This window comes from Pseudomonas sp. c313 (genome assembly GCF_055407145.1).
On the sequence record NZ_JBUZRD010000001.1, the window covers coordinates 900268 to 996397 of the forward strand.

Sequence of the window (96130 nt, forward strand, 5' to 3'; positions counted from 1 at the left end):
CAATCTGTCAGGCATAACCATTGGTGATGAAGACTTTTTGGGCTTTTTACGTGAGAAGTTCAAGGCTTACAGCATTCCCCCAGAAATGATTTGTTTTGAAATTACTGAGACCAGTGCTATTTCAAATCTCGGAAGTGCAATTCGCTTTATTAATGAACTCAAAGAGTTAGGTTGTCACTTTTCCCTGGATGACTTCTGCGCCGGAATGTCCTCATTCGCTTATCTTAAACATTTACCTGTAGACTTCCTGAAGATCGATGGAAGTTTCGTAAAGGATATGCTGGACGACCCGATTAACCGCGCTATGGTCGAAGTGATCAATCACATCGGTCATGTCATGGGTAAACGCACAATTGCCGAATTTGTCGAGACATCGCAAATCGAACAAGCCTTGCTTGAGATTGGTGTGGACTACGCTCAGGGCTACCTGATTGAGCGTCCGCAAGTGTTTACCTTTGACAGTTTGCAGTGTCGACCTGTGCGACCGCAGCCTCTGTTATTCAAGGCGCCCGGCACGTTCCGCTGAAACATTCGCTGGTCTGTATACATCACACATCAAAAGGAGCCCGACAGTGATCGACACATTCAACAGAACTGGCCCGCTTATGGAAGCCTCAAGTTACCCAGCCTGGGCTCAGCAATTGATCCAGGACTGTAGCGAGAGCAAGCGCCGGGTTGTCGAACACGAACTGTACCAGCGCATGCGCGATAACAAGCTCAGCGCCAAGACCATGCGTCACTACCTGATTGGTGGGTGGCCGGTGGTTGAACAGTTTGCGTTGTACATGGCACAAAACCTCACCAAGACCAAATTTGCCCGTCATCCTGGCGAGGATATGGCGCGACGCTGGCTGATGCGCAATATTCGTGTGGAACTGAATCACGCCGATTATTGGGTGCACTGGGCGCGTGCCCATGGTGTCAGCCTGGAAGAGTTGCAAGCGCAGAACGTGCCGCCTGAACTGCACGCACTGAGTCATTGGTGCTGGCACACCAGTTCGGCCGATCCGCTTATTGTTGCCATTGCTGCCACCAACTATGCCATCGAGGGTGCCACTGGGGAGTGGTCTGCGCTGGTGTGCTCGACAGGTGTCTACGCGGCGGCCTTCTCCGAGGAGGATCGTAAGCGTGCAATGAAATGGCTGAAGATGCATGCCCAGTACGATGACGCCCACCCTTGGGAGGCGCTGGAAATCATCTGCACCCTGGCCGGGATGAACCCGAGCAAGGCCTTGCAGGTTGAGTTGCGCCAGGCCGTGTGCAAGAGCTACGACTATATGTACCTGTTCCTGGAGCGTTGCATGCAGCTGGAGAAAGCACCGATTGCCCGCGAGCGTCAGGTGCTGGCCACCAGCGAAGCCTGACACGCAATGGCGGGGTAGCGGTTACCCTGCCATTGCCAGGCGGTTGCGGCCTTCGCGCTTGGCCACATACAAGGCATTGTCCGCCCGGCGCAACAGGCTCTCGGCGGACTCTCCCGCCAACAAGGTTGAGCAACCCAGGCTTACTGTCAATTCGATACGCGTTGTTTGCGCCCAGTAATCCTGGGCCTGCGCCGCCTTGCGCAGTCGCTCGCCGACCAGGGCCGCAGCATCCCGGCCGGTGTTGGACAGCAGGATCAGAAACTCTTCCCCGCCAAAACGAAACACCATGTCGACATTGCGCAACTGACTCTTGATCGAGGCCGCAACAGCCTTGAGTACCTTGTCGCCAGCAGCGTGGCCGTGACTGTCATTGATAAGCTTGAAGTGATCGATGTCCAGCATCAGCAATGACAGCGGATGCAAGTGCCTGCGGGCCATATCGATTTCCCGCTGCAGGGTCTGGTCCATGGCGATACGGTTACCGGTTTCGGTCAGCGGATCACGCAGGGCGCTGCGGGTTGCAGCGCGATACAGCAGGGCGTTACGCATGGGGAAGAGCAAGGTTGCCAGCAGTGATTCCAGATTGCCCAGCTCCTCTTCCGTGAAGCGCTGGTTGCGTCGAAATACCAGTTCCCCGAGATGCTCGCCCTGATGGCTCAGGGTGTAGCTCACCGAGTGATGGCCGCGCTGGCCGTACTCCAGGCGCAGGTCGCTGGTCTCGTGACGATATTGCAGGGCATCCAGTGGCACCAGCCTCTGAATCTCCCGAAAGAACAGGCCAAGAATGCGCTCTGCTTCCAGGCTGGTCTGCAATTGCAGGCTCAGTTGCTGGCGAAGCTGAGCAATGGTGGCGGGGCGTTGGGCTAGGAGGGACGGCTGACCAAAGCCCAGGCGTTGCAATTTTGCACTGTCGAAGTCAATTGCGTTGGTCTGGGTCGGTGTTTTCATAAGCTGATGGCCTCTAAGCACATAACGCTGTCTTACAGGCTGGATGAGAGCAGCGAGTGCCCAGCGACTTACTGTTCCCTCAGTTGCGTAAAACATGAGTAACAGTCTAGTCCGCTTTGCCGGGGGTTATCACCCCTGCTCCCATGCCGCACATCTTGTCGGCGCATAACCTGTTTGAAACAGATTGGAGCGAAATTCGTGCCATTCCGTTCAGGTTATAAAAAATCGTTTTGATTCAATGGGTTGGTAACAGGAGCAGACAACAAGCAAAAGACGGTTTGTTGACGAAGGGGTGCAGGCGCCAGCGAACCGTCTCCTGCACCCGTGGGGATGAGGCTTATTGCGCGTCGAACGCCTGCCCATTGATGCCAGTACTGTCCGGGCCCATCAGGTACAGGTACACCGGCATGATTTCTTCAGGCGTCGGGTTGTTGCTCGGGTTTTCCCCTGGGTAGGCCTGGGCGCGCATGCTGGTGCGAGTGGCGCCGGGGTTGATGCTGTTGGCGCGCACGGGGGTCACAGTGTCGACCTCGTCGGCCAGGGTTTGCATCAGGCCCTCGGTGGCGAATTTCGACACCCCATAAGCGCCCCAATAGGCACGGCCCTTGCGGCCAACGCTGCTGGAGGTGAACACCACCGACGCGTCCAGGGACAGCTTGAGCAATGGCAGCAGGGTGGCGGTGAGCATGAACATCGCGTTGACGTTGACGTGCATCACTCGCATGAAGTTTTCGCCCGACAGCTGTTCGATTGGCGTGCGCGGGCCGATGATCGAGGCGTTGTGCAGCAGGCCGTCGAGGTGGCCGAATTCGTTTTCGATCATCGCTGCCAACTCATCGTATTGATGGGGCAGGGCGGTTTCCAGGTTGAACGGAATCACCACTGGCTGTGGGTGGCCGGCGGCTTCGATTTCATCGTAGACCTGGGTCAGGTTGGCTTCGGTCTTGCCCAGCAACAGCACGGTAGCGCCGTGGGCAGCGTAGGTTTTCGCCGCCGCCGCGCCAATCCCGCGACCGGCACCGGTTATCAGAATGATGCGGCCTTTGAGCAGTTCTGGGCGTGCGCAGTAATCAAACATAAACAACCTCAACAGAATTCTTGTAGGAGCGTAATCAGCAGCTGCAAAGCGCGTTATCCAGCACCTTGCGCAGCTCCAGCGGATGATCCACCACCACATCGGCGCCCCAGTGGCGCGGATTGTCATCGGGATGAATATAGCCGTAGGTCACGGCCGCGGTTCGGGTGCCGGCGTCGCGCCCCGACTCGATATCCCGCAAGTCATCACCGACGAACAGCACGCTGGCCGGGTCCAGGTCGAGCATCTTGCAGGCCAGGATCAGCGGCTCAGGGTCCGGTTTGCTGTTGGTCACGTGGTCCGGGCAGATCAGTAACGCTGAGCGCTGAGCCAGCCCCAACTGCTCCATGATAGGCTCGGCGAAACGCAGCGGCTTGTTGGTGACCACGCCCCAGATCAGCTTGGATTTTTCAATGTCCGCCAGCAGTTCAGCCATGCCGTCGAACAGTTTGCTGTGGATCGCGCAACCTTTGAGGTAACGCTCCAGGAACTCCAGGCGCAGTTCTTCAAAACCTGGGGATTGCGGGTCCATGGAAAAGGTCACGGCGACCATGGCCCGAGCGCCGCCGGAAATTTCATCACGAATATGCTGGTCGGCAATCGGCGCCAGCCCGCGGTCGGCGCGCATGGCCTGGCAGATGGCGATAAAGTCCGGCGCGGTGTCCAGCAGGGTACCGTCCATGTCGAAAAGAACCGCTCGCAACTTCATCGGCTTATTCCTCTCGCAGGGTCTGGATCATGTAGTTGACGTCAACGTCGCTGGCCAGCTTGTAGTGCTTGGTCAGTGGGTTGTAGGTCAGGCCGATGATGTCCTTGACGGTCAGCCCGGCCTGACGGCTCCAGGCTCCCAGCTCGGAAGGGCGGATGAATTTCTTGAAGTCGTGGGTGCCGCGAGGCAGCAGCTTCATGATGTATTCGGCGCCGATGATCGCGAACAGGTAGGCCTTGGGATTGCGGTTGATGGTGGAGAAAAATACCTGGCCGCCCGGCTTGACCATGCGGAAGCAGGCGCGGATTACCGATGAAGGATCAGGAACGTGCTCCAGCATTTCCAGGCAGGTGACCACGTCGAACTGCTCAGGCATTTCCTCGGCCAGGCCTTCGGCGGTGATCTGCCGGTACTCTACGCTGACGCCGGACTCCAGTTGGTGCAGTTGGGCCACGGCCAGCGGTGCTTCGCCCATGTCTATGCCCATTACGGTGGCACCGCGCAGTGCCATGGCTTCGCTGAGAATGCCGCCCCCGCAACCGACATCCAGGATTTTCTTGCCAGCCAGGTTGACGCGTTCGTCGATCCAGTTGACCCGCAGCGGGTTGATATCGTGCAGGGGCTTGAACTCGCTTTCGCGGTCCCACCAGCGATGGGCCAGGGCCTCGAATTTGGCGATTTCAGCGTGGTCGACGTTACTCATGGGGCATCCTCTAAAATCTGACAAAACAGTTGCCGGCCCTGAACAGGCTCAGGGCCGACGTTATTCGGTGTGTCCGCTGATGCGTTGGCCCCAGGCAACGGCTGTGGCACACAGCTGTTGTTCATCCATGCGGGTCAGTTGCCGGTCGTCTAGCAATTGCTTGCCGGCGACCCAAAGGTGTTTCACGCAATCGCGTCCGGTGGCATATATAAGCTGCGATACGGGGTCGTAGATTGGTTGTTGTGCCAGACCCGAGAGGTCGAACGCCACGATGTCTGCGGCCTTACCGACCTCCAGTGAGCCGACTTCGCTTTCCAGGCCCATCGCCCGGGCGCCGTTGAGAGTAGCCATGCGCAAGGCGCGATGGGCATCCAGGGCGGTGGCCGAGCCGGCAACAGCTTTGGCCAGCAGGGCGGCGGTACGGGTTTCGCCCAGCAGGTCCAGGTCATTGTTGCTGGCGGCGCCGTCGGTGCCGATTGCTACATTGACACCAGCCTGCCACAAACGCTCCACCGGGCAGAAGCCACTGGCCAGTTTCAGGTTCGATTCCGGGCAGTGGATGACGCTGCTGTTACTTTCTACCAGCAAGGCCAGGTCGTCATCGCTGATTTGGGTCATGTGAACAGCCTGGAAGCGCGGCCCAAGCAACCCCAGGCGAGCAAGGCGGGCCAGCGGGCGCTCACCACGGTGCTCCATCGACTGCTGCACTTCGAAGGCGGTTTCATGCACATGCATATGGATTGCGGCGTCCAGCTCCTCGGCGATTATCCGGATTTTTTCCAGGTTTTCATCGCTGACGGTGTACGGCGCATGAGGCCCGAAGGTGATCTTGATCCGCGGGTGATGCTTAAGGTCGCCGAACAGTTCGACACCCTGGCGAATGGCCTCGTCGGCATCGCTGGCGCCGGGAATCGCGAAGTCGAGGATCGGGACGGCAATCTGCGCGCGGATGCCGCTGTTGTGGACCCGCTCGCTGGCGACTTTCGGGAAAAAGTACATATCCGAGAAGCAACTGATGCCACCCTTGATTTGCTCGGCGATAGCCAGATCGGTACCGTCACGCACGAAGGCCTCGTCGACCCATTTGGCTTCGGCGGGCCAGATGTGCTTTTCCAGCCAGGTCATCAGCGGCAAGTCGTCTGCCAGGCCGCGAAACAGGGTCATCGCCGCGTGGCCGTGAGCGTTGACCAGGCCTGGACTGAGTAGCATGCCCGGCAGTTCACGGACTTCAGTGGCGGCCAGTTTCAGTGCCATTGACCGTGGGCCGACAAACGCGATACGTCCGTCGCGGATGCCCAGGCCGTGCTCCTTGAGTACCACGCCTGCGGGTTCGACAGGTACCAGCCAGGTTGGCAGCAGCAACAAGTCGAGCGGGGCAGCAGTTGGCGTCATAGATGGCGTCTTCTCGAGTTGTGATAGGCAAGGCTGTTATAAAGAGGGGCGAAGTATACCCGAGCGTCTTGGCTGGCGGATCGCTATAATCGGCGGCTTTTGTTCATGAGTGCGGGGTGAGGGATGCGCGATCGACTGTTGGCTGCGGAGAAGGTGAAGGCCATCGACTGGCGTGATGGCGCACTGTATCTGCTCGATCAACGCATTTTACCGTTCGAGGAAACCTGGATTGCCTACACCAGCGCGGCCGGTGTGGCCGAGGCGATTCGCTCTATGGTGGTGCGTGGCGCGCCGGCCATCGGTATCAGTGCGGCCTATGGCATGGTGCTGGCAGCCCGGGCCCGCATCGCCGAGGGCGGTGACTGGCAGGCCGCGTGGGAAGAGGATTTCGCTCTGCTGGCCGATTCCCGACCCACGGCAGTGAATCTGTTCTGGGCCTTGAGTCGCATGCGCGACCGCCTGGATCGCCTCAAGGAGCATGCCGACCCGCTATTGGCGCTGGAGGCCGAAGCCATCGCCATTCATGAGAGCGATCGCGAAGCCAACCTGACCATGGCGCAATTGGGGGTCGACCTGATCCGTAAGCACCAGGGCAATGCCCAGGCGTTTCTCACTCACTGCAACGCCGGGGCATTGGCGACTGGCGGTTTTGGCACCGCCCTTGGGGTGATTCGTGGGGCATTTCTGGAAGGCATGGTCGAACGGGTCTACGCCGACGAAACCCGGCCATGGCTGCAGGGTTCGCGGCTGACCGCGTGGGAATTGGCCATTGAGGGTATTGCGGTCACGCTGAATGCCGATTCTGCCGCCGCGCACATCCTCAAGACCAAGGGCGTGACCTGGGTGATTGTCGGTGCTGATCGCATTACCGCCAATGGCGATGTGGCGAGCAAGATCGGCACTTATCAGTTGGCCTTGTGTGCCATGCACCATGGTGTGCGTTTTATGGTGGTGGCGCCCAGCTCCACCATTGACATGAGCCTGGCCAGTGGTGAAGACATCCCGATTGAAGAGCGAGATGGCCGTGAATTGCTGGAAGTGGGCGGCCAGCGGCTCGGCGCTGATGTGGATGTATTCAATCCGGTATTTGATGTGACGCCGGCTGACCTGATCGATGTCATCGTCACGGAAAAGGGCATCGTCGAGCGGCCGGATACGGCGAAGATGGCTAAGTTGATGTGTCGCAAGCGGCTGCATTGAGTATATCTGCCTTCGAAAACCGCCTGAATCTACCTCTGAGCCCCTCTCGTCGCCCTCAAGCCTGTCATCCATCAACTTACTATGCTCCATGCGCATCAGGGGGATAGGTGCGTGGCGGCGATTGTGATAACATTCGGCGGTTTCCAGGGTCACCCCGAGGGGTGGTCTTTACTGCGCAGATCCGTGTCATAACTCGTTGATTTGTCGTAAGTCGTTGTCAGGCACCATGCCGGCGGCGGCGAGCTTCGTTCGTCCCATATGGATGTGACGAGGTTTCACCCGAAAAAGGAATCAGGCTTCTCATGGGCGAACTGGCCAAAGAAATCCTCCCGGTCAATATCGAAGACGAGCTGAAACAGTCCTACCTCGACTACGCGATGAGCGTAATTGTCGGTCGGGCACTGCCTGATGCGCGCGATGGCTTGAAGCCCGTGCATCGGCGTGTGCTGTTCGCGATGAGCGAGCTGGGTAACGACTGGAACAAGCCGTACAAGAAATCTGCCCGTGTTGTCGGTGACGTGATCGGTAAGTATCACCCTCACGGCGACACTGCGGTGTACGACACCATCGTTCGTATGGCCCAGCCATTTTCCCTGCGCTACCTGCTGGTAGACGGCCAGGGTAACTTCGGCTCGGTCGACGGCGACAACGCCGCAGCCATGCGATACACCGAAGTGCGCATGACCAAGCTGGCGCACGAGCTGCTGGCTGACCTGCACAAAGAAACCGTGGACTGGGTGCCGAACTACGACGGCACCGAAATGATCCCTGCGGTCATGCCGACCCGTATTCCCAACCTGTTGGTCAACGGCTCCAGCGGTATCGCCGTGGGCATGGCCACCAACATTCCGCCACACAACCTCGGTGAAGTCATCGACGGTTGCCTGGCCCTCATCGACAACCCTGAGTTGACCATCGATGAGTTGATGCAATACATCCCGGGCCCAGACTTCCCGACTGCTGCGATCATCAACGGTCGCGCCGGCATCGTCGAAGCCTACCGCACCGGTCGCGGTCGCATTTACATGCGGGCCCGCTCGATGATCGAAGACATCGACAAGGTCGGTGGCCGTCAGCAGATCGTCATCACCGAACTCCCTTACCAGTTGAACAAGGCGCGTCTGATCGAGAAGATCGCCGAGCTGGTTAAAGAGAAGAAGCTTGAAGGTATCACCGAGCTGCGCGACGAGTCCGACAAGGACGGTATGCGCGTCGTGATCGAGCTGCGTCGTGGCGAAGTGCCAGAGGTGATCCTCAACAACCTCTATGCCCAGACCCAGCTGCAAAGCGTGTTTGGTATCAACGTCGTTGCGCTGATCGATGGCCGCCCACGGATCCTTAATCTCAAGGATCTGCTGGAAGCCTTCGTGCGTCACCGTCGTGAAGTCGTAACCCGTCGTACCGTATTCGAACTGCGCAAGGCCCGTGAACGTGGGCACATCCTTGAAGGCCAGGCGGTTGCCCTGTCGAACATCGATCCGGTCATCGCCCTGATCAAGGCTTCGCCGACCCCGTCGGAAGCCAAGGAAGCGCTGATCAAGATGCCGTGGGAATCCAGCGCCGTTGTGGCGATGGTTGAACGTGCTGGTGCCGACTCCTGCCGTCCGCAGACCCTGGACCCGCAATACGGCCTTCGCGAAGGCAAGTACTACCTGTCCCCGGAACAGGCCCAGGCCATTCTGGAACTGCGCCTGCACCGCCTGACCGGTCTGGAGCACGAAAAGCTGCTGGCCGAGTACCAGGAGATTCTCAACCAGATCGGCGAGCTGATCCGCATCCTCAACAGCGCCGAGCGCCTGATGGAAGTGATCCGCGAAGAGCTGGAAGTGATCCGCGCCGAATACGGCGATGTGCGTCGCACCGAAATCCTCGATGCCCGTCTCGACCTGACCCTGGGTGACATGATCCCGGAAGAAGAGCGCGTCGTGACCATTTCCCACGGTGGCTACGCCAAGACCCAGCCGCTGGCTGCGTACCAGGCCCAGCGTCGTGGTGGTAAAGGCAAGTCGGCTACCGGCGTCAAGGATGAGGACTACATCGCTCACCTGCTGGTTGCCAACAGCCACACCACGCTGTTGCTGTTCTCCAGCAAGGGCAAGGTGTACTGGCTGAAAACCTACGAAATCCCGGAAGCGTCCCGCGCTGCCCGTGGACGTCCGCTGGTCAACCTGTTGCCGCTGGGTGACGGTGAATACATCACCACCATGCTGCCGGTCGACGAGTACACCGAAGGTCACTACATCTTCATGGCTACCGCTGGCGGTACCGTGAAGAAGACCCCGCTGGAATCCTTCAGTCGTCAACGCAGCGTGGGCCTGATCGCCCTGGAACTGGACGAAGGCGACGTGCTGATTTCCGCGGCCATCACCGACGGCGAGCGTGAAGTCATGCTGTTCTCCGACGGCGGCAAGGTTACCCGCTTCAAGGAATCCGACGTTCGCGCCATGGGCCGTACCGCCCGCGGTGTGCGCGGCATGCGCCTGCCAGAAGGGCAGAAGCTGATTTCCATGCTGATCCCGGAAGAAGGCAGCCAGATTCTTACCGCATCGGCCCGTGGTTACGGCAAGCGTACCGCCATCAGCGAGTTCCCTGAGTACAAGCGTGGCGGTCAGGGCGTTATCGCCATGGTCAGCAACGATCGCAACGGCCGTCTGGTCGGTGCAGTCCAGGTGCTCGACGGCGAGGAAATCATGCTGATTTCTGACCAGGGCACCTTGGTGCGTACCCGTGTTGGTGAAGTGTCGAGCCTGGGACGTAACACCCAGGGCGTGACCTTGATCAAGCTGGCCAGCGACGAAACTCTGGTTGGCCTGGAGCGTGTCCAGGAGCCATCTGAAGTTGAAGGCGAAGAGCTGGAAGGCGAAGACGGGGTTGAGTTGCCGGACGAGGTGATCGCAGGCGCTGATGACGGCGTCGACGAGCAACCACTCGACGCTGGCGCAGACGAAGAAGAACCGCAGCAATAAGCGGACAAGCAGGGGGCGGATGAAGATTCGCCCCCTTGTTGTTTGTCCTTTATGAAACAGAACGCCTCCCCCCTGTAGGAGCGAGCTTGCTCGCGAAGATCGTCAACGATAACGCGGGATGCCTGGCGCCCCTTGCGCTCTCGGGTTTTTCGCGAGCAAGCTCGCTCCTACAGTATTTGATTTCAGTCCCACCAGATCAGAGCGAGATTGGATGTGAGCAAGAGAGCCTATAACTTCTGTGCCGGTCCCGCGGCGCTTCCTGAAGCAGTCCTGCAGCGCGCGCAGGGTGAACTCCTCGACTGGCATGGTAAAGGCCTCTCTGTGATGGAAATGAGCCATCGCAGCGATGAGTTCGTGTCCATTGCTACCAAGGCCGAGCAGGATCTGCGCGACCTGCTGGACATCCCTTCAAACTACAAAGTGCTGTTTCTCCAGGGCGGCGCCAGTCAGCAATTTGCCCAATTGCCACTGAACCTGCTGCCGGAAGACGGCACCGCGGACTATATCGACACCGGTATCTGGTCGCAGAAAGCCATTGAAGAAGCGTCGCGCTACGGCAACATCAACGTGGCGGGTACCGCCAAGCCTTACGATTACTTCGCCATTCCTGGTCAGAACGAGTGGAAGCTCACCAAGGACGCGGCCTATGTGCACTACGTGCAGAACGAGACCATTGGCGGCCTGGAATTCGATTGGGTTCCAGAGGTCGGTGATGTTCCGCTGGTGTGCGACATGTCGTCGGACATTCTCTCGCGCCCTATGGATATCTCCCGCTTCGGCATGATCTACGCCGGTGCGCAGAAGAACATCGGCCCGAGCGGTATCCTGGTCAACATCGTTCGTGAAGACCTGCTGGGTCATGCTCGTTCGCTGTGCCCGACCATGCTCAACTACAAGGTCGCGGCCGACAACGGCTCGATGTACAACACCCCGCCGACTCTGGCCTGGTACCTCTCCGGCCTGGTATTTGAATGGCTGAAAGAGCAGGGCGGTGTCGCCGCCATGGGCAAGCTCAACGAAGAGAAGAAGCGCACGCTGTACGACTTTATTGACGCCAGCGGCCTGTACAGCAACCCGATCAACATCCCTGATCGCTCGTGGATGAACGTGCCGTTCCGCCTGGCTGATGATCGCCTGGACAAGCCGTTCCTGGTCGGTGCCGAGGCGCGTGGCCTGCTGAATCTCAAGGGCCATCGCTCGGTGGGTGGCATGCGCGCCTCCATCTATAACGCTGTCGACATCAACGCCGTCAATGCGCTGGTGGCCTACATGGCAGAGTTCGAAAAGGAACACGGCTAATGTCTGAGCAAGAACTCAAGGCCCTGCGCATACGCATTGACAGCCTGGACGAGAAAGTCCTGGAGCTGATCAGTGAGCGCGCGCGGTGCGCCCAGGAAGTTGCGCGGGTGAAAATGGCCTCCCTGGCTGAAGGCGAAGTGCCGGTGTTTTACCGTCCTGAGCGTGAAGCCCAGGTGCTCAAGCGCGTGATGGAGCGTAACCAGGGGCCGTTGGGCAACGAAGAGATGGCGCGGCTGTTCCGTGAAATCATGTCCTCGTGCCTGGCCCTTGAGCAGCCGCTGAAGGTGGCTTACCTCGGCCCCGAAGGCACCTTCACCCAGGCAGCAGCCATGAAGCACTTCGGTCACGCAGTGATCAGCAAGCCGATGGCGGCGATCGACGAAGTGTTCCGTGAAGTGGCAGCCGGGGCGGTGAACTTTGGCGTAGTGCCGGTGGAAAACTCCACCGAAGGCGCGGTCAATCACACCCTCGACAGCTTCCTTGAGCACGACATGGTGATCTGCGGCGAAGTCGAGTTGCGCATCCACCATCACCTGCTGGTGGGTGAAAATACCAAGACCGACAGCATCAGTCGCATCTACTCCCACGCCCAGTCCCTGGCCCAGTGCCGCAAGTGGCTGGACGCCCATTACCCGAATGTCGAGCGCGTGGCGGTGTCCAGCAACGCCGAAGCGGCGAAGCGGGTCAAGGGTGAGTGGAATTCGGCGGCGATTGCCGGCGATATGGCGGCGGGCCTCTACGGGTTGACGCGCCTGGCCGAGAAAATCGAGGATCGCCCGGATAACTCCACGCGCTTTTTGATGATCGGCAGCCAGGAAGTGCCGCCTACCGGCGACGACAAGACTTCAATCATCGTCTCCATGAGCAACAAGCCCGGCGCGCTCCATGAGCTGCTGGTGCCGTTCCACGACAACGGGATTGACCTGACGCGAATCGAGACTCGTCCTTCGCGCAGCGGTAAATGGACGTATGTGTTCTTTATCGACTTCGTCGGCCATCACCGCGACCCACTGGTCAAGAGTGTGCTGGAGAAAATCAGTCAGGAGGCCGTAGCACTCAAGGTGCTGGGCTCTTACCCGAAAGCGATTTTGTGAGGCTTTAACATGAGTGGCAACTTCCTCGCCCTGGCGCAGCCGGGCGTGCAACAACTGTCGCCTTATGTTCCGGGCAAGCCTGTGGACGAGTTGGCGCGTGAGTTGAATCTGGATCCGGCGAACATCGTCAAGCTGGCCAGTAACGAAAACCCGCTGGGCCCAAGTCCCAAGGTATTGGCGGCGATTCGTGAAGCTCTGGCTGAGCTGACCCGTTACCCTGACGGTAATGGTTTTGCCCTCAAGTCCCTGCTGGCTGAAAGCTGCCGGGTGGAGCTCAATCAAGTCACTCTAGGCAATGGTTCCAACGATATTCTGGAGCTGGTAGCGCGCGCCTATCTGGCGCCTGGCTTGAATGCTGTGTTCAGTGAACACGCTTTCGCCGTGTATCCGATCGTTACCCAGGCCGTAGGTGCCGAGGCGCGGGTGATTCCGGCCAAGGACTGGGGGCATGACTTGTCGGCCATGTTGGCGGCTATCGACGGTCAGACCCGCGTGGTGTTTATCGCCAACCCGAATAACCCCACCGGCACCTGGTTCGGCGCCGAGGCGCTGGACGATTTCCTGCAAGACGTGCCGGAGCACGTGCTGGTCGTCCTGGACGAAGCCTATATCGAGTACGCCGAAGGCAGTGACCTGCCGGACGGCCTGGACTTCCTCGCGGCTTATCCGAACCTGCTGGTCTCGCGGACCTTCTCCAAGGCTTACGGCTTGGCGTCGTTGCGGGTCGGTTACGGGTTATCCACCGCCGTTGTCGCCGATGTACTGAACCGTGTGCGCCAGCCATTCAACGTCAACAGCCTCGCCTTGGCGGCGGCATGTGCGGCGCTGCAGGACGCTGATTACCTGGCGGAAGGTCGCCTCATCAACGAAAGCGGCATGTGTCAGTTGCAGGAAGGCTTTCGCGAGTTGGGCCTGGGTTGGATTCCCTCCAAGGGCAACTTCATTTGCGTCGATCTCGGCCAAGTGGCTGCGCCGGTGTTCCAGGGCTTGTTGCGCGAGGGCGTGATCGTGCGGCCGGTGGCCAACTACGGCATGCCGAACCACCTGCGCATCACCATTGGTTTGCCGGCTGAAAACGGCCGCTTCCTTGAGGCGCTGGCCAAGGTTCTGGCTCGTGGTTGATGTCACTGCATTGCAACCTGCTGTGCCTATGGTCGGTCGCCTGGTGGTGGTCGGCCTGGGATTGATCGGCGGCTCCTTCGCCAAGGGGTTGCGTGAAAGCGGCCTGTGCGGCGAAGTGGTCGGTGTGGACCTGGACCCGCAATCGTGCAAGTTGGCGGTTGAGTTGGGTGTGGTGGATCGCTGCGAGGCGGATCTGGCGGTGGCCTGTCAGGGCGCTGATGTCATTCAGTTGGCAGTGCCGATTCTGGCCATGGAGAAGATGTTGGCGCTGTTGGCTGGCATGGACCTGGGGCAGGCGATTCTGACCGACGTCGGCAGTGCCAAGGGCAATGTGGTGCGTGCGGCGCGGCTGGCCTTTGGTGGCATGCCGGCGCGGTTCGTTCCCGGGCATCCGATTGCCGGCTCCGAGCAGAGCGGGGTAGAGGCGTCCAATGCGCAGCTGTTTCGTCGACATAAAGTGATTCTGACGCCGCTGGATGAAACCGATCCGACGGCATTGGCGGTGGTCGACCGGCTTTGGCGTGAGCTGGGGGCGGATGTCGAGCATATGCAGGTCGAACGGCACGATGAAGTGTTGGCGGCGACCAGCCATTTACCGCACTTGCTGGCGTTTGGCCTGGTGGACTCGCTGGCCAAACGCAACGAAAACCTTGAGATTTTCCGTTACGCCGCCGGTGGCTTCCGCGACTTTACCCGGATCGCCGGCAGTGACCCCGTGATGTGGCACGACATCTTCCTCGCCAATCGCGATGCAGTTTTACGCACCCTGGATACCTTCCGTAGCGATCTCGATGCCTTGCGCGACGCGGTCGATGCTGGAGATGGGCATCAGTTGTTGGGCGTGTTCACCCGTGCGCGGGTGGCGCGGGAGCATTTCAGCAAGATTCTGGCTCGTCGGGCTTATATGGATGCCGCTGTAAATGCGGATGACATGGTTTTCATCGCCAGCCCTGGTGGTCGGCTGAACGGGCGGGTCCGTGTGCCGGGTGATAAATCGATCTCCCATCGCTCTATCATCTTGGGCTCGCTGGCGGAGGGTATTACCGAGGTCGAGGGTTTTCTGGAGGGCGAAGATGCCCTGGCGACCTTGCAGGCTTTTCGCGACATGGGGGTAGTGATCGAAGGTCCGCACCATGGGCGCGTGACTATTCATGGTGTTGGTTTGCACGGCCTGAAACCGGCGCCAGGCCCTATCTATCTGGGTAACTCGGGCACTTCCATGCGTTTGTTGTCCGGTTTGCTGGCGGCGCAGAGTTTTGACAGCGTCTTGACCGGCGATGCGTCGCTGTCCAAGCGGCCGATGAGCCGTGTGGCCAAGCCTTTGCGAGAAATGGGCGCAGTCATCGAGACGTCTGCTGATGGACGGCCGCCGTTGACCATTCGCGGTGGTCAGGCACTCAAGGGGCTTACCTATACGCTGCCGATGGCCAGTGCCCAGGTTAAATCCTGCCTGTTGCTGGCCGGATTGTATGCCGAAGGTAAAACTTCGATCACTGAACCTGCTCCGACCCGTGACCACACCGAGCGGATGTTGCGTGGCTTCGGCTATCCGGTGAGTGTCGAGGGGGCTACGGCTTCGGTTGAATCAGGGCATGTACTGACTGCTGCTCATATCGAAGTGCCGGGCGATATCTCGTCTTCAGCGTTTTTCCTGGTGGCAGCTTCGATTGCGACAGGCTCCGAGTTGGTGCTTGAGCATGTGGGCGTCAATCCGACCCGTACCGGAGTAATCGACATCCTGCGTCTGATGGGCGCCGATATCACCCTGGAAAACCAGCGGGAAGTGGGTGGCGAGCCGGTAGCTGATTTGCATGTTCGAGCGGCTTCGCTGAGAGGGATCGAGATTCCCGAGGCGCTGGTTCCGCTGGCTATCGACGAATTTCCTGTGCTGTTTGTTGCCGCTGCGTGTGCCGAAGGTCGAACAGTCCTGCGCGGTGCGGCAGAGTTGCGGGTCAAGGAGTCAGATCGCATTCAGGTCATGGCCGACGGTCTGCTGGCGCTGGGCGTGAAGTGTGAACCGACACCTGATGGGATTATCATTGATGGCGGCCAGATAGGTGGCGGTGAAGTGCACGCTCATGGCGATCATCGGATCGCCATGGCATTCAGCGTGGCCTCCCTTCGCTCGGCGGCGCCGATCCGTATCCATGACTGCGCCAATGTAGCTACATCTTTTCCGAATTTTCTTACACTGTGTGCCCAAGTCGGCATTCGTGTTGCCCAAGAGGCTCAATTGTGAATATCAAAGCACCGGTGATTACCATCGACGGGCCAAGTGGCTCGGGCAAAGGCACTATCGCCGGCATCCTGGCTAAGCGCCTGGGCTGGTGCCTGCTGGATTCCGGGGCGTTGTATCGCCTGCTGGCATTTGCCGCGCGCAACCATGGCGTCGACCTGACCAACGAAGAATCCCTCAAGCTGCTGGCGGCTCACCTAGACGTGCAGTTCCTCGGGGCGACGGAAGGTCATCCGCAACGCATTATCCTGGAAGGGGATGATGTGACCGATGATCTGCGTAACGAACAGGTCGGCGCCTGGGCTTCCCAAGTAGCCGCGTTGCCAGCGGTACGCGACGCGTTGCTGCAGCGCCAGCGGGCATTTCAGGAGCAGCCGGGCCTGGTGGCCGATGGTCGCGACATGGGCACGGTGGTGTTTCCCGAGGCGCCGCTGAAGATTTTCCTGACCGCCAGCGCCGAGGAACGAGCTCGTCGTCGTTACTTGCAGTTGAAGGGCAAAGTCGATGGTGTTAGTCTGTCGAGTCTGCTAGATGAGATTCGTGCACGCGATGAGCGTGATACCCAGCGTGCGGTAGCCCCGCTCAAGCCGGCGGCTGACGCTATACAGCTGGATTCCACGGAGTTGTCCATCGAGCAGGTACTGGAACGCATCTTGAGTGAAATCGCTATTCGCGATATCACCGGGTGACTTAGAAGGAGCGCAGGGGACCAGTCTTAGTCCTGCCTTTCTTCTCTTATATGAACGTAACCCACACCGTCTGGGGTGTGGCAGATGGGCGTCTTCTTCGCCCTTATCAACAGGAATTAAAATGAGCGAAAGCTTTGCGGAACTCTTTGAAGAAAGCCTAAAAACCCTGAACCTTCAGGCTGGCTCCATCATCACCGGTGTTATCGTTGATATCGATTACCAAGCTCGCTGGGTAACCGTTCACGCTGGTCTGAAGTCTGAAGCACTCATCCCGCTTGAGCAGTTCTACAACGACGCTGGCGATCTGACTATCAATGTCGGTGACGAAGTTCACGTTGCGCTGGACTCGGTTGAAGACGGCTTCGGTGAAACCAAGCTGTCCCGTGAAAAAGCCAAGCGCGCTGAATGCTGGATTGTTCTGGAAGCAGCCTTCGCAGCTGAAGAAGTGGTCAAGGGCGTTATCAACGGTAAGGTTAAAGGCGGCTTCACTGTCGACGTTAACGGCATCCGTGCGTTCCTGCCAGGTTCTTTGGTTGACGTTCGTCCTGTGCGCGACACCACGCACCTGGAAGGCAAAGAGCTCGAGTTCAAGGTCATCAAGCTCGACCAGAAACGCAACAACGTTGTCGTTTCCCGTCGCAGCGTCCTCGAAGCAGAGAACTCGGCCGAGCGTGAAGCTCTGCTCGAATCCCTGCAGGAAGGCCAGCAAGTCAAAGGTATCGTCAAAAACCTCACCGATTACGGCGCATTCGTCGATCTGGGTGGCGTCGATGGCCTGCTGCACATTACCGACATGGCTTGGAAGCGTATCAAGCATCCTTCCGAAATCGTCAACGTTGGCGACGAGATCGATGTAAAGGTTCTGAAGTACGATCGTGAGCGCAACCGTGTCTCCCTGGGCTTGAAGCAGCTGGGCGAAGATCCATGGGTCGCTATCAAGGCTCGTTACCCAGAAAGCACTCGCGTTACCGCGCGTGTTACCAACCTGACCGACTACGGCTGCTTTGCTGAGCTGGAAGAAGGCGTGGAAGGCCTGGTACACGTTTCCGAAATGGACTGGACCAACAAGAACATCCACCCTTCGAAAGTCGTACAAGTCGGCGACGAAGTGGAAGTTATGGTTCTGGACATCGACGAAGAGCGTCGTCGTATCTCCCTGGGCATCAAACAGTGCAAATCTAACCCATGGGAAGATTTCTCTGGCCAGTTCAACAAGGGCGATAAAATCTCCGGCACCATCAAGTCGATCACCGATTTCGGTATCTTCATTGGTCTGGACGGCGGCATCGACGGCCTGGTTCACTTGTCCGACATCTCCTGGAACGAAGTGGGCGAAGAAGCTGTTCGTCGCTTCAAGAAGGGCGACGAGCTGGACACCGTTATCCTGTCGGTTGACCCAGAGCGTGAGCGCATCTCCCTGGGTATCAAGCAACTGGAAAGCGATCCGTTCTCCGAGTACGTTCAAGAGAACGACAAAGGCGCAATCGTTAAAGGCATCGTGAAAGAAGTTGACGCTAAAGGCGCCATCATCACTCTGGCCGACGATATCGAAGCGACTCTGAAAGCCTCCGAAATCAGCCGTGACCGCATCGAAGATGCACGTAACGTTCTGAAAGTTGGCGAAGAAGTAGAAGCCAAGATCATCAGCGTTGACCGCAAGAGCCGCGTAATCCAGCTCTCCATCAAGTCGAAAGACGATGCTGAAGAGAAAGAAGCAATTCAGAGCCTGCGCGATAAGCCAGCTACCTCTGAGCCTGCTGCTGGTCCTACCACTCTGGGCGACCTGTTGCGTGCACAAATGGAAAAACAGAACTAAGTTCTGTCCGACCATAGAAAAAGGGCGACTTCGGTCGCCCTTTTTTGCGCCTGAAATTTGAGCTGCCTGGCGCTCATGCAGCCGTAAGGCATGCTCGGCTCGCTGAGAGTCGCTACAGGCTACGATCCCCTGTTCTGTTGTGGTCTTGGTACAAAAGACGCCGGCGGCTTTCGGTGAATGCTAAAGCCTGCGGTGTGTCCGTTCCTGGTTCCTGCACTTCCCGACATAGTCTGTGCAAGATAAGTCAAGACGCAGGCTGTTCAAATTCCTCCGGTCATGCTAAAACCTTCGGAGCGCTTTTCCTAGCTGCTTGAAAAAGAAGGGAAAAATATGACGAAGTCGGAGTTGATCGAACGAATTGTCACCCATCAAGGGCTGCTCTCATCCAAGGATGTCGAGCTGGCCATCAAGACCATGCTTGAGCAAATGTCTCAGTGCCTCGCCACTGGCGATCGAATAGAGATCCGCGGCTTTGGCAGCTTCTCGTTGCACTACCGCGCTCCTCGCGTGGGTCGCAACCCAAAAACCGGCCAGTCCGTCAGCCTCGACGGCAAATTCGTGCCCCACTTCAAACCGGGCAAGGAATTGCGCGATCGAGTGAACGAAGACGAAGAAGACGACGTCTGAGTTTTTTTGGATAGGAGAAGTTTATGCGCGGTGTTAAGCGCGTTGCCATGGTACTGACTGTCTTGATCGTGGCCTTGGTGATCCTGGCGTTTGTGCTGGAAAATCAGCAGGATGTTGCTTTGGCGTTTTTGGGGTGGAGTACGCCGCAGATGCCGGTTTCGGTGTTTGTTACGTTGGCGTTGATCGTCGGTATGCTTTTAGGGCCTGTCCTAGGTTTGCTGGTTAAGCGTAGCGGTCGTCGCAAGCAGACAGCGCAGGAGCGTTGATGGTGGCGTCAGTGATGAATGACCGTTTGTCGCCTGGGGAGGGTGTATAACGTTCTCTGATGGCTCTCCCCAAAAAACTGGCTGAGGCAGCAAGGGGCTATTCTGCTTTACCGGATTCTTCTCGAACCACAGCTTCATCGCACCCTCACTTAGGGATAACTCCTATTTAAATAGGAATTGCCTTCCAGGCCTGTCAAGTCTTGCAATGTGACGGAGAGATGGCAAAATGCAACCTGTTCTCGATAACAGTCATTTTGTGTGCCCAAAGCCCAGCAGCGACGCTTGGTTTTGCTGGCTGATCGTCTAAATACAAGAAACCCACAAAATCGTCTGCATAACGAGCCCGCAGTTTCTCTTTGAAGGCAGGTTTTTGTTGTGAGTAGTAGCTTCCGCGTGCCCCCAGTACGATCCCCCGACGAAATTGATCTCGTCACGCTTTTCAAGGCGGCTTGGCGACAAAAAAAGCTGCTGATGCTAATTACATTAGGTGCAGGATTGATCGCGGCGTCTTATGCTTTTTTGGCGACGCCGGAATATAAGATCAGTGCCGTGTTGCGCCCTGCGGCTATTAATGATCTAGATGCGCTGAATCGCTCCGAAGTCTATCATCTTCCTCCCTCTGAGGCGCTTCTCAAAGTCGGCGCTGCACTCGAGTCTTACGATACTCGCCTGGCGTTTTTCAGGGCTAATCAGAAGCTATTCGAAGCATTTGTCCGCCCGGGTCAGGCCTTGGAGCAGAGCTTTGAAGCGTTCAATCGCAACTCGATCAATTTATCTCTTCCAGGTGCTGAAAAGAAAAACTCGCTGAGTGCCTACATCAAGCTCGATATGACCTATCCGAAAGGTATCGACGGTGTCGCCATTCTTAATGGCTTTGTCGACTATGCCATTGCCAGTGAGCGTGAAAAAGTTGCGGCTGACTTGAATGTTATCGTCAAGAACCGGTTCAGTGAGCTTAAAGGCAAGCTCGATTCGGCTCGTTCGAACTACGATGTCGAGAAGGAGGCCAAGATAGCTTCGTTGGGGGAAGTGGACTCATTGAAACGCGCGCAGTTGCAGGATGAGTTAAAGGCACTTCGTTCTCAATTGAAGACGTTGCGTAGTGATCGCATAGCCCAATTGAACGAAGCCATCAGTATCGCCAAATCCTTGGGCATCCAAAAACCGGCGACACCATCTTCATTGGGCGAGTCGTTCAATACGGGCACCGGTAGTGTGATGCGCACTGAAATAAACAACCAGCAAATCCCACTTTACTTTATGGGGGTGGAAGCGCTTAAGGCAGAGCTGACAGCGTTGCGGCAGCGGAGGTCGGACGACTTCACTGACTCTCGCATCGCCCAGATCGCCAAGGAGCTTCAATTGCTAGCGTCCAATCGCGAGGTTGAAGTGCTTAACGCCCGAAAAAATGAGGGTATTTTTCTCGCTGGTGTTCAGCCTTTACGAGCTGAGATGGCCCGTTTGAGCAGTTTGAATATTGATATGGCGGGTCTGAGGTTAGTGGCTATTGATCAACAGGCCCTTGAACCTTTAGCGCCTGCCAATCCAAGTCGGCTATTAGTCGTGATGCTGGGCTTGCTTTCTGGGGCTGTTGTTGCGATGGCGATCTCGATTGCTAGATGCGCTGTCTTTGCAACGGCGTCCATGCAAAGACTTCAATAGCAGCCCCGACAGTGTCGATCCAGCAGCCTTCTGTTCTGGGTGATTCTCCAGTAGATCGACAGCAGCGCTACGGTACGATGCTGCAGAAGTAGCTCGATGATTGTGAGGTGTTTAGCCTCATGATTTTTAGTAGATGTCTCAGTACCTAGCCAGAAGTGGTCGGGCCAAAATTTGTGGCGTTGGTGGCTTATCGCTGCATTGCCGGGTACCCAGGGTTGGGCGCAATCCCTAGACATGGCAGTCGGTAGGTCTGGATGATAAATTTGCCCCGTATTTCAAGCTAGGAAAAGAGCTGAGGGATCAGGTGAGTGAGGAGGGTGGGGTGATTTTCGCTCGCTGGGCAATTTTCTGGTCTGCGCTCTTTAACTAAGGTTCACGCGATTATTGCTGTTCTCCGTTTATGGAATCGAGGCTGATTTCACTTCTCTGTGGTAGCCAAGGCATGTTGTTGCGTATCGTTCATCTGCGTTCGCTTTTGACTTTAAGAATGCAGGGCTTAATATAGTCACCAGTTTCAACCCCTTCGTTTTTAACCGCGCCACACAGGGCTGAATTTTTCAGGCTGTATGCTAGCAAATTTCGACGTTTTCCTTGAGCCTCTTCACCGCTGAGTATTCCCTGAGGGGCTAGTTGGCTTTGTTGATCTGCAGGTTTTGAGGTGAGTGGCCGGCTAGAGGCTTGTCGTGCTGTGCGCTTTGCTTTAGGACTTACTATGTTCAGCGGAAAAACGCTTCTTATAACCGGCGGCACCGGCTCATTTGGTAACGCGGTGCTCAAACGTTTCCTCGACAGCAGTATCGCTGAAATTCGTATCTTCAGCCGCGACGAGAAGAAGCAGGATGATATGCGCAAGCGCTATGCCAGCACTAAGCTGAAATTCTACATCGGCGATGTGCGCGATTATCAGAGCGTGCTCAATGCTACCCGTGGTGTGGATTACATTTTTCACGCAGCAGCGCTCAAGCAGGTTCCTTCCTGCGAGTTTCACCCGATGGAAGCGGTCAAGACCAACGTTATTGGTACCGAAAACCTCCTTGAGGCCGCAATCCAGAACGCTGTCAAACGCGTGGTTTGTCTGAGCACCGACAAGGCCGTCTATCCCATCAATGCCATGGGTATCTCCAAGGCGATGATGGAAAAAGTCATGGTGGCCAAGTCCCGCAATGTGGATGACGAAAAAACCGTTATCTGCGGCACTCGTTATGGCAATGTCATGGCTTCACGCGGCTCCGTGATTCCGCTGTTCATCGAGCAGATTCGCGCAGGGCAGGCACTGACCCTGACTGATCCGAACATGACTCGTTTCATGATGACCCTCGCTGACGCTGTCGATCTGGTGTTGTACGCCTTCGAGCACGGGCGCAACGGTGATCTTTTCGTACAGAAGGCGCCTGCGGCAACAGTTGAAACCCTGGCCAAGGCATTGACCGCTATGGTCGGCAAGCCTGAACACCCAATTCAAGTCATTGGTACTCGCCATGGCGAGAAGCTTTTCGAAGCGCTGCTGAGCCGTGAAGAGATGGCTTGCGCCGAAGACAAGGGCGACTACTACCGTATTCCTCCAGATCTGCGCGACCTTAACTATTCCAAGTTCGTGGAGTTGGGTGAAGAGAAAATCTCCCGTACGGAAGACTACAACTCCCACAACACCGAAAGGTTAGACATATCGGGCATGCAACGACTCTTGCTCAAGCTCGAATTTATGCAGGCGATCCAGCGTGGCGAGCATGCTACGCCGGAGGAGTGAGTGATGAAGGTATTGATCACCGGCTCCAATGGCTTTGTCGGTAAAAACCTGATCGCGCACTTGAGCGAGCGCAAGGATGTCGAGGTCGTCTCTTTCAGCCGGGATAACAGCATCGCCCAGTTGCCTTCACTGGTGGCCGAGGTCGATTTTGTTTTTCACCTGGCCGGGGTTAATCGGCCGCAATCGCCGGAAGATTTCAAGGTTGGTAATACCGCCCTGACGCTGGAGCTTTGCGAGGCGATCAAGGCGAGCGGCAAGCCCATACCGGTGCTTTACACCTCATCGACCCAGGCTGGCCACGATAATCCCTATGGCGTCAGCAAGCTGGCTGCCGAGCAGGTGTTGCAGGATTTACAGGCAAACCATGGCTCCAGGGTTCAGGTCTTGCGCTTGCCCAATGTGTTTGGCAAATGGGCGCGCCCCAATTACAACTCGGCCGTAGCGACTTTTTGCCACAACATAACCCGTGGCCTGCCGATTCAGATCAATGATCGGCAAGCCATGGTTAGTCTGGTCTACATCGACGATGTGATCGATTGTTTCATCCAGGCCATGGACTCGGGTTTAGCCACAGATTCAGTTGCTCAGGTGCAGCCGGTATACAGCATCACTGTGGGTGAGCTGGCCGACCAGTTGCATGCGTTCCGCGAAAGTCGCGACACGTTGATCAGCGAAGCCGTTGGCGCGGGGCTGGTGCGTGCACTCTATTCGACCTATGTCAGCTATCTTCCTGTCGAGCAATTCACTTATGAGGTCCCGAAGTACGGCGACCCACGCGGCGTTTTTGTGGAGATGCTGAAGACCAAAGACAGTGGGCAGTTTTCCTACTTCACCGCACATCCTGGTGTAACGCGTGGCGGCCATTACCACCACAGCAAAACTGAAAAATTCCTGGTAATCAAAGGCAAGGCCTGTTTCCGTTTTCGCCATATCGTTTCCGACTCGTTCTACGAGTTGGTCACTCAAGGTGATCAGCCTCGGATAGTGGAAACGGTACCAGGTTGGACTCACGACATTACCAACGTTGGTGAAGAAGAGATGATTGTCATGCTCTGGGCGAACGAGATCTTTGACCGTGAGCGGCCGGATACCTTTGCGATGTCTCTAGGTAGTACTCAAGCCTGAGCCCCAAGCACATCAGGCAATGCGTTGGGTGGGTGATCCCGATGTTAATGATTCTGGAAAGAGTGTTGAGATGAAAAAGCTGAAAGTTGTCACGGTTGTGGGTACGCGCCCGGAAATCATCCGCTTGTCGCGGGTTATTGCCAAGCTGGACGAGCACTGTGAACACATCCTGGTGCATACCGGGCAGAACTACGATTATGAGTTGAACGAGATTTTTTTCCAGGATCTCGGTATTCGTAAACCGGACCACTTTCTTAACGCTGCAGGCGCCAGCGGCGCTCAGACCATCGGCAACGTGATAATTGCAGTAGACCACGTGCTGGAGGAAGAGAAGCCAGAGGCGCTACTGGTCCTGGGTGACACCAACAGTTGTATGGCGGTGATTCCAGCCAAGCGACGCAAGATTCCGACCTTCCACATGGAAGCCGGAAATCGCTGCTTTGACATGCGCGTGCCTGAAGAGATCAATCGCCGCATTGTCGACCACACCGCAGATATCAACCTGACCTACAGCAGCATTGCGCGCGACTACCTGCTACGCGAAGGTTTGCCGCCAGATATGGTGATCAAAACTGGCAGCCCGATGTTTGAAGTACTCAATTACTACCGGGGCGGTATAGAAGCTTCGGATGTGCTGGAGCGGCTAGGGCTGGAGGCTGGCAAATTTTTTGTCGTGAGCGCCCATCGGGAAGAGAACATTGATTCCGACAAGAACTTCCTCAAGTTGGTCGAGGTACTGAATACCGTTGCTGCCCATTATGACTTTCCGGTAATTGTGACCACTCACCCGCGCACGCAAAAGCGCGTAGATGCCATGGGCGTGATCTTTCACAAGAATGTGCAACTGCTCAAGCCATTGGGTTTCAAGGATTACAACAAGCTTCAGTTGAGCTCCAAGGCGGTGCTGTCGGACAGCGGCACCATCAACGAAGAATCATCGATCCTCAACTTTCCGGCGTTGAACATCCGTGAAGCTCACGAGCGTCCAGAAGGGATGGAAGAGGCTGCCGTTATGATGGTCGGCCTTGAAGTCGAGCGTGCCATGCAAGGTTTGCAGCTTCTGGAGAGCCAGGCCAGTGGTCAAGAGCGAACGCTGCGCCTAGTAGTGGATTACAGCATGCCTAACGTTGCCGAGAAGGTCGTGAGGATCATTCATAGCTATCGCGACTACGTAATGCGCACTGTATGGAAGCGATATTGATTGGATAGGCTCGTTAAGGAAAAGCCACTAAAGATCTTGGTGGTGACCCAGTACTTCTGGCCAGAAAACATGCGAATCAATAACATGGTCGAAGGTTTTGTCGCCAAAGGCCATGAAGTGACGGTGCTTACTGGATTGCCCAACTATCCGGAAGGGCAGGTCTATGCTGATTACCGGCGTGCTCCGGCACAGTTCTCCAGCTATCAGGGGGCCCGCATTATCCGGGTGCCGATGTTGGCACGGGGCAAGCGCAGCATTACGCTGGCCCTGAATTACCTCTCGTTTTTCACCAGCGCCTCAACCATCGGCAGCTACAAGCTGCACGGCCAGTCGTTCGATTCGATCTTCGTGTATGCCGTGTCGCCCATCATGGCGGCAATTCCGGCACTGGTGCTTGGGCGTTTAAAAAAGGCCCCGGTGTTTGTCTGGGTGCTGGATTTGTGGCCGGAAACCCTGAGCGCGGTTGGAATTATCAAGAACCCAAAATTGCTTAGGCTGGTCGGCAAGATGGTGTCCTGGATCTACAATCGTACGGATTACCTGTTGTTGCAGTCGCGATCCTTTGACGAGAACGTAAGGAAGTACTGCACCCGCTCGATTTCATCGGATCGGCTTGTGTACTTCCCCAGCTGGGCCGAGGATGATTTTTCCGATGAAGTGCAGGTACCCTCTGATCTTCTCCAGCGTGATGATTCAGTCTTCACCATCCTGTTTGCCGGTAACCTCGGCGAGGCTCAGGATTTTCCGACAATTCTGGACGCGGCCAAGGCGGTCAAGGGCGATCTGTCCGTGCGTTGGGTGATTGTGGGGGATGGTCGGGCCAGTGAATGGTTGACCAGGCACGTGTGGGAACACCAGATGGATAATGTCCTGCTGCTGGGAAGGCATCCGCTGGAAAAAATGCCCGCACTTTTCGCCGTCGCAGACGCGTTACTAGTGTCGCTGAAGACGAATGAAGTCTTTGAGAAAACTATTCCAGGCAAAGTTCAAGCATATCTTGCCTCGGGTAAACCCGTTATCGCCATGATTGATGGTGAGGCCGCCAGAGTCGTTGTCGAGTCGGGCGCCGGCATGGCCTGTGGTTCGGGGGATGCCCAGGGGCTGGCCGGTATCGTGCGCACTATGGGCGCTTTACCCAAGTCTGAGCTCGAGGGTATGGGCCTGTCTGGCAGGCATTACTACCTCGAGCACTTTTCCAAAACGATCTTGTTTGAGCGCCTCGAAGCGCTTTTCAGAAAAGCCACCTTGAGGCGGGACGAAAAACGATGAAAAAGCTGTTGCTAACCGGTGCGTCCGGTTTTGTCGGGCGAGCCGTGTTAGATCGGCTATTCAAGGACGAGCACTTTGAGCCGGTCATTGCAGTACGCAGTACCTTGCCTGGTCTGCCCGTGACAACAAAGGTGGTGCGGGTTGCTGCGATCGACTCAGCGTCCGATTGGAGTGAAGCCGTGGTCGATTGCTCCGTGGTGGTTCACTGCGCTGCGCGCGTGCACGTGATGAATGACACCAGCGCCGATCCGTTGGCCGAGTTCCGCAAGGTGAATGTTGAAGGCACGCTGCAGCTCGCCAGGCAGGCTGCGAAGGCGGGGGTCAAGCGCTTTGTCTTTGTCAGCTCGATCAAGGTCAATGGAGAGGGCACCCAGCTGGGAACGCCCTATACGGCCGATGCAGAACCGGCTCCGGCGGATCCTTATGGTATCTCCAAGATGGAGGCCGAGCAGGCCTTGCGCCTGCTGGCTACACAAACGCGGATGGAAGTTGCCATCATCCGGCCGACGCTGGTCTACGGGCCGGGTGTGAAGGCAAACTTTCTCAATATGATGAACTGGTTATGCAAAGGTGTTCCATTGCCTTTTGGCGCCATTCATAACCAGCGTAGCCTAGTCGCCTTGGATAACTTAGTGGACCTGATCCTTACCTGTGCCGAGCATCCCTTGGCGGCCAATGAGACGTTCCTGGTCAGTGATGGCGAGGATCTTTCTACCACGCAATTGTTACGTAGAATGGCCGCGGCATTGGGGGTCTCGGCTCGATTGCTGCCGATGCCTGCGTGGATGCTGGAGTCTGGCGCGTCCTTGCTGGGGCGCAAAGCACTGTCCCAGCGCTTGTGTGGTTCGCTTCAGGTGGATATCGACAAAACCCAAAAGCTTTTGGGCTGGACAGCTCCTGTGAGCGTCGATCAAGCCCTGTCCAAGGCTGCTCAGCACTTTCTGCAAGTTAAAAGGTGAAGTAGTCGGACAGCCTTCGAATAATATTATCGGCTTGAACTGGCACAGCAATGAGTGCTGAGCCTTTCATGCCTGCATTCTATTTCAGGAACTGAATCTTACATGGCCATCTGGTTGGTGTTCTCGGCGGTGTTTATGGCTTCGCTTCTGTTAACTTGGGTACTACGCCGTTATGCCTTGTCGCGTAGCCTGATAGACATACCCAATGGTCGTAGTTCGCACTCGGTGCCGACGCCGCGAGGCGGTGGCGTCGCCATTGTGCTGACGTATCTGGCAGCATTGGGCTTGATGGCGTTTGCCGGATGGATTAGTTGGGCTGCAGCATGGCCTTTGCTGGGAGGTGGAGCGCTGATTGCGGTGGTCGGCTTTCTCGATGATCATGGCCACATCGCTGCGCGTTGGCGTTTGCTAGCGCATTTTGTTGCGGCAAGCTGGGCACTGTTCTGGATGGGCGGTTTGCCCACAATCAGGCTGATGGGGCTTGATCTGGATCTCGGCTGGCTTGGGCATTTGTTGGCTGCCATGTATCTGGTCTGGATGCTCAATCTGTATAACTTCATGGATGGTATCGACGGGATTGCCAGCATCGAGGCAGTATGTGCCTGTTTAGGAGTGTGCCTGGTGTACTGGCTGACCGGGCATAAAGATCTCATTATGTCGCCGATGCTGTTGGCGGTTGCCGTGCTGGGCTTCCTGTATTGGAATTTCCCGCCCGCGCGTATTTTCATGGGGGACGCAGGCAGTGGCTTTCTCGGCATTGTTATTGGCGTGCTTTCATTGCAGGCCGCCTGGGTGGCCCCTGAGATGCTCTGGGTCTGGCTGATTTTGTTGGGCGTATTTATTGTTGATGCGACCTTCACCCTGGGGCGACGTTTGTTGCGCGGAGACAAGGTCTACGAGGCGCATCGCAGTCATGCCTACCAGTACGCATCACGTCAGGTGGGGCGTCACTTGCCGGTCACCCTGGTAGTGACAGCTATCAATCTGTTCTGGCTGCTGCCGATTGCACTCGGTGTCGGCCTGGGCCTCGACGGTATCTTTGGCCTGCTGTTGGCTTATGTCCCATTGGTGTTGCTGGCCATTAAGTTTCACGCTGGTGAGCTGGAAAAAACAGGATGACCTGTTGACGCTAGTACTTAAAAATCTTGCGATGCACACGCAAGCAGCTGCCATTTTTTGCTGGTGGTACTAGTGTCCTGTCTCCGAAATAAGTTTCTAACCTGAGCTCTGCTTCTGTGGTCAGTCAGTGCTTGGAGTGATCACATGAACTCTCAGGGCATTATGCTTAGTGAGGATGAACAAATAGAACTGAGTCGGCGCATAAGATCATCCACGATCAGTCAGCGCGAGGGTGGTCGGGCGCGGGTGATTTTGCTGGCCGCTCGAGGTTGTTCGCGTAACGAGATTGCCCAGTTGACTGGTCTCTCTGTTGTTTCAGTCACCCACTGGTGCAAGCGTTTTCAAGAGCTGCGTCTGCAAGGTCTGGTTGATCTGCCTGGACGAGGTCGCAAGCCATCCTTGCCGGCCGAAGCGTTGAAGCGAACCTGCGGATTACACGGCCATCCGGCCGGCCATAAAGGGTAAGTGCGCCATGAATCTCACACTCAACGCCAGTAGTTGATCCCCGAAGCTGCACTTCCGAACTCTCTCAGGAGTCAGCACGTCATGATGCGACCCGACGCCAAAGTCGAAAAAGTGTACCTCTATCCCAAGCCCGTGGATTCTCGAAAATCCATCGACGGCCTTGCCGCCCTAGTTGAGCTGGATATCAAGGTGGCGGTATTCGACCCGGTATTTTTTGTTTTTCTGAATCGCCCCCGTAACCGGGTGAAAATCCTCTACTGGGAGTGCAACGGTTTTTGCCTTTGCCTTTGCCTTTGCCTTTGCCTTTGCCTTTGGCTTAAGCGCCTGGAGTCCTAGTGCTCAACTTTACAGTTTGGTCGAGACGGTTAAGGCCAAGAGCCCAATGTGTGGCTGCGCCACGCACTCGAGTGGTTGCCGCAAGCCTAGAGCGTAGAGGACTTCGAAGCTTTGCTGCCGTAGAACTGCACTCCCCCGACTTCATCGCTAAGTGCACTGCCCATCTTTGACTAGGTGGGGTTTATGGAACGCTTACATTTATAGAATGGATTTGTAAGGGACCATCGCCTCTGCTGCTGCGTACAAAGAAACTATAAAAGACAGCGCGGCGATAGCCAAGTGTGAAAGGAGTAGGCACTTGTAACCTCTTAAGTGTGAATAGTAAAAGGTTGAAAGTGAACATGCAAACAGGACGGAAGCTACATTGAATGTGCGGGTCCAGAGTGCGAAATTATTAGGAAATAATAATATGAGGGCGGCAGTCAGCATCAAGGATGTTGTTGCGAAATTCAAAACAAAATGCTCTTTGCTGGTTATGGCTGGGCTGGTGTTCTGTTTTTTTGCTCTTTGCTCCAGCCAGCCTAAGCTAAGTGCGCAACAGATAAGATAGAATCCAAAAAAATAAGTTTTAATGCTTAGTGCGTAATCCCATGCCGAATATTCTAATAGCTTTGCGGCGAATGAGGAAGGGAGCACTAGAGCGAGAAGTTCGTAGGGATTTGAACCAAGGTGGATTGCTGCGAAAATAAGTAACGTACCCAGTGCCCATAAGGTTATATATCTAAAAGTATTGCGAGCAAGAAAGGATGCGAAGAATATAAAAGTATACAGTAGGGCGGAAATTTGAAAGCAGGCGCTAAGTGCAAAAAACAAGAATAAAAGTTTTTTATTCGATAGCTTTAAGTACGTCCATAATCCTATAAAAAATAAACCCACAGCTATAGATTGGCGTACGGTTGAAAAGTGCATGTATATGAGGTTGTAGGATATGTAAACTGCAAATATAAAAACTCTATTTCCTGAAAAAAAGCTTGAGAGCAGGTACGTGCTGAGTGCGCAGAATATTGATGCAATAAGGAAGACGGCTTCGACGCCGCAGCCCAGGTATTTAGCTGTGTAGTTAAGTAAGAAGTAGCCAAATTCGAAAGCAAGTTTGTAATTGTTCTGTTGGTAAGAAGTGAAAAGGTCTTGCTCGACTGAAATCGACTCAAAATACTCAGCGTATTGTGGCCAGTCCATGCCTGTCTCGAATCTGAGGCCGCCGAATACACCAATGAAGATATACAGGCATAGCGTCAAAGGCAGGTCATGGCGGAGCGCAAAAAATCGCAGTACAGCGATATAAAAAATCACCAGATAGCCGAGCAAGTAAAATGCCACTTTATATTTTCCAAAGCTTTTTGTTGAGCCTGAAGCTGGATAGGTATACGAACAATCGTGATATGTTCATGAACCTATTGGGACCCACGACAAAAAGAATGACTTTCAATAATGAGTTAATCGCTTGGAGCTTCCCGGAGTGAGATTGGGCGTCCTCAAACCCGGCTGGCTTGTATCGTCCTCCTGTTTCAAATAAGTAATTACTCTTCGCGAACTTGTAAACTGGACCGTTCGCGTCGAAAGGGTCGTGGTCGGCTGGCAATTCATCAAGAACACTTGCATACGCTCGTCTCAAGGTAGGTGATATGTATTTTCCATCACTCATGTAGTCGAAAGCATAGGTTGTGGTCGCAGGGATGAATGAGAAATTAGAAAGACGTTCTTTGTAATAGAGGCTGACCTCAAGCAAGTCTTGTCTTTTTTTGTCTCTATCTGCAAATGAACGCTTGCTCAGAAGTTCGGGGTTTTTTTCATCAAACGAGCTAAAGTGAAAAAAGACTAATGGGAATTCTCCGTTGACGGTGTATCCACCCTGGCCGTCAGGTGAGAGCGTTCGCTCATGGCTATTCCAAAAGGCGACGTTGTAGCCGAGATTAAAAGATACATGCAGCGTTGGGAAAAAGCAGGGGGCAATACTTACCCATTTCTGATCGGTGGAAAGACCAAATTGAGTTTCAAAATAGCAGTGATCAAGGCAGCGCTCGTTCCACCATTTTATAAAGCGCGTTGCCTCTGAGGTATTGGAGACCGCGTAAAATCCCAAGTTGAAGGATCCAAAGCGTAGCATTCCAAGGTCACCCTCTGCATGAGGTGTCACGTAGTGAGGTGTTAGTATAATGTCATGGGTGTTGAGTTCGTTCCATAGATCATCGAGACTGCTGAATACGCAAGTGTCAGGGTCCAAAAAAACAACCTTATCATACTGCTCAAGTAAACTTAAGGTTATCCAAGGCTTGAGGCTGGTGCTGAACTCAACAATGTCATACTTGAAGGCATACCGGTGAATGTCTGCCAAGCCAATATCTTCAATCCAGAAGAAGTCCGCCAGGTCCGTGGGAAGGTCTACCTCTACCTTACGGTCAAAGATATAGATCTTAAGTTTTTGTTGGCCGAATTTGATCAACGACTCTGCCAGCACCAAAGCTTTAGATAGGTAGGCTAAATTACACACGGTAAAGATGGCTGATCGCTCACCGGAGATAGCTTGTTTATCAGTCACGTTTAAATATTCCTAATATATTGATAATTCTGACGAGGCTCTGAGAGCCACAATAGATTGCGAATAATTTTGTAATTCTAGCTGCAAAACTGAATTGGAAAGTAATCAGGGCTGAAAAAATGAGCTTTAAGCTGGATGAGGTAGTATCTTTTATTCTAGACCACGAATAGGCACGCATTGAATAACTGCGTCCTGCAATGTGATAGCGACTGTCTGCTTGTTCGGTCACGTGATCAAAGCCAGGAGTGGCTGCGCAGACGCCGATACGGTAGCCGTTGTTTAGTGAGTCCAGACAAAGCTTGTAATCTACGCCGTCGACAAAGTACGTACAATCAAGCCAGTTTAGGGTTTTGAGTTTTTCCAAGAAATAAAGACTGCCACTATTGATCAACAAGGGCACGTCCTCCACCGGCTCTCTTCCGCCCGACTTGAAGGCGATAGCGCTGAAATCTTTGTAGATGACGAGGTTGCTTACGTAGTTACTCTCTACATAAGACAGTGTTTCGTTGTTGAATCCAGTGTCCTGGTCAAAGAATAATAGCGCTTTATGCCCGTCATGGTAAGCATTGGCACATACAGTCGATATACCAACACCCAATCCTAGATTTTTTCCGCTGGTAAAATAATGAATGCGCTGATGATGTTTGGCCAATTCTCGTACGTTTTTGATGTCGGGTGAGTTATCAAATACATATACTTCAAACCCGGATGCTGAAGTCAATTCAAGCCTGTGCAGCAATTCAGCACCTGCGCGGTAGACAACAATACCTACTGCAATTTTACGAGTCATGCCATACCTTTGATTTGTGAGTCCGCCAGTGTATTGCCGGTCTCATATATTGATCCATTTGCTGTCTTTGTCACTCCAGATTTTCACGGCCTTGGCGGGGCACCCCATGGCAATGACATTGCTGGGAATATCTTTGGTGACAACGCTGTTGGCACCGATGATAGCCCCGCTGCCTATGACCGTATTGGGTAACACCACGACATTGTCCCCGATCCATACGTTGTCGCCAATGGTTACGGAGCCGCTGCTGGCAAGCTTTCGTTCGAAAGGTGTTTCGTAGGGGCTGGATTGGCTTTCGCCCGAGTACGATCCGTGGGCATGATCGGTGATATGAATTTTGCTTCCCAGCAAGACATTGCTGCCAATGGTAATTTTGTTGCAGCAAGCAATATGCAACTGGTCGCTGGCGGAAAAATTTTCGCCAATCTCGATGTGTGGGCTATAGCTGAAGGCATTGTATTGAGAAATGGCGTGTAACCAGAGTCCGTCGCCAACCCTGAAATTATTACCCAGTTTGATGTTCTCCATGCCGAAGACCTTGGGCGTGCGGCCAACGTAAGCGCGACGCTGAGGCCCTGGAAGGGTTCTCAGGTAAATGAGCGCTCGCCACACCAACAGGAATCGACTCATCACTATTGGTAAAATGAATAGGTGGTGCTGCTTGAGTTTCGTTAGAAAGTATGACACCGCGTTTACTCGTGCTTGGGGGGCGTTAACGGATCGTTCTTGAGTTTAAACTAAACTAGTGCCTTGGCTCAGATGGTGTGTTACGGGTCAGCTTGAGGTAAAGATTGGTCGCAGCTTTGAGCAGAGGACGTGGCGTGAGTGAGATTGCTGCGACGATCAGGAGGGGATAGTCAATGGACAAGCGAAGAGCATGTTTGAATCGCCCGTACACAGCGTAGCTCAGTAAGCCTCGGACTCGTAGTGATACCATACCTTTTATTGAAAATGCACCGGACACTTTGCCAAAACTAGGGCAGGTCGAAAGCTTGCTCTTCAATGCATATTGGGGCGGTAATGAGAAAATGAAGTTGACCCATTTTTCAACACCGATCTCGAAAATCTTGGGCGTGTGTGCCCAGCTTTGCTTTTGCAGTTTTGGGTTCTCGAGAGAGGCTATGGAAATTTCTTGCTCCCAGTGGATCAGGAAGTCCTTGCGTGCAGCATATTCAAGTATGATACCAGTTTGGATGAAATAGGAGTCGAGGTATCGATTGAAATCAGCACTTGCTATTAATTTTTTGCTGTATATGAGGCAGCTCATGCAGCTCATTATTCCGCCTAATTCTGTCAGCAAGATATCTGGGCAGTGGTAGTTTGTACTAGGTGTTTTGATTTTCTTAACTAGATTTACTACGATGGCGCTGTAAACGTTTGAAGTTCCAACTAGCTCCAATATAAAGTCTATGCCGTTTTGGGGGATTTGCGAAGTATCACCCAATAACCACACATACTCGGTATCCGCTGCTCTCAATGCTCTCTCGAAATTAGCATCCGGACCTATGTTGGTCTTGTTTTTTAAGTGATGGATAAAGCTGTATTCTTTTTGCCATTTCTCCACGACTTCTTTGGTGTTATCTGTAGATGCATTATCCGATATAAAAATCTGTACACCATGCCGTTTGGCCATGGGGACGTGTACAGCAAGAGATTGGTCTAGGAAATCAGCTCGATTGTAGGAAGGTATGACTATAGATAGTATTGGGTTGCAGGGTGACGTCATGTGTGCGATCTCTTGAAGTTTTTAAATATCCAGAATACCCAAGGCGTCACTAAGAAAAACGCGCTGAAAAAACCTACAAACAAGTAGTCAAAGGGAAGGTAGATAGCAATGGTCAAGGTTGTTGCTGCCACATATAGGCCTTGCACAACGGACGCTGAGACTAGTGGCTCCTGCTTATGGGCTCGCATGTAGACGGCCATTGAGTTGACCCACAACTGGATCAGCCAGCCGAGTCCTACCAATGCAAGTGATGCTGGAGATAGCAGTCGCGTGGCAATGGGTAGGTAGTCCTTGAGCAGTTCGATACCAGCAAATAGGGTTATCAGGCCCAGAATGTATGTCAATGTAGCGAGCAGGACCGCGCGTTTGAAAGTGCTGTCCAATGTTAGGTAATCCTGCTGCGCAACATACATATTTATTTTGGGCGTGTTAATCGAGACCCAGATATTTGCGATGCTGAATAGTGCCATGCATACGGCCATGGAGAGTCCCACTTGTCCGGCTTCCACCGTGCCGTAGAAATGGAATGCTAACGGGGTAAAAATGGATAGAATAAAGTAACCGCTTATCCAGCTTACAGCAAATCGCCACATCAATGGCATGATTTCTGGTGCCCATGAGTGGCTGTTGTTTTTTCCTATTCTATACAGTTGCTGAAGCATTTTCTTGTAGCGGTAGCTGATCAGGAGTAACCCCGCCAATGCCCCGGACAGTAATGCTATCGCCAGGGCGTAGAGACCCTCTCCACTGAGCAGCAATAGTGCGCTGACTGCGACTGTTGTGACGCTGATATAAAAGCGAATTTTTTGTACATCGCCAACACTGTCACACCCTTCTATAAATGACAGCAGCATGCTATTTAGGAAAACCAGTACCGAGGCGGCGCCATAAATGAGCCAAGGTAGTTGCCAGTTGATATTTGAGCCTTTATTGTCCAGAAAAAAATAGCCTGCCACCAGTACCACCGGGAAAATTACCATGGCCATGGCGCTGGACCACTTCATCGCGAATTTACCGAGGGTGGCCAGGCGGACCAAGTACTCAGAATTGCCCGCTAATGTTTTGTCTGGGTTGAACTTGAGGTGCGCGAACTCGTGAGATGAAAACAAGAGCAGTATGGAAGAAAATCCCATGTCCGCGAACACAGCCAGTGCCGCCAAGCTAATGAAGGTGTACCAGTAGCCCTGGGCTTCTGCGGAGAGATAAATAGGTACTAGCAACAGTAATAGCGGTCCGGAGAACAGTCTCCAGAGTTGATTGATGGCGGAGTGACGAACATCGTAGTTTAGAAGAGTTTTAAGCAGCATATTTTTCATGGCCGATGGCACATTTTATTTTCAAGCTCCGGGTGCGACAGATCTTTATCCGGGTGTTGGTCTCAGTTACCGCCGTCGTCTATCCCTTGTCAGATAAAATACTCGGGCACCCGGAAAGGTTTGTCGTTGTAGATCAATGTTTCGCTGCCAGCTCCTTAGCCACCTCAATGATAAGGCTTTCCTGCCCGGCAACTGCCTTACGTTCGCCCAGGCGGAAAAATACATCTCTGGGGTCAACACCAAATTCGGCAGCAGCCCTGGCAACGGGCTTGGCAAAGCCTGAAAAGACGCCAGCGAGACCGCTTACGATGGAAGCAGGAGAAATGGAAGGCGCGATAAAGTTTAATTCTTTTTCGGCCATTGTGGCAGCATCTAGAATCTTGAAGAGATCAATCCCAGTGTCATACCCCAGCTTGTGCAGAACCCCAACCAGTACTTCAAGTTGTGTGTTACCGGCGCCTGCGCCAAATCCACGAATGGTGCCATCCAGAATGCTCGCGCCTTCGTTGACAGCTGTCAGTGAGTTGATCACTGCCATCCCAAGGTTATTGTGACCGTGAAAACCGACGGGAACAGACAGTCCGTTTACCAATGTCCCTATACGGGCTTTGACATCATCGACCATCTGCGCACCAGCAGAGTCCATGATTACAATCGCTTGGGCTCCATAAGATTCCATTTTCCTAGCTTCTTCAAGGAGTGCTTCCGGGCTGGCCATATGGGTCATCATCAGGATTCCCCATGCTTCCTTACCCGACTCCCGTATGTAGCCAATATGGCGCTGGGTAACGTCCGCCTCGGTGCAGTGTGCTGCAATTCGGAACACATCGACACCCAGCTCGACGGCCTTGCTCAGATCTTTCTTGATGGTGCAGAAGCCGGGGATAACATGAATAGCCAACCGAGTCTTGGTCAGATGCTCACGTGAGATTCTGAGAATTTCCTGATCGCTGAGGCGACTTTCTCCGACGAGCATCGACGAGCCGCCAAGGCCGTTTCCATGACCGACTTCAACAATGGGTACATTGGCCGCTTCCGCTGCTTTGCAATAGGCTACAAAGGCTTCAGGCCCTAACTTGTGCCCTACCGCGTGGTTGCCATCGCGCAGTGTCGGGTCGGTTATGAGAATTTGCTTAGGCATACTGGTTTTCCTCGACAGGTGCGGATGTTGCGATCATTTCCGCGACTGCAATAGCCGCACAATTGATGATGTCCAGGTTGCCGGCATACTGCGGCAGATAATCACCATTGCCGACGACCCTTATGGTGGTTAGCACACGGTCACCCTCAACCGTTGGCGGGACAACCAACGCATAGCCCGGCACATAAGCCTTCAACTGTGCCACCATGGCTTCCACCGATTGGCGAATTGCTGGGATGTCAGGGTTGGTGATCTTTGCATAGATGGTGGTCTGCATATCGATTGGCGGGTTGGCAGGATTCAGAATCAATATGGCCTTGGTCCTCTGCGCCCCCGAGAAGCGCATTAGGGCATCCTCGGTGGTTTCGATGTACTCATCAAGATTCGCCCGAGTGGCTGGGCCGGCGCTGAGGGAGGCAATGCTGGAGACAACTTCAATATATTCGATGTTGGCATGAACGGCAGCAATCGCGCTGGCAATTGGGATAGACGACTGTCCGCCGCAGGTAATCATATTGATGTTTTGAACGCGTTCACTCACGCATTCCTTGGCATTGATAGCAGGAATACAGAATGCGCCTAATTTTGCCGGCGTCATGTCGATAACCGTCTTCCCGAGCTTGCTCAATACGGCCCAGTGCTCAATATGGGCGTGAGCGGAGGTTGCATCAAAAACCAGATCACAAACCTCGGGCGAAGAAATGATTGCGTTAATACCCTGATCTGATGTTTTAATTCCGAGCTCGGCAGCTATCTTCATTCCGGACGACGAATAATTACGCCCTGTAAAAAGTGTACATACAAGATGCTGAGAGCGCATTATCTTTACTAGTAGGTCGGTGCCAATATTACCCGACCCAATAATAGCTACTTTCAGTACTTTTTTAGTGACCATCACATACATCCAAGGAGGCGCGAATTCAAAGAAAGTCGTTATTTAGTCAATGGTTTATTGATCTCAAACGCATGCTGTGTTTCGTGTAGAAAGAAGAAATTCGTTTCCTGCGTCAAGTCATTCATGAAGCCAAATTCCCGAAACTTTTCGTCGGCATCAGCGGTGAAACACTTGTGGCCGAGTCCTTGGAAAGTTTCGATTATTTCGTTTGGATGGTAGTAAGATTTCGCGGCCAATTTCGGTAAGATTTCCATAAATACAATTGGCCTGTCCCGGCCCAATAATTCCAGCGTGCCTTGGAAAACAAAAAAACTGGCTATGGAAATCATTATACATACCATTTATATGGTCGGCCTTGCTCAGATCTTGACTAATGAAAAACTGACGTATGTCTTCCAGGTTCTTCATGAATAACTCTCGATAGTTTTCTTAAAGCCCTCTCGAACAGACGTTCGAGGTAGCCAGCCAAGCTTTTCGATCTTGGTGATGTCAGGGCAGTTTCTTACAATCGGGCTCACTAAATACGCACTGTCGTTTTCACGGGCAGCAAATAGAACGTTCAAACCTCTTTCGGGATACAGCCCCACTAGCATCTTGGCCAAGTCCCCGATGCTTATTTCTCCGGCGGGATTACCTACATTGTAGGCTTGTCCATGAGTTCCGTTGAGTAGCACTGTCCAAAATCCAGCTACTGCGTCAGCGGCATAACAAAAAGCACGCTGTGCCAAACCATCACTTTTCATGGTGATAGGCTGATTATTCAGGATGTTGGCGACAAAGTCAGCGTACACCCTGCCGTCGTCCAATAACATGTGAGGTCCGTACGTGTGAAACGGCCTGACGATCGTGGAAGGCACGCCTGCTTGATGATGCCAGCTGACGCACATGTTTTCACCCATTCGCTTACTTTCAGCATAGCAAGCCCGGACTGACGTTGGATCCACAAAACCTAGATCTCCTTCCGAGGTAGGCACGACTTCTGTCTGACCGTATACCTCTCCACTACTGAAGAAGAGAAACCCCTTCGATTCGCTCAAGGCCGCAAGTTTTAGTAAAGCGGCAGTTCCAATTGTATTGGCGCTCAAGGTGCCAATTGGATCAATCGAATAGTACTTTGGGCTTGCCTGGCTGGCCGCGTGAACAATGTAGTCTGGTCGAACATCAAACGCCAAAGGATCACTGACGTCTTGTTCGATGCAGAATAAATTCTTTCTGTTCATAGCATGAGCAAACCTTCGCTCAAAACGCAGGCGACTACGAACCAAGGCAAAAATTTGAATATCCAGTCCTTGAGTTTCGTTGAGGAACAGCAAGGTTTCTACCATGTAAGCGGCGAGAAACCCCGAAGCACCGGTAATGAGTACTTTTTGCCCCTTCAGACGATGCCAAGGCAACGCGTACTGAGTCGTGATCGCCAACAGGTCGCTGGCCACTATGGCATTGCGAAAGGTACTTTTCATAGGAAGGATTATGCACCAAGGGTCTTGGATTTTTCATGCATGCCTCGCGGCATAGCGCTATCCAACTGATCACGTGGAATCAGTGGCGAAAGATCTTCCAGCGGCGGTGAAACCAACGAACCGTCTTCCTTCACAATTACCGAGAGCTTCGGCGAGAAAAGTTGTTCAGGGTGCATGAACACTTCACAAATAATCGGGCCGGTAGCTGCTTGTACTTTCTCCAGCGCGGTGTCTACGTCATCCCAATGACGTATCTGGCACGATGGGATACCAAAGCCGGAGGCCAGCTTCGAGAAGTCCGGGCATGAAACGCCCGAGCTCCGATCAGTACCTACGTAAGAGCCCTTGAACAAAGAGTTCTGCGTGTGCTTGATCATCAGGTAACCATCGTTGTTGAAGATGAACAGCTTGATCGGCAGTTGGTGGTGCACGATGGTCTGCAGTTCCTGAAGGTTCATCATCATGCCGCCGTCACAGTTAAGGCACATGACCTCGCCTCGGTCAGTGGCGAACGAAACCCCCAGTGCCGCGGGCAGGCCATAGCCCATCTCGCCCAGGCCTGTGGATGTCATCAGGCGCTGGCCCTCTTTCAGGCGTAATACCTGGTGTGCGCACAAGAGGGCTGTACCCATGTCAGTGACCACGATCTGGTCCGGCTTGAACACCCTGTTCAGGCGCTCCATAAAGCGATAGGAGTTGATGAAACCATTCTTGTCGGCGTGCTCTTCACCTACCCATGGGAACTGCGCTTCGTAGGCCTCACACTGTGCAAGCCACTTAGCTTTGGACGGGACAGTGAGGGTTTCCAGGCGAGCGCTCAACGCTTCTAGAAAGATGGCGGCGTCGCTGACGATCATTTCCTGTGTTCGCGACGCGTTCTTGGTGACCTCGTCACGACTAATGTCGACCACGTCAATCCGTGCCTCGCGAGCCAGTTCGGTCAAGTCGTAACCCACCTGCGGTATTGCTAGGCGGGTACCGATGGCAAGCACGTAATCACTGTTTTGCAGGATGAAATTTGCCGCACGCTGGCCGTAGACACCGGCCCGACCGAATACCAGTGGATGATCGGAGTCGATCATGTCGATACCGGCCCAGGAGACCAGCCCCGGTGTACCGAGTTTCTCAAGCAATGGTGCGATACGTTTTTCAGCGCCCGCAAGGCGAATACCATTGCCCAGCCACAGGAGTGGCCGTTCAGCCTTGAGTAAGGCCGCCACGACGCTATCGATCTGCGCGGCAACTTCAGCACTGACCGTTCTATCTGCAACAGGAACCTGGAAATGCGTCATTTCACTGGCAGGAATGCGGCTGGACTGGATGTCCATTGGGATTTCGATCCAGGTCGGCCCCGGACGGCCTTCCAGAGCGACGTGAACGGCCTTTTCGAGCTCGTAAACAGCCTGCTCCGGCTGAGTGACGCGCTGAGTGTACTTGCAGACCTGGCTCACCATCTGGCAAGAGTCGTAGCCCTGCACTCCCCACATGCGCAGCGGGTTATCCGGGAAACAGTGCTTTGAGTGCTCGTTACCCGCGATCACAAGGCAAGGAATGGAGTCGGCCCAGGCGGAAACAACCCCCGTTACGCCATTCGTGGAACCTGCACCTGTCGTCAGCAGCGCCGCGGACAGACGACCATTGGTACGGTAATAGGTTTGTACTGCCATGCAAGCGGCCTGCTCATGGTGCACACAGACAATTTCTGTATAGCCACGGCGGCTGATGGCTTCAAAAAGATGAACGTTACCAGCTCCGATAATTCCGAACACATGAGTAATGCCCAGGTTCTCCAGTGCTTCAGCAATCTGCTCACTTACTTTTATTTTTTCCTGCGCTTGCATTTGAAAACTCCGTCAATGGACGCTTCAGTCTGATCGGTGACGAGCAACTGAGTTTCGAAAAATTCTTGGGTTGGACGCTCATGCCCTTTTTGGCATTTGCTGATCAATCAGCATTCCAAACTCGAGCCGTGGGCGACACTCTCGTGCATCAGGCATCATGACTTCGATCAACATTGGGCGAGGCGCTTCAAGGAACTCCATGATCGGCGCATGGAGCTCGGTATCCATCATAATGACTTTGGAGCTGATGCCATAAGCCTCACCAATCGCGCTAAACTGAGATGTGTAACCATTCCAGTAGGTCGAAGATGTTCGGCCCTCAAAGTACATTTCCTGAAACCCGTGCACCATCCCTAACGAGTGGTTGTTGAGCACAATAATTAGTACAGGCAACTGGTCCCGAGCGATGATATCCAGTTCTTGAATATTCAGTTGAGCACCGCCGTCACCTGTAATGACAATCACAGGTTTGTTGGCTGCGTTACACACGCCAATGGCTGCTGGAATCGCAAAGCCCATTGTCCCCAGGCCGCCAGAGTGGTGCATGGACTGGCCAGGGCTCAATCGCAGGGTGTGCGCAGCCCACATCTGGTTATTGCCGACATCGGCAACAAAGTCGACAGTGTGCCCTCTAGTCAGCTCATTAAGGGTCGAGAAAATCATGAAGGGGCTCACAGACCAGTCGGTGTACTCGTCCACGAAGCTCTGTTCAAAATGGGCTTGCAGTTGCGAGGCCCAAGCAGGCCACACCGAATTTTTCTGCACCTCAGCAAGGGAGAAATGAGCAAAGAAAGTGTTCAACTCCATCGTGTAAGAAGCATGTGCTTGAACGCGGTTATTCAGCTGTCCCTCCATCAGATCAATCTGAACGATTTGGGCTTTGCGGGCAAAGTCATCAGGTTTCGCGCCCGTTTGCCGAACATCCATGCGACTACCTAGTACCAGCAAGAAATCGCAGCTTTGCACGGCATGGTTGGCGGCACGTGTTCCATAGGCCCCCAGCATTCCCAAGTAACTCTCACTCGCCGGGATCTTTTCAGCACCTTTCAAGCTGGCAACATAGGGAATTCCTGACGCTTCCAACTGCTTACGCCACTGGGCAAAGTTACGCGTGTTCACGGCACCTCCACCCAGCAGAATTAACGGCTTTTGAGCGTGTGCCAATTTGCGTTTGATCGACTCGATATCGGACGCGGGCACCTCATCTACAACCCATTCAGTGCGCGGTATCAATAGGGCTTCCACCACAGCCTCATCAATCTCGGCCCTTTGGATATCCATCGGAATATCCAGTAATACTGGGCCAGGGCGTCCCGCCCTGGCGATATCAATGGCTTTCTGCAGGCACGGAAGCAACTCGTCGACATGTTTGATTTGGTACGCATACTTGGTGATGCTACTGACCAGAGCCACACTGTCGAGTTCTTGGAAACCCTGCTGACGAATGTTTCTCTCGCCTTTCAACTCGTAGGTGTTGACCTGTCCTGTGAGGAAAATGCAGGGATGGCTGTCAAGCCAGCAGTCGGCGATCCCAGTCATCAGATTGGTGGCGCCAGGGCCGCTGGTGCCCAAGGCAACTCCGAGCACTTCGTGGTGGGTCGCGCGGGCAACCGCAGATGCAGCAAACGCTGCCCCTTGCTCATGGTGAACCGAGACCAGCTTGGTCTTGCCCAACTGATTGATGCTATCAACCAGGTGCGTGATCATCCCTCCGATCAATTCATAACCATACAGAACCTTGTTCTGTGCAAGAACCAGCGCTACGGCATCCGATGCTTTCATCGCTTAGAAACCAATCCCGAAAAACTCTTCCAGCTTTTCACCGACAAAATCGAAGTGCTCCTGTCCCAGTGCTGGCTGTACGCCGAGCCAGAAGGTCTGGTTCATTGTGCGGTCGGTATTCGTCAGTTCGCCGACCACGCGGTACTCCAGGTTTTGGAAGTAGGGCTGTCGGGTCAGGTTTCCAGCGAACAGAAGGCGGGTGCCAATTTTGTGTTGATCAAGGTACTTGAGCAGGTCAACACGGTTGACGCCACTGCTTTCCTTGAGTGTCACCGGGAAGCCAAACCACGATGGGTCGCTGTTGGGTGTCGCTTCGGCAATTTCGAGGAACTCGGATAAGCTCGACAGGCGCTCCTTGAGCAGCTTGAAGTTGCGCTTGCGAGTGTCGATGAAGTCTTGAGCGCGCTCAAGCTGGGCCAGACCACAGGCGGCCTGCATATCGGTGATTTTCAGATTGTAGCCCAAGTGTGCATACACGTACTTATGGTCGTAACCTTGGGGCAGGCTGCCGTACTGCTGGCCAAATCGGTCGCCGCAGGTGTTGTCGCAGCCGGGTGCGCAGTAGCAATCGCGGCCCCAGTCGCGGAACGACTCGGCAATCACTTTGAGCATCGGGTTGTTGGTGAATACCGCGCCACCCTCACCCATTGTGATGTGGTGTGCCGGGTAGAAGCTCAGGGTGGCGATGTCGCCGAAAGTGCCCACCAGTTTGCCATCATAGGTCGCGCCCAAGGCGTCACAGCAATCTTCCACCAGCCATAGGTTGTACTTCTCGCACAGTGCCTTGACCTTACCCAAGTTGAACGGGTTACCCAAGGTGTGAGCCAGCATGATTGCCTTGGTTTTTGGCGTGATGGCGGCTTCGATCAGGTCGGCGTTGATGTTGTGGGTGGCCATGTCGACGTCGACAAACACCGGGATTGCGCCAAACTGGACGATGGGATTGACTGTGGTCGGGAAGCCCGCTGCCACACCAATCACTTCATCACCTTTCTTGATCGCTCGCTCGCCCAGTTTGGGCGAGGTCAGGGTGCTGAAGGCGACCAAGTTGGCGGAGGAGCCGGAGTTGACCGACAGCAGGAATTTGACGCCGAGGAATTCAGCGAGCTTCTTTTCGAATTCGGCATTGAAGCGACCTGTGGTCAGCCAACCATCCAGGGATGCCTCGACCATCAGTTGCAACTCACGGGCGCCGATCACTTTGCCTGATGGTGGGATAACGGTTTCGCCGGCCACGAACGGCTTGCTCGCTAATGCGATGTTTGCGTATTGCTCGACGAGCTTGCTGATTTCCTGGCGGAGCATATCGGGTGTCATGAAGATTCCTGCTAAAAAGTGTGGTTAGTTGCTGCTGGCATGCATGGCGAGCATGTAGGCATTGATTTCTTCCAGGCAATGGGCCTGGATGTCGTTGCCGCTCAGCCAGGCGCGATGCCAAGTGACGATCCGGGCAAGTGTGGTTTCCAGGTTCCAACTTGGCGACCAGTGCAAGTGCGCGCGAGCTTTGGAAATATCCAGCTTGAGGTAGTTGGCCTCGTGCGGTTGTGGATCCTGATCCAGTTGCCAGCGGGCGCCTGGGCCCCAGGTCTGGACCATATGATCAAGAATCCACTCCACGGGACGCGCGTCTTCATCCTTGGGGCCGAAATTCCAGCCCTGAGCAAAGCGATGTCCGTGGGTCCAGATGTGTTCAGCCAACACCAAGTAGCCACTCAGCGGCTCCAGTACGTGCTGCCACGGCCGTGTGGCCTTTGGGTTGCGTATTGTGACGGGCTGACCTTGCTCGAAGGCACTAAGAATGTCAGGGATAAGCCGATCTTCAGCCCAATCGCCGCCGCCTATCACATTGCCGGCCCGGGCGGACGCCAGGGCAGCGGCTTGCGGATCGCCGAAGAACGACTTGCGGTAGGCGCTGGTGATCAGTTCCACACAGCCTTTGCTGTTGCTATACGGGTCATGTCCACCCATTGGCTCGTCTTCACGATAGCCCCATTCCCACTCGCGGTTTTCGTAGCATTTGTCAGTGGTGACATTGACGATCGCGCGCAGATTAGAGCATTGCCTCGCGGCTTCCAGCACGTGCAGCGTGCCCATCACGTTGGTGGCATAGGTCTCGACTGGCTCGCGGTAGGACAGGCGAACCAGCGGCTGCGCGGCCATGTGGATCAGCACGTCTGGATTGAATCGCGTCATGCTCTGGGTGATAGCCGCCAGATCACGAATATCGCCTTGCTCCGACTCTATGCCATCGACGACCTTGGCTTCAATGAACAGGGCTGGGTGGGTGGGCGGCGCCAGGGCAAAGCCCTTGACCTGCGCGCCCATGCTTGTCAGCCACAGAGACAGCCAACTGCCTTTGAACCCGGTGTGGCCGGTCAGGAAGACTTTTTTGTCTTGCCAAAAGGCGGGGGTGACCGTCGACTTCATATTCAGTTCCAGGATTTCCAAGGTGCTTTGCCTGACTGCCAAAGCTCTTCCAGATAGTGTTTGTCGCGCAGCGTATCCATGGGTTGCCAGAAGCCCGGGTGCTCGAATGCCATCAGTTGGCCCTCGGCTGCGAGGTTCATCAGTGGTTCCTGTTCCCAGGTGGTGCTGTCGTCCTTTAGATAATCGAGCACTTTCGGGCTCAGAACAAAGAAGCCGCCATTGATCAGCGCGCCGTCGCCCTTGGGCTTTTCCTTGAAGTTCAGCACCTGGCCCTTCTGGATATCCAGGGCGCCGAAACGTCCGGGTGGAAAGGTCGCGGTGAGCGTTGCCGCCTTACCGTGTGCTTTGTGAAAGGCCAAGGTGGCGCTGATATCGAGATCGCTCACGCCGTCGCCATAGGTAAAGCAGAAGGCTTCTTCGTCTTTGACGTAGTCGGCAACGCGACGCAGGCGTCCGCCGGTCATGGACTCGTCACCGGTGTCGACCAGGGTGATGTTCCAGGCTTCAGCGCGTTTGTCATGTACCTTCATGGTGTTGTCGCGCATGTTGAAGGTGACGTCGGACATGTGCAGGAAGTAGTTGGCAAAGTACTCCTTGATCACATAGCCCTTGTAGCCGCAGCAGATGATGAAGTCATTGATGCCGTGCGCGGAGTACATCTTCAGTATGTGCCAGAGGATGGGTTTGCCTCCGATCTCGACCATGGGTTTTGGGCGCAGGCTGGTCTCTTCACTTAGTCGCGTTCCCAGGCCACCGGCCAAAATAACTGCTTTCATGCTGTCTCCGGGTCAATTCGAGCTTACAAAGGCATCGGAATGGAAGTGTTTGAGGGGCAGGCCGGCCTGTGTCAGCACCTCGCGTGCCATTTGAATCATGGCTTCAGAGCCACAGGCATAAACCGAGGTATCGGCCAGGTCAAGATTTTCTGCAAGCAGTGCTTGCTGGACGTACCCGGTAGCTCCTGAACACTGTGCGCCTGTGCGTGAAAGCACGGGGCGGTAGGTCAGGCTCAGTGTCGGGAAGTCGGGATGCCAGTACAGATCCGATTCTATACGGCCCCCCCAGTAGACGTAAACACGCTTGCCGCTGAGTGATTCAGGCGCGGCGGCCAAGGCTTCGAGCATGGCCTTTACAGGAGCGATGCCCGTTCCGGTGGCCATGAATACCAAGTTTGTGGTACTGGCGTTACGCAGGCAGAAGGTTCCGAGCGGTCCTTCCAGCCTGAGCAGGTCATTGGCTTGAGCTTCGCCGAACCAGTACTGGCTCATGACACCTTTCGGTACCTGGCGAATATGCAGTTCTAGTTTTGCATCCTCGCGCACGGCATTGGCTATGGAGTAGCTGCGACGCACGCCTTCCTTGCCAATAACGTCGATGTACTGCCCTGCGAGGTAGGAGATCGCGCTTTTGGGAGGGGTTCTGAGGATCACTCGCACCACGTCGTCCGACAGGTGCTCGATGCTGTCAAGGCGGCAAGGCATTGTTTTGATCTGGATATCGGCCAGCAAGCCGAGGTCTTCAATATCCAGTTCAACATCGGTGACTGCGGCTCGGCAACAGGTCAGGATGGCGCCCGACGAGCGCTCTTCTTCTGTAAGCGCCAGCTCAAGCTGAACCACCTCTGTCTCACCCTTGAGCACGCTGGCCTTGCACACGCCGCAACGTCCGGTGCGGCAGCTGTACTCAAGCACTATACCCTGTGATTTTGCGCTATCAAGAAGGCTTTTGCCGAGTTCTGCTGTGAATGTCTTGTGGTTAGACAGAGTAACAATGGACATGTGTCAGGCACCATGCTCAGGGTTGACGATTGCTTTGTGTTTTGTCCTGTAGCCTAGGCTTACTGCGACCAACACCCCGAGCATGGTACCCAGTGTTGCGCCAAGCGCCAGTGCTCTGGTTTTTTTTGGAGCCGTCGCAGGACCGTCGACCCGATAAAGACTCGCAGCCTTGAAGCGATACGTAATGTTGAGAATACCCTTCGTTGCAATTGATGATTGAGCAATGACTATTGACCCGCTGTGAAGGGGTGAGGTCATGAAGTAATAAGGTAGCGCGCGCGCCAGCAAGGTAAAAAGCACAATCAGCAGTTCCTTGCACCACAGCAACATCCACATGTCATAAAGATTCAATTCATCCAGTTGAATATTGGGTGTTGCACACACCTGTCCCATACTATTTATACCCATGTGCGTTACATCTCCTCTCGTCATTACTCTGAAAGTCACATGACGTTCAGCGCGCAGACAGCATGCCCTTGGCTAAGGGTATTTTACGTAAATTTTAAATATGCTGGCGCCCTAGGGTTTTCCGTCACCCCTGAGAGCGCACAGTATTCACTCTGGTCGACCCTCTCATTGGCCGGTCAAATACAGCTCGCTGTGAAACCAGACCGGCTAAATCTTGTAAATGTCTGCCAGCACCAAATCGATTCTTTACCGTTTATTAGGCAGGGGCTCCCAGTTGACATCGTCACCAAAAGGGATAACAGATAGCCAGGAAATAACGATTCCATTGCTGCCATGGTTGAGAGCCCTGACACTGCAGATTATCTTCAGCGCGCTAAACCTGACGAGGGTTATATTTCGCCAAATATAAGATTTTCAACGGCTTTCGCGAGCCGTTAGGCTGGCAGGTGCTCATATGCTTGAAGATCGCATGGCTTGGATGTTCGGTCTTGCTTTCGAGTACGCTTATTGTACCTGTTGGGCGCCATACTCGCACAAATTGCCAATACTCATGCGCGTTAAAGCCAATCTGCCCGTGAGTGGCGGTAATTCTACCTGCTTAGGACCTTACTGGAAATGCAGGATGGGGAATGCTTACAAGCGGCAACGCGATGGACGTTGAATACTGGGGATTGACTAGCTTTCTAATGGCAGACTCGCAAAGCTGCTTCCAATTTGGAACGCACAGGGAGTGTTATCTATACGTAAAGGGCTTGTATCCGCAGTTGTCGTGTCTGTTTTTTTGGGGTTAGCGTTGCAGGCGCAATGCTGCGCCAGATAGCTTGGTGAATCAGGTGCCGACCGCCAGCGGCGACCGCATCCCCATCTCCCCCAAACTCCTCACCACCCAGCTCACGGGTATCGGAGAATCCAAGGCCCTGGCCATCTTCACTTACCGTGAGGCCAGCGGCCCCTTCACTGCTGTAGATGAATTGTTGGAAGTAAAGGGTGTCGGCAAGGCCCTTCTGCAGAAAAGCCGTATACGTCCGGGCACCCCATCTTGCGCAACTAAAACGGTTGCCGCCGATGCGGCAGCAATTCATCAATCTTACTCGTCCGCTGCGTCGGTAGACACGTGAGAACGTCCTTCAAGTAAGCATACGGATCATGCCCATTGAGCCGCGCCGACTGAATCAAACTCATGATCGCCGCCGGCCGTTTGCCGCTGCGCAGTGAACCTGTAAAGAACCAGTTCTTGCGCCCCAACGCCCATGGCCGGATCTGGTTTTCTGCCCAACTCTTGTCTATGGGTACGGCACCGTCGTCGAGGTAGCGCGACAGCGCCGTCCAGCCTTTTAGGATGTAATCCAGGGCTCTGCTAATTGCCGAGCCATCGTGCACGAGCTGGCGCTGGGCGATCATCTAGGTATGCAGGGCATCCATCACCGGCACGGCTTTTTCTTGCCGTACTCGGCAACGTAAATCAGGTTCCAGGTCGCGGGCTTCACTCTCGATTTCGTATAACAACTGGATATAACGCAAGGCTTGCTCGGCAAGCTGGCTCTTGTAGGTGGCGTGCAGCTCAAAGAACTTACCCCATGCATGGGCCATGCAGCCGATCTCGGTCACGCCGAGTTCAAAGCTGGCCTTGTAGCCGCCAAAATCATCGCAGACCAGATTGCCCTTCCAGTCTTGCAGGAAGTTGCGAGCGTGCTCTCCAGAGCGGCTGGGGCTGAAGTCGTAAACCACTGCCGCCAAATCCGAGAACTGGCTGGTGGCGTAGGCCCAGACATAGGCTCGATGGGTTTTCTTCGCGCCAGACGTCAGCATCTTGTACCGGCGCTTCATCAGCGTGGATCACTTCATGTTCGAGGACGGCACCTCGCAGGGCATCGGCCAGCGGCTGCAACTGCACACCACAGTTGCCGACCCATTGCGCCAAGGTCGAGCGGGCAATAGTCAAACCGGTGCGACCAAAAATCGACTCCTAGCGGTAAAGCGGCAAGTGGTCAGTGAATTTCTCGATCATTACCGAAGTGCTGAGAAAGACCAGCATTGGATGACCCCGGAGCGCAAGGGAGCGGTCGTACGGAGATTGAGCACTACGACGATGGTGATTAGCTGGTACAGATGGAGCTCTCGCCGCAGGCGCATAAAAGGAATCCGCTTTTGCCTGACCTATGGCAGGTACGGGCCGTTACCTACGAAGTCGAGGGTGGGAAAGAAAGAGACCGTCTTCACTGCCGGCCTCACAATTTAGCGCTGAGCAGGAGACGGCAGCATCGGTAAACTGTGCTTCTCGAATTATCTACAACCATCAGCTAGACTTTTCCACCGTCGTAGTCCATTTGCATATCACCGGATATTATCACCGCTTCTGTGCTCGCCAAATTATTGCGGCTTTCTTGGCGGCTAACCAGCATCGGCTGGCGTTTTATGTATTGCCGGCTTTAGGTGTGCACTGCTTTATCGATGAGATTGCGCAGAGTCTGGGTTTGGTTGTCCGTGATCTACGGGAGTAAATGCTGGTCTTTTCGCTGCTACCTGTCGCTTATTCTGATGAATGAGCTGCTCTGTGTCAGCCACGAGACAATGGGTCTCGGCCGTTAGGGTAGAGGGAGCTATTTAGCTTCAGGGGTGCTTAGGCTGTATGATTTGTCGACTGACATCGCTAGGTTGCAGGGTGGCTGAGGCTGTCCAGGAGCACCAGCAATCACATTTCGAGTTGCAAGGATAGTTAGGAAATCATGGATACATTACGGACATATCTGCTGAGCCTTCCCCGCCGACAGAAACGTATTCTGCAAGTCATTGCTGACATGCTATTAGTGTGGTTTGCGTTATGGATGGCGTTTGTAGTCCGCTTAGGCATAGATGAGCTGGTCAATCCAGTAGTTCAACATTTGTGGCTTTTTCTCAGTGCGCCGATTGTGGCTATTCCCCTTTTTATTCGCTTTGGGATGTACCGGGCGGTGATGCGTTATTTCGGCAACGACGCCTTGATTGCAATTATCAAAGCAGTGAGCTTGTCTGCATTGATCTTGGGTGTTGTGGTGTACTGGTATAGCAACCATGAGACCGTTGTGCCTCGATCAATCATTTTCAACTATTGGTGGTTGAGCCTAATCATGATTGGCGGATTGCGTCTTGCAATGCGCCAGTATTTTCTCGGGGACTGGTTTTCCGCAGCCCAGCACATGCCATTCACCAGCAGGGACGATGGGCTGGCCAAAGTTGCCATTTATGGTGCGGGCGCAGCGGGCAATCAATTAGTAGCAGCGCTGCGCATGGGACGAGTCATGCGGCCAGTAGCTTTCATTGATGATGATAGTGATATTGTAGGTCGGGTGATTTCCGGATTGCAGGTGTATAAGCCGAAACATATCCAACAGATGATAGATGTAACGGGGGCTCAGGAAATTCTCCTAGCTATTCCTTCATCTAATCGTGGCCGTCGTCGTGAAGTTCTTGGCCTTCTTGAGGGATTCCCCCTCCATGTGCGCAGTGTGCCTGGTTTCATGGACCTTGCCAGTGGTCGAGTTAAGGTCGATGACATTCAGGAAGTCGATATTGCAGATCTGCTTGGTCGGGATGCTGTCCCTGCATACGGTGAGTTGCTTGAGCATTGCATCAAGAGCCAAACCGTTCTTGTAACTGGTGCTGGTGGATCTATCGGCTCCGAATTGTGCCGGCAGATCCTTGACCTTCGTCCCACCACGCTTTTGCTCTTCGAACACAGCGAATTCAACCTCTACAGTATTCTGTCCGAGCTGGAACAGCGGATTGCACGCGAGTCTTTGCCCGTTCGGCTTTTGCCAATCCTGGGGTCTGTGCGTCATCAGACCAAGTTGCTGGACGTGATGAAAACCTGGCATGTCGATACTGTTTATCACGCCGCAGCCTACAAACACGTACCAATGGTCGAGCACAATATTGCCGAGGGCGTATTGAACAATGTGATCGGCACGCTGAACACCGCACAAGCTGCTCTTCAGTCGGGTGTCGCCAACTTTGTATTGATTTCCACCGACAAGGCTGTCCGCCCCACCAGCGTCATGGGCAGTACCAAGCGCCTGGCCGAGTTGACGCTCCAGGCTCTTAGCCGTGAACTGGCACCGGTATTGTTCGGTGATAGATCCAACGTGTCCCATGTGAATAAAACCCGCTTCACCATGGTCCGTTTCGGCAATGTATTGGGCTCCTCCGGCTCAGTGATTCCACTGTTTCACAAACAGATCAAATCCGGTGGGCCGCTGACCGTAACCCACCCGAAAATTACTCGCTATTTCATGACCATCCCCGAAGCGGCGCAGCTTGTTATTCAAGCCGGTTCCATGGGACTTGGCGGTGATGTGTTCGTACTGGACATGGGCGAACCGGTAAAAATTGTCGAACTGGCTGAGAAGATGGTTCATCTGTCAGGCCTGAGTGTTCGTTCCGAAAAGAATCCCCACGGCGATATCTCCATCGAATTCACCGGCCTACGTCCCGGCGAAAAGCTTTACGAGGAGTTGCTGATCGGTGACAACGTGGTGGCGACCCAGCACCCAATGATCATGAGTGCCAACGAAGATCACCTAGACTGGGAAGTACTCAAAGGCAAGCTGACAGAGCTGCTTGCTGCAGTAGATCAGGATGACTACAACCGTGTCCGTCAATTGCTGCGCGACACCGTCAGTGGCTATGCGCCAGATGGCGAAATCGTCGACTGGATCTACCAGCAACGCCGCCTGGAACCCTGAACTCACACCCTGTAACTTACCCATTTTTGACTATCCCCAAACATCACCTAAGTTTGAAAAGCAGCTTCGGAAAAGCTGCTTTTCTCACTGATGTCATGGAGCGTCTCTATATGCGTAAAGCCTGTTTTTCATCTCTGGTTTTTGCTGTCCTCACCAGCATTTCACTGGCTGTCAGCGCAGCCCCGTCAGCCAAACCCGAGACTCCAACCCCCATTGCCGCTCAAATGACCAAGGCCGAGCAAACCACTGCCAAGGTCAATCTCAACACTGCGGATGCGGAAACTCTGAGGCGTGACCTGTTCGGCATTGGCTCAGCGAAGGCCAAGGCGATTGTCGCCTATCGTGAAACCAGTGGCCCGTTCACGGCGGTGGACGAGTTGCTGGAAGTGAAGGGGATCGGCAAGTCGCTTCTGGAGAAGAATCGCGACAGGCTGGAAATCAAATAACGCGCAGCAGCCAAGCCAAGAGGCCGGTCATTGACCGGCCTTCTTTCTGCCTGTGATTTCTGCATTCGCCTGCACTTTCAGATTCCCACGCACCACCTCCAGAATCCGCGCCGCCAACGCCTCACTCTCGACGCTACGCGCCAACACCAACGCCCCCACCAGTGTCGACATCATCATCAAGCCTTGCTCATCAGCATTCGGGCTGCCCAACGCAGCTTCAATTTGCGTGAGCCTCGCGCCAAGTACTGCATCGGTGGTGGCGCTGTTTTGCCCGCGTTGCCCCAGTTCTGAAGACATGGTGGGTAATGGGCAACCTTTATCTGGCGACGTCTGGTGCCATTCGGAAAGGTAGCTGTCGATGAACGCTTCCAGTGGTTGTTCCTGGCTGAACAACATCTCGCAATGGGCGTCCAGTTCTTCGCCTGCCGCTTGCAACGCCTTTTCCACCAATTCGTCCTTGGACTTGAAGTGCGCATAGAACCCGCCGTGGGTCAGGTTCAGCGCTTTCATCAGCGGTTGTAGGCCGGTGGCGCCGATGCCGTCGCGGCGGAACCGGACCGAGGCCTCTTTAATGATGCGCTGGTGGGTTTGAGCTTTGTGGTCGAGTGAATAGCGCATTAGAGCGGCCTCCGAAACGTGGCCCATATTAACCAGGCTTTACGGCGGCTTCTCGGCTCTTTACAAAACTGCGCAACTCATTAGTGACCGGCGGCGAGCTTGGCATGAATAGTGATTACGACTACAACAACGATTGTTGAACAATCATGAGGTGGCGATGAATACCACATTGTCCTTGGCGGATCAGATTGCGCGGGAGTTGCGCGCGGACATCATTGGTGGTCGGCTGTTGCCGGGCATGGCGCTGGTTGAGAGCGATCTGGTCAAGGCCTACAGCGCGTCGCGCAACACCATTCGCGAGGCGTTGCATCGTCTGGGGCAGGAAGGGCTGACCCGTTACGTGCGAAATAAAGGGGTGATGGTCCGGCGATTGGACATGGGGGAAGTGCGTGATCTGTTTGTAGTCCGTCGCACCCTGGAGTTGCAGGCCATTGCCAGCAGCAAGCCCTTGAGCGGCGATCAGTCCGAGCGCTTGGACAACGCCCTCGATGCCACCACCCTGGCCCGTGAGCGGGAAGACTGGCGCGCGGTGGCGACCCACAGTCTGACTTTCCACCAGCAGATTGTCGGCCTGTTGTGCAGCCCGTTGTTCGATGAGTTCTTTGCCCAGGTCATTGCCCAACTGCGCCTGGTGTTTTGTGCTGCGCCCGATGAGCAACGTTTCCAGTCGCCCTGGCTTGAGCGAGATCGAGAGATTTACGCGTTATTGGTCCGAGGCAACAAACTGGCGGCGGGGGAGGCGATGAGCCTGTACCTGGATGATTCGGAGCGTCTGTCGTTGGCCCTGTTTGCCCACCCATGATCGAGGATTTGCCCAATGTACAAAGACTATCCCGCCGCTTACCAGGTCAGCAAAGGCTCGGCCTTGCAGGTCGACAAGGCGTTCTATGAGCGTGTTCGTGACGCTGCTGGTCAGCGTACGCTGATTGAGCAGTTCGAGGTGCCGATCCGGACGGGGAGGGCGTGGAAGGTGCCTGCTGGTCATGTGTTTCGCGTGACCACTCCGGTCGGGCCGCAGGTGGGGGATTTCAACGTGTGGAACGCCAACGACCCTCGCGAACGTCTGTGGGCGGCGCGCACTCGTCAGTTGCAGGGCGCTCATGTCAGTGTCCATGACCGGTTGTGGTCGAATCTGCCGTTCCTAAGGCCGCTGGTGACCATCACTGATGACAGCCTGGCCGGTTATGGCATTGATGAGCATGGTGGGCGCTTGCACGATTTGCTCGGCACCCGCTGCGACCCTTATGTGAACAAGATGCTCACCGGTGAGGACTTCCATCACCATTGCCATTCGAACCTGACGCGGGCGGTGTTACCCCACGGCCTGACGGAGTTCGATGTGCATGACGTGCTGAATATCTTTCAGTGCACCGGCCTGAACCACGACGACATGTATTTCATGAAGGCTTGCCCGGCGCAGAAGGGCGACTATCTGGAGTTTTTTGCCGAGATTGATTTGTTGTGTGCGCTGTCGACGTGTCCGGGTGGGGATCTGTCGTTGCCGATGTGGGGGCCCGATGCGCAAGACCCACTGACGGTGTGTCGTCCGTTAGGCGTTGAGATTTACCGCTTGGAAGATGAGCTGCTTCAAGGCTGGAGTCAGCCGGAACGTGCCGCCTATAAAGGGCAGCACGGTTTGCAGATTGCCAAGGCGGATTGGGAGTAACCGGGGGTTGGGCTGCTTCGCAGCCCAACGGGAGCAAGCTCCCTCGCCACGGGTTGTGGGTCAGGGCGACCGGTTCAGCGGTCCTGCGCGTCCTTGGCATCCGCTTGCGCGTTGCGCTCGGCCACGCGTTTGCGTTGTTCGTCGGTCAGTTCCACTGTGTTGGCGCTGTCTCGCAGCATCATCAAACCACCGACGATCGAACCGATAGCGACCGCCATAATCAACCAGGCATACCAGGGCATAAGGCTCTCCTTGAGGCCGACTGCCGTGGGAAAATTTCCCACGGCAATAACAGCTTTGAGTAACGGGCTTTGTCAGTGGTTCCATTGTAGGCCCGTTCTGCCCTGCAGGTTTAGAGCCCGGTCAACATTGCGTCTGCCGGTGCATCGGCACGATCTTGTGCCGTGAGTTGGAAGTAGACAAAACCCACCGCCATAAAGCCCAGGAAGACCAGGCCGATCAGGGTGTTGAACCAGGCCATGGCCACCAGGCACACCAGCGCCAACACCAGGGCGATGCCCGGCACGATCGGGTAACCCGGCGCGCGGAAGGTGCGCTCCAGCAGCGGTTCGGTTTTGCGCAGCTTGAATAGGCTGAGCATGCTCATGATGTACATGACGATGGCACCGAACACCGCCATGGTGATCATCGCTGCAGTGAGGGTCATGCCGCCCAGGTTGATCAGGCCGTCGCTGTAGATGGCAGCGATACCAACCACACCACCGGCGATGATTGCCCGATGAGGTGTCTGAAAGCGCGACAGTTTGGCGAGGAAGGACGGCAGGTAACCGGCGCGGGCCAGGGCAAAGAACTGGCGCGAGTAGCCGAGGATGATCCCGTGGAAGCTGGCCACCAGGCCGAACAAGCCAATCCACACCAGCATGTGCAACCAGCCGGAGCTTTCACCGACCACGGTTTTCATCGCCTGGGGCAGTGGGTCGTTGATGTTCGACAGGGTGCGCCAGTCGCCCACGCCGCCGGCAAAGAACATGACGCCCATGGCCAGGATCACCAGGGTCAGGATGCCGCTGATATAGGCTTTGGGAATGGTGCTTTTTGGATCTTTCGCTTCTTCGGCGGCCATGGCGGCGCCTTCGATGGCGAGGAAAAACCAGATGGCGAACGGGATTGCGGCAAACATCCCGGCAATCGCTGGTGCACCGAAGGTGTCGGAGCCGGCCCAGCCGTTGAGAGCGAAGTTGCTGAAGCTGAAGGCGGGGGCGACCACGCCCATGAACACCAACAACTCAGCCACGGCGAGGACGCAGACTACCAGTTCAAAGGTCGCGGCCAGTTTGACGCCGAGAATGTTCAAACCCATGAACACAATGTAGGCACCGACGGCCGCGTGTTTGGGGTCCAGCGTCGGAAACTGTACGTTCAGGTAGGCGCCGATGGCCAGGGCGATGGCCGGCGGGGCGAAGACGAATTCGATCAGTGTCGCCAACCCGGCGATCAGGCCGCCTTTCTCGCCGAAGGCCCGGCGGCTGTAGGCAAAGGGTCCACCCGCGTGAGGGATCGCGGTGGTCAGTTCAGTGAAGCTGAAGATAAAGCAGGTGTACATGGTGGCGACCATCAACGAGGTCACCAGGAAGCCCAACGTACCCGCCACGCCCCAGCCATAGCTCCAGCCGAAATATTCCCCGGAAATCACCAGCCCGACGGCGATGCCCCATAAGTGCAAGGTGCCTAGGGTTGGTTTGAGTTGTGTGTTCATTGTGCTGCTCCCTGAACGGTTTGGAATGTTTCAAGGCATTGCAGCGGCCATGCCAGCCTGCAAATCAGTGTCGTAAAGTCGCTGAACTGTCGTCGGGAGGATGGTTTGGCGTTTGAATATTTTCTGTGGCGCACCAGATCAGGGCGCTGGTGTCTGGTCTGGCGCCATTGCGACATGGGTATCTACACATCTCTTGAGGGGGACGCCTAGTTCTTGCTCGCGAAAACCTGAGGGTGCGGTGGTGATTCAGGATGCCCGCGTCATCGTTAACGTTTTTCGCGAGCAAGCTCGCTCCTACAGGTGGCATGGGATCCGCCTTTGCTTTTCACCACTCAGGTCGGCTACCAGGCCGCCGTGCTCTTGCTTTTGATCTTGATCTAAGGCGCCCCGTTAACCACGCTGGCTGAACGCAGGTATTGATCCGTGGGTAAACCGGCAGGACGCCGGTTTAGCCGCGCTGGGCCAGGGATGGCCCATCGCGGCGGCCCACGGAGTAATGCCGGAGTGAAGGCATGCCGAGCCACAGCGAGGCACCAAGTGGTGGGGCAAGAGCGCTTTGGTTACTTTCGTCTGGGCCGGCATTCCGGCTTTTCGAAAGTGACACGCCGTAAGGGCGTAACCCTAATCCGCCCTGACGAAAATAACGGATATGCACCCACCCCCCCACTCACCACCCCCCCCCCCTGTAACCTGCGCATAAACCCACTCTTTACGCGTTCTTTACGCCCTGCCCATACCCTCGCTCTCGTTCCTTTACGGTGCTCCTGCGGACAATACCCCCACACTCGGCAATCGCCGTACAACGGAGAAACTTCCATGAGCGTTCTGGACGGGGTGTCACTGCTATTGGCCGTGGCGCTGTTCATTTATCTGCTGGTTGCGCTGTTACGCGCGGATCGGAACTAGGAGCGGCTATGTACAGTTATGACTATTGGCTGATCATCGCCTTCTTTGCCGTGGTACTGGTTCCGGCGCCATTTCTGGGGCGGTTCTACTACAAGGTGATGGAAGGCCAGCGAACCTGGCTGACCCCGGTTTTCGGCCCGGTGGAGCGCGTGTGTTATCGCATCGCAGGCGTCGATGCGCAGGCCGAGCAGAGCTGGCAGAAATACGCCCTGGCTTTGCTTGCCTTCAACCTTGCGGGTTTCGTGCTGTTGTTCTCGATCCTGCTGTTCCAGGACTACCTGCCTCTCAACCCGCAGAAATTGCCGGGTCAGGAGTGGACGTTGGCCTTCAACACCGCGGTCAGTTTCATGACCAACACCAACTGGCAGTCCTACAGCGGTGAAGCGTCCCTGAGCTACCTCAGCCAGATGGCCGGGCTCACCGTGCAGAACTTCGTCAGCGCTGCCACTGGCCTGGCCGTGTTGGTTGCGTTGTGCCGTGGCATCGGTCGCAAATCGGCCACTACCCTGGGCAACTTCTGGGTCGACATGACACGCGCTACCCTCTACGGCCTGTTGCCGTTGTGCCTGGTGCTGGCGTTGTTCCTGGTCTGGCAGGGTGTGCCGCAAACCTTCGCCCACTACGTTGGCGCGGTGACGATGCAAGGCGTGGATCAAGTGATCCCGCTCGGGCCAGCAGCTAGCCAGATTGCCATCAAGCAATTGGGCACCAACGGCGGCGGTTTCTTCGGGGTCAACTCGGCGCATCCGTTTGAGGACCCGACCGCGTGGGCCAACCTGTTTGAAGTGGCCTCGATCATTCTGATCCCGGTGGCCCTGGTATTTACCTTCGGTCACTACGTGAAAGACCTGCGTCAGAGCCGGGCGATCCTCGGTTGCATGCTGGCGTTGTTCCTGATCGGCGGCGCGGTGTCGCTGTGGTCTGAATACCAGCCCAACCCAACCCTGAACAACGCCGCCGTCGAACAGACCGCGCCGCTGGAAGGCAAGGAATCGCGTTTCGGCACCACCGGCACCGTGCTGTGGTCGGTGACCACCACCGCTGCATCCAACGGTTCGGTCAACGGCATGCAAGACAGCCTTAGTCCGCTGAGTGGAATGGTCGCGCTGGTCAACATGATGGTCGGCGAAGTGATCTTCGGCGGTGTCGGTGCCGGCATGTACGGCATGTTGCTCAACGTACTGATTGCGGTGTTTCTCGCCGGATTGATGATTGGCCGCACCCCGGAATACCTGGGCAAGAAACTCCAGGCCAAGGAAGTGCAACTGCTGGTGGTGACCTTGCTGGTGATGCCGGTAGGCGTACTGGTGCTCAGCGCCATCGCCGCCAGCCTGCCTGGTCCTGCGGCGGCCGTCAGTAATCCTGGCCCCCATGGTTTCAGTCAGTTGCTCTATGCCTATACCTCGGCCGGTGCCAACAACGGGTCGGCGTTTGGTGGTTTCGGTGCCAACACCCCGTTCCACAACCTGATGCTGGGTCTGGGCATGTTGATCGGCCGCTTCGGCTACATCCTCCCGGTACTGGCCTTGGCCGGCAGCCTGGCGATGAAGAAGAGTGCACCGATTGGCCAGAACAGCTTCCCGACCCATGGCCCGCTGTTCGTGACCCTGTTGACCGTGACCATTTTGCTGGTGGGCGGCTTGACCTTCCTGCCGACGCTGGCGCTGGGTCCTATTGCTGAACACTTGAGTATGGGCTTCTAAGGGGATATGGAAATGAATATGCCTGCCAAAAATGCCGCCCCGGTGAAAGCCCCGGAGCCTACAAAAACCGCGATGTCGGCCCTGTGGCGACCGGCGCTGATCCAGGCCTTCGTCAAGCTGGACCCGCGCCAACTGAAGCGCTCGCCGGTGATGCTGGTGGTCGAACTGACCGCGATTCTCACCACCGTCCTGTGCTTCATACCAGACGTCGCTGTGCCGACCTTTGTCGCCGTGCAAATCGCCGTGTGGCTGTGGTTCACCGTGCTGTTCGCCAACTTCGCCGAAGCCTTGGCTGAAGGTCGCGGCAAGGCCCGCGCCGACAGCCTCAAGGCTGGCAGCGAAGGCCTCAGTGCGCGGCGCAAGGAGGCCGACGGCAGCTTCAAGGTTGTTCCGGCTACCAGCCTGCGCAAAGGTGATGTGGTGCGTGTTGCCGCCGGGGAAATGATCCCCGGTGACGGCGAAGTCATCGAAGGGATTGCTGCGGTCAACGAAGCGGCCATCACCGGTGAATCTGCGCCAGTGATCCGCGAATCCGGCGGCGACCGTTCGGCCGTCACCGGCAACACCCGTCTGGTTTCGGACTGGCTGATGATCCGCATCACCGCCAACCCCGGTGAGTCGACGCTGGACCGCATGATCGCCCTGGTAGAAGGCGCCAAGCGCCAGAAAACCCCCAACGAAGTGGCGTTGGACATTCTGCTGATCGGCCTGACCCTGATCTTCCTGCTGGTGGTAGTGACCCTGCAACCGTTTGCCCACTTTGCCAATGGCAGCCTGCCGCTGGTGTTCCTGGTCGCACTGTTGGTGACGTTGATTCCTACCACCATTGGTGGCCTGCTGTCGGCCATCGGCATTGCCGGCATGGACCGCCTGGTGCGCCTGAATGTGATCGCCAAGTCTGGTCGCGCCGTAGAGGCTGCGGGGGACGTGCATGTGCTGTTGCTGGACAAGACCGGCACCATCACCTTCGGTAATCGTCGTTGCACTGCCGTGTATGCGGCCCCAGGTGTCAGCGGCAAGGAACTGGCCGAAGGCGCACTGCTGGCGTCCCTGGCTGACGACACCGCCGAAGGCAAGTCCATTGTCGAGTACCTGCGAGCCTTGCACCCGCAGGCCGAACCGTCGAGCGAAGAACTGACCAGCGTGCCGTTCAGTGCCGAAACGCGCTTGTCTGGTGTCGACTATCAAGGGCGCGTGTACCGCAAGGGCGCGGTGGATTCGCTGCTGGCCTTTATCGGTCTGCAACGCAGCGACCTGCTGCCGGCGCTGTCCCGTGAAATCGACAAGATCGCCCAGAGCGGCGGCACGCCGTTGCTGGTGTGCGCCGATGGCAAGTTGTTGGGGGCGATTCACCTCAAGGACGTGGTCAAGCCTGGCATTCGCGAGCGTTTCGCCGAGCTGCGCAAGCTGGGGATTCGCACGGTGATGGTGACCGGTGACAACCCGTTGACCGCTGCTGCGATTGCCGCCGAGGCGGGTGTCGATGACGTACTGGCCGAAGCCACACCGGAGAAAAAGCTGGCGCGCATTCGCCATGAACAGAACGACGGCCGCCTGGTCGCGATGTGCGGCGACGGCGCCAACGACGCCCCGGCGCTGGCCCAGGCTGACGTCGGCATGGCCATGAACGACGGCACACAAGCGGCCCGCGAGGCGGCGAACATGGTCGACCTCGACAGCGACCCGACCAAGCTGCTGGACGTGGTGCAGATCGGCAAGGAATTGCTGGTGACCCGTGGCGCGCTGACGACCTTTTCCATCGCCAACGACGTGGCCAAGTACTTCGCCATCCTGCCGGCGCTGTTCGCCTCGATCTACCCGCAACTGGGCGTGCTCAACGTGATGCACCTGAGCAGCCCGCAGAGCGCGATCCTCTCGGCCATCGTGTTTAACGCGCTGATTATCGTCGTGCTGATCCCGCTGGCCCTGCGCGGTGTGCGGGTGCAGGCGGCGAGTGCGGCGGCGTTGCTGCGTCGCAACCTGTTGATCTATGGCGTCGGCGGGCTTCTGGTGCCGTTCGTGGGGATCAAGGCGATCGACATGCTGTTGACGGCGTTGCACTTGGTTTAAGCCCTGTTGTGAGGGGACTTGTTGTGCCGAGAGGGGGTATCTCCTCTCCACAAAAGCCTCTCACCACAACGCCGTTTTGTTCAACGAATTGAGGAATATGAAATGTCCAACATGATCCGCCCGGCCTTGAGCCTGCTGGTGTTGATGACCCTGATTACCGGCGTGGCCTACCCCCTGGTTGTCACTGGCGTGGCGCAAGTCGCCTTCCCTGACCAGGCCAATGGCAGCCTGATACGCGATGCCGACGGCAAGGTGCGCGGCTCCAGCCTGATTGCCCAGGACTTCACCGGCGACGGCTGGTTCCACCCACGGCCGTCCGCCGGGGCCTTTGCTACCGTAGCCAGCGGCGCCAGCAACCTGGGGCCAAGTAACCCGGCACTGGCCACGCGGGTGTTTGACGATGCCAATAAACTGCTCGTCTCAAGCCAGGGGCCGGTGCCACTGGCGCTGCTGACTACCTCCGGCAGCGGTCTTGATCCACACTTGCCACCGCAAGCGATTGCCTATCAACTGGCGCGGGTCGCCGCCGCACGCAATCTGCCGGTGGCCACACTGGAGCGCTTGATGGATGCTCACATTGAGCAGCCGCTGGTAGGGCCGCCAGTAGTGAATGTGCTGGAGCTGAATATGGCTCTGCAAGCGTTATAAACAGTAGGCACCGCCAATCGCGGGCAAGCCCGGCTCCCACACTGATCTATGTTGAACGCAGAGTTGAGGTTCACAGCAGATCAAATGTGGGAGCCGGGCTTTCCCGCGATGACGGTCTGAAAAACTCTACATAAACACCAGAAGGAAACCCTGCGCATGAGCGACTCCGGCCGTGCCGATGCCCTGTTAGCCGATCTGCCCCGGGACGGCCGTGGCCGGCTCAAAGTCTTCCTCGGTGCCGCCCCAGGTGTGGGCAAGACCTACGCCATGCTTCAGGCTGCACACACTCAATTGCGCCAAGGTGTAAGGCTGATCGCCGGGATAGTGGAAACCCACGGCCGCGCCGAGACTGAAGCCTTGCTCAGCGGTTTGCCGCAGCAGCCTTTGCTGCGCTCCGAGTACCGAGGCGTGATGCTGGAGGAAATGGACCTTGACGGTCTGCTCGCCGCCAAGCCCAAGCTGGTACTGGTGGACGAACTGGCCCACAGCAACGCCCCCGGCAGCCGCCACGAAAAGCGCTGGCAAGACATCCAGGAACTGCTCGCAGCTGGTATCAACGTCTTCACCACGGTCAACGTCCAGCACCTGGAAAGCCTCAACGATCAGGTGCGCGGCATCACCGGCGTGCAGGTGCGCGAAACCCTGCCCGACTGGGTGTTGCAGGAAGCCGATGAACTGCTGCTGATCGACCTGCCATCCCGCGAGCTGCTGGAGCGTCTGCGGGACGGCAAAGTCTACGTGCCGGAACAGGCCCGTGCGGCCATCGATGCGTTTTTCACCCAGACTAACCTCATGGCTCTGCGCGAGTTGGCGATGCAAACCGCCGCCGCCCACGTCGATGACGATCTGGCCCAGGGTTATCGACAACTGGGCCAGGCTGCGCCCGCCGTGCGCGGGCGCTTGCTGGTGGGTGTCGATGGCGATGCCCACGCCGAGCGCCTGGTACGCCACGCCAGCCGCGTAGCCCAGCGTCGGCATCTGCCCTGGAGCCTGGTGCATGTCGACAACGGCCGTGTACAGGATGAGCGATCACGCCTGCATCTGCAAAACGCCCAGCAACTGGCCGAACGGCTTGGTGGTGAGGTGGTGTTGCTACGCGCTGGCGAAGTGGCCAAGACCTTGATCCAGCATGCCGCCGAGCGCCGTGCCAGCCTGGTGCTGGTGGGTCAGTCGCGACCACGCTGGCAGCGCACGCTATTCGGTGGCGGGCTGGCGGCGCGGTTGTTGCGTAACGCGCGGGGCCTGGAAATCAACGTCCTCGACAGCGATGAAGCACCGGCCCCACCGCGCTTGCCCGATGTGCGCGGGCTGGTGTGGTTCGACTACCTCCTGGCACTGCTGGCGACGGTACTGGCCACCGGGTTGGCCTGGGCGGTGTCCAGCGTCTTGCCGTTGCCCAACATCTCTCTGGTGTTCCTCGCCGCCGTGCTGCTGGTAGCGGTGCGCAGCAGTCTTGGCCCGGCGCTGGCCTGTGCGGCGCTGTCGTTCTTGACCTATGACTTCTTGTTTATTCCGCCGAATTTCTCTTTCGCTATCCAGCGTGAAGAAGACGTGCTGACCCTGTTGTTCTTCCTGCTGATGGCGGCGTTGACCGGCAACCTGGCTGCGCGCCAGCGTCGGCAATTGCAGGCGCTGCGCGAAACCCAGGAAGAAACCAGCGAACTGTTGGATTTGTCGCGCAAACTCACCGCTGCCACCGATCGCCAGGCGGTGATCAGTGCGGCGGCCCATCACCTGGAAGGCTCGAGCGACTTGCAATTGTGCCTGGTCAATCGCGATGGGCAGGGCGACTGGAAGATCGAGACCGGTGGCCCGATCACCTTTACCGAGGCCGAGCGCGCCGCCGCCGACTGGGCCTGGCAACACGATCAGCCAGCGGGGATGGGCACCGGTACCTTGCCATTTGGTCGTTGGTGGTGGTGGCCGTTGTCCGGCGAAGAGGGCCCTTTGGGCTTGCTCGGTGTCAGCCCGAAAGCCGGCCTGGAACTGAGCGGTCAGCGTCGTCGTTTGCTCATCGCCTTGAGCCAACCGCTGGCTCAGGCGTTGGCCCGTGCGCAGTTGGCCCAGGAGCTGGAAGCGGCCCGCTTGCATGGTGAAACCGAGCAACTGCGCAGCGCTTTGCTGGCGTCGGTGTCCCATGATTTGCGCACACCACTGACCTCCATGCGTGGCAGCATCGACAGCCTGCTGGCTCTTGGCGAAGCCATTCCCCTGGAAGATCGCCGGGAGCTTCTGGAAGGCACCCGCGATGAAGCCGAACGCCTGGACCGTTACATCCAGAACCTGCTGGACATGACCCGCCTCGGCCACGGCGCCTTGAAGCTGGCGCGCGATTGGGTGTCGCCCGGCGATATCGTCGGCAGTTCCCTGGGCCGGTTGCGGGCGGTGCTGGCGCCGTTGCAGGTGACCACCGACGTGCCAGCCGAGTTGCCGTTACTGTATGTACACGCTGCCTTGATTGAGCAGGCGCTGGTCAATGTGCTGGAAAACGCCGCGCGGTTTTCCCCGCCTCATGGGCGTCTGCAACTGCGCGCGGGTGTTGTTGAAAAGGAATTGTTTTTCTCCGTCAGCGACGAAGGCCCAGGGATTCCCGAGGATGAGCGGGCGAAGATTTTCGACATGTTCTACACCGCCGCAAGGGGTGATCGCGGCGGGCAGGGAACCGGGCTTGGCCTGGCGATCTGCCTGGGCATGGTCGGTGCCCACGGCGGGCATATCAGCGTGGCTGAGGGCATCGAAGGGCAGGGCACGTGCATCACCTTGTTCCTGCCATTGCAGACTCAACCCGGCCTGGAAAGTGAACCTTGAACCCAGGTACGCTACTCTCTTCTATCAACGGATTTTGATTGGACACCATGAGCCAGACTGCGACGATTTTGGTCATTGACGACGAACCGCAGATCCGCAAATTTTTGCGCATCAGCCTGGCTTCTCAGGGCTATAAAGTGATTGAAGCCGGCACCGGCAATGAAGGACTGGCCCAGGCGGCGTTGAGCAAGCCGGACCTGCTGGTGCTGGACCTTGGCCTGCCAGACATGGACGGCCAGCAAGTGCTGCGCGAGTTTCGCGAGTGGTCGACGGTGCCGGTGCTGGTGCTGTCGGTTCGCGCCAGTGAAGGGCAGAAGGTCGAGGCGTTGGACCATGGCGCCAATGACTATGTGACCAAGCCTTTTGGCATCCAGGAGTTTCTGGCGCGGGTGCGGGCTCTGTTACGCCAGGCTCCGGGGGGGGAGGCTCAGGAAGCGGCGCTGAACTTTGGCCCGTTGACCGTGGACCTTGCCTATCGCCGGGTATTGCTGGACGGTGCCGAGGTGGCGCTGACCCGTAAAGAGTATGCGGTGCTGGCGCAACTGGCGCGTCATCCAGGGCGGGTCATCACGCAACAGCAATTGCTCAAGGATATCTGGGGCCCGACCCATACCGAAGACAGCCACTACCTGCGGATTGTGGTCGGGCATCTGCGGCAGAAGCTGGCGGATGATCCCACCCAGCCGAGGTTTATCGTGACCGAGGCCGGAGTGGGGTATCGGTTATTGAACCCTGAGACCTGATAGATTCCTGTTGCCTGTACCTTTTTCTCGTAGCAGCAAATCTCAGTGCTGCTCACTTTCATACCGGTCCAAGGTATCACTGGCAATTTGCCGGCCCAGTTCGATCAGCTCCGGCGCCTTATAGAACTCGAAAAACCGGCACACCCGCTTGGGCACGTTGATCAGGATATCCGGCGGGTAGCCGGCGATCTTGTACTGCGCCAATGAGGTCTGCATCACCTCGAAACTCTGGTTGATCAAATCCAGCAGCGATGCGGGTCCTACGTTGTCGATGATGAACGAACCCGTGGCGGACTTTGGCGCACCGGCCATTTCCGGGGCGGCGGCCGGTTGTTGGGCTTCAGGTTCGGCGGAGTCCAGCCACGGATTGATGTCGGCGGCCTGGGCCAGCAGAGCTTCCTGTTCCAGCAGCAACAACTGTTCGGCCTGCTTGCGGCGAAACGGCAAGTGCGAACCCAGCGACCGCACCAGGTTATCGAACCGGCTTTTGAAAGCGGGCGGGCGCTGGATCACCGGCAACCGGTAGTGCTTCTGGTTGGTGGAGTTAAGGTTGACCGCGATGATCAGGTCGCAATGACTCGACACCACGGGCACGATGGGCAGCGGGTTCAGCAGGCCACCGTCCACCAGCATGCGGTTGCCCTGCATCACGGGCGTGAACAGGCTGGGAATCGCTGCCGATGCGCGCATGGCCTGATGTAGGCAACCTTCCTGGAACCAGATTTCCTGCTGGTTAGTCAGGTCGGTGGCCACGGCGGTGTAGGGAATGCGCAGGTCTTCGATATTGATCTCGCCGACGATCTTGCGGATCTGCCCGAAGACCTTCTCGCCGCGTATCGCCCCCAGGCGAAAGCTGACATCTACCAGGCGCAGTACATCGAGATAATCGAGGCTTTCGATCCAGTTTCGATAGTCCTTGAGTTTGCCTGCGGCATAGATTCCGCCGACCACGGCGCCCATGGAGCAGCCGGCGATACAGGCGATGTCATAGCCGCGCTTTTCGATCTCTTCGATCACCCCGATATGGGCGTAGCCCCGTGCGCCGCCGGAGCCCAGGACCAATGCAACACGTTTCTTCATGACTCGTTCCTTCGCAAAACAGGTACCCACAATGCACCTATCGTGGGGGTTGCTTCAATCCTAGCTGACTGGCGCTATTATTTTTGTAAACTGAGCAGTTTGCTCGGGTATGCTCTGGCAATTGGCATTGTGCATTTCAGGCTGTGCGATGAGGCACTTTTTGATGTAGATAACGTCTACATCCCACGACTGTTTTTCTTTTCTTGAGGTGTCATTGATGAAAGCCTGGATGTGTTTGCCTGTGATCGTACTGGCGTTGGCTGGTTGTGCGGGAAAGACGGCCTATCGTGATAGCTGCGCTACGCAGTTGGACGCTGCCTGGCACGAGCTTGACCTGGCCAAGGCCGAAGGCTTTGCTGGCACTATCAGTTACTCCAAGGCCCTGTCCCTGCTGACCGGCGCCAAGACCCAGCAACAATTTGAAGCGTTCGAAGGTTGCTCCAACAAAGCCGAGAAAGCCCGTTTCTATATTCGTGAGTCTCGTGCCGGGCGTTGACTTGTAGCAGCTGTCGAGTGACGCGAGGCTGCGATAGTAGCTTTGTGCAAACAGGGACTTTTATCGTTGAGGAGAGCAAAGGATGTCAGCCTTGGTGGATCAGTTAGTCGCTCAGGTCATTGGCCTGGAAGTGGGGTTGCTGAGCTGCCAGGCTCGCCTTGCTAATGTCACTGACGATGAAGCGCTGCATGACCTGCGCACCACGGTGCGGCGCCTGCGCAGTCTGTTGCGGCCGTTACGCGGGTTGCCCGGTGTTGAGCAACTCGAAGCTGCCGCCAGCGGCATCGGCCAACTGACTACACCGTTGCGGGACCGTGAGGTGTTGGCGGCCTATCTTCACCTCCACGGCCATCACGAGGCGGCCGACCGACGCACCCGTCAACAGCCGGCGGCTTATCGTCAGGTGGCCCACGGCCCGGAACTGGCGCAATTGCTGTTGATCATTGATGCATTCCCTCGCTTTATCCGCGCTTCCCAACGCCAGAAACTGCTCAAGGGCCTGCGCCCGCTTATCGAAAAACGCCTAGCCAAGCAATGGCAGAAACTGGACGAGGCATTACACGACCCCAGCCACGATCGCCATCGCCTGCGCCTTTTGATCAAGCGCGTGCGCTATGCAGCCGAGGCGTACCCGCAACTGGGCAAATTGCCTGCGAAGGCGATGTCCCACCTCAAGTCCGCCCAAGGGGCATTGGGTGATTGGCATGACTGTTGGCAGTGGCTGGCCCAGGCCGAACACCAGGCAGATTTGCAGCCCTGTGTTGCGGTTTGGCACCGGACTATGGCCGAGGCCGAAGGGCACGCGGATCGGGTGTTGGATAAGCTGAGTGCGGACTGTTTCTCGAGCAAGGCTTAGTCCGCGGCTTATCTGTCCGGGTTTTTGGCCGTAATAAGTGCTGTACCGCGCAGCTTGGGTGGTTAAGATCCCTCAATCGTTTTTCTGTCGATTGAGGTTGCCATGCGCTTTAGTGATTTGCTTGACGCCGTCCGCCATAATCCCTTGGACGTGTCGATCCCTGCCGAATGGGCCCAGGGCCGCGCCACCTTTGGCGGACTGGTCGCCGCCTTGCAATACGAAGCCTTGCGCGCTCGTGTGCCAGATGATCGTCCGCTGCGATCGTTGGCCATTACCTTTGTCGGTCCTGTGGCACCGGATGTATCCGCACGTTATGAAGTCGAAGTGCTGCGTGAAGGCAAGGCGGTCAGCCAGTTGCTGGGCCGCGTTGTGCAAAACGGTGAAGTGATGACCCTGGTGCAGGCCAGTTTCGGCGCCTCGCGGGAGTCGCAGATTAGTGTGGTGGCCGAGCCTGCACCCACCTTCAAACACTGGGATGAATGCCAGGAGTTGCCCTATATCAAAGGCGTGACACCCGAGTTCATGCGTCATCTGGCAATGCGTTGGAGCGTCGGCGGCTTGCCGTTCACCGGTAATAAGTCCCGCGACATGGGCGGCTGGGTGCGCTTGCGTGGGGATGTGAAAGAGGAACCGCTGACCGAGGCGCATATCCTGGCGCTGGTGGATGCCTGGCCGCCAGCCTTGTTGCCGCACCTGAGCAGACCGGCGCCGGGCAGCACCTTGACGTGGACCATCGAGTTTATCCAGCCGCTGCAGCAAGTCAGCACCCTGGACTGGTGCCAGTACCACGTTGAGATCGAACACGCACGCGACGGCTATGGTCATGCCGCGGCCGCGCTGTGGAGCCCGCAGGGTCAGTTGATCGCGCTGAGCCGCCAGACCGTGGTGGTGTTCGCCTGAAGTCCAGTTAATGCCGGTGGCGCTGACGCCAGGCCTGCCACCAGGCACCGCTCAAGACAAAGCGTGGGAAGGTGACAAACTGCTCGACCATCAAACGTTGCGCGGCGTCTTTGCGATCACTGAACGGCTCGCTGGCCTGGGCTTCCAGGCTGTGGCCATGACGTTGTAGTGCCAGGCCGGCCAGCACGCCGACCACGCCGATGGCAAAACTGGCCAGGCTCAGGCTGAACACCCCAGACACAATCAGCAGAAAACCGATGATGAACAGCGGTACGGCAATCAGGTGCAATACCAGATTGGTCGGGTGCTGGTGGTTTTGCGGGTAGGCGCGCCATTGCCAGGCGGGGAGATTGGGATGACGTTTACCCATGATGGTGAATCCTCTGTCCGTTGAAACAACTTGAACAGAGTTTAGGTCGGGCGGGGGGCTTGGGCGAATCAAGGCTGGCTATGAGGGTTATAGCTTCGCGGCGGGGATGGATAGCGTGGACGGCAAAGCCGTCCTAAAGAGGTGTTCGCTGCTGCTCGATGTATCGGCGAATAACATCTATGGAGGCCCCACCGCAGCTACCGGCGAAGTAGGACGGGGACCCCAAAGCTGCGCCCCACAGTTTCTTTTGAATGTTCTAACACCTCTCGCGGTTTTTTGTTACAAAGACCAAGTGAGCATGTATCAAAAAAATTCAATGTTTTCCAGGCCTTACATCATTGTCATCACTCATAGGCCAAACTATAGTCGAGTGATGAAACGACTCCAAGCCTTTAAGTACGAACTGATGCCAGACGGCGATCAAGAACGGCAAATGCGCCGCTTTGCGGGGTCGTGTCGGTTCGTTTTTAACAAGGCGCTGGCTTTACAGAAATCCAACCATGAGGCCGAAAACAAGTTCATTGGCTATGTTGAAATGGCTGCCCGGCTACCCATATGGAAGCGAGAGGCAGGCTTTGAATGGCTGAAAGACTCGCCATCCCAAGCACTTCAACACGCCCTCAAAGACCTTGAGCGGGCCTATTCCAATTTTTTTGCCAAACGTGCCGACTTTCCACGCTTTAAGCGCAAAGGGAAGAGCGAGAGCTTTCGTTATCCGGACAGCAAACAATTCAAGATCGACGAAGCCAACACGCGTATTTTCCTGCCCAAGCTGGGCTGGATGCGCTACCGCAACAGCCGCGACATTCTGGGTAAGGCCAAGAACATCACCATCAGCCTGTCTTGCGGCAAGTGGTACGTCAGTATCCAGACAGAGCGTGAGGTAGAGCAGCCATCCCCACAAGGCAACGCAGTGGGCATCGACCTGGGAATCACGCGGTTTGCCACGCTTTCAGATGGTACTTTCTATAAGCCGCTCAACAGCTTTAGGCAGCATGAGAAACGCCTAAGCACAGCGCAGCGGGCGATGAGCCACAAGGTTAAGTTCAGCAAGAACTGGAAGAAGGCTAAAGCCCGCGTCCAGCGTATTCACGCCCATATCGCTAACGCTCGCCGCGACTACCTGCACAAGACCACAACCACTATCAGCAAAAACCACGCGATGGTGTGTGTCGAGGACTTGCAGGCTCGGAATATGTCCAAGTCATCGGCAGGCGATAGCGAGCAACCGGGAAAGAATGTTCGGGCTAAGTCTGGCCTGAACAAATCCATCCTCGACCAAGGATGGTTCGAGTTTCGGCGACAACTGGACTACAAGCTGGCGTGGAATGGAGGCTACCTCGTTGCGGTCCCACCGCACTACACGAGCCAGACCTGTCCATGCTGCAGCCATGTTTGCAAGGACAACCGGCAGACTCAAGCTCAGTTCCGATGTGTCGAGTGTGGTTTCGAGGAAAACGCCGATGTAGTCGGTGCGATCAATGTTTTAAGGGCGGGACACGCCCGGTTCGCCTGTGAAGTGAACGGCGCTGTCAGGCCGTCAGCAGCAGGAACCCGCCGAGGTGAGTCAGCCCTAACAGGCTGAACACGGTAGGGATTCCCCTCCTTTCCAGCTTGTCTGGGGAGGTCCTGCGTAGCAGGCCGAGAGGTGGGGGAGGATGTCAAAGCTTCGCCAACCTTGAAACTGTTACAGCTTCAACTGCCCAATCGCCTTGTTCAATTCCCCGGCCAATGTCGCCAGCTTATTACTGGTAGTCGCTGAATCCAGCGTCTGTTGCACGGTGTTTTCGGTGACATCACGGATACCCACTATCGCCCGATTCATCTCTTCGGCGACGTGGCTTTGCTGTTCGGCGGCGACGGCGATCTGGGTGTTGCTCTCGCGCATTTGCGCCACGGCCCTGGTGATTTGCGCGAGCGCAACGCCAGCTTCCTGAGCTTGTTGCACACAATCATCGGCCTTGAACGAGCTTTCCTGCATAAAGTCCACCGCGTCCCGAGTCCCGGCCTGCAAGTCCGAGACCATGCGGGTGATTTCATCGGTGGAACTTTGCACCCGCTTGGCGAGGCTGCGCACCTCGTCGGCGACCACGGCAAAGCCTCGGCCCATTTCCCCGGCGCGGGCGGCTTCGATGGCGGCGTTGAGGGCCAGCAGGTTGGTCTGTTCGGCGATGCTGTGGATCACGCCGACCACTGCATTGATTTTCTGACTGTCTTCGGCCAGTTTCTGGATCGTCTCGGCGGTCTGCTGTACGCCTGTGGAGAGTCCGGCAATCGACTTTTGTACACGGCTCACCACTTCCTGGCCGCTGCCGGCGAGGGTGTCGGCGGCCTGGGACAGGTCGCGGGTAGCACCGGCGTGCTGGGCGATGTGATGCACGGTGGCGGTCATTTGATTGATCGCCGTAGCGGCCTGGTCGGTTTCGCTTTGCTGGCCAAGCATACCGTGACGAACGTCATTCATGCTGCTGGCCAGGCGCGCGGCGCCGTCGTCCAACTGCTTGGCGGTGTACGCCACGGTGTTGACCACCCGTTGATAGCCCGCCTGCATGGCGTTAAAGGCACTCGCCATTTGCCCGACCTCGTCCTTGCAGGCCAAGGGCACGCGGGTCGAGAGGTCGCCGGTTTTTTCCACGTGCAGCATCACGTCTTTCAAGGTGTTGAGGTGGCTGAGTAGAAAGCGGATCAACAACTGCGAGGCGCAGAGCATCGCTAGCATCAGGATCATTACCGCCACCGCATAGTTGGCGAAACGCTCGGTGAACACCTGGCTCAGGCTGGGTCCATAGGCCAGCACGGCCACTTGCTGGCCGTCCGGGCGAGCGACCACTTCGGCGCCTATCAATGAGTTGTCGCCGAACAGCGGCATATGGCTGAACTCGACCCAACCGCTGGCCGTGCTCAGGGCTGAAAGATTCTGGTCCGCCAATTCCGGGATGTGGCCACGGCGATAGGTCAGCCAGTGTTCGCCCTTGGGCAGCGTTTGCCCGGCGGGCCAGGCGCTGAACAATCGTCCTTGAGCCTGGGCCGAGGCCTGGGAGGCGTGGCTGCGTGCCTGTTGCTCCAATTGCACGGCGTACAACACCAGCAGCAGGGTGGTGATGAAGGCGACGGCATTGACGGCCCAGAATTTGTACTTCAACGATATATTGCTAAGCCAGGCACCCATGGAAGGTTTTCTCTGATAGCGGAAATAGCATAGGCAAGGTGCCAGTATTATGCCGCTATTCAGTGAAAGGGTTTTGATATGGGTCAATGGGCCGCGTCAATGACGTCGCGTCAATTCGGCACAGGCAAGTCAACAACAGGCAATCCGAAAAAGTCCCTGGCGCAGGCGGTGCTGTGTTGGGCCAGGTCTTCCACACTTTCTTCCCGATGCAAGGCGACCTCGCGCAAGACTTCCGGCAGATAGGCCGGCTCGTTACGGCCATTTTTCGGCTTGGGCCGCAGCGTGCGCGGTAGCAGGTAGGGCGCATCGCTTTCCAGCATCAGGCGACCCCTTGGGATTTCCCTGACAAGAGGATGCAGGTGCGTCCCACGGCGCTCATCGCAGATCCAGCCGGTGATGCCAATATGCAGGTCCAGGTCGAGGTAGCTGAACAAGGCCCGCTGTTCTCCGGTGAAACAGTGCACCACCGCCGCAGTCAGGTGATCGCGGTAGTCCCGCAGGATTTCCAGCAGGCGCTGGCTAGCGTCCCGCTCGTGAAGAAATACCGGCAATTTCAGCTCTACAGCCAGGGCCAGGTGCTCTTCGAGGACTTTTTCCTGCAGGGCGCGTGGCGAGAGGTCCCGGTTGAAATCCAGCCCGCATTCGCCGACGGCACGCACGCTGCTTTCCTTGAGCAACCCGCGCAATTGTTGCGCGCTATCGGCGTTCCAATCGCTGGCGCTGTGGGGGTGAATGCCGGCGGTGGCAAACAACCGTTGGCCGCTTTCATCCAGCCGTTGGCACAATTCCAGGGCCTGCTCACTGCCTTCGATGCTGGTGCCGGTGAGGACCAGTTGGCTCACCCCGGCGGCGTAGGCGCGGTCGAGTACCGCCTGGTGCTTGTCGTCGAAACTTGGGTTGGTCAGGTTGACGCCAATATCAATGAGTTGCATGGTGCTATCTCCGCCTGCGGCCGGAAAGCATATCAGAGCTGTAGATTTATAAGAAAAGCCAAGAACTACAACGAGTTAAAGCTGTCTTTGAATGTCGTGAGTGGCGCTGTGGTTGGCCGAGTGCCTGCTACTATGCCACCCTTGCGTCCAAAGCCTGCGCTCACAGCGCTCTGTTTCTGTCCCCCAACGCTTCGTATTTCGCGACGCAATGGGCAGTATCCTTTGCGGAGAGCGGATGATCCGACCCTCGGTGTTGCTCATGCTGTGCCTGACGTTACTGCTGCCCCCGGCGGCGGTTGCGCGTCTGGACGGGCCGCTGGAAGTGACCAAACCGAGCAAGGTTCGTGATCTGGCCGAGATTCGCAGCAGTCGAACCTTGCGGGTGCTGGTCAACCAGAGCCGCAACAGCTCCGGGGAAGTCCAGGGCCAGCCCATTGGTGTCGAATACCATCGCCTGCGGGCCTTCGAGCAATACCTCAACGGCCACGCCCGTGACGGTCAGGAAATCAACCTCAAGATCATTCCCAAAGCCAAGGATCAACTATTGGGCGCGCTGGCCCGTGGCGAGGGTGACCTGGTGGCGCCCGGCGAACTACTGGACGCCACTGCAGCGCACAAGATCAGCACCAGCGAGCCGATTGTCAGCGACGTGCCGCTGTGGTTGGTGGGGATCAAGGGCGAGCGACGGTTTACCCGATTGGAGCAGTTGTCCGGCCGAACCCTGGCCCTGACCACCGGCAGCGCGGCAGGTGAGGCGGTGAACCAGATCAACCAGAAGCTGGCACTGCGCAAGCTGCCGCCGGTCAAGGTGGAGTGGGTTGATCCCAGCCTTGCGGTGGAGGACGTGCTGGAGATGGTCCAGGCCGGTATCTTTCACCTGACTATCGTCGAGAAGCCGATTGCCGAGCGCTGGTCGAAAATCCTGCCCAAACTGCGTTTCGATCGGCAAGTAGCAATCAGCGAGCCGGGCGAGGAGTACTGGTTCGTACGGCAGGACGCCTCGATGCTGCGGGCGAGCATCGACCGCTTCCTAAAAACCTACAAGACTCCGTCCGATCAGGATGTGGCGTTCCAGCGCATCTACCGGCGCCTTTATCAAGTGCGTTACCCATTGGCGCGGGCTGATCGCCAGCGTCTGGAGAAGCTGCGCCCGGTTCTGCAAAAACACGCTCGCGAGCAGGGCATGGACTGGCTGAACCTGGCGGCGCTGGCCTTCAAGGAATCGTCCCTTAATCCAGGCGCTAAAAGCGGCAGCGGCCCCACTGGCCTGATGCAGATCACTCCGTCGGCGGCCCAGCGGGTGGGGGTCAACAATATCCAGACGCTGGACAACAATGTGCAGGCGGGCGCGCGCTACCTGGCGATGATCCGCCGCAAGTTTTTTGCCAGCCCCAAGCTCAATGAGCGTGAGCGCATGGCCTTCGTCCTGGCGGCCTATAACATGGGGCCGGAGCGAGTACAGGGTATGCGTGCCGAGGCGCGGCGCCGAGGCTTGAACCCGAACCAGTGGTTCTTCCAGGTTGAGCGCATTGCCATGGAGCAGGTAGGAATGGGCGGTGTCAGCTATGTTAATAGCGTTAACAAGTACTACTTGGCGTTCGATCGGGAGCGGGACTCCCTCGAACCGCCAACGCCGAAGATCGCCTCACGCAAGTAATCGATAAATTAGATATTAATAAGGTAATATTTCGGCTTTTATCATTGATTAAACTGATTAATATAGCGACCAACCCACCCTACATTGAAAAGGATTCCCAGCATGAGCCCATTGATCAAAAGCGTTCTGTCCACTCGCGCCGGCTACGGTCTGACGGTTCTGCGGATTTTTGTCGGCATCATCTTCGCCGCCCACGGTTCGCAAAAGCTCTTCGGCTGGTTTGGCGGTGGCGGCCTGGCCGGTACGGCGCAGTGGATGGAAAGCATCGGCCTGGCGCCAGGTACCTTGATGGCGCTGTTGTCGGGCGGTACTGAGTTCTTCGCAGGCTTGGCACTGATCATCGGCCTCCTGGCTCGCCCGGCGGCGTTGGGCCTTACCATCGTCTCGCTGGTGGCGATCTTCTCGGTGCATATCCATAACGGTTTGTTCATGGCCAACAATGGCTACGAGTTCGCCCTGGCGTTGTTGGGCGGTACTGTTGCGGTGCTGCTCGAAGGTGCTGGCAAATTGTCTGCCGACCGCGCCATCGCTAACTGATTAAGCTGCAAGGTCCCCCAAAGGCCCGCCCCGTGCGGGCCTTTTCGTTGATCGGGATTCTTGACACCTCCCCATCGGCTTCTCTAGGATGTTGCCCATGCGCCGATTTAAACAGCTAATTGCGGGGCGCCACAGGTGACTCAATACAGTCCCGACAGAAACCTGATCCAGGTTTCGAAATACCGCTAAAGCGCTGGTTTGGTGTTGCCTCCCACCTGCCTGCAGACTTTTGAGGCAGAGACACGACACGATGAATGCATCACACCCTCTTTTACGCTTGGCCCCGATCACTGCGGGCCTGACTCAGCGCAACCCGAAAATCCTCTTGGGTGGTAAGCACCAGCCGACGCTATTGCGCTATCTGGATGGCTGGCCCCGTCGCACCGGTCGGCCTTCGGCTTTTTTGATCCAGTTTGTCGAGGACGGCGAGTCACTTGCCCGCTTTGCCACCAACAGCTTTGACCTGGCGGTGATTCAGGCTCCCTGCGCGGCCGATGCTGTCGATGTTATCCGCCACTTGACTCGTATTGCACGGCAAGGACTGATCACGCGACGTTAATCGGCCCTTACCTGACACCACTCGAAAACTGCCAACGATCAGTAAAACGCTGCTGAAGGTGGATGCTGAATACGCCGACGCGACATAAAAATCCCCAGGCCAATCAGACTCAGCATCAGCGGCACTGCAATGATATTGAGCAGCTTCACGTTTCGTTCCAGGGTGTTGACCTTCCTGTAGGCCTCTACTTTCAGCGCATGAAGCTCCCTGGGCAAACGCAGGCGCTCCTTGTTGAGTGCTTGTAGCAACGAATGGGTGTTGACGGGCTGGGTGCCCCATGACGGCAATGGGTTGTTCAGGGATTGCCATTCCTTTTCCGTTTGCTCCAGGAGTTGTTCCAGGAACGCGGCCTTTTCCTGGTAAGACCGTGCGGCATCCCTGCGTAATCTCCCCAACAACTGCAGTGGCTCTCGACTACCTGTACGAGGACGAATTTCCATCAGCGTGCCGGGGCTGGACAATTGATCCAGAGTATTCAAGATAAACGTCGCGTTACCTGAGCGAGGCGCTTGGTGCCCATTGCTGTTTTGTGCCGATGCCCATACGCGATCACTGAGTAGATCGGTGTCGGCAACTACCACTACATGGATATCGGTGGCTTTCTGCAACTGGGCTTTCTGCCCGTCAAAGCCGTCAGGGAACGCAGAATACGCCGGCCCCTGGATACGGGCCGCTATTACGTGGCGTTGACCACGGGCGGCCGCCTCGCTGAGCACTGAATCAAACGCACCATGCACGGCGAAGTGCTCAATTTCAAACAGAGCGGCTTGCCCGGAACTCTGGAGCAATGGGGTGAAGGAGGTACGGCTTTTTTTGAGTGGCATAAGAGCGCCACTGCTCAATACGGTCACATTGTCCAGTTTCCAGGCGCTGACATCGCTCTGCGCCAACGCCTCCCGGGGCAGGGTAAGCGCCGCAGGGTGGCGAACGGGAAGTTGCCCACTAACAAGAACGGCCGGCGTTGCGTAGAGACTGTCGGCCAACACTTTATTCGCAGGCATCTGCACGCCCCATGCCGCCAGCAACCCTTGCAGGCTGGAAGATAAAGCCGGGGGTTCGACGTTCGAGTCCAGGTCGCTGGATGGATCGATAAACATCATCAGCTTGCCTCCCCCCAGCACGAATTGATCAATCGCAAACAGGGTTTGCTCGGGCAGTCGAGAGGGTTGAACCAGCATCAAGGTGTTGACGTGCTCAGGAATATGCCGGGTTTCCTGGCCCAGACTCATGAGCTTGAACTGCCGACGGATTTCTTGCAGCAGTTGCCAGGGCGGTGTGGTTGCCTTGCCACGTTCATCCCGACTGCCATCCATGGGCAGCCCGGAGATCAGTCCAATCATGGGCTGTTCCGGGTGAGCGACTTTATGAATCAGATGGCTGATTTCATACTCCAGAAAGGCCTCCTGTTCAGGATTGAAAAAATCGATTCTTTGGGTGCCATGGTTCGCGCTGGTGCCGATCAAGCCGAAAAACCCTTGTGTACTGTCCAAGCCAAATAACCCGGCCTTGTATTCATCTTCGGAAAAGGGGGTCGGGTCAATCAGGTGCAGGTTGATCTTGCCATTCGCTACCTTTTCATACTCCCTGAGCAGTATCGCAACGCGTTGGGCATGGTTTTTCAAGGCTTCACTTTTCTGGGGATGTTTGCTTGAGTTGAAAAAGTAGAGATCCATGGGGCTCTCAAGCGAGGTGAGCAGGGTGTTCGTAGCGTCGGACAGGCTATGGATTTTTTGCTCTGAAAAATCCAGCCGCAGGTTGGGAAGTTTCAGTGCCCACACCAGATTGAAGGCGAGGAAAAGTAAGGGTATGACAATTATTGTCACGCTAAAGCTTATGGAGTTGCGCATTAAGGTTTTCCTTTCTCAACCTTTTCTAAAATTTAAAGTGACGCTTGTTGCGGTGAGAAAAGCGAAGATCATACTTGCGAAATACAACATGTCATGCAAGGTCATAAGGCCGTTGTCGATGGTGCTAAAGCGTGCCGGCGGGTTCAGGGAAATCAAACTTTCGATGATCCAGACAGGTGTGTGATGATTCAGGGCGTCCAGCACCGAAGATAAAGCACTGGCGGTGATCAACAAACCCATGGTGACGGTGAAAATAACAAGCCGGTGACGTGTCAGTACACAAATAAAACAACCAGCCGAAAGGTAGCCGCCAGCCAATAACCAGCTGCCCAGGTACTGGGATGCGATAACCAGATTGTCCGCCGTGCCTAGATAGTTGATGGTGATCACTGTCGGGAAGGTCAATAACAAGGCCAGCCCAGAAACCAGCCACGCGGCGAAAAACTTACCTGCAACCAACTCGAAGGCCGTCACCGGCAGTGTATTCATAAAAGCAATAGCGTTTTCATTGCGTTCATCTGACCAAAGGTGTGTGGTGAGAAAGGGAATCAGGAATAAGTACAGCCAAGTGTGAAGCTTAAAAAAAACATGCAGATCCGTCACTCGCTGATCAAGAAAGTTTTCTGAATAGAAGCCGAGTACTGCGTTGCCTGTCAAGAAAGCTGAAATGCTGAAATAAGTTGCCGGTGTGGAAAAATAACTGGCGAGTTGACGCTTGAGCATTACGGGTAGAAGTCTCACTTTAACGCCTCCTGGCTTAGTTGTTGAACGACGTCATTCAGGCGTCCAGACTCCAGACTCAACGAGTCGATTTTCCAGCGGCGATTGGCAATCAGCGCGCTGACATGGGGGTAAATTATTTGGCCCGGCATCGCCAGTACCGTCACGCAGCCAGGCGTGTACCGGTCCTCTTCGATACCGGCTACGCCAGGCAATACCGCCAGTGCCAGCAGGTCCAGCGGGGTTTCAGCTGCAAGTGTGACTGCCTGGTAGTAGCGGGAACTGCGCTGCAGTTCGGGCAGGGGAATGTCTGTCAGCAAACGGCCGCCAGCAATAACCAGCGCGCGGTTGCAGATGCTGGACAGCTCTTCGGGGTTGCGAGAGGCAACGATCACGCTCATCTCATTGGTTAACGACTTGATGAGCATCCTGACCTTGTTTTTTTGATAAGCGTCGAGGCCCTCTGTAGGTTCATCCAGTAATAGCAGTTTGGGATCATGCACAATGGCCTGGGCAATGGCCACTTTGCGTTTCAACCCTATGGACAGTGTTTCAATCGGGCATTTAAGTGTTCGCCAAAGCTCCAGTCGGGCGACGGCTCGGTCAACCATCTTGCGTTTTTCCATGCCACGGAATCCGCGAACTTCAGCAATGAAGTTGAGGAACCCTTTCACTGTCATGGTGCTATGGCTGACCGTGGACGCTGGTTGATAGCCAATTATTTTTTTTACCTGGAGAGGATGCGTTCCAATATCCACGTCCAGTATTTTTATATGGCCGAAACAGGGCTGGATTGAGCCAGCCAATAATTTGATTAGAGTTGTTTTGCCAGCACCATCGTTTCCAAATAGTCCTACACATTCCTGGCCTTTGGCGCAGAATGAAAAGTCACTGATGACGGCTTTTCTGCCAAGGTGTTTTGTTAGGTTTGTTATCTTGATCATTAAGCTTTTCTACTGAGTAAGCTTGGCAAAAATCGCTGCATTGACGAAGCCTCGATTAACCTGGGTGGGGGCAGGTTGTGAATTGTCGAAAAGTAAAAGATTGAAAAGTCTTGATCAGGTGATGTCAGGTATTTGTTTGTTAAAAAATGGTACGTTCAATAGACGGTCTTGGAAATGCCAAAGAGGTTGAATAAGGTAAGTCCTACATGTGACTCGATCATGCGCTGAAACAATTGCCTTGTTATTGGCGTTTGTATGACTGTCAGTTTTTTATCTAGCACGTATAGGAAGTTTTACCGTAACGGAGCCCTATTTCATGATGCTTCTACGTACTCTTGTTCTTGAACACTCTGGTCATGACACCCCGGTTAATGGTGCATTGCTCTGTGGTTTCGCTGTACCGAAGACGTCCTCAAACTATCTTGCCTATAGCCTGGATGAAGAAATGGAGCCCGGAAGTTCTCGGGTGTACATCGCGGCGTTGCGCAAAAAGTCGGAGCGGTATTTTCTTGGAAGCATTGATTCCAAGGAGGATCTGCAAGTGGCGATGCACGTCTTCAAGCAAATCCTCACCCTGGCGGCGGCATCTGGCATTAAAACCGGGAACGCGGCAGAGGCTCAGGTGCCTTACCATTTCATTGATCTGAAGGGCAGCAAACTGCCACCTGCCCGGCCAGAGGATCACCACTCGCTGGTGATCAAGAAGGCGCTGGTGATGAAGGTCATCACACTGGGAACTTCAGTGACCGGTTTGCCTGCTATCGAAAGCACAGAACTGATCGTCCCCTCTATTCGTTTCTCTTCGAAAATGGTGTCTCCTCCAAAGACTCCGAGCCGCCCTGAACCCGCATTGCCGGCGGTAGTGCAGGCTCCCATGATCGTCCCCGCACCGACGCTGCCAGATGAGGAGGTGCCGCCAACCCCGCAGGCCCCGTCATCGCTGTTTGAAGTAGACAGTACGCTGACCAATCTTGCCCGTGTGGCTCAGGAGTTGACGCAACAGAAACTCGCCGTACTCCTGCAGGAAGAAGCGCTTGAGCAGTTGACCCAGACCTTGAATGCCCGTGAAGAACACCTGGTCCATGGGGCGCAGGCGCAGCAGACCGAGCAGCGCCGCCTGGACGAATTGGCCCATCATCTGGATAGCCTTGCGACCCGGTTGCAGACCGATGATGTGGCGACTCACAAAAAAGCGGAGCAACTGGCGACCGGATTGGCGCATTTATCAGTCTTGCGGGACAGTCTCAGGGACGTGTTTCATCGTCTGGACGAAGCCCTGGAACCTGTGGCTGAGGCTGATCAACCCCTGGATAAGGGCGTGCCGGGGCATCCAGAAGCCGTCTGATGGGGGCTTTTTCTGAGGGGCGTCGTCGTCAGGTCTGGCTACTTTCCCCCGTTCATTTATCATCGATCCCTATCAACTGGAGTCAGTCAGCCATCGCCGTATGTCTGATGCGGCAGCTGTCTGAACATGTGGAAATTTCCTGGGGATGCGAAGCTTTTGAGTACCAAGCTGATTACCAAAGAAGGTCATGAAGCGCTGAAGAAAGAGCTTGATTACCTGTGGCGAGAAAAGCGTCCTGACACTACCCGTAAAGTGACCTGGGCAGCCTCGCTGGGGGACAGAAGCGAGAACGCCGATTACCAGTACAACAAGAAACTGCTGCGCGAGATTGATCGCCGTGTGCGCTACCTGCGCAAACGCCTGGAAGACATGCGCGTGGTTGAGTACATGCCCGAGCAGGAGGGCAAAGTATTTTTTGGCGCCTGGGTAGATATCGAGAATGAGCAGGGCGAGACCAAGCGCTTTCGCATTGTCGGCTACGACGAAATTTATGAGCGCATGGACTACATCTCCATCGACTCGCCCATGGCCAGGGCGCTGCTGCGCAAGGAGGTGGACGATGAGGCTATCGTGCAGACCCCGGGCGGTGAAGTGTGCTGGTGGATCACTGGTATCGAGTACGTGAAGTAGGCATTGATGGCCCGCTCTCTGAAAGGAGGGCGGGCCATCAACGTTTTAGCCTTCGCGCAACACCGTCAATGGGCTGGCATTCAACGCCCGGCGTGTACCGAATACTCCGGCACCACCAATCAGCACGGCCCCGATGACCGGCAGCACCAGCAACCAGGGGTGAGGTTGCCAAGCCAGGTCGAAGGCATAGCGGTACAACACCAGGGTCACCAGTTCCGTCCCCAGCGCCGCCAACAGGCCGCTGACCGCGCCCAACAGGCCGAATTCGATACGCCGGGCCTTGACCAGCAACTTGCGCTCCGCCCCCAGGGCACGCAGCAGCGCGCCTTGGCGGATACGTTCATCCAGCGTGGCTTGCAGGCCGGAGAACAACACCGCCATGCCCGCCGCCAGTACAAACAGCAACACGTACTCCACCGCTAGCGTGACTTGGGCCAGAATACTGCGCAACTGCGCGAGCAAGGCTTCGACCTGCAGGATGGTTACTGCCGGGAAAGCCCGGGACAGGTCGACGATCTGCTGGTCATGGCCGGGAGCCAGATAGAAGCTGGTCAGGTAGGTGGCCGGCAGGTCTTTCAAGGTTCCCGGCTGGAAGATCATGAAGAAGTTAGGCTGGAAGTTGTCCCAGTTGATCTCCCGCAGACTGGTGACGCGGGCTTCACGGTTTTCCCCGCCGATGGTGAAGACCAGGTGGTCATTAAGCTTGAGCTTCAGGCTTTCGGCGACCTTGGTTTCCACCGAGACACCGGGAATCTCATCGGTGGGTTGGCTTGACCACCATGAGCCCGACGTCAGGCTGTTGCCCGGTGGCAAGTCCGCGGCCCAGGTCAGGCTCAGGTCGCGCTGCACCGCGCGATCGCCACTGGAGTCCTTGCTGACAATTTGCTGCACAGGTTCGCCATTGATGCTGATTAGCCGTCCCGGCACCACCGGGTACAACGGCGCCGACTGCGCCTGCAATTCCAGCAGGCGAGCGCCGAAGGCTTCCTTGTCGGCGGGCAGGATGTTCAGGGCAAAGTAGTTGGGTGCGTCCTTGGGCAACTGGTTCTGCCAGGTGTCCAGCAGCTCCCCTCGCAGCAGCGCGATCAAACCCATGGACAGCAGGATCAGGCCGAAGGCCAGGGATTGTCCCGCTGCCGCCAGTGGGTGGCGCAACAACTGGCCCAGTCCCAGGCGCCAGGGCAGGGACGCGCGGGCCAGCAACCGTCGCAGGCTTTGCAACAGCAGCAGGAGCAGGCCACCCAGAACCAATGCCGCAATGACGCCGCCGCCAAGCAGGGCGAAGGTCAGTACCAGATCCAGGCTCAAGCGCCACATGATCAGGCCCAGGGCGAACAGCGCGGCGCCATAGACCATCCAGGTGCTGGACGGGATAGGCAGTAAATCGCGGCGCAACACTCGCAGCGGCGGCACGCGACCCAGCGCGGCCAGGGGCGGCAGGGCGAAACCGGCGAGGGCTACGAGCCCGGTGCCGATCCCGGCAATGGCTGGCAACAGCCCGCCCGGCGGAACGTCTGCCGGCAGCAGGTCGTGCAACAGATAAAACAATCCCAATTGCGCCAGCCAGCCGAGCAGGGCACCGCTAAGGCTGGCCAGCAACCCCAGTACGGTCAGTTGCAGGCTGAACAGCAGCATCGTTTCCCGTCGCGACAAGCCGAGGCAGCGCAGCAGGGCGCTGGCATCAAAGCGTCGACTGGCAAAGCGATTTGCTGAAAGTGCCACCGCCACGCCGGACAGCAACACTGCCACCAGGCTGGCCATGTTCAGGTAGCGTTCGGCCTTGCCCAGGGCACCGCCGATTTGCTGGTTGCCATCCCGTGCGTCCTGCAGGCGCTGGTTGGCAGCGAGACCTGGGCTGATCAGGTCGCGATAGGTTTGCAGGGCAGTGCTGGCTTGCGGCGCACGCCATAGCTCACGGTAGCTGACGCGGCTGCCGGGCTGTACCACGCCCGTGGCTTCAAGATCGGCCAGGTTGATCATCACCCGTGGTGTGAGGCTGTACAGGTTGCCGGCGCGATCTGGTTCATAGGTCAGCACGCGGGCCATGCGCAGGGTCTTCATGCCGACGTCGATGCTGTCGCCAATCTTCATGTCCAGCGCCGTCAACAGGCGCGCCTCGACCCAGGCTTCTCCGGGCTTAGGCCCGCCGCCGGGTATTTGCTCGGCGAAGGGTTCGGCGGCGCTTTTAAGCTCACCGCGTAGCGGGTATTGCTCGTTGACCGCCTTGATGCTTGACAGCTGGATGCTGTTATCGGTGGCGATGACGCTGGAAAACTCCACGACCCTGGCATGTGCCAGACCCAACTCGGTTCCGCTTCTGATCTGCTCGGGGCGGGCCGGGGAGCTGCCTTCGAGTACTAGGTCGGCGCCAAGGAATTCCGTGGCGCGTAACAGCATCGCACCGTTGAGGCGTGCACCGAAGTAACCGATGGCGGTGCTGGCGGCTACGGCCACCAGCAGGGCAAAGAACAACACGCGCAATTCGCCGGCACGGGCATCGCGCAGCAATTGGCGTAGGGCAAGGCTGATCAGGCGCAACAGCGGCAAACGTGCCATCAAGGCTCCAGGGGGGCGACCATCAGGCCGGCTTCAAGGCGGATCAGGCGTCGGCAGCGATGGGCCAGGCGCTCGTCGTGGGTCACCAGCACCAGGGTTGTGCCGTTCTCTTTATTGAGTTCGAACAGCAGGTCGCTGATGCGCTCGCCGGTGTGGCTATCGAGGTTGCCGGTGGGTTCGTCGGCAAACAGCACGTCCGGTTCGGCGGCGAAAGCCCGGGCAATGGCGACCCGCTGTTGCTCGCCACCGGAGAGCTGGCGCGGGGAGTGGGTCAGGCGCTGGCCCAGGCCGACGCGCTCCAGCAGGTGCCTGGCGCGTTCGCGGGCATCTTTGCGGCCGTCCAGTTCCAGAGGCAGCATGACGTTTTCCAGGGCGTTGAGGCTGTCCAGCAATTGGAACGACTGGAACACAAAGCCAACGTGTTCAGCCCTGATGCGTGCGCGCTGGTCTTCGTCCAGGGTGCTCAGGGCAAGCCCGGCAAGCGTGACTTCGCCACTGCTGGGCAGGTCGAGGCCGGCCAGTAGGCCCAGGAGAGTGGATTTGCCGGAACCGGAGCTGCCGACGATAGCCAGGCTATCGCCCTTGTTCAGTTCCAGGCTCAGTTCGTGCAGGATGGTCAGTTCACCTTCCGCGCTGGGAACCACTTTGCTAAGGTTCCGCGCAGTGAGAATGCTTGCGCCCATGGAGAGTCCGATGCGAATGTGGTTTTTGAGTGCTGGCCTGGCCTTGATGTGCATGGCCCAGAACGCAGCGGCGGGTACAGTCCTGATCGTTGGCGATAGTATCAGTGCCGGTTTCGGCCTGGATACCAGCAAAGGGTGGGTCGCGTTGTTGGAGCAGCGGCTCAAGAGCGAAGGTTTCGACGACAAGGTGGTCAATGCGTCCATCAGTGGTGACACCAGTGCCGGAGGCCTGGCGCGGCTACCCGCGGCGCTTGCAGAGCATAAGCCGGACCTGGTGATCCTTGAGCTGGGGGGCAACGATGGCCTGCGTGGTCAGTTGCCAACGCAATTGCAACAAAATCTTGCTTCGATGATCGACCAGTCCAGGGACAGTGGTGCCAAGGTGCTGCTGTTGGGCATGCAGTTGCCGCCCAATTATGGAAAGCGTTATACCGAGTCTTTCGCCGAGGTTTACGGCAAGTTGGCTGAAGAGAAAAAGGTCCCGCTGGTGCCGTTTTTCCTCGAAGGAATCGGTGGTCATCCCGACCTGATGCAAGCCGACGGACTGCACCCGGCGGTCAGTGCCCAGGGCAAGTTGCTGGAAAATGTCTGGCCGACGCTAAAACCGCTGCTATGACGCTTTTCTAGTGGCGGTCTTTCGGCTAAGGTGGCGCCCCCCGATTTGGTGCCCCCGATGTCGTCGCGTCCTGCCTGGTCCCTGTTTGCCTACCAACTGATCGAGCCTGACGAACAGTTGGACCTGTTCGCCTGCCAGGAAGCCAGGGTGCACCTGGTGCCGCGTCAGTTGGAGTTGGGCGGCTCGATCGATCGCACTCTCTGCGGTACGTTGCTGCCTGCCCAACCGCGCTGGTCGGCAGTGGATCGCACGATTTTTCAGGATCAACGCCTGTGCCCCTTGTGCCGGGCGATTCTAGAATCGCAAAAACGTGGTACGCCGCCGATCTGGCCCGAGCTGCGCTTCGAGCTTTGACTGTGGGTGCCCGCGAGGCTCCCGTGTACAATCAATTTTTTATTACCCGTCGATCTGCGAAGGATTTTCCGGATGTTGTCGCACCTCCCTGCCGTCACTCGCTGCCTGTCTCTCGCTGCACTCTGTGCCGCCGGTCCTGTTGCAGCCTTGCAGTTGCCCTTGCCACTACCGGGTGAAGACATCGTCGGCCAGGTCCAGGTGATCAAGGCCAAGTACGAAGACACCTTTGCCGACCTGGGCACCACCTATGACCTGGGTTATTCAGAGATGGTCGCGGCCAACCCTGGTGTTGATGCCTGGTTGCCGGGGGCGGGAACCGAGATCGTTCTGCCAACCCGTTTCATTTTGCCGCCGGGGCCCCGTGAAGGGATTGTGATCAACCTGGCCGAGTACCGGTTGTACTACTACCCCAAGGGCCAGAGCGTCGTTTACACCTTTCCCCTGGGGATTGGTCGCGAAGGTTGGGGCTCGCCGATCGCTCACACCAGCATCATCGCCAAGACCCCGAACCCGACCTGGACGCCGCCGGCTTCGATCAAGGCTGAGCACGCTGCCAACGGTGATCCGCTGCCCAACGTGGTGCCAGCAGGCCCGAACAACCCTCTGGGGCCGTTCAAGTTCACCCTGGGCACGCCGGGCTACCTGATTCACGGCTCCAACGCGAAGTTCGGCATCGGTACCCGTACCAGCCACGGTTGCTTTCGCATGTTCAACAAAAATGTGCTGCAAATGGCGGGCATGGTGCCAGTGGGCACGTCCGTGCGGATTATCAACGACGCCTACAAGTTCGGCATGAGCGGCGGCAAGGTTTACCTGGAAGCTCATACGCCACTGAACGACGATGGCACGCCGTCGGTGGTGGACAAGCACACAGCGGTGATCAATGCCTTGCTCAAGCGTGAAGACCTGTCGAAGAACCTGCGGGTCAATTGGGATGAGGTGCGTGATGTAGTCGCGGCCGAAGACGGCTTACCGGTAGAAATCGGGGTGCCGGGTGATGCGCCGATGGTTTCGAGCGCGCCGATCGATCTGCAGCAGTAGTTGAAGTAGCCAGGACCCGTTACGGCGTTGCGCTGTAGCGGGTTTTTTATTATCCGGGATTCGGAGTCGGATCCCGGGCAATAAAAAGCCGATCCAAAAATGGATCGGCTTGATAATAACCCCGAGGGATTATTACTTGCGGCTTGCTTTCTCAAGCATGCGCAGAGCGCGCTCGTTAGCTTCGTCAGCAGTCTGTTGTGCTTTTTGAGCAGCAGCCAGAGCTTCATCAGCTTTACGATATGCTTCGTCTGCACGAGCCTGGGAGCGAGCTGCTGCGTCTTCAGTTGCAGTCAGACGAGCTTCGGTTTCTTTGGAGACGCTGCTGCAACCGGTAGCCATAACTGCGACCAGAGCCAGAGCAGAGAATTTCAGAACGTTGTTCATCGTGTTCCCCTTCAAGGACTTTCTATTAAATGGCTACTTTCTCAGAGTGAGCTAATAGCCGGCATACATACTACCCATTACTTGTAGTAAGTAAACTGACGTAGCGCAAGAAGCAAAAAAAATTCTTGTGCCGAATCTATTTTGGCTAATCTTTAGCGAGTTTGTATAAAAAACATCCAGTTTTCGTGGTTCTGCGCAAAATTGGATCCAGGCGCAAAGCACCGGCTGGCACGTGTTAAGCGGTGTAAAGAGAAGTCAAATTATATATTGGTGTTGACACTATTTTTCAGATTGTATTTTCGCCGACAGGTATCTTTTGTGCATGTTGAGGTGACTTTAAGAGAGGCTGTTCGTCTCAAGCTTCAATTGCCGGCAATGTTCAGGCCATCGACCCAAGGATGCTCGATCGGCCCTTTCTATGTCTGCCAGCGACGGGGGATGACGAGTGCGCCTTGAGCAATTTCGGGATTGGTGCCTACTATTCCTACGTGCTGGTTATGAGCGCTGTAGGGCTTTTCTCGTTGTCGAAACCTGGCACGGGGTGGCGTAGATGTTCCTTCGCCGGAAAAACATCGGTAAGGTAAGGGTCATAAACCAAGACCCGCGAGGAGTAGTGATGAGCGAGGCGTTGTCCATCCACCATGACCAGACAGGTCATCAGTTCGAGACCAATGTGGACGGTCATCGTGCTTACCTGACCTATATGGATCTCGGGAAGCAGACCCTGGATATCTATCGGACGTTCGTGCCCAACGCCCTGCGGGGGCGCGGCATTGCCGCTGCGCTCACCGAACAGGCGCTGCAGTACGCCGAGAGTATGGGTTACACGGTGATCCCATCCTGCTCTTATGTTGAACGCTACATGGAGCGCCACCAGCGCCATGCTGCGAAGCTCTGAGCAGTAGAGACCCATAAAAAACGCCGGGCTTAGCCCGGCGTTTTTGTGTGCGCAGTGTGGGTTCAGGTGCGTTTGCGCTTGGGCAATACGTCCTTGAGCTTGGCGTGCATGCTGCGCAGGGTGGTCTCGGTGGCAGCCCAGTCGATGCAGGCATCGGTGACCGATACGCCGTATTGCAGGTCGGCCAAATCCTTGGGAATCGCCTGGCAGCCCCAGTTCAGGTGACTCTCGACCATCAGGCCGATAATCGACTGGTTGCCTTCGAGGATCTGGTTGGCGACGTTCTCCATCACCAGCGGTTGCAGGGCCGGGTCCTTGTTGGAGTTGGCGTGGCTGCAGTCGACCATGATGTTCGGCTTGATCTTCGCCTTGTTGAGCGCCTGTTCGCACAGGGCCACGCTGACCGAATCATAGTTGGGCTTGCCGTTGCCGCCGCGCAGCACCACGTGACCGTAGGCGTTGCCTTTGGTGGTGACGATGGAAACGCCACCTTCCTGGTTGATCCCCAGGAAACGGTGCGGGCTGGAAACCGACTGCAGGGCGTTGATCGCCACGGTCAGGCCGCCATCAGTGCCGTTCTTGAAGCCCACGGCCGAAGACAAACCGGAGGCCATTTCCCGGTGGGTCTGGGATTCGGTGGTGCGCGCACCAATCGCCGACCAACTGATCAGGTCTTGCAGGTACTGCGGGGAAATCGGGTCCAGGGCCTCGGTCGCGGTCGGCAGCCCCATTTCTGCCAGCTCCAGCAGCAACTTGCGGCCGATGTGCAGGCCGTCCTGGATCTTGAACGAGTCGTCCAGGTAAGGGTCGTTGATCAAGCCTTTCCAGCCCACGGTGGTACGCGGCTTCTCGAAATAGACGCGCATTACCAGATACAAGGTGTCGGACACTTCTGCAGCCAGCACTTTCAGACGCTCTGCGTACTCGTGAGCAGCCTTGAGATCGTGGATCGAGCAGGGCCCGATCACCACGAACAGGCGGTGGTCAGTGCCGTCAAGAATGTCACGAATGACTTCGCGACCCTTGGTGACGGTGTGCAGGGCAGCATCGCTCAAAGGGATTTCGCGCTTGAGCTGATCAGGTGTGATCAGGGTCTCGTTGGATTCGACGTTTAGGTCGTTGATCGGTAAATCAGCCATCGTGTTACTCGTCAGGGTCACGGGTGCCGGCCGCCAGCGATCCCCGTGCGGCGGAGCACAGCATGATTTAGATGCAGCGGGGAGCCGAACCTTAGCGCGTAACAAGCCTGCTCGACAATGGGCAATTGCGCGCGCTGTCGCCCGGCCTGATAGTCTGCTGTCCAGTTTATGGCCGTGGTAGAGATAGAGTGAAAGCGCTTGAATTGACCGATCTGGATATCGACCAGCAGTTGTTGGGGCTACCGGGCACGTCATTGCTGGTGTTTACCAGCGTCGGTTGTTCCAGTTGCCGTTGGGCGCGTCAGCAGTTGCCAGGCTGGGCCTTGCCAGTAGACAGAGTGTGCTGGATTGATGCCGGCCATAATGGTGGGGCCGTCGAGCGTTACCAGATCTTTCATTTGCCGGCACTGTTTGTAGTGTGCGACGGTCAATTCCACGGAGCCTTGCAGGCGCGCCTGACCGCCAGCGACCTCACTCATGGCGTGGAGCAGGCGCTCACGCGAAAACCAGAGGAGTTGCCATGATGAGTGCTGCAGACCAGGCGCCGCGAATCGGCATTATCGGCACCGGCGCCATCGGTGGCTTTTACGGCTTGATGCTGGCGCGCGCCGGATTCGATGTGCACTTTCTGTTGCGCAGCGAGTTCCCGGCGGTGAGTGAGCGAGGCCTGAAGCTTAATAGTGCGGTCCATGGGGTGTTGAGCCTCAACCCGGTCCAGGCTTACGCCCGTGCGGCCGATATGCCGCCTTGCGACTGGCTGTTGGTGGGGACCAAAACCACCGGTAATGTCGAATTGGCACCGACCATCGCCCAAGTAGCGGCGCCGGGCGCCAAGGTGGTGTTGCTGCAAAATGGTCTGGACGTCGAGGACAGCTTGCGCGAACACCTGCCGGATTCGCTGCATCTGTTGGGTGGCCTTTGTTACATCTGCGTGCATCGCTCAGCACCTGGCATCGTCGAGCATCAGGCGATGGGCCGGGTCAATCTTGGCTATCACAGTGGTAGTGCCGCGAACGATGAGACCCGCCGGCAAGCGATTGTCGAAGAAGGCGCCGCGTTGTTTCACCGGGCGGGTATTGAATCCCAGGCCATGGCCAATCTGCATCAGGCGCGCTGGCATAAACTGGTGTGGAATGTGCCCTATAACGGTCTTTCGGTATTGCTCGGTGCGGGGACCACGGAGTTGATGGCTGATGAGGCGAGCCGTGCAATGATCCAGGCATTGATGGCTGAAGTGGTGCAGGGCGCACGGGCGTGCGGCCATGAGATTGCGCCGAGCTATGCCGAGCAGATGTTCCAGATGACCGAGAGCCTGGCCGATTACTGGCCGAGCATGTATCACGATCACCTGCACAAGCGCCCGCTGGAACTGGCGGCCATCTACGCCCGGCCATTGGCCGCCGCCAGGGCTGCAGGTTGTGAGTTGCCACGGATGCAGGCGCTGTATCAGGCCTTGAGTTTTATCGATCGACGCAACGGCTGAGCGGGGAAAAGAACATGGCAAAGGGTATGGGCGAAAAACTCGTATTGGCGATCTCTTCGCGGGCGTTATTCGACCTGAGCGAAAGCCACAAGGTCTACCTGGCGCAAGGTGTCGAGGCCTACCGCAAGTACCAGATTGACCATGAGGAGGAAATCCTTGAACCGGGTGATGCCTACCCGCTGGTCAAGAAACTGCTGAGCCTCAACGCCAGTCTTGGACGGGCGCGGGTCGAAGTGGTGCTGGTATCACGCAACAGTGCCGATACCGGTTTGCGGGTGTTCAATTCGATCCAGCATTACGGGCTGGATATTTCCCGCGCTGCGTTTGTAGGAGGGCGTAGTCCTTATCCTTATTTGGCAGCGTTTGGTTGCCATTTGTTTCTCTCCACCCACGCTGAAGACGTACGCAGCGCCCTGGATGCCGGGTTTGCTGCGGCGACGATTCTTTCTGGCGGCGCCCGTCGGGCATCCAGCGCTGAATTGCGAATTGCCTTCGACGGCGATGCCGTACTGTTTTCCGACGAGTCGGAACGTATCTACCAGTCAGGTGGCCTGGAAGCGTTCCAGGCCAGCGAGCGGGAGTCGGCACGCGAGCCGCTGCGTGGCGGTCCCTTCAAGGGGTTCCTGGCGGCGCTCAACCTGTTGCAACGTGAGTTTCCTGACGAGGCCTGCCCGATCCGTACGGCGCTGGTGACCGCCCGCTCGGCACCTTCCCACGAGCGGGTGATCCGTACCTTGCGCGAGTGGGACATCCGCCTGGACGAGTCGCTGTTTCTCGGCGGCCTGGAAAAATCGGCCTTTCTTGAAGCCTTCGCCGCCGATGTGTTTTTCGACGATCAGGCCGGTCATTGCGAGAAAGCCCGGGAAGTGGTGGCCACCGGACATGTACCCCATGGCATCAGCAACGAGCTGAAAATCCAGGTTGAGTGAGCAAGCCTCCTAACTCGCAAAGGCGCTGCTAAGCTCAATCAATATTCGCCATCCTGGCACTCCAGGAGGTTCTATGATTCGCTCGATGTTGTATGCCACTGACCTTGGCCTGTATGCGCCCTATGTGATGCAACATGCGCTGGCGCTGGCGCGAACGTTCAAGGCCGAGCTGTACGTGATTCATGTGGTTGAGCCCCTTGGGCTGTTCGCCGAATCCGTCTTGCAAAGTTACCTTGATGAGCAGGCCCTGAGTGAATGGCAGAGCCAGGGGCTGAGCACCGTGATGGCCAATATCGAGCAGCGGGTGCTGGACAGTTTTCGCGAGGAGGTTGGGGAGGGCGAGCAGGACCTCAAGTTGATCCAGTCGGTGCGGGTAATTCAGGGCGACCCCTCGCAGGTGATTCTCGACCAAGCGCAGAAACTCTCCGTGGATTTGTTGATCGTAGGTAGTCATAGCCAAGGCGCCGGGGTGGCGACGCCGCTGGGGCGAACCGCTGCACGAGTGTTGCAGCTGTCCCAGGTGCCGGTGTATTTGGTGCCGTTGTTGCAACGTCGACGCAGGGATGACATGTGATTGGTAGAAAACGATAAAAAGTTCTAGATTTATCCATCTAACCTTTAATATAGTTATATACCGTCGCTGATACCCGTGGCGTCTATCTGCTTTGAGGGATACATATGAAGCTTCAGCAACTGCGCTACATCTGGGAAGTGGCGCACCACGACCTCAACGTTTCCGCCACGGCTCAAAGCCTCTACACCTCGCAACCGGGTATCAGCAAGCAGATCCGCCTGCTCGAAGACGAGCTGGGCGTCGAAGTCTTCGCGCGCAGCGGTAAACACCTGACCCGCGTCACCCCGGCCGGTGAGCGCATCATCAACACTGCTGGCGAAATCCTGCGCAAGGTTGAAAGCATCAAGCAGATCGCCCAGGAATTCTCCAACGAGAAAAAAGGCACCCTGTCGATTGCCACCACGCACACCCAGGCACGTTATGCGCTGCCACCGGTGATCAGCAGTTTTATCAAGCAGTACCCGGACGTGGCCCTGCATATGCACCAGGGCTCGCCGATGCAGATCGCCGAGATGGCCGCCGACGGTACCGTCGATTTTGCCATTGCTACCGAAGCCCTGGAGCTGTTCGGTGACCTGGTGATGATGCCGTGCTACCGCTGGAACCGCTGCGTCGTGGTTCCGCAAGGTCACCCATTGGCCAAGCTGCCGAAGCTGACCCTCGAAGCCCTGGCTGAATACCCGATCGTTACCTATGTGTTCGGTTTTACCGGTCGCTCCAAGCTCGACGAAGCCTTCAGTCATCGCGGCCTGACGCCGAAAGTGGTGTTCACTGCCGCCGACGCCGACGTGATCAAAACCTATGTGCGCCTGGGCCTGGGTGTCGGTATCGTCGCCAAGATGGCGGTCGATACCAAACTCGACAGCGACCTGGTGGTGTTGGATGCCAGCGATTTGTTCGAATCCAGCGTGACCAAGATCGGCTTCCGTCGTGGCACTTTCCTGCGGGGCTTCATGTGCGATTTCATTGAGAAGTTTGCTCCGCACCTGACCCGTGAAGTCATGGCCAAGGCTATCCAGTGCCATAACAAGCAGGAACTGGAAGACTTGTTCGACGGCGTTGAACTACCGGTTCACTGATCGGCTCACTTAACCTCGGTAACAGCAAACTGTTGCCGAGCGCCCGCCACCAGAATCTCCACCTCGTCCCCCTCGAACTTGCCCAGCAGGCTTTTGCCCAGGGGTGAGCGTGGGGTGATGACGGTCACCAGCTGCCCCACCACATAAACCTTCAAGCCCGCCGCATCCGGCCCAAGAAACAGCCATTGCTGGCGACCGTTGTCGTCCTCCAGGCCGAGTAGCGCGCCCACTTCAATCCCCCGTTGATCATCGTAGGGGCGCAGGTTCAGGTTCTGGCACAAGGTCAGCGCCTGCTTGATTTCCTCGACACGCTTGGCTTGGCCGGCCGCCAGATAAGAAGCTTCCAGCCCCAGAGTGTCGTATTTGTTTTCCGCGATATTTTCTTCGTGGGTCGCAGTTTCGTAGGCGGTTTGCGCGGCGCGTTGGGCGACGTCGAGGTCGACGATGAGTTTTTCCAGGATCAACTGGTGGACGGCGTATTTATTCATGGGTCTGCTTGATCATCAGTCGCAAAATTGCAGGACATTGGCTCGGCTTTTGTCGCTGGGGGCATTCTGGTCCTGTTGCAGCCAGAACTGGCATTTGGGGTTGGACAGGTTACGCGGGTTGTTGCGCGCCTGGTCCAGGACCTGCTGTTGTTCCTGCTTGCGCAGGTTGTCCTGATACTGCTCGAACATTCGGTTAGGTGGCTCTGGTGCAACCACCGCGGGTTTGCCTAACTGCTGCACAGCCTGGGCGACGGGCGCCAGGGTTTGTTCGAACAGATAATGCGAGGCCAGCCAAGTGGTCAATGCAATGGCGATAAACCCCAGCCACAGGCCCAGGGCAATGGCGACACTGAGTTTGAACGGTGATAGCGGGCGGTCTGACATGGCGGCCTCCTGGCAGGCGTTTGCGGCAAGCTGCGGATTGTCGCACAGCCCTCTTGCAGAATAATCGCTATCAACCCTTCTGCATTGCAGCATTTATGCGGACAATCGAGCCTTTGAGCGTTGGAGCCCGGAATGAAAGCCCGCTGGGATATTTTTTGCAGTGTCGTCGACAACTACGGCGACATCGGCGTGACTTGGCGCCTGGCCCGGCAATTGGTGGCGGAGCATGCTTGCGTCGTGCGTTTGTGGGTGGACGACCTGCGGGCATTTGAGCGCATGTGTCCTCAGATTGATGTGCAGTTGGATCAGCAATGGCGCGAAGGTGTCGAGGTGCGCCATTGGCCAGCTGACTGGCAAGCAACCGATGCGGCAGACGTGGTCATTGCCGCCTTCGCCTGTCAGTTGCCGGCTGACTATATGGAGGCCATGGCCGAGCGCGAGAACATACCGCTGTGGATGAACCTGGACTACTTGAGCGCCGAGGACTGGGTGGTCGGTTGTCACGGCCTGCCGTCAGTGAAGTTCAAAGGCGTGCAAAAGTACTTCTTCTTTCCGGGGTTTCGTCCGCAGACAGGCGGTTTGCTGCGTGAGGCCGGATTGCTGGAGCAGCGTCGGGCCTTTCAAAATGACCCGCAGGCCCGGCAACAATTTCTGCAGGCGCTCGGGGTTTTTCCTGTGCCGGGTGCGCGGCTGATGTCGCTGTTTGCCTATGAAAATGCCGGGCTGGCCAGTTGGCTGGACGTGTTGGCGGCCGATGGGCGAGCGACCCATCTGTTGGTGCCGCAAGGGCGAATTCTCGGCGATGTGCAGCGTTGGTTGGGCGTGGATAGCTTGGCGGTGGGGGCGGTGCACCCGCGCGGCGCTCTGACGGTTCAGGTGCTGCCATTCGTGCCACAGGATCAATACGATCGACTGCTGTGGTGCTGTGACTTCAATGCCGTACGCGGCGAAGACTCCTTCGTGCGGGCGCAATGGGCCGGGCGTCCTTTGCTGTGGCATATCTACCGCCAGGATGAAGACATCCATCTGGACAAGCTCGATGCTTTCCTGGCGCTGTACACCGAAGGCTTGTCGCCGGCCGCGAAAGTCGCGCTGGTTGACCTTTGGCAGGCGTGGAACGCTGATGGCGATATGACCAAAAGTTGGAAAATGCTGCTTGAACACTGGCCGGAAGTGACCGTTCATGCCGAACAGTGGTGTCTGGAACAAGGCTTGCAGGCAGATCTTGCGACGGCACTGGTACAGTTTTATGTAAACCATACAGGCAGTGAGGGACCCCAATGATTGCTCGGCGGAACCCTCTATGTGTACCAAGCGAGACACAACACTGTTACAAACTGTCCTTGCCCGTCCCTATCTGTACAGGAGGGAGGGTGTCTACTACCTGCGTATGCGCCCTGTAGGGTCCACAAAGAATCTCTTCACGGTATCCTTACGAACCACTGAACGACCACAGGCCACAGAGTTGACCAAAGACATCCTTGCAGCCCTCGCAGTGTTCCACCTCGACAACCGTGAAGCCTCATGGGCTGACATCAAGGAACGCCTCTCCTTCGTGGCTCTCAACGCTCTCTGGCTGCCCCACACAGACGCTTCGCTATCAGCCTATGAGTCGATCTATGGGGACCTACATGACAAGGTGAGCTTGGCTTCAGCCCACATGACTTTGTACCTGGATCACCACCGAGGGGTCATTGGGGCGCAAAGGATTCTCGAAGCATCCCTTAAGCGTCTTAAAGGCGACTCAAAGGACCTTGTGGATATCGTGGACAGTCTTGACGGTATCGTGGGGGCTGGGCCTGCTCTCTCCCTTAAGGCACACCAAGAGCCCTTGCACTGGGATTGGACGAGCCCCATGAAAGACAGGACACCGTTTCCCCCTTACGATAAGGGATAGGCAAACGGTTATGTTTATGACTAATAGCAACGACAAGAGTGGGGA

88 protein-coding genes and 5 pseudogenes (1 of these 93 cut by a window edge) are annotated in these 96130 nt (G+C 56.4%); 53 read left to right on the forward strand and 40 right to left on the reverse strand.

Annotated features, from left to right (window positions below):
- Positions 1 to 526: the 3' end of an EAL domain-containing protein gene (locus ACZRKZ_RS04440; protein ID WP_463969784.1), read on the forward strand. 1949 nt of this gene lie to the left of the window's left edge; the window shows 526 of its 2475 coding nt (coding positions 1950–2475); its start codon lies beyond the left edge, outside the window; its stop codon occupies positions 524 to 526.
- Between the two features lie 79 nt (positions 527 to 605).
- Positions 606 to 1364, forward strand: coding sequence for a TenA family transcriptional regulator (locus tag ACZRKZ_RS04445; protein ID WP_463969808.1), 759 nt, complete (start codon positions 606 to 608; stop codon positions 1362 to 1364).
- A gap of 21 nt (positions 1365 to 1385) precedes the next feature.
- On the opposite strand, the gene ACZRKZ_RS04450 is transcribed toward ACZRKZ_RS04445, so the two are convergent.
- The 5 genes from ACZRKZ_RS04450 to ACZRKZ_RS04470 all read right to left on the reverse strand — a co-directional run bounded on the left by ACZRKZ_RS04450 (position 1386) and on the right by ACZRKZ_RS04470 (position 6191).
- Complete coding sequence (locus ACZRKZ_RS04450; RefSeq protein WP_463980805.1) at positions 1386 to 2312, reverse strand: GGDEF domain-containing protein; 927 nt, start codon at positions 2310 to 2312, stop codon at positions 1386 to 1388.
- 337 nt (positions 2313 to 2649) lie between these two features.
- Entirely contained in the window at positions 2650 to 3390 is a 741-nt protein-coding gene (locus ACZRKZ_RS04455; protein WP_463969786.1) for a YciK family oxidoreductase, read from the reverse strand.
- Between the two features lie 34 nt (positions 3391 to 3424).
- Entirely contained in the window at positions 3425 to 4096 is a 672-nt protein-coding gene (gene mupP, locus ACZRKZ_RS04460; protein ID WP_133098926.1) for an N-acetylmuramic acid 6-phosphate phosphatase MupP, read from the reverse strand.
- 4 nt (positions 4097 to 4100) lie between these two features.
- Positions 4101 to 4799 (reverse strand): bifunctional 2-polyprenyl-6-hydroxyphenol methylase/3-demethylubiquinol 3-O-methyltransferase UbiG, encoded by a 699-nt coding sequence (gene ubiG / locus ACZRKZ_RS04465; protein ID WP_133098925.1) that lies wholly within the window; start codon positions 4797 to 4799, stop codon positions 4101 to 4103.
- Between the two features lie 60 nt (positions 4800 to 4859).
- Complete coding sequence (locus ACZRKZ_RS04470) at positions 4860 to 6191, reverse strand: TRZ/ATZ family hydrolase (RefSeq protein ID WP_463980806.1); 1332 nt, start codon at positions 6189 to 6191, stop codon at positions 4860 to 4862.
- A gap of 123 nt (positions 6192 to 6314) precedes the next feature.
- Between ACZRKZ_RS04470 and mtnA the strand changes: the two genes are divergently transcribed.
- From mtnA to tnpB, 19 genes and pseudogenes are all read left to right on the forward strand, one after another.
- The gene (gene mtnA / locus ACZRKZ_RS04475) at positions 6315 to 7391 is read left to right on the forward strand and encodes an S-methyl-5-thioribose-1-phosphate isomerase (protein ID WP_463969788.1); all 1077 of its coding nucleotides are present in this window, start codon (positions 6315 to 6317) and stop codon (positions 7389 to 7391) included.
- Positions 7392 to 7693: 302 nt separating this feature from the next.
- On the forward strand, positions 7694 to 10357 hold the full coding sequence (gene gyrA, locus ACZRKZ_RS04480; RefSeq protein WP_463980807.1) for a DNA gyrase subunit A: 2664 nt from the start codon (positions 7694 to 7696) through the stop codon (positions 10355 to 10357).
- 213 nt (positions 10358 to 10570) lie between these two features.
- Positions 10571 to 11656 (forward strand): 3-phosphoserine/phosphohydroxythreonine transaminase, encoded by a 1086-nt coding sequence (gene serC / locus ACZRKZ_RS04485; protein WP_133098921.1) that lies wholly within the window; start codon positions 10571 to 10573, stop codon positions 11654 to 11656.
- Entirely contained in the window at positions 11656 to 12750 is a 1095-nt protein-coding gene (gene pheA / locus ACZRKZ_RS04490) for a prephenate dehydratase (protein WP_463969789.1), read from the forward strand. Before serC ends, pheA begins: the two co-directional genes overlap by 1 nt.
- Before the next feature lie 9 nt (positions 12751 to 12759).
- Entirely contained in the window at positions 12760 to 13872 is a 1113-nt protein-coding gene (gene hisC / locus ACZRKZ_RS04495; RefSeq protein WP_463980808.1) for a histidinol-phosphate transaminase, read from the forward strand.
- Between the two features lie 28 nt (positions 13873 to 13900).
- On the forward strand, positions 13901 to 16111 hold the full coding sequence (locus ACZRKZ_RS04500; protein WP_463980882.1) for a bifunctional prephenate dehydrogenase/3-phosphoshikimate 1-carboxyvinyltransferase: 2211 nt from the start codon (positions 13901 to 13903) through the stop codon (positions 16109 to 16111).
- Positions 16108 to 16797 (forward strand): (d)CMP kinase, encoded by a 690-nt coding sequence (gene cmk / locus ACZRKZ_RS04505; RefSeq protein WP_463980809.1) that lies wholly within the window; start codon positions 16108 to 16110, stop codon positions 16795 to 16797. Before ACZRKZ_RS04500 ends, cmk begins: the two co-directional genes overlap by 4 nt.
- A 121-nt stretch (positions 16798 to 16918) precedes the next feature.
- Positions 16919 to 18613, forward strand: a complete 1695-nt coding sequence (gene rpsA / locus ACZRKZ_RS04510; RefSeq protein WP_133098917.1) for a 30S ribosomal protein S1 — start codon at positions 16919 to 16921, stop codon at positions 18611 to 18613.
- A 330-nt stretch (positions 18614 to 18943) separates the two neighbouring features.
- The gene (gene ihfB, locus ACZRKZ_RS04515; protein WP_048731065.1) at positions 18944 to 19240 is read left to right on the forward strand and encodes an integration host factor subunit beta; all 297 of its coding nucleotides are present in this window, start codon (positions 18944 to 18946) and stop codon (positions 19238 to 19240) included.
- 23 nt (positions 19241 to 19263) lie between these two features.
- The gene (locus ACZRKZ_RS04520; RefSeq protein ID WP_463980810.1) at positions 19264 to 19506 is read left to right on the forward strand and encodes a lipopolysaccharide assembly protein LapA domain-containing protein; all 243 of its coding nucleotides are present in this window, start codon (positions 19264 to 19266) and stop codon (positions 19504 to 19506) included.
- A 375-nt stretch (positions 19507 to 19881) separates the two neighbouring features.
- Positions 19882 to 21168, forward strand: coding sequence for a Wzz/FepE/Etk N-terminal domain-containing protein (locus ACZRKZ_RS04525; RefSeq protein WP_463980811.1), 1287 nt, complete (start codon positions 19882 to 19884; stop codon positions 21166 to 21168).
- A 712-nt stretch (positions 21169 to 21880) separates the two neighbouring features.
- Positions 21881 to 22915 carry a polysaccharide biosynthesis protein gene (locus ACZRKZ_RS04530; RefSeq protein WP_463980883.1) on the forward strand — a complete coding sequence of 345 codons (1035 nt, stop codon included), beginning with the start codon at positions 21881 to 21883 and terminating at the stop codon, positions 22913 to 22915.
- Between the two features lie 3 nt (positions 22916 to 22918).
- Positions 22919 to 24040 (forward strand): UDP-2-acetamido-2,6-beta-L-arabino-hexul-4-ose reductase, encoded by a 1122-nt coding sequence (gene wbjC, locus ACZRKZ_RS04535; RefSeq protein ID WP_463980812.1) that lies wholly within the window; start codon positions 22919 to 22921, stop codon positions 24038 to 24040.
- Positions 24041 to 24110: 70 nt separating this feature from the next.
- Positions 24111 to 25241 carry a non-hydrolyzing UDP-N-acetylglucosamine 2-epimerase gene (wecB, locus tag ACZRKZ_RS04540; protein ID WP_463980813.1) on the forward strand — a complete coding sequence of 377 codons (1131 nt, stop codon included), beginning with the start codon at positions 24111 to 24113 and terminating at the stop codon, positions 25239 to 25241.
- Between the two features lie 69 nt (positions 25242 to 25310).
- A complete protein-coding gene (locus ACZRKZ_RS04545) occupies positions 25311 to 26510 on the forward strand; it encodes a glycosyltransferase family 4 protein (RefSeq protein ID WP_463980884.1) in 1200 nt (399 codons plus the stop codon).
- Complete coding sequence (locus ACZRKZ_RS04550) at positions 26507 to 27469, forward strand: UDP-glucose 4-epimerase family protein (RefSeq protein ID WP_463980814.1); 963 nt, start codon at positions 26507 to 26509, stop codon at positions 27467 to 27469. Before ACZRKZ_RS04545 ends, ACZRKZ_RS04550 begins: the two co-directional genes overlap by 4 nt.
- A 102-nt stretch (positions 27470 to 27571) precedes the next feature.
- Positions 27572 to 28588, forward strand: a complete 1017-nt coding sequence (locus tag ACZRKZ_RS04555) for an MraY family glycosyltransferase (protein ID WP_463980815.1) — start codon at positions 27572 to 27574, stop codon at positions 28586 to 28588.
- Between the two features lie 144 nt (positions 28589 to 28732).
- Positions 28733 to 29014, forward strand: a pseudogene (locus tag ACZRKZ_RS04560) (helix-turn-helix domain-containing protein); the annotation flags it as partial.
- Positions 29015 to 29137: 123 nt separating this feature from the next.
- Entirely contained in the window at positions 29138 to 29389 is a 252-nt protein-coding gene (gene tnpB / locus ACZRKZ_RS04565) for an IS66 family insertion sequence element accessory protein TnpB (RefSeq protein WP_463980885.1), read from the forward strand.
- A gap of 198 nt (positions 29390 to 29587) precedes the next feature.
- On the opposite strand, the gene ACZRKZ_RS04570 is transcribed toward tnpB, so the two are convergent.
- The 17 genes from ACZRKZ_RS04570 to ACZRKZ_RS04650 all read right to left on the reverse strand — a co-directional run bounded on the left by ACZRKZ_RS04570 (position 29588) and on the right by ACZRKZ_RS04650 (position 47492).
- The gene (locus ACZRKZ_RS04570; protein ID WP_463980816.1) at positions 29588 to 30709 is read right to left on the reverse strand and encodes an EpsG family protein; all 1122 of its coding nucleotides are present in this window, start codon (positions 30707 to 30709) and stop codon (positions 29588 to 29590) included.
- Position 30710: 1 nt separating this feature from the next.
- Positions 30711 to 31928 carry a glycosyltransferase gene (locus ACZRKZ_RS04575; protein ID WP_463980817.1) on the reverse strand — a complete coding sequence of 406 codons (1218 nt, stop codon included), beginning with the start codon at positions 31926 to 31928 and terminating at the stop codon, positions 30711 to 30713.
- The gene (locus tag ACZRKZ_RS04580) at positions 31921 to 32718 is read right to left on the reverse strand and encodes a glycosyltransferase (RefSeq protein WP_463980818.1); all 798 of its coding nucleotides are present in this window, start codon (positions 32716 to 32718) and stop codon (positions 31921 to 31923) included. The genes ACZRKZ_RS04575 and ACZRKZ_RS04580 overlap by 8 nt, the downstream gene beginning before the upstream one ends.
- A gap of 42 nt (positions 32719 to 32760) precedes the next feature.
- The gene (locus ACZRKZ_RS04585; RefSeq protein ID WP_463980819.1) at positions 32761 to 33246 is read right to left on the reverse strand and encodes a DapH/DapD/GlmU-related protein; all 486 of its coding nucleotides are present in this window, start codon (positions 33244 to 33246) and stop codon (positions 32761 to 32763) included.
- A 214-nt stretch (positions 33247 to 33460) separates the two neighbouring features.
- Entirely contained in the window at positions 33461 to 34444 is a 984-nt protein-coding gene (locus ACZRKZ_RS04590) for a glycosyltransferase family 2 protein (protein ID WP_463980820.1), read from the reverse strand.
- Positions 34441 to 35760: a hypothetical protein gene (locus ACZRKZ_RS04595; RefSeq protein ID WP_463980821.1), complete on the reverse strand. Its 1320-nt coding sequence runs from the start codon at positions 35758 to 35760 to the stop codon at positions 34441 to 34443. The genes ACZRKZ_RS04590 and ACZRKZ_RS04595 overlap by 4 nt, the downstream gene beginning before the upstream one ends.
- A 133-nt stretch (positions 35761 to 35893) precedes the next feature.
- Positions 35894 to 36901 carry a 4-hydroxy-2-oxovalerate aldolase gene (dmpG, locus tag ACZRKZ_RS04600; protein WP_463980822.1) on the reverse strand — a complete coding sequence of 336 codons (1008 nt, stop codon included), beginning with the start codon at positions 36899 to 36901 and terminating at the stop codon, positions 35894 to 35896.
- Positions 36894 to 37796, reverse strand: a complete 903-nt coding sequence (locus ACZRKZ_RS04605; protein ID WP_463980823.1) for an acetaldehyde dehydrogenase (acetylating) — start codon at positions 37794 to 37796, stop codon at positions 36894 to 36896. The genes dmpG and ACZRKZ_RS04605 overlap by 8 nt, the downstream gene beginning before the upstream one ends.
- A gap of 38 nt (positions 37797 to 37834) precedes the next feature.
- Positions 37835 to 38125, reverse strand: a complete 291-nt coding sequence (locus tag ACZRKZ_RS04610; RefSeq protein ID WP_463980824.1) for a hypothetical protein — start codon at positions 38123 to 38125, stop codon at positions 37835 to 37837.
- A 75-nt stretch (positions 38126 to 38200) separates the two neighbouring features.
- Positions 38201 to 39256: an NAD-dependent epimerase/dehydratase family protein gene (locus tag ACZRKZ_RS04615; protein ID WP_463980825.1), complete on the reverse strand. Its 1056-nt coding sequence runs from the start codon at positions 39254 to 39256 to the stop codon at positions 38201 to 38203.
- 8 nt (positions 39257 to 39264) lie between these two features.
- Positions 39265 to 41097: a thiamine pyrophosphate-binding protein gene (locus ACZRKZ_RS04620; RefSeq protein ID WP_463980826.1), complete on the reverse strand. Its 1833-nt coding sequence runs from the start codon at positions 41095 to 41097 to the stop codon at positions 39265 to 39267.
- Positions 41098 to 41175: 78 nt separating this feature from the next.
- Positions 41176 to 42879 carry a thiamine pyrophosphate-binding protein gene (locus ACZRKZ_RS04625; RefSeq protein WP_463980827.1) on the reverse strand — a complete coding sequence of 568 codons (1704 nt, stop codon included), beginning with the start codon at positions 42877 to 42879 and terminating at the stop codon, positions 41176 to 41178.
- A gap of 3 nt (positions 42880 to 42882) precedes the next feature.
- Positions 42883 to 44196, reverse strand: a complete 1314-nt coding sequence (rfbH, locus tag ACZRKZ_RS04630; protein ID WP_463980828.1) for a lipopolysaccharide biosynthesis protein RfbH — start codon at positions 44194 to 44196, stop codon at positions 42883 to 42885.
- A 24-nt stretch (positions 44197 to 44220) separates the two neighbouring features.
- Complete coding sequence (rfbG, locus tag ACZRKZ_RS04635) at positions 44221 to 45306, reverse strand: CDP-glucose 4,6-dehydratase (RefSeq protein ID WP_463980829.1); 1086 nt, start codon at positions 45304 to 45306, stop codon at positions 44221 to 44223.
- A 2-nt stretch (positions 45307 to 45308) separates the two neighbouring features.
- On the reverse strand, positions 45309 to 46082 hold the full coding sequence (rfbF, locus tag ACZRKZ_RS04640) for a glucose-1-phosphate cytidylyltransferase (RefSeq protein WP_463980830.1): 774 nt from the start codon (positions 46080 to 46082) through the stop codon (positions 45309 to 45311).
- Between the two features lie 12 nt (positions 46083 to 46094).
- Positions 46095 to 47084, reverse strand: a complete 990-nt coding sequence (locus ACZRKZ_RS04645) for an FAD-binding oxidoreductase (RefSeq protein WP_463980831.1) — start codon at positions 47082 to 47084, stop codon at positions 46095 to 46097.
- 3 nt (positions 47085 to 47087) lie between these two features.
- The gene (locus ACZRKZ_RS04650) at positions 47088 to 47492 is read right to left on the reverse strand and encodes a hypothetical protein (protein WP_463980832.1); all 405 of its coding nucleotides are present in this window, start codon (positions 47490 to 47492) and stop codon (positions 47088 to 47090) included.
- Between the two features lie 878 nt (positions 47493 to 48370).
- Here ACZRKZ_RS04650 and ACZRKZ_RS04655 point away from each other — a divergent pair.
- Positions 48371 to 48517: pseudogene (locus tag ACZRKZ_RS04655) on the forward strand (ComEA family DNA-binding protein); the annotation flags it as partial.
- Between the two features lie 22 nt (positions 48518 to 48539).
- Here ACZRKZ_RS04655 and tnpC read toward each other — a convergent pair.
- A pseudogene (gene tnpC, locus ACZRKZ_RS04660) lies at positions 48540 to 49503 on the reverse strand (IS66 family transposase); the annotation flags it as partial.
- A 6-nt stretch (positions 49504 to 49509) separates the two neighbouring features.
- Between tnpC and ACZRKZ_RS04665 the strand changes: the two are divergent.
- The 3 genes and pseudogenes from ACZRKZ_RS04665 to ACZRKZ_RS04675 form a co-directional block, all read left to right on the forward strand.
- Positions 49510 to 49741: pseudogene (locus ACZRKZ_RS04665) on the forward strand (IS4 family transposase); the annotation flags it as partial.
- A gap of 474 nt (positions 49742 to 50215) precedes the next feature.
- Entirely contained in the window at positions 50216 to 52213 is a 1998-nt protein-coding gene (locus tag ACZRKZ_RS04670; protein ID WP_463980886.1) for a polysaccharide biosynthesis protein, read from the forward strand.
- Positions 52214 to 52323: 110 nt separating this feature from the next.
- Entirely contained in the window at positions 52324 to 52659 is a 336-nt protein-coding gene (locus ACZRKZ_RS04675; RefSeq protein ID WP_463980833.1) for a ComEA family DNA-binding protein, read from the forward strand.
- A 27-nt stretch (positions 52660 to 52686) separates the two neighbouring features.
- Here ACZRKZ_RS04675 and ACZRKZ_RS04680 read toward each other — a convergent pair whose 3' ends face one another.
- On the reverse strand, positions 52687 to 53277 hold the full coding sequence (locus ACZRKZ_RS04680; protein WP_463980834.1) for a TetR/AcrR family transcriptional regulator: 591 nt from the start codon (positions 53275 to 53277) through the stop codon (positions 52687 to 52689).
- A 157-nt stretch (positions 53278 to 53434) separates the two neighbouring features.
- On the opposite strand from ACZRKZ_RS04680, the gene ACZRKZ_RS04685 reads away from it, so the two are divergent.
- A complete protein-coding gene (locus ACZRKZ_RS04685) occupies positions 53435 to 54079 on the forward strand; it encodes a GntR family transcriptional regulator (protein ID WP_463980835.1) in 645 nt (214 codons plus the stop codon).
- A gap of 15 nt (positions 54080 to 54094) precedes the next feature.
- The gene (locus tag ACZRKZ_RS04690; RefSeq protein WP_463980836.1) at positions 54095 to 54943 is read left to right on the forward strand and encodes an urea carboxylase-associated family protein; all 849 of its coding nucleotides are present in this window, start codon (positions 54095 to 54097) and stop codon (positions 54941 to 54943) included.
- Positions 54944 to 55017: 74 nt separating this feature from the next.
- Here ACZRKZ_RS04690 and ACZRKZ_RS04695 read toward each other — a convergent pair whose 3' ends face one another.
- Together ACZRKZ_RS04695 and eat are read right to left on the reverse strand one after the other, a co-directional pair.
- On the reverse strand, positions 55018 to 55185 hold the full coding sequence (locus ACZRKZ_RS04695) for a DUF2897 family protein (protein WP_149414327.1): 168 nt from the start codon (positions 55183 to 55185) through the stop codon (positions 55018 to 55020).
- A gap of 110 nt (positions 55186 to 55295) precedes the next feature.
- Positions 55296 to 56660, reverse strand: a complete 1365-nt coding sequence (gene eat, locus ACZRKZ_RS04700; RefSeq protein ID WP_463980837.1) for an ethanolamine permease — start codon at positions 56658 to 56660, stop codon at positions 55296 to 55298.
- Positions 56661 to 57476: 816 nt separating this feature from the next.
- On the opposite strand from eat, the gene kdpF reads away from it, so the two are divergent.
- The 6 genes from kdpF (at position 57477) to ACZRKZ_RS04730 (ending at position 65538) form a co-directional block, all read left to right on the forward strand.
- On the forward strand, positions 57477 to 57566 hold the full coding sequence (gene kdpF, locus ACZRKZ_RS04705) for a K(+)-transporting ATPase subunit F (protein WP_003218754.1): 90 nt from the start codon (positions 57477 to 57479) through the stop codon (positions 57564 to 57566).
- An 8-nt stretch (positions 57567 to 57574) separates the two neighbouring features.
- Positions 57575 to 59269, forward strand: coding sequence for a potassium-transporting ATPase subunit KdpA (gene kdpA / locus ACZRKZ_RS04710; RefSeq protein ID WP_463980838.1), 1695 nt, complete (start codon positions 57575 to 57577; stop codon positions 59267 to 59269).
- Positions 59270 to 59281: 12 nt separating this feature from the next.
- Positions 59282 to 61339: a potassium-transporting ATPase subunit KdpB gene (kdpB, locus tag ACZRKZ_RS04715; protein WP_178114535.1), complete on the forward strand. Its 2058-nt coding sequence runs from the start codon at positions 59282 to 59284 to the stop codon at positions 61337 to 61339.
- Positions 61340 to 61441: 102 nt separating this feature from the next.
- A complete protein-coding gene (kdpC, locus tag ACZRKZ_RS04720; RefSeq protein WP_463980839.1) occupies positions 61442 to 61987 on the forward strand; it encodes a potassium-transporting ATPase subunit KdpC in 546 nt (181 codons plus the stop codon).
- Positions 61988 to 62143: 156 nt separating this feature from the next.
- Positions 62144 to 64795 (forward strand): DUF4118 domain-containing protein, encoded by a 2652-nt coding sequence (locus tag ACZRKZ_RS04725; protein WP_463980840.1) that lies wholly within the window; start codon positions 62144 to 62146, stop codon positions 64793 to 64795.
- Between the two features lie 47 nt (positions 64796 to 64842).
- Positions 64843 to 65538: a response regulator gene (locus ACZRKZ_RS04730; RefSeq protein WP_463980841.1), complete on the forward strand. Its 696-nt coding sequence runs from the start codon at positions 64843 to 64845 to the stop codon at positions 65536 to 65538.
- 42 nt (positions 65539 to 65580) lie between these two features.
- Here ACZRKZ_RS04730 and ACZRKZ_RS04735 read toward each other — a convergent pair whose 3' ends face one another.
- Positions 65581 to 66618, reverse strand: coding sequence for a patatin-like phospholipase family protein (locus ACZRKZ_RS04735; RefSeq protein ID WP_463970286.1), 1038 nt, complete (start codon positions 66616 to 66618; stop codon positions 65581 to 65583).
- A gap of 217 nt (positions 66619 to 66835) precedes the next feature.
- Between ACZRKZ_RS04735 and ACZRKZ_RS04740 the strand changes: the two genes are divergently transcribed.
- The 3 genes from ACZRKZ_RS04740 (at position 66836) to ACZRKZ_RS04750 (ending at position 68870) form a co-directional block, all read left to right on the forward strand.
- Positions 66836 to 67114 carry a hypothetical protein gene (locus ACZRKZ_RS04740; protein WP_133098887.1) on the forward strand — a complete coding sequence of 93 codons (279 nt, stop codon included), beginning with the start codon at positions 66836 to 66838 and terminating at the stop codon, positions 67112 to 67114.
- A gap of 82 nt (positions 67115 to 67196) precedes the next feature.
- Positions 67197 to 67970, forward strand: coding sequence for a CHAD domain-containing protein (locus ACZRKZ_RS04745; protein WP_463980842.1), 774 nt, complete (start codon positions 67197 to 67199; stop codon positions 67968 to 67970).
- Between the two features lie 102 nt (positions 67971 to 68072).
- On the forward strand, positions 68073 to 68870 hold the full coding sequence (locus ACZRKZ_RS04750; protein WP_463980843.1) for an acyl-CoA thioesterase: 798 nt from the start codon (positions 68073 to 68075) through the stop codon (positions 68868 to 68870).
- Positions 68871 to 68877: 7 nt separating this feature from the next.
- Here ACZRKZ_RS04750 and ACZRKZ_RS04755 read toward each other — a convergent pair whose 3' ends face one another.
- Together ACZRKZ_RS04755 and ACZRKZ_RS04760 are read right to left on the reverse strand one after the other, a co-directional pair.
- Positions 68878 to 69240: an Mpo1-like protein gene (locus ACZRKZ_RS04755; protein ID WP_463980844.1), complete on the reverse strand. Its 363-nt coding sequence runs from the start codon at positions 69238 to 69240 to the stop codon at positions 68878 to 68880.
- Positions 69241 to 69373: 133 nt separating this feature from the next.
- Positions 69374 to 69496 (reverse strand): annotated as a pseudogene (locus ACZRKZ_RS04760) (transposase); the annotation flags it as partial.
- Between the two features lie 117 nt (positions 69497 to 69613).
- On the opposite strand from ACZRKZ_RS04760, the gene ACZRKZ_RS04765 reads away from it, so the two are divergent.
- On the forward strand, positions 69614 to 70825 hold the full coding sequence (locus ACZRKZ_RS04765) for an RNA-guided endonuclease InsQ/TnpB family protein (RefSeq protein WP_463980845.1): 1212 nt from the start codon (positions 69614 to 69616) through the stop codon (positions 70823 to 70825).
- 102 nt (positions 70826 to 70927) lie between these two features.
- Here ACZRKZ_RS04765 and ACZRKZ_RS04770 read toward each other — a convergent pair whose 3' ends face one another.
- Together ACZRKZ_RS04770 and ACZRKZ_RS04775 are read right to left on the reverse strand one after the other, a co-directional pair.
- Positions 70928 to 72409: a methyl-accepting chemotaxis protein gene (locus ACZRKZ_RS04770; protein WP_463980846.1), complete on the reverse strand. Its 1482-nt coding sequence runs from the start codon at positions 72407 to 72409 to the stop codon at positions 70928 to 70930.
- 110 nt (positions 72410 to 72519) lie between these two features.
- Complete coding sequence (locus ACZRKZ_RS04775) at positions 72520 to 73341, reverse strand: TatD family hydrolase (protein WP_463980847.1); 822 nt, start codon at positions 73339 to 73341, stop codon at positions 72520 to 72522.
- 235 nt (positions 73342 to 73576) lie between these two features.
- Here ACZRKZ_RS04775 and ACZRKZ_RS04780 point away from each other — a divergent pair, with 235 nt between their 5' ends.
- From ACZRKZ_RS04780 to ACZRKZ_RS04790, 3 genes are all read left to right on the forward strand, one after another.
- Positions 73577 to 74998 carry an MltF family protein gene (locus ACZRKZ_RS04780; RefSeq protein WP_463980848.1) on the forward strand — a complete coding sequence of 474 codons (1422 nt, stop codon included), beginning with the start codon at positions 73577 to 73579 and terminating at the stop codon, positions 74996 to 74998.
- Between the two features lie 102 nt (positions 74999 to 75100).
- Positions 75101 to 75535 carry a DoxX family protein gene (locus ACZRKZ_RS04785; protein WP_149414341.1) on the forward strand — a complete coding sequence of 145 codons (435 nt, stop codon included), beginning with the start codon at positions 75101 to 75103 and terminating at the stop codon, positions 75533 to 75535.
- Positions 75536 to 75785: 250 nt separating this feature from the next.
- Positions 75786 to 76094: a class I SAM-dependent methyltransferase gene (locus tag ACZRKZ_RS04790; protein WP_463980849.1), complete on the forward strand. Its 309-nt coding sequence runs from the start codon at positions 75786 to 75788 to the stop codon at positions 76092 to 76094.
- Between the two features lie 38 nt (positions 76095 to 76132).
- Here the strand turns inward: ACZRKZ_RS04790 and ACZRKZ_RS04795 are convergent, their stop codons facing one another.
- Genes ACZRKZ_RS04795 through ACZRKZ_RS04805 form a run of 3 tightly spaced genes read right to left on the reverse strand, consistent with a single transcriptional unit; the run spans position 76133 to position 79605 of the window.
- The gene (locus tag ACZRKZ_RS04795; RefSeq protein WP_463980850.1) at positions 76133 to 77941 is read right to left on the reverse strand and encodes a Gldg family protein; all 1809 of its coding nucleotides are present in this window, start codon (positions 77939 to 77941) and stop codon (positions 76133 to 76135) included.
- Positions 77942 to 77956: 15 nt separating this feature from the next.
- Positions 77957 to 78682 carry an ABC transporter permease gene (locus ACZRKZ_RS04800; RefSeq protein ID WP_463980851.1) on the reverse strand — a complete coding sequence of 242 codons (726 nt, stop codon included), beginning with the start codon at positions 78680 to 78682 and terminating at the stop codon, positions 77957 to 77959.
- A complete protein-coding gene (locus tag ACZRKZ_RS04805; protein WP_463980852.1) occupies positions 78679 to 79605 on the reverse strand; it encodes an ABC transporter ATP-binding protein in 927 nt (308 codons plus the stop codon). Before ACZRKZ_RS04805 ends, ACZRKZ_RS04800 begins: the two co-directional genes overlap by 4 nt.
- Positions 79606 to 79921: 316 nt before the next feature.
- Between ACZRKZ_RS04805 and ACZRKZ_RS04810 the strand changes: the two genes are divergently transcribed.
- Together ACZRKZ_RS04810 and greB are read left to right on the forward strand one after the other, a co-directional pair.
- Entirely contained in the window at positions 79922 to 80950 is a 1029-nt protein-coding gene (locus ACZRKZ_RS04810) for a hypothetical protein (protein WP_463980853.1), read from the forward strand.
- A 156-nt stretch (positions 80951 to 81106) separates the two neighbouring features.
- A complete protein-coding gene (gene greB, locus ACZRKZ_RS04815; RefSeq protein ID WP_099169508.1) occupies positions 81107 to 81580 on the forward strand; it encodes a transcription elongation factor GreB in 474 nt (157 codons plus the stop codon).
- Positions 81581 to 81625: 45 nt separating this feature from the next.
- On the opposite strand, the gene ACZRKZ_RS04820 is transcribed toward greB, so the two are convergent.
- Together ACZRKZ_RS04820 and ACZRKZ_RS04825 are read right to left on the reverse strand one after the other, a co-directional pair.
- Complete coding sequence (locus tag ACZRKZ_RS04820) at positions 81626 to 84136, reverse strand: ABC transporter permease (protein ID WP_463980854.1); 2511 nt, start codon at positions 84134 to 84136, stop codon at positions 81626 to 81628.
- Positions 84136 to 84819: an ABC transporter ATP-binding protein gene (locus ACZRKZ_RS04825; protein ID WP_149414347.1), complete on the reverse strand. Its 684-nt coding sequence runs from the start codon at positions 84817 to 84819 to the stop codon at positions 84136 to 84138. Before ACZRKZ_RS04825 ends, ACZRKZ_RS04820 begins: the two co-directional genes overlap by 1 nt.
- A gap of 10 nt (positions 84820 to 84829) precedes the next feature.
- Between ACZRKZ_RS04825 and ACZRKZ_RS04830 the strand changes: the two genes are divergently transcribed.
- The 3 genes from ACZRKZ_RS04830 to ACZRKZ_RS04840 all read left to right on the forward strand — a co-directional run bounded on the left by ACZRKZ_RS04830 (position 84830) and on the right by ACZRKZ_RS04840 (position 86830).
- Positions 84830 to 85435, forward strand: coding sequence for an arylesterase (locus tag ACZRKZ_RS04830; protein ID WP_350613108.1), 606 nt, complete (start codon positions 84830 to 84832; stop codon positions 85433 to 85435).
- A 57-nt stretch (positions 85436 to 85492) separates the two neighbouring features.
- On the forward strand, positions 85493 to 85789 hold the full coding sequence (locus ACZRKZ_RS04835) for a hypothetical protein (protein WP_133098872.1): 297 nt from the start codon (positions 85493 to 85495) through the stop codon (positions 85787 to 85789).
- A 72-nt stretch (positions 85790 to 85861) separates the two neighbouring features.
- Complete coding sequence (locus ACZRKZ_RS04840) at positions 85862 to 86830, forward strand: L,D-transpeptidase family protein (protein ID WP_463970273.1); 969 nt, start codon at positions 85862 to 85864, stop codon at positions 86828 to 86830.
- Between the two features lie 132 nt (positions 86831 to 86962).
- On the opposite strand, the gene ACZRKZ_RS04845 is transcribed toward ACZRKZ_RS04840, so the two are convergent.
- Complete coding sequence (locus ACZRKZ_RS04845; RefSeq protein ID WP_133098870.1) at positions 86963 to 87214, reverse strand: Lpp/OprI family alanine-zipper lipoprotein; 252 nt, start codon at positions 87212 to 87214, stop codon at positions 86963 to 86965.
- Positions 87215 to 87830: 616 nt separating this feature from the next.
- Between ACZRKZ_RS04845 and ACZRKZ_RS04850 the strand changes: the two genes are divergently transcribed.
- On the forward strand, positions 87831 to 88112 hold the full coding sequence (locus ACZRKZ_RS04850) for a GNAT family N-acetyltransferase (RefSeq protein WP_133098869.1): 282 nt from the start codon (positions 87831 to 87833) through the stop codon (positions 88110 to 88112).
- 62 nt (positions 88113 to 88174) lie between these two features.
- Here ACZRKZ_RS04850 and ACZRKZ_RS04855 read toward each other — a convergent pair whose 3' ends face one another.
- On the reverse strand, positions 88175 to 89251 hold the full coding sequence (locus ACZRKZ_RS04855; protein ID WP_133098868.1) for a 3-deoxy-7-phosphoheptulonate synthase: 1077 nt from the start codon (positions 89249 to 89251) through the stop codon (positions 88175 to 88177).
- 146 nt (positions 89252 to 89397) lie between these two features.
- Here ACZRKZ_RS04855 and ACZRKZ_RS04860 point away from each other — a divergent pair, with 146 nt between their 5' ends.
- The 5 genes from ACZRKZ_RS04860 (at position 89398) to cysB (ending at position 93316) form a co-directional block, all read left to right on the forward strand.
- Positions 89398 to 89775: a YbbN family protein gene (locus ACZRKZ_RS04860; RefSeq protein WP_463980887.1), complete on the forward strand. Its 378-nt coding sequence runs from the start codon at positions 89398 to 89400 to the stop codon at positions 89773 to 89775.
- Complete coding sequence (locus ACZRKZ_RS04865; RefSeq protein WP_463980855.1) at positions 89775 to 90734, forward strand: putative 2-dehydropantoate 2-reductase; 960 nt, start codon at positions 89775 to 89777, stop codon at positions 90732 to 90734. The genes ACZRKZ_RS04860 and ACZRKZ_RS04865 overlap by 1 nt, the downstream gene beginning before the upstream one ends.
- Positions 90735 to 90748: 14 nt before the next feature.
- On the forward strand, positions 90749 to 91663 hold the full coding sequence (locus ACZRKZ_RS04870) for a 5'-nucleotidase (RefSeq protein WP_350613118.1): 915 nt from the start codon (positions 90749 to 90751) through the stop codon (positions 91661 to 91663).
- A 73-nt stretch (positions 91664 to 91736) separates the two neighbouring features.
- Complete coding sequence (locus ACZRKZ_RS04875) at positions 91737 to 92237, forward strand: universal stress protein (RefSeq protein ID WP_463970270.1); 501 nt, start codon at positions 91737 to 91739, stop codon at positions 92235 to 92237.
- A 104-nt stretch (positions 92238 to 92341) separates the two neighbouring features.
- On the forward strand, positions 92342 to 93316 hold the full coding sequence (cysB, locus tag ACZRKZ_RS04880; RefSeq protein WP_149414360.1) for an HTH-type transcriptional regulator CysB: 975 nt from the start codon (positions 92342 to 92344) through the stop codon (positions 93314 to 93316).
- Between the two features lie 5 nt (positions 93317 to 93321).
- On the opposite strand, the gene ACZRKZ_RS04885 is transcribed toward cysB, so the two are convergent.
- Together ACZRKZ_RS04885 and ACZRKZ_RS04890 are read right to left on the reverse strand one after the other, a co-directional pair.
- Positions 93322 to 93804 carry a GreA/GreB family elongation factor gene (locus ACZRKZ_RS04885; RefSeq protein WP_133098863.1) on the reverse strand — a complete coding sequence of 161 codons (483 nt, stop codon included), beginning with the start codon at positions 93802 to 93804 and terminating at the stop codon, positions 93322 to 93324.
- 15 nt (positions 93805 to 93819) lie between these two features.
- The gene (locus ACZRKZ_RS04890; RefSeq protein ID WP_463980856.1) at positions 93820 to 94188 is read right to left on the reverse strand and encodes a hypothetical protein; all 369 of its coding nucleotides are present in this window, start codon (positions 94186 to 94188) and stop codon (positions 93820 to 93822) included.
- Between the two features lie 132 nt (positions 94189 to 94320).
- On the opposite strand from ACZRKZ_RS04890, the gene earP reads away from it, so the two are divergent.
- Both earP and ACZRKZ_RS04900 read left to right on the forward strand, forming a co-directional pair.
- Entirely contained in the window at positions 94321 to 95472 is a 1152-nt protein-coding gene (gene earP / locus ACZRKZ_RS04895; protein ID WP_463980857.1) for an elongation factor P maturation arginine rhamnosyltransferase EarP, read from the forward strand.
- 181 nt (positions 95473 to 95653) lie between these two features.
- A complete protein-coding gene (locus tag ACZRKZ_RS04900) occupies positions 95654 to 96085 on the forward strand; it encodes a hypothetical protein (protein WP_463980858.1) in 432 nt (143 codons plus the stop codon).
- The last annotated feature ends 45 nt before the right edge of the window (positions 96086 to 96130 follow it).

Coding starts and splice junctions, on each gene's coding strand:
- ACZRKZ_RS04445 (WP_463969808.1), top strand. CDS start 606: ATGGAAGCCTCAAGTTACCCAGCCTGGGCTCAGCAATTGATCCAGGAC.
- ACZRKZ_RS04450 (WP_463980805.1), bottom strand. CDS start 2,312: ATGAAAACACCGACCCAGACCAACGCAATTGACTTCGACAGTGCAAAA.
- ACZRKZ_RS04455 (WP_463969786.1), bottom strand. CDS start 3,390: ATGTTTGATTACTGCGCACGCCCAGAACTGCTCAAAGGCCGCATCATT.
- mupP (WP_133098926.1), bottom strand. CDS start 4,096: ATGAAGTTGCGAGCGGTTCTTTTCGACATGGACGGTACCCTGCTGGAC.
- ubiG (WP_133098925.1), bottom strand. CDS start 4,799: ATGAGTAACGTCGACCACGCTGAAATCGCCAAATTCGAGGCCCTGGCC.
- ACZRKZ_RS04470 (WP_463980806.1), bottom strand. CDS start 6,191: ATGACGCCAACTGCTGCCCCGCTCGACTTGTTGCTGCTGCCAACCTGG.
- mtnA (WP_463969788.1), top strand. CDS start 6,315: ATGCGCGATCGACTGTTGGCTGCGGAGAAGGTGAAGGCCATCGACTGG.
- gyrA (WP_463980807.1), top strand. CDS start 7,694: ATGGGCGAACTGGCCAAAGAAATCCTCCCGGTCAATATCGAAGACGAG.
- pheA (WP_463969789.1), top strand. CDS start 11,656: ATGTCTGAGCAAGAACTCAAGGCCCTGCGCATACGCATTGACAGCCTG.
- hisC (WP_463980808.1), top strand. CDS start 12,760: ATGAGTGGCAACTTCCTCGCCCTGGCGCAGCCGGGCGTGCAACAACTG.
- ACZRKZ_RS04500 (WP_463980882.1), top strand. CDS start 13,901: ATGGTCGGTCGCCTGGTGGTGGTCGGCCTGGGATTGATCGGCGGCTCC.
- rpsA (WP_133098917.1), top strand. CDS start 16,919: ATGAGCGAAAGCTTTGCGGAACTCTTTGAAGAAAGCCTAAAAACCCTG.
- ihfB (WP_048731065.1), top strand. CDS start 18,944: ATGACGAAGTCGGAGTTGATCGAACGAATTGTCACCCATCAAGGGCTG.
- ACZRKZ_RS04520 (WP_463980810.1), top strand. CDS start 19,264: ATGCGCGGTGTTAAGCGCGTTGCCATGGTACTGACTGTCTTGATCGTG.
- ACZRKZ_RS04530 (WP_463980883.1), top strand. CDS start 21,881: ATGTTCAGCGGAAAAACGCTTCTTATAACCGGCGGCACCGGCTCATTT.
- wbjC (WP_463980812.1), top strand. CDS start 22,919: ATGAAGGTATTGATCACCGGCTCCAATGGCTTTGTCGGTAAAAACCTG.
- wecB (WP_463980813.1), top strand. CDS start 24,111: ATGAAAAAGCTGAAAGTTGTCACGGTTGTGGGTACGCGCCCGGAAATC.
- ACZRKZ_RS04545 (WP_463980884.1), top strand. CDS start 25,311: ATGCGAATCAATAACATGGTCGAAGGTTTTGTCGCCAAAGGCCATGAA.
- ACZRKZ_RS04550 (WP_463980814.1), top strand. CDS start 26,507: ATGAAAAAGCTGTTGCTAACCGGTGCGTCCGGTTTTGTCGGGCGAGCC.
- ACZRKZ_RS04555 (WP_463980815.1), top strand. CDS start 27,572: ATGGCCATCTGGTTGGTGTTCTCGGCGGTGTTTATGGCTTCGCTTCTG.
- tnpB (WP_463980885.1), top strand. CDS start 29,138: ATGCGACCCGACGCCAAAGTCGAAAAAGTGTACCTCTATCCCAAGCCC.
- ACZRKZ_RS04580 (WP_463980818.1), bottom strand. CDS start 32,718: ATGACTCGTAAAATTGCAGTAGGTATTGTTGTCTACCGCGCAGGTGCT.
- ACZRKZ_RS04585 (WP_463980819.1), bottom strand. CDS start 33,246: ATGGAGAACATCAAACTGGGTAATAATTTCAGGGTTGGCGACGGACTC.
- ACZRKZ_RS04590 (WP_463980820.1), bottom strand. CDS start 34,444: ATGACGTCACCCTGCAACCCAATACTATCTATAGTCATACCTTCCTAC.
- ACZRKZ_RS04595 (WP_463980821.1), bottom strand. CDS start 35,760: ATGAAAAATATGCTGCTTAAAACTCTTCTAAACTACGATGTTCGTCAC.
- dmpG (WP_463980822.1), bottom strand. CDS start 36,901: ATGCCTAAGCAAATTCTCATAACCGACCCGACACTGCGCGATGGCAAC.
- ACZRKZ_RS04605 (WP_463980823.1), bottom strand. CDS start 37,796: ATGGTCACTAAAAAAGTACTGAAAGTAGCTATTATTGGGTCGGGTAAT.
- ACZRKZ_RS04610 (WP_463980824.1), bottom strand. CDS start 38,125: ATGATTTCCATAGCCAGTTTTTTTGTTTTCCAAGGCACGCTGGAATTA.
- ACZRKZ_RS04615 (WP_463980825.1), bottom strand. CDS start 39,256: ATGAAAAGTACCTTTCGCAATGCCATAGTGGCCAGCGACCTGTTGGCG.
- ACZRKZ_RS04620 (WP_463980826.1), bottom strand. CDS start 41,097: ATGCAAGCGCAGGAAAAAATAAAAGTAAGTGAGCAGATTGCTGAAGCA.
- ACZRKZ_RS04625 (WP_463980827.1), bottom strand. CDS start 42,879: ATGAAAGCATCGGATGCCGTAGCGCTGGTTCTTGCACAGAACAAGGTT.
- rfbH (WP_463980828.1), bottom strand. CDS start 44,196: ATGACACCCGATATGCTCCGCCAGGAAATCAGCAAGCTCGTCGAGCAA.
- rfbG (WP_463980829.1), bottom strand. CDS start 45,306: ATGAAGTCGACGGTCACCCCCGCCTTTTGGCAAGACAAAAAAGTCTTC.
- rfbF (WP_463980830.1), bottom strand. CDS start 46,082: ATGAAAGCAGTTATTTTGGCCGGTGGCCTGGGAACGCGACTAAGTGAA.
- ACZRKZ_RS04645 (WP_463980831.1), bottom strand. CDS start 47,084: ATGTCCATTGTTACTCTGTCTAACCACAAGACATTCACAGCAGAACTC.
- ACZRKZ_RS04650 (WP_463980832.1), bottom strand. CDS start 47,492: ATGGGTATAAATAGTATGGGACAGGTGTGTGCAACACCCAATATTCAA.
- ACZRKZ_RS04675 (WP_463980833.1), top strand. CDS start 52,324: ATGCGTAAAGCCTGTTTTTCATCTCTGGTTTTTGCTGTCCTCACCAGC.
- ACZRKZ_RS04680 (WP_463980834.1), bottom strand. CDS start 53,277: ATGCGCTATTCACTCGACCACAAAGCTCAAACCCACCAGCGCATCATT.
- ACZRKZ_RS04685 (WP_463980835.1), top strand. CDS start 53,435: ATGAATACCACATTGTCCTTGGCGGATCAGATTGCGCGGGAGTTGCGC.
- ACZRKZ_RS04690 (WP_463980836.1), top strand. CDS start 54,095: ATGTACAAAGACTATCCCGCCGCTTACCAGGTCAGCAAAGGCTCGGCC.
- ACZRKZ_RS04695 (WP_149414327.1), bottom strand. CDS start 55,185: ATGCCCTGGTATGCCTGGTTGATTATGGCGGTCGCTATCGGTTCGATC.
- eat (WP_463980837.1), bottom strand. CDS start 56,660: ATGAACACACAACTCAAACCAACCCTAGGCACCTTGCACTTATGGGGC.
- kdpF (WP_003218754.1), top strand. CDS start 57,477: ATGAGCGTTCTGGACGGGGTGTCACTGCTATTGGCCGTGGCGCTGTTC.
- kdpA (WP_463980838.1), top strand. CDS start 57,575: ATGTACAGTTATGACTATTGGCTGATCATCGCCTTCTTTGCCGTGGTA.
- kdpB (WP_178114535.1), top strand. CDS start 59,282: ATGAATATGCCTGCCAAAAATGCCGCCCCGGTGAAAGCCCCGGAGCCT.
- kdpC (WP_463980839.1), top strand. CDS start 61,442: ATGTCCAACATGATCCGCCCGGCCTTGAGCCTGCTGGTGTTGATGACC.
- ACZRKZ_RS04725 (WP_463980840.1), top strand. CDS start 62,144: ATGAGCGACTCCGGCCGTGCCGATGCCCTGTTAGCCGATCTGCCCCGG.
- ACZRKZ_RS04730 (WP_463980841.1), top strand. CDS start 64,843: ATGAGCCAGACTGCGACGATTTTGGTCATTGACGACGAACCGCAGATC.
- ACZRKZ_RS04735 (WP_463970286.1), bottom strand. CDS start 66,618: ATGAAGAAACGTGTTGCATTGGTCCTGGGCTCCGGCGGCGCACGGGGC.
- ACZRKZ_RS04740 (WP_133098887.1), top strand. CDS start 66,836: ATGAAAGCCTGGATGTGTTTGCCTGTGATCGTACTGGCGTTGGCTGGT.
- ACZRKZ_RS04745 (WP_463980842.1), top strand. CDS start 67,197: ATGTCAGCCTTGGTGGATCAGTTAGTCGCTCAGGTCATTGGCCTGGAA.
- ACZRKZ_RS04750 (WP_463980843.1), top strand. CDS start 68,073: ATGCGCTTTAGTGATTTGCTTGACGCCGTCCGCCATAATCCCTTGGAC.
- ACZRKZ_RS04755 (WP_463980844.1), bottom strand. CDS start 69,240: ATGGGTAAACGTCATCCCAATCTCCCCGCCTGGCAATGGCGCGCCTAC.
- ACZRKZ_RS04765 (WP_463980845.1), top strand. CDS start 69,614: ATGAAACGACTCCAAGCCTTTAAGTACGAACTGATGCCAGACGGCGAT.
- ACZRKZ_RS04770 (WP_463980846.1), bottom strand. CDS start 72,409: ATGGGTGCCTGGCTTAGCAATATATCGTTGAAGTACAAATTCTGGGCC.
- ACZRKZ_RS04775 (WP_463980847.1), bottom strand. CDS start 73,341: ATGCAACTCATTGATATTGGCGTCAACCTGACCAACCCAAGTTTCGAC.
- ACZRKZ_RS04780 (WP_463980848.1), top strand. CDS start 73,577: ATGATCCGACCCTCGGTGTTGCTCATGCTGTGCCTGACGTTACTGCTG.
- ACZRKZ_RS04785 (WP_149414341.1), top strand. CDS start 75,101: ATGAGCCCATTGATCAAAAGCGTTCTGTCCACTCGCGCCGGCTACGGT.
- ACZRKZ_RS04790 (WP_463980849.1), top strand. CDS start 75,786: ATGAATGCATCACACCCTCTTTTACGCTTGGCCCCGATCACTGCGGGC.
- ACZRKZ_RS04795 (WP_463980850.1), bottom strand. CDS start 77,941: ATGCGCAACTCCATAAGCTTTAGCGTGACAATAATTGTCATACCCTTA.
- ACZRKZ_RS04805 (WP_463980852.1), bottom strand. CDS start 79,605: ATGATCAAGATAACAAACCTAACAAAACACCTTGGCAGAAAAGCCGTC.
- ACZRKZ_RS04810 (WP_463980853.1), top strand. CDS start 79,922: ATGATGCTTCTACGTACTCTTGTTCTTGAACACTCTGGTCATGACACC.
- ACZRKZ_RS04820 (WP_463980854.1), bottom strand. CDS start 84,136: ATGGCACGTTTGCCGCTGTTGCGCCTGATCAGCCTTGCCCTACGCCAA.
- ACZRKZ_RS04825 (WP_149414347.1), bottom strand. CDS start 84,819: ATGGGCGCAAGCATTCTCACTGCGCGGAACCTTAGCAAAGTGGTTCCC.
- ACZRKZ_RS04830 (WP_350613108.1), top strand. CDS start 84,830: ATGCGAATGTGGTTTTTGAGTGCTGGCCTGGCCTTGATGTGCATGGCC.
- ACZRKZ_RS04835 (WP_133098872.1), top strand. CDS start 85,493: ATGTCGTCGCGTCCTGCCTGGTCCCTGTTTGCCTACCAACTGATCGAG.
- ACZRKZ_RS04840 (WP_463970273.1), top strand. CDS start 85,862: ATGTTGTCGCACCTCCCTGCCGTCACTCGCTGCCTGTCTCTCGCTGCA.
- ACZRKZ_RS04845 (WP_133098870.1), bottom strand. CDS start 87,214: ATGAACAACGTTCTGAAATTCTCTGCTCTGGCTCTGGTCGCAGTTATG.
- ACZRKZ_RS04850 (WP_133098869.1), top strand. CDS start 87,831: ATGAGCGAGGCGTTGTCCATCCACCATGACCAGACAGGTCATCAGTTC.
- ACZRKZ_RS04855 (WP_133098868.1), bottom strand. CDS start 89,251: ATGGCTGATTTACCGATCAACGACCTAAACGTCGAATCCAACGAGACC.
- ACZRKZ_RS04865 (WP_463980855.1), top strand. CDS start 89,775: ATGAGTGCTGCAGACCAGGCGCCGCGAATCGGCATTATCGGCACCGGC.
- ACZRKZ_RS04870 (WP_350613118.1), top strand. CDS start 90,749: ATGGCAAAGGGTATGGGCGAAAAACTCGTATTGGCGATCTCTTCGCGG.
- ACZRKZ_RS04875 (WP_463970270.1), top strand. CDS start 91,737: ATGATTCGCTCGATGTTGTATGCCACTGACCTTGGCCTGTATGCGCCC.
- cysB (WP_149414360.1), top strand. CDS start 92,342: ATGAAGCTTCAGCAACTGCGCTACATCTGGGAAGTGGCGCACCACGAC.
- ACZRKZ_RS04885 (WP_133098863.1), bottom strand. CDS start 93,804: ATGAATAAATACGCCGTCCACCAGTTGATCCTGGAAAAACTCATCGTC.
- ACZRKZ_RS04890 (WP_463980856.1), bottom strand. CDS start 94,188: ATGTCAGACCGCCCGCTATCACCGTTCAAACTCAGTGTCGCCATTGCC.
- earP (WP_463980857.1), top strand. CDS start 94,321: ATGAAAGCCCGCTGGGATATTTTTTGCAGTGTCGTCGACAACTACGGC.